96 protein-coding genes, 2 other RNA genes and 1 pseudogene (1 of these 99 running past the window's edge) are annotated in these 115,343 nt (G+C 51.6%); 40 read left to right on the top strand and 59 right to left on the bottom strand.

Annotated features, from left to right (window positions below):
- Positions 1 to 26: non-coding RNA, sX9 sRNA (locus tag HAV38_RS09795), on the top strand (it extends 49 nt beyond the left edge of the window).
- A gap of 66 nt (positions 27 to 92) precedes the next feature.
- Positions 93 to 167, top strand: a non-coding RNA gene (locus tag HAV38_RS09790) — sX9 sRNA.
- Positions 168 to 239: 72 nt separating this feature from the next.
- On the opposite strand, the gene trmD is transcribed toward HAV38_RS09790, so the two are convergent.
- From trmD to rpsP, 3 genes are all read right to left on the bottom strand, one after another.
- A complete protein-coding gene (trmD, locus tag HAV38_RS09785) occupies positions 240 to 992 on the bottom strand; it encodes a tRNA (guanosine(37)-N1)-methyltransferase TrmD (protein WP_168055531.1) in 753 nt (250 codons plus the stop codon).
- Positions 993 to 1,149: 157 nt separating this feature from the next.
- A complete protein-coding gene (gene rimM, locus HAV38_RS09780) occupies positions 1,150 to 1,665 on the bottom strand; it encodes a ribosome maturation factor RimM (protein WP_168055530.1) in 516 nt (171 codons plus the stop codon).
- Positions 1,666 to 1,799: 134 nt separating this feature from the next.
- Positions 1,800 to 2,054 (bottom strand): 30S ribosomal protein S16, encoded by a 255-nt coding sequence (gene rpsP / locus HAV38_RS09775; protein WP_108439946.1) that lies wholly within the window; start codon positions 2,052 to 2,054, stop codon positions 1,800 to 1,802.
- A 398-nt stretch (positions 2,055 to 2,452) separates the two neighbouring features.
- Between rpsP and HAV38_RS09770 the strand changes: the two genes are divergently transcribed.
- Positions 2,453 to 2,869: an NINE protein gene (locus HAV38_RS09770; RefSeq protein ID WP_168054894.1), complete on the top strand. Its 417-nt coding sequence runs from the start codon at positions 2,453 to 2,455 to the stop codon at positions 2,867 to 2,869.
- 171 nt (positions 2,870 to 3,040) lie between these two features.
- On the opposite strand, the gene HAV38_RS09765 is transcribed toward HAV38_RS09770, so the two are convergent.
- The 9 genes from HAV38_RS09765 to HAV38_RS09725 form a co-directional block, all read right to left on the bottom strand.
- The gene (locus HAV38_RS09765) at positions 3,041 to 4,831 is read right to left on the bottom strand and encodes an acyl-CoA dehydrogenase (protein WP_168054892.1); all 1,791 of its coding nucleotides are present in this window, start codon (positions 4,829 to 4,831) and stop codon (positions 3,041 to 3,043) included.
- Between the two features lie 168 nt (positions 4,832 to 4,999).
- Positions 5,000 to 5,929: an electron transfer flavoprotein subunit alpha/FixB family protein gene (locus HAV38_RS09760; protein ID WP_168054890.1), complete on the bottom strand. Its 930-nt coding sequence runs from the start codon at positions 5,927 to 5,929 to the stop codon at positions 5,000 to 5,002.
- 98 nt (positions 5,930 to 6,027) lie between these two features.
- A complete protein-coding gene (locus tag HAV38_RS09755; protein ID WP_168054888.1) occupies positions 6,028 to 6,777 on the bottom strand; it encodes an electron transfer flavoprotein subunit beta/FixA family protein in 750 nt (249 codons plus the stop codon).
- Between the two features lie 360 nt (positions 6,778 to 7,137).
- Positions 7,138 to 7,371 carry a sulfurtransferase TusA family protein gene (locus HAV38_RS09750; protein ID WP_168054886.1) on the bottom strand — a complete coding sequence of 78 codons (234 nt, stop codon included), beginning with the start codon at positions 7,369 to 7,371 and terminating at the stop codon, positions 7,138 to 7,140.
- Between the two features lie 293 nt (positions 7,372 to 7,664).
- A complete protein-coding gene (locus HAV38_RS09745; RefSeq protein ID WP_168054884.1) occupies positions 7,665 to 8,192 on the bottom strand; it encodes an NUDIX domain-containing protein in 528 nt (175 codons plus the stop codon).
- 310 nt (positions 8,193 to 8,502) lie between these two features.
- Positions 8,503 to 11,127, bottom strand: a complete 2,625-nt coding sequence (gene alaS, locus HAV38_RS09740; RefSeq protein ID WP_168054882.1) for an alanine--tRNA ligase — start codon at positions 11,125 to 11,127, stop codon at positions 8,503 to 8,505.
- Between the two features lie 223 nt (positions 11,128 to 11,350).
- The gene (locus HAV38_RS09735; protein ID WP_168054880.1) at positions 11,351 to 11,566 is read right to left on the bottom strand and encodes a hypothetical protein; all 216 of its coding nucleotides are present in this window, start codon (positions 11,564 to 11,566) and stop codon (positions 11,351 to 11,353) included.
- A 206-nt stretch (positions 11,567 to 11,772) separates the two neighbouring features.
- Positions 11,773 to 12,546 carry a glycerophosphodiester phosphodiesterase gene (gene ugpQ / locus HAV38_RS09730; RefSeq protein WP_168054878.1) on the bottom strand — a complete coding sequence of 258 codons (774 nt, stop codon included), beginning with the start codon at positions 12,544 to 12,546 and terminating at the stop codon, positions 11,773 to 11,775.
- Between the two features lie 114 nt (positions 12,547 to 12,660).
- Positions 12,661 to 13,671 (bottom strand): alpha/beta hydrolase family protein, encoded by a 1,011-nt coding sequence (locus tag HAV38_RS09725; RefSeq protein WP_168054876.1) that lies wholly within the window; start codon positions 13,669 to 13,671, stop codon positions 12,661 to 12,663.
- Between the two features lie 194 nt (positions 13,672 to 13,865).
- On the opposite strand from HAV38_RS09725, the gene HAV38_RS09720 reads away from it, so the two are divergent.
- The 3 genes from HAV38_RS09720 to HAV38_RS09710 all read left to right on the top strand — a co-directional run bounded on the left by HAV38_RS09720 (position 13,866) and on the right by HAV38_RS09710 (position 17,995).
- The gene (locus HAV38_RS09720; RefSeq protein ID WP_168054874.1) at positions 13,866 to 15,671 is read left to right on the top strand and encodes a glutamine--tRNA ligase/YqeY domain fusion protein; all 1,806 of its coding nucleotides are present in this window, start codon (positions 13,866 to 13,868) and stop codon (positions 15,669 to 15,671) included.
- A gap of 802 nt (positions 15,672 to 16,473) precedes the next feature.
- Positions 16,474 to 17,370, top strand: a complete 897-nt coding sequence (locus HAV38_RS09715) for an alpha/beta fold hydrolase (protein ID WP_168054872.1) — start codon at positions 16,474 to 16,476, stop codon at positions 17,368 to 17,370.
- A 115-nt stretch (positions 17,371 to 17,485) separates the two neighbouring features.
- On the top strand, positions 17,486 to 17,995 hold the full coding sequence (locus HAV38_RS09710; RefSeq protein WP_168054870.1) for a DUF1993 domain-containing protein: 510 nt from the start codon (positions 17,486 to 17,488) through the stop codon (positions 17,993 to 17,995).
- A gap of 246 nt (positions 17,996 to 18,241) precedes the next feature.
- Here the strand turns inward: HAV38_RS09710 and HAV38_RS09705 are convergent, their stop codons facing one another.
- Positions 18,242 to 18,931, bottom strand: coding sequence for a haloacid dehalogenase type II (locus HAV38_RS09705; protein ID WP_168054868.1), 690 nt, complete (start codon positions 18,929 to 18,931; stop codon positions 18,242 to 18,244).
- Positions 18,932 to 19,315: 384 nt separating this feature from the next.
- Between HAV38_RS09705 and HAV38_RS09700 the strand changes: the two genes are divergently transcribed.
- The 5 genes from HAV38_RS09700 (at position 19,316) to ahpF (ending at position 23,941) form a co-directional block, all read left to right on the top strand.
- The gene (locus HAV38_RS09700) at positions 19,316 to 19,939 is read left to right on the top strand and encodes a flavin reductase family protein (RefSeq protein WP_168054866.1); all 624 of its coding nucleotides are present in this window, start codon (positions 19,316 to 19,318) and stop codon (positions 19,937 to 19,939) included.
- A 242-nt stretch (positions 19,940 to 20,181) separates the two neighbouring features.
- The gene (locus HAV38_RS09695) at positions 20,182 to 20,868 is read left to right on the top strand and encodes a glutathione S-transferase family protein (protein WP_168055529.1); all 687 of its coding nucleotides are present in this window, start codon (positions 20,182 to 20,184) and stop codon (positions 20,866 to 20,868) included.
- Between the two features lie 41 nt (positions 20,869 to 20,909).
- Positions 20,910 to 21,383 carry a nuclear transport factor 2 family protein gene (locus tag HAV38_RS09690; RefSeq protein ID WP_168054864.1) on the top strand — a complete coding sequence of 158 codons (474 nt, stop codon included), beginning with the start codon at positions 20,910 to 20,912 and terminating at the stop codon, positions 21,381 to 21,383.
- Positions 21,384 to 21,622: 239 nt separating this feature from the next.
- Complete coding sequence (gene ahpC, locus HAV38_RS09685) at positions 21,623 to 22,186, top strand: alkyl hydroperoxide reductase subunit C (RefSeq protein WP_168054862.1); 564 nt, start codon at positions 21,623 to 21,625, stop codon at positions 22,184 to 22,186.
- 150 nt (positions 22,187 to 22,336) lie between these two features.
- A complete protein-coding gene (gene ahpF / locus HAV38_RS09680; protein WP_168054860.1) occupies positions 22,337 to 23,941 on the top strand; it encodes an alkyl hydroperoxide reductase subunit F in 1,605 nt (534 codons plus the stop codon).
- Between the two features lie 167 nt (positions 23,942 to 24,108).
- Here ahpF and acuI read toward each other — a convergent pair whose 3' ends face one another.
- A complete protein-coding gene (gene acuI, locus HAV38_RS09675; RefSeq protein ID WP_168054858.1) occupies positions 24,109 to 25,098 on the bottom strand; it encodes an acrylyl-CoA reductase (NADPH) in 990 nt (329 codons plus the stop codon).
- A gap of 358 nt (positions 25,099 to 25,456) precedes the next feature.
- On the opposite strand from acuI, the gene HAV38_RS09670 reads away from it, so the two are divergent.
- On the top strand, positions 25,457 to 26,143 hold the full coding sequence (locus HAV38_RS09670; protein ID WP_168054856.1) for a DUF2076 domain-containing protein: 687 nt from the start codon (positions 25,457 to 25,459) through the stop codon (positions 26,141 to 26,143).
- Positions 26,144 to 26,218: 75 nt separating this feature from the next.
- Here the strand turns inward: HAV38_RS09670 and HAV38_RS09665 are convergent, their stop codons facing one another.
- The 8 genes from HAV38_RS09665 to prpR (HAV38_RS09630) all read right to left on the bottom strand — a co-directional run bounded on the left by HAV38_RS09665 (position 26,219) and on the right by prpR (HAV38_RS09630) (position 33,780).
- Positions 26,219 to 26,410, bottom strand: a complete 192-nt coding sequence (locus tag HAV38_RS09665) for a hypothetical protein (RefSeq protein WP_209216698.1) — start codon at positions 26,408 to 26,410, stop codon at positions 26,219 to 26,221.
- A 68-nt stretch (positions 26,411 to 26,478) separates the two neighbouring features.
- The gene (locus tag HAV38_RS09660; protein ID WP_168054852.1) at positions 26,479 to 26,817 is read right to left on the bottom strand and encodes a hemerythrin domain-containing protein; all 339 of its coding nucleotides are present in this window, start codon (positions 26,815 to 26,817) and stop codon (positions 26,479 to 26,481) included.
- Between the two features lie 225 nt (positions 26,818 to 27,042).
- The gene (gene phbB, locus HAV38_RS09655; protein WP_168054850.1) at positions 27,043 to 27,783 is read right to left on the bottom strand and encodes an acetoacetyl-CoA reductase; all 741 of its coding nucleotides are present in this window, start codon (positions 27,781 to 27,783) and stop codon (positions 27,043 to 27,045) included.
- Positions 27,784 to 28,158: 375 nt separating this feature from the next.
- Positions 28,159 to 28,800 (bottom strand): response regulator, encoded by a 642-nt coding sequence (locus tag HAV38_RS09650; RefSeq protein ID WP_168054848.1) that lies wholly within the window; start codon positions 28,798 to 28,800, stop codon positions 28,159 to 28,161.
- Positions 28,794 to 29,015 (bottom strand): hypothetical protein, encoded by a 222-nt coding sequence (locus HAV38_RS09645; protein ID WP_168054846.1) that lies wholly within the window; start codon positions 29,013 to 29,015, stop codon positions 28,794 to 28,796. Before HAV38_RS09645 ends, HAV38_RS09650 begins: the two co-directional genes overlap by 7 nt.
- Positions 29,012 to 29,587, bottom strand: a complete 576-nt coding sequence (locus HAV38_RS09640) for a CHASE domain-containing protein (RefSeq protein ID WP_168054844.1) — start codon at positions 29,585 to 29,587, stop codon at positions 29,012 to 29,014. The genes HAV38_RS09645 and HAV38_RS09640 overlap by 4 nt, the downstream gene beginning before the upstream one ends.
- A 183-nt stretch (positions 29,588 to 29,770) precedes the next feature.
- Positions 29,771 to 31,414, bottom strand: a complete 1,644-nt coding sequence (locus tag HAV38_RS09635; protein ID WP_168054842.1) for an AMP-binding protein — start codon at positions 31,412 to 31,414, stop codon at positions 29,771 to 29,773.
- Positions 31,415 to 31,599: 185 nt separating this feature from the next.
- Positions 31,600 to 33,780 (bottom strand): propionate catabolism operon regulatory protein PrpR, encoded by a 2,181-nt coding sequence (gene prpR, locus HAV38_RS09630; protein ID WP_168054840.1) that lies wholly within the window; start codon positions 33,778 to 33,780, stop codon positions 31,600 to 31,602.
- 452 nt (positions 33,781 to 34,232) lie between these two features.
- Here prpR (HAV38_RS09630) and HAV38_RS09625 point away from each other — a divergent pair, with 452 nt between their 5' ends.
- From HAV38_RS09625 to HAV38_RS09605, 5 genes are all read left to right on the top strand, one after another.
- Positions 34,233 to 35,309: a phosphotransferase family protein gene (locus HAV38_RS09625; RefSeq protein ID WP_168054838.1), complete on the top strand. Its 1,077-nt coding sequence runs from the start codon at positions 34,233 to 34,235 to the stop codon at positions 35,307 to 35,309.
- Positions 35,302 to 35,712: a DUF6285 domain-containing protein gene (locus HAV38_RS09620; protein ID WP_168054837.1), complete on the top strand. Its 411-nt coding sequence runs from the start codon at positions 35,302 to 35,304 to the stop codon at positions 35,710 to 35,712. Before HAV38_RS09625 ends, HAV38_RS09620 begins: the two co-directional genes overlap by 8 nt.
- Positions 35,713 to 35,780: 68 nt before the next feature.
- Entirely contained in the window at positions 35,781 to 36,947 is a 1,167-nt protein-coding gene (locus tag HAV38_RS09615; protein WP_168054835.1) for an acyl-CoA dehydrogenase family protein, read from the top strand.
- Positions 36,948 to 37,739, top strand: coding sequence for an SDR family NAD(P)-dependent oxidoreductase (locus tag HAV38_RS09610; RefSeq protein ID WP_168054833.1), 792 nt, complete (start codon positions 36,948 to 36,950; stop codon positions 37,737 to 37,739).
- Between the two features lie 231 nt (positions 37,740 to 37,970).
- Positions 37,971 to 39,128, top strand: coding sequence for an ABC transporter substrate-binding protein (locus HAV38_RS09605; protein WP_168055528.1), 1,158 nt, complete (start codon positions 37,971 to 37,973; stop codon positions 39,126 to 39,128).
- A 143-nt stretch (positions 39,129 to 39,271) separates the two neighbouring features.
- Here HAV38_RS09605 and HAV38_RS09600 read toward each other — a convergent pair whose 3' ends face one another.
- Both HAV38_RS09600 and xth read right to left on the bottom strand, forming a co-directional pair.
- Entirely contained in the window at positions 39,272 to 40,576 is a 1,305-nt protein-coding gene (locus tag HAV38_RS09600) for an MFS transporter (protein ID WP_168054831.1), read from the bottom strand.
- 943 nt (positions 40,577 to 41,519) lie between these two features.
- Positions 41,520 to 42,287 carry an exodeoxyribonuclease III gene (xth, locus tag HAV38_RS09595; protein ID WP_168055527.1) on the bottom strand — a complete coding sequence of 256 codons (768 nt, stop codon included), beginning with the start codon at positions 42,285 to 42,287 and terminating at the stop codon, positions 41,520 to 41,522.
- A gap of 668 nt (positions 42,288 to 42,955) precedes the next feature.
- Here xth and HAV38_RS09590 point away from each other — a divergent pair.
- The 4 genes from HAV38_RS09590 to HAV38_RS09575 all read left to right on the top strand — a co-directional run bounded on the left by HAV38_RS09590 (position 42,956) and on the right by HAV38_RS09575 (position 46,524).
- Positions 42,956 to 43,762 carry a quinoprotein dehydrogenase-associated SoxYZ-like carrier gene (locus HAV38_RS09590; RefSeq protein ID WP_168054829.1) on the top strand — a complete coding sequence of 269 codons (807 nt, stop codon included), beginning with the start codon at positions 42,956 to 42,958 and terminating at the stop codon, positions 43,760 to 43,762.
- Positions 43,763 to 43,766: 4 nt separating this feature from the next.
- On the top strand, positions 43,767 to 44,720 hold the full coding sequence (locus tag HAV38_RS09585) for a quinoprotein relay system zinc metallohydrolase 2 (protein WP_209216696.1): 954 nt from the start codon (positions 43,767 to 43,769) through the stop codon (positions 44,718 to 44,720).
- A gap of 177 nt (positions 44,721 to 44,897) precedes the next feature.
- Positions 44,898 to 45,263 carry a c-type cytochrome gene (locus HAV38_RS09580; protein ID WP_184013391.1) on the top strand — a complete coding sequence of 122 codons (366 nt, stop codon included), beginning with the start codon at positions 44,898 to 44,900 and terminating at the stop codon, positions 45,261 to 45,263.
- 1 nt (position 45,264) lies between these two features.
- Positions 45,265 to 46,524, top strand: coding sequence for an NAD(P)/FAD-dependent oxidoreductase (locus tag HAV38_RS09575; RefSeq protein WP_168054827.1), 1,260 nt, complete (start codon positions 45,265 to 45,267; stop codon positions 46,522 to 46,524).
- 173 nt (positions 46,525 to 46,697) lie between these two features.
- Here HAV38_RS09575 and HAV38_RS09570 read toward each other — a convergent pair whose 3' ends face one another.
- Positions 46,698 to 47,150, bottom strand: a complete 453-nt coding sequence (locus HAV38_RS09570) for a group I truncated hemoglobin (protein ID WP_245182299.1) — start codon at positions 47,148 to 47,150, stop codon at positions 46,698 to 46,700.
- Positions 47,151 to 47,167: 17 nt separating this feature from the next.
- Positions 47,168 to 48,094, bottom strand: coding sequence for a DUF3034 family protein (locus HAV38_RS09565; protein WP_168054825.1), 927 nt, complete (start codon positions 48,092 to 48,094; stop codon positions 47,168 to 47,170).
- A 337-nt stretch (positions 48,095 to 48,431) separates the two neighbouring features.
- On the opposite strand from HAV38_RS09565, the gene HAV38_RS09560 reads away from it, so the two are divergent.
- Positions 48,432 to 48,758 carry an NIPSNAP family protein gene (locus HAV38_RS09560; protein ID WP_168054823.1) on the top strand — a complete coding sequence of 109 codons (327 nt, stop codon included), beginning with the start codon at positions 48,432 to 48,434 and terminating at the stop codon, positions 48,756 to 48,758.
- A gap of 153 nt (positions 48,759 to 48,911) precedes the next feature.
- On the opposite strand, the gene HAV38_RS09555 is transcribed toward HAV38_RS09560, so the two are convergent.
- The 6 genes from HAV38_RS09555 to HAV38_RS09530 form a co-directional block, all read right to left on the bottom strand.
- Positions 48,912 to 49,703, bottom strand: coding sequence for a 5'-methylthioadenosine/adenosylhomocysteine nucleosidase (locus HAV38_RS09555; protein WP_168054821.1), 792 nt, complete (start codon positions 49,701 to 49,703; stop codon positions 48,912 to 48,914).
- 80 nt (positions 49,704 to 49,783) lie between these two features.
- Positions 49,784 to 50,464 (bottom strand): alpha/beta hydrolase, encoded by a 681-nt coding sequence (locus HAV38_RS09550; RefSeq protein ID WP_168054820.1) that lies wholly within the window; start codon positions 50,462 to 50,464, stop codon positions 49,784 to 49,786.
- A gap of 8 nt (positions 50,465 to 50,472) precedes the next feature.
- Positions 50,473 to 50,733 carry a hypothetical protein gene (locus HAV38_RS09545; RefSeq protein WP_168054818.1) on the bottom strand — a complete coding sequence of 87 codons (261 nt, stop codon included), beginning with the start codon at positions 50,731 to 50,733 and terminating at the stop codon, positions 50,473 to 50,475.
- A 95-nt stretch (positions 50,734 to 50,828) separates the two neighbouring features.
- Positions 50,829 to 51,779 carry a pseudouridine synthase gene (locus tag HAV38_RS09540; protein WP_168054816.1) on the bottom strand — a complete coding sequence of 317 codons (951 nt, stop codon included), beginning with the start codon at positions 51,777 to 51,779 and terminating at the stop codon, positions 50,829 to 50,831.
- Positions 51,780 to 52,060: 281 nt separating this feature from the next.
- Positions 52,061 to 53,947 (bottom strand): propionate--CoA ligase, encoded by a 1,887-nt coding sequence (locus HAV38_RS09535; RefSeq protein ID WP_168054814.1) that lies wholly within the window; start codon positions 53,945 to 53,947, stop codon positions 52,061 to 52,063.
- Positions 53,948 to 54,355: 408 nt separating this feature from the next.
- A complete protein-coding gene (locus tag HAV38_RS09530) occupies positions 54,356 to 54,781 on the bottom strand; it encodes a hypothetical protein (protein ID WP_168054812.1) in 426 nt (141 codons plus the stop codon).
- 443 nt (positions 54,782 to 55,224) lie between these two features.
- Here HAV38_RS09530 and prpR (HAV38_RS09525) point away from each other — a divergent pair, with 443 nt between their 5' ends.
- Positions 55,225 to 56,898 (top strand): propionate catabolism operon regulatory protein PrpR, encoded by a 1,674-nt coding sequence (gene prpR / locus HAV38_RS09525; RefSeq protein WP_168054810.1) that lies wholly within the window; start codon positions 55,225 to 55,227, stop codon positions 56,896 to 56,898.
- A 125-nt stretch (positions 56,899 to 57,023) separates the two neighbouring features.
- Here the strand turns inward: prpR (HAV38_RS09525) and HAV38_RS09520 are convergent, their stop codons facing one another.
- Entirely contained in the window at positions 57,024 to 59,075 is a 2,052-nt protein-coding gene (locus HAV38_RS09520; protein ID WP_168054808.1) for an RICIN domain-containing protein, read from the bottom strand.
- Between the two features lie 254 nt (positions 59,076 to 59,329).
- On the opposite strand from HAV38_RS09520, the gene HAV38_RS09515 reads away from it, so the two are divergent.
- Positions 59,330 to 59,842 carry a DUF421 domain-containing protein gene (locus tag HAV38_RS09515; protein WP_168054807.1) on the top strand — a complete coding sequence of 171 codons (513 nt, stop codon included), beginning with the start codon at positions 59,330 to 59,332 and terminating at the stop codon, positions 59,840 to 59,842.
- 145 nt (positions 59,843 to 59,987) lie between these two features.
- Here HAV38_RS09515 and HAV38_RS09510 read toward each other — a convergent pair whose 3' ends face one another.
- The 16 genes from HAV38_RS09510 to glnA form a co-directional block, all read right to left on the bottom strand.
- Positions 59,988 to 60,221: a hypothetical protein gene (locus tag HAV38_RS09510; RefSeq protein ID WP_245182298.1), complete on the bottom strand. Its 234-nt coding sequence runs from the start codon at positions 60,219 to 60,221 to the stop codon at positions 59,988 to 59,990.
- A 217-nt stretch (positions 60,222 to 60,438) separates the two neighbouring features.
- Positions 60,439 to 63,240: a malto-oligosyltrehalose synthase gene (gene treY, locus HAV38_RS09505; RefSeq protein WP_168054805.1), complete on the bottom strand. Its 2,802-nt coding sequence runs from the start codon at positions 63,238 to 63,240 to the stop codon at positions 60,439 to 60,441.
- On the bottom strand, positions 63,237 to 65,573 hold the full coding sequence (gene malQ / locus HAV38_RS09500; RefSeq protein ID WP_168054803.1) for a 4-alpha-glucanotransferase: 2,337 nt from the start codon (positions 65,571 to 65,573) through the stop codon (positions 63,237 to 63,239). The genes treY and malQ overlap by 4 nt, the downstream gene beginning before the upstream one ends.
- Positions 65,570 to 67,375: a malto-oligosyltrehalose trehalohydrolase gene (gene treZ / locus HAV38_RS09495; protein WP_168054727.1), complete on the bottom strand. Its 1,806-nt coding sequence runs from the start codon at positions 67,373 to 67,375 to the stop codon at positions 65,570 to 65,572. The genes malQ and treZ overlap by 4 nt, the downstream gene beginning before the upstream one ends.
- Positions 67,372 to 69,654: a glycogen debranching protein GlgX gene (gene glgX, locus HAV38_RS09490; RefSeq protein WP_168054801.1), complete on the bottom strand. Its 2,283-nt coding sequence runs from the start codon at positions 69,652 to 69,654 to the stop codon at positions 67,372 to 67,374. Before glgX ends, treZ begins: the two co-directional genes overlap by 4 nt.
- Positions 69,654 to 72,029: a 1,4-alpha-glucan branching protein GlgB gene (gene glgB / locus HAV38_RS09485; RefSeq protein WP_168054800.1), complete on the bottom strand. Its 2,376-nt coding sequence runs from the start codon at positions 72,027 to 72,029 to the stop codon at positions 69,654 to 69,656. The genes glgX and glgB overlap by 1 nt, the downstream gene beginning before the upstream one ends.
- Positions 72,022 to 75,480: a maltose alpha-D-glucosyltransferase gene (gene treS, locus HAV38_RS09480; protein ID WP_245182297.1), complete on the bottom strand. Its 3,459-nt coding sequence runs from the start codon at positions 75,478 to 75,480 to the stop codon at positions 72,022 to 72,024. Before treS ends, glgB begins: the two co-directional genes overlap by 8 nt.
- A 2-nt stretch (positions 75,481 to 75,482) precedes the next feature.
- The gene (locus HAV38_RS09475; protein WP_168054798.1) at positions 75,483 to 79,076 is read right to left on the bottom strand and encodes an alpha-1,4-glucan--maltose-1-phosphate maltosyltransferase; all 3,594 of its coding nucleotides are present in this window, start codon (positions 79,074 to 79,076) and stop codon (positions 75,483 to 75,485) included.
- A gap of 133 nt (positions 79,077 to 79,209) precedes the next feature.
- Positions 79,210 to 80,781: a glycogen synthase GlgA gene (gene glgA, locus HAV38_RS09470; protein ID WP_245182296.1), complete on the bottom strand. Its 1,572-nt coding sequence runs from the start codon at positions 80,779 to 80,781 to the stop codon at positions 79,210 to 79,212.
- Positions 80,782 to 81,300: 519 nt separating this feature from the next.
- On the bottom strand, positions 81,301 to 81,642 hold the full coding sequence (locus tag HAV38_RS09465) for a YkgJ family cysteine cluster protein (protein ID WP_260326389.1): 342 nt from the start codon (positions 81,640 to 81,642) through the stop codon (positions 81,301 to 81,303).
- A 79-nt stretch (positions 81,643 to 81,721) separates the two neighbouring features.
- Positions 81,722 to 82,357, bottom strand: coding sequence for a glutathione S-transferase (locus tag HAV38_RS09460; protein WP_245182293.1), 636 nt, complete (start codon positions 82,355 to 82,357; stop codon positions 81,722 to 81,724).
- A 65-nt stretch (positions 82,358 to 82,422) separates the two neighbouring features.
- Entirely contained in the window at positions 82,423 to 83,184 is a 762-nt protein-coding gene (locus HAV38_RS09455) for a metallophosphoesterase family protein (protein WP_168054792.1), read from the bottom strand.
- Between the two features lie 169 nt (positions 83,185 to 83,353).
- Complete coding sequence (gene ntrC / locus HAV38_RS09450) at positions 83,354 to 84,922, bottom strand: nitrogen regulation protein NR(I) (RefSeq protein WP_168054790.1); 1,569 nt, start codon at positions 84,920 to 84,922, stop codon at positions 83,354 to 83,356.
- Positions 84,923 to 85,013: 91 nt separating this feature from the next.
- On the bottom strand, positions 85,014 to 86,096 hold the full coding sequence (gene glnL, locus HAV38_RS09445) for a nitrogen regulation protein NR(II) (protein WP_168054788.1): 1,083 nt from the start codon (positions 86,094 to 86,096) through the stop codon (positions 85,014 to 85,016).
- A 393-nt stretch (positions 86,097 to 86,489) separates the two neighbouring features.
- Positions 86,490 to 86,978, bottom strand: coding sequence for a DUF3450 domain-containing protein (locus tag HAV38_RS09440; RefSeq protein ID WP_168054786.1), 489 nt, complete (start codon positions 86,976 to 86,978; stop codon positions 86,490 to 86,492).
- 280 nt (positions 86,979 to 87,258) lie between these two features.
- On the bottom strand, positions 87,259 to 88,674 hold the full coding sequence (gene glnA / locus HAV38_RS09435) for a type I glutamate--ammonia ligase (protein WP_168054784.1): 1,416 nt from the start codon (positions 88,672 to 88,674) through the stop codon (positions 87,259 to 87,261).
- A 513-nt stretch (positions 88,675 to 89,187) separates the two neighbouring features.
- Between glnA and HAV38_RS09430 the strand changes: the two genes are divergently transcribed.
- Complete coding sequence (locus tag HAV38_RS09430; protein WP_168054782.1) at positions 89,188 to 89,652, top strand: rhodanese-like domain-containing protein; 465 nt, start codon at positions 89,188 to 89,190, stop codon at positions 89,650 to 89,652.
- A gap of 176 nt (positions 89,653 to 89,828) precedes the next feature.
- Here the strand turns inward: HAV38_RS09430 and HAV38_RS09425 are convergent, their stop codons facing one another.
- From HAV38_RS09425 to HAV38_RS09405, 5 genes are all read right to left on the bottom strand, one after another.
- Positions 89,829 to 90,173 carry a hypothetical protein gene (locus tag HAV38_RS09425; protein WP_168054780.1) on the bottom strand — a complete coding sequence of 115 codons (345 nt, stop codon included), beginning with the start codon at positions 90,171 to 90,173 and terminating at the stop codon, positions 89,829 to 89,831.
- Positions 90,174 to 90,514: 341 nt separating this feature from the next.
- The gene (locus HAV38_RS09420; RefSeq protein WP_168054778.1) at positions 90,515 to 91,450 is read right to left on the bottom strand and encodes a delta(1)-pyrroline-2-carboxylate reductase family protein; all 936 of its coding nucleotides are present in this window, start codon (positions 91,448 to 91,450) and stop codon (positions 90,515 to 90,517) included.
- Between the two features lie 27 nt (positions 91,451 to 91,477).
- The gene (gene lhpH, locus HAV38_RS09415; protein WP_168054776.1) at positions 91,478 to 92,488 is read right to left on the bottom strand and encodes a trans-3-hydroxy-L-proline dehydratase; all 1,011 of its coding nucleotides are present in this window, start codon (positions 92,486 to 92,488) and stop codon (positions 91,478 to 91,480) included.
- Between the two features lie 274 nt (positions 92,489 to 92,762).
- On the bottom strand, positions 92,763 to 93,869 hold the full coding sequence (locus tag HAV38_RS09410) for a branched-chain amino acid ABC transporter substrate-binding protein (RefSeq protein ID WP_425338688.1): 1,107 nt from the start codon (positions 93,867 to 93,869) through the stop codon (positions 92,763 to 92,765).
- Between the two features lie 277 nt (positions 93,870 to 94,146).
- A complete protein-coding gene (locus tag HAV38_RS09405; RefSeq protein ID WP_168054772.1) occupies positions 94,147 to 94,308 on the bottom strand; it encodes a hypothetical protein in 162 nt (53 codons plus the stop codon).
- A 130-nt stretch (positions 94,309 to 94,438) separates the two neighbouring features.
- Here HAV38_RS09405 and HAV38_RS09400 point away from each other — a divergent pair, with 130 nt between their 5' ends.
- From HAV38_RS09400 to HAV38_RS09370, 7 genes are all read left to right on the top strand, one after another.
- The gene (locus HAV38_RS09400; RefSeq protein ID WP_168055521.1) at positions 94,439 to 94,888 is read left to right on the top strand and encodes a type IV pilin protein; all 450 of its coding nucleotides are present in this window, start codon (positions 94,439 to 94,441) and stop codon (positions 94,886 to 94,888) included.
- Positions 94,889 to 94,910: 22 nt separating this feature from the next.
- Complete coding sequence (locus HAV38_RS09395; RefSeq protein ID WP_168054770.1) at positions 94,911 to 95,393, top strand: GspH/FimT family pseudopilin; 483 nt, start codon at positions 94,911 to 94,913, stop codon at positions 95,391 to 95,393.
- Positions 95,393 to 95,983 (top strand): type IV pilus modification protein PilV, encoded by a 591-nt coding sequence (pilV, locus tag HAV38_RS09390; RefSeq protein ID WP_168054768.1) that lies wholly within the window; start codon positions 95,393 to 95,395, stop codon positions 95,981 to 95,983. Before HAV38_RS09395 ends, pilV begins: the two co-directional genes overlap by 1 nt.
- Positions 95,984 to 96,063: 80 nt before the next feature.
- Positions 96,064 to 97,044, top strand: a complete 981-nt coding sequence (locus HAV38_RS09385; RefSeq protein WP_245182292.1) for a PilW family protein — start codon at positions 96,064 to 96,066, stop codon at positions 97,042 to 97,044.
- Positions 97,045 to 97,046: 2 nt separating this feature from the next.
- Positions 97,047 to 97,517 (top strand): PilX N-terminal domain-containing pilus assembly protein, encoded by a 471-nt coding sequence (locus HAV38_RS09380; RefSeq protein ID WP_168054764.1) that lies wholly within the window; start codon positions 97,047 to 97,049, stop codon positions 97,515 to 97,517.
- Between the two features lie 122 nt (positions 97,518 to 97,639).
- Positions 97,640 to 100,750, top strand: a complete 3,111-nt coding sequence (locus HAV38_RS09375; protein WP_168054762.1) for a pilus assembly protein — start codon at positions 97,640 to 97,642, stop codon at positions 100,748 to 100,750.
- Positions 100,751 to 100,824: 74 nt separating this feature from the next.
- Positions 100,825 to 101,049, top strand: a complete 225-nt coding sequence (locus tag HAV38_RS09370) for a hypothetical protein (RefSeq protein ID WP_168054760.1) — start codon at positions 100,825 to 100,827, stop codon at positions 101,047 to 101,049.
- 61 nt (positions 101,050 to 101,110) lie between these two features.
- Here the strand turns inward: HAV38_RS09370 and HAV38_RS09365 are convergent, their stop codons facing one another.
- Positions 101,111 to 102,040 carry an SDR family oxidoreductase gene (locus HAV38_RS09365; RefSeq protein ID WP_168054758.1) on the bottom strand — a complete coding sequence of 310 codons (930 nt, stop codon included), beginning with the start codon at positions 102,038 to 102,040 and terminating at the stop codon, positions 101,111 to 101,113.
- 37 nt (positions 102,041 to 102,077) lie between these two features.
- Here HAV38_RS09365 and HAV38_RS09360 point away from each other — a divergent pair, with 37 nt between their 5' ends.
- The 3 genes from HAV38_RS09360 (at position 102,078) to HAV38_RS09350 (ending at position 105,150) form a co-directional block, all read left to right on the top strand.
- A complete protein-coding gene (locus tag HAV38_RS09360) occupies positions 102,078 to 103,100 on the top strand; it encodes a CDP-6-deoxy-delta-3,4-glucoseen reductase (protein ID WP_168054756.1) in 1,023 nt (340 codons plus the stop codon).
- A gap of 216 nt (positions 103,101 to 103,316) precedes the next feature.
- Positions 103,317 to 104,543 carry an acetylornithine transaminase gene (locus tag HAV38_RS09355; protein WP_168054754.1) on the top strand — a complete coding sequence of 409 codons (1,227 nt, stop codon included), beginning with the start codon at positions 103,317 to 103,319 and terminating at the stop codon, positions 104,541 to 104,543.
- 205 nt (positions 104,544 to 104,748) lie between these two features.
- On the top strand, positions 104,749 to 105,150 hold the full coding sequence (locus tag HAV38_RS09350) for a C40 family peptidase (protein WP_311734829.1): 402 nt from the start codon (positions 104,749 to 104,751) through the stop codon (positions 105,148 to 105,150).
- Between the two features lie 28 nt (positions 105,151 to 105,178).
- On the opposite strand, the gene HAV38_RS09345 is transcribed toward HAV38_RS09350, so the two are convergent.
- From HAV38_RS09345 to HAV38_RS09330, 4 genes are all read right to left on the bottom strand, one after another.
- The gene (locus HAV38_RS09345) at positions 105,179 to 106,114 is read right to left on the bottom strand and encodes a 2-hydroxyacid dehydrogenase (RefSeq protein ID WP_168054750.1); all 936 of its coding nucleotides are present in this window, start codon (positions 106,112 to 106,114) and stop codon (positions 105,179 to 105,181) included.
- A gap of 157 nt (positions 106,115 to 106,271) precedes the next feature.
- Positions 106,272 to 107,195, bottom strand: coding sequence for a metal ABC transporter substrate-binding protein (locus tag HAV38_RS09340; RefSeq protein WP_168054748.1), 924 nt, complete (start codon positions 107,193 to 107,195; stop codon positions 106,272 to 106,274).
- Between the two features lie 221 nt (positions 107,196 to 107,416).
- Entirely contained in the window at positions 107,417 to 108,322 is a 906-nt protein-coding gene (locus tag HAV38_RS09335) for a metal ABC transporter permease (RefSeq protein ID WP_168054745.1), read from the bottom strand.
- A complete protein-coding gene (locus tag HAV38_RS09330) occupies positions 108,319 to 109,062 on the bottom strand; it encodes a metal ABC transporter ATP-binding protein (protein ID WP_168054743.1) in 744 nt (247 codons plus the stop codon). Before HAV38_RS09330 ends, HAV38_RS09335 begins: the two co-directional genes overlap by 4 nt.
- Positions 109,063 to 109,885: 823 nt before the next feature.
- Between HAV38_RS09330 and adh the strand changes: the two genes are divergently transcribed.
- The 5 genes and pseudogenes from adh to HAV38_RS09305 form a co-directional block, all read left to right on the top strand.
- The gene (gene adh, locus HAV38_RS09325; protein WP_168054741.1) at positions 109,886 to 111,406 is read left to right on the top strand and encodes an aldehyde dehydrogenase; all 1,521 of its coding nucleotides are present in this window, start codon (positions 109,886 to 109,888) and stop codon (positions 111,404 to 111,406) included.
- Between the two features lie 91 nt (positions 111,407 to 111,497).
- Positions 111,498 to 111,905: a DUF779 domain-containing protein gene (locus HAV38_RS09320; protein ID WP_168054739.1), complete on the top strand. Its 408-nt coding sequence runs from the start codon at positions 111,498 to 111,500 to the stop codon at positions 111,903 to 111,905.
- A gap of 331 nt (positions 111,906 to 112,236) precedes the next feature.
- A pseudogene (eutB, locus tag HAV38_RS09315) lies at positions 112,237 to 112,974 on the top strand (ethanolamine ammonia-lyase subunit EutB); the annotation flags it as partial.
- A gap of 398 nt (positions 112,975 to 113,372) precedes the next feature.
- Positions 113,373 to 113,915 carry a DUF3304 domain-containing protein gene (locus HAV38_RS21885; RefSeq protein WP_168054735.1) on the top strand — a complete coding sequence of 181 codons (543 nt, stop codon included), beginning with the start codon at positions 113,373 to 113,375 and terminating at the stop codon, positions 113,913 to 113,915.
- Positions 113,916 to 115,343 (top strand): T6SS phospholipase effector Tle1-like catalytic domain-containing protein (locus HAV38_RS09305; protein ID WP_168054733.1); only part of this gene is annotated, 1,428 nt, incomplete at its 3' end.

Here is a 115,343-nt window from a genome sequence, read left to right as displayed (position 1 = left end):
CGCCCGCTCGTTGCAGCGCGTGAACGGTTTTGCCCTGCTCACGCCCTGACTGCGCGGACGTGATTTGATGCTAAATGGTGCTCGAAATCCTCATGGTCTCAAGACCACTCCGGTTTCTCCGCGCCATTTACCACCAACTGACGCCTGCTCGTTGCAGCGCGTGAACGGGTTTTGCTGCTATTTTTGCTACAATCAACTCCGCCCTGGAATGCAGAACATCGAATGAATTCTTGGTAAGACTACGTTCCGATAGTGCGGATAAATTTCTCGTCACTCCCGTTCAATAATCCTGCCTGACGTGCCTTGGCGATCAAATCCGGTCGCTTAATCACAGTCGCCAGTAGCGCCTGCTGACGTCGCCATTTCTCAATCTCTGCATGGTGGCCGCCCATTAATACCGGCGGCACAGTTAATCCATCATATTCTTCTGGTCTGGTGTAATGCGGACAATCCAGCAGGCCATTAACAAAACTGTCTTCTAAAGCGGAAGCACCGTCATTCAGCACGCCGGGCAGCTGTCTGATCACTGCATCCATCAACGCCATCGCCGGCAATTCACCGCCCGACAAAACGAAATCGCCAAGGCTGATTTCTTCATCCACACAACGATCCAGCAAACGTTGATCGACCGCCTCATACCGCCCGCACAGAAGCACCAGGCCGGGCTCGGTGCTCAGTTGCATGACGCGCTGATGCGTTAGCGGCTGACCTTGCGGCGACAAATACACAACGCGCGGCGAATCAGGGTTTAGTTGTTGCTGGCGTGTTTTAGCAGCATTAATCGCAGCTTCCAAAGGCTTAGCCAACATCACCATACCAGGACCGCCCCCGTAGGGCCGATCATCCACCGTGCGGTGATTGTCGGACGTGAAATCGCGAGGATTCCACAACGCCAATTCGCATTTTTTTTGCTCAAACGCGCGCCGGGTAATACCAGACTGCGTTAACGCAGCAAACATTTCCGGAAACAACGTGACGACATCAAATTGCATAGCGCCCACTGGTTAAATTTCCGATCAGATTTGTTTGCCGCTTTAAAATCATGACTGTCATCAGGACCGCACCATAGATAAAAGTCCGATTAAAATCGGACCAACCACCAACGGTCTAAAATTCAGCAAATTGAAATTCAGATCAATGGACAGACGCCTAATAATCCAGCCCCCAGTCCACGGTGATTTTTTTTATCTTCTGATCAACGGTCTTGACGAATTGGTCAACAAAAGGCACGAGCAATTCAGGTGCAGCCTTATCCTGACCCGCGACAGCCGGCAACGTGATCCTTAAAATCGGATGCGCGCCATTATCCATCAGGTCTGCTACCACACCTAGCTGTTCACCTTGCAGATTTTCAACTGATAGACCGATCAAGTCGATCCAGTAAAATTCCCCATCTTCCAATGCAGGAAAATGGCTACGACGGACATGCACTGCGGTGCCTTTCAGCGCCTCCGCAGCTTCACGCCCAACTATGCCGACCAATCGCGCCACAATGTCACCACTGTGATTTTTGGCCTGCATCATTTCAATATCTTGCAAATCTGCCACGTTTGGCTTACCCAACCACCATTTTTTAGCATTCAGCAACGCGTCCGCGTCTGGCGAATACGGTTTAATCCGCACCCAGCCCTGAAGTCCATAGGCACCGGTTATGTAGCCAACCATGATTAAATCTGCCGGAATCACAACGCTAGTCGTGACGCCCGATTGCGTCGTTTCCGCTGATTTTGCGACCGCTGCGACCGGAGTCACCGTAGTTGCTGTATTAAGCGTAGACAAATCAGTTGCCAACTACAGAATTAAACTGCAGCTTTTTTACCAGCCTGGCTTACCAGACGAGCAACGGTTGGCGACATCTGCGCGCCAACGCCTTCCCAATGGGTCAGGCGATCTTGAGCGATACGGAAGCTTTCCGACGCACCAGATGCTACCGGATTGTAGAAACCCAGACGCTCGATAAAGCGACCATCGCGACGATTGCGCGAATCAGTAACTACGATGTTGTAAAACGGGCGCTTCTTAGCGCCACCACGAGATAAACGAATAACGACCATAATGATTCCAAAAAGTGTTGTCGAACACGGAAAAAGCCGCAAATTATAACGCAAGTTAGCCCAACCCCGCAACCTTGCTCTCTCCAATACTGTCGCAGTCCAGCATCAAGCATGTCAAAATCGCTGTCGCTGCGGCTTAAATAGCCTTTTTGCATGCAGAAGTGTTGCGTGAATCGCAGCGTGCGATCAAGTTGCCCGCGTGCACCTTCACACGATTTTGGCGCGATGATGAACTGCTTTGATTTCAAGCCAACAAATCGGCCTCATTACGTTACACTACGCGTCATCCTGCAGAACGGAAACGATCTGCTAACGCGCTCTGGTTCTGGTGCGTTACGTCCGCTTTCCCTCCTGACGACGCTATTCATTGATTCATGCCCCCAACAAGCTCTGCCAATATGACTACCACACACAGAAATAAAACTATCGCCACGCTTATCACCGCAATATTCGGCAGTATCGGTTTGCACCGATTTTATCTGCATGGGGCTAAAGACGTGTGGGGCTGGTTACATTTTATTTCTTTGCCGCTTTCTTTATTGGCTCTGGCGATATGGCCGACCCAACAAAAACTGTTTTTATTTGCGCCGCTGTTAATTTCCGCACTTATTGCGATTCTGGAAGCGCTAATAACCGGCCTTATGCCCGACGAAAAATGGGACCTACGCCTCAATGGAGGCTCCGGAAAAAAATCGGAATCGACTTGGATATTGGCGGTAATCATTGTTTTGACCGTTGGCGTAGGGGCAATTGGTCTGATAGGCACCATTGCTCGCACCTTTGACTTACTTTTCACAGGCGGTTCTTACGGTTGATTGCCTGATTGATATTCAGCTGCCTCGAAACGTTTTGTTAAGAGAGTTCATAAAAGAATCGATTTTTGATTGAATGGTAGTAAATAACAAAAACAAAAAGCAGGAAAAGTAGCTTAACGCGCTTTCCCTGCTTTTTTCACCCCCATTTTTATCGATAGGAGACTGGACTAATCAGAATTGCTCTTCAGTTAATGCCATCACACCGGTGCTACCGCTCACCACGGATGTACTAAGTCCCGCGGACTGCACCAGAATGTGCTCGGCAAAAAAACGTGCTGTGCCGATTTTAGCGCGGTAAAAACTATTGTCCCCGTCGCCTGATTTCAGCTTTTCTGCGGCAATCAAAGCGGACCTGCCTAATTGCCAGCCGCCGAGTACAATCCCGGTCAATTTCAGATACGGCACACCGCCGGCAAATACGCCTTTGATATCACTCTTCACATTTGCCACAACATAGTCGATCACTTGCTCCAATGCATCTGCGCCGATTGCCAACTGATTACCGATAGCAATCAAACTGGCGTCGTCGCTGGCTGCCAGCTGGGCTTGCGTACTCCTGACCTGAGCCACAATATTTTTGGCGACAGCACCGCCATCGCGCGCGGTTTTACGGCCGATCAGATCGTTTGCCTGAATTGCCGTTGTCCCCTCGTAAATCGTCAAAATACGGGCATCCCGGTAAAACTGCGCAGCGCCGGTTTCTTCGATAAAGCCCATGCCGCCATGAATCTGGACACCGGTGGAGGCCACGTCAATCGACATCTCGGTCGACCATCCCTTCACGACCGGTACCAGATATTCGTAAAACGCCTGATTGGCTTTGCGCACTGTCTCGTCGGCGTGGTGATGCGCTACATCGGAGGCTGCTGCGGTAACGTATGCCAACACCCGTGCTGCCTCGATTTGGGAGCGCATGGACATCAACATCCGACGCACATCTGGATGATGGATGATCGCTACCGGCCCGGTCGAACCACTCAGATCCCGTGATTGCAGACGGTCTTTGGCAAAACTTGCCGCCTTTTGGTAAGCGAGTTCCGCCACGCCAATACCCTGAAGACCGACGCCGAAGCGGGCTGCGTTCATCATGATGAACATGTACTCAAGACCGCGATTTTCCGACCCTACCAGAGTACCGATGGCGCCGCCTTCGTCACCGAACTGCAACACCGCGGTTGGACTGGCTTTTATACCTAGTTTATGTTCGATTGACACGCAATGGACATCATTGCGCGCGCCGAGAGAGCCGTCAGCGTTGACCAGAAATTTAGGAACAATGAATAGCGATATTCCCTTCACGCCTTCTGGCGCATCGGGGGTACGTGCCAGCACCAGATGGACGATGTTTTCGGCCATATCATGCTCACCGTAGGTAATAAAAATCTTTGTGCCAGAAACCTTGAATGTACCATCGCCTTGCGGCACTGCCCGGGTGCGCACCAGCGCCAGATCGGAACCGGCTTGCGGCTCGGTCAGGTTCATGGTGCCAGTCCATTTGCCCGATATCAGATTCTCCAGATAGATACGTTTCTGGTCTTCGGTACCGGCAGTTAGCAAAGCTTCAATCGCGCCATCACTGAGCAGTGGGCATAACGCAAAGGACAGATTAGCCGCATTCAACATTTCGATACAAGGCGTGGCCACCAGCTTGGGCAAACCCTGACCGCCGTATTCCTCCGGGTGCTGGATACCTTGCCAGCCCGCGTCCGCAAATGCCTTAAACGCCTCTTTAAATCCTTTACTGGTAATGACATCGCCATCGCGCCAAAAGCTCGGCTCCTGATCTCCTGAACGATTCAGCGGCGCTATCACTTCGCCGCAAAATCGAGCGTTTTCCAGCAACACTGCTTCGACGGTTTCGAGGGTTGCGTCGGCACATCCCGGCAACTGGCTTATCTGCTCAAGTCCGGCGACCGAGTTCAGTGCGAACAACATATCTTTTAGCGGGGCAACGTAACTCATGACTACTCCAAAAAAAGGGCAGTACCACTTCCGTAATACTGCCCTGACGTTTTTTCAAACGTTCTAATCCATTGATCCAACTGCTATGCCCTGGGGCGGGCACATAGCAGTTAGTCCTGACTTTTATATTTTGCTGTTGCGGCCATTATGGCGTTATTAGCCGCGCTTTCAACCTAACTCTGTCACCAATTGCGGGACGATATCAAACAAATCACCGACAAGGCCGTAATCCGCGACCGAGAAGATCGGCGCTTCTTCATCCTTGTTGATCGCCACGATGGTTTTAGAGTCTTTCATCCCGGCCAAATGCTGGATCGCGCCAGAAATACCGACAGCGATGTACAGTTGCGGTGCAACGATCTTGCCGGTTTGACCCACTTGCCAGTCATTGGGTACAAAACCCGCATCCACAGCCGCGCGGGAAGCCCCCATCGCCGCACCGAGTTTGTCGGCCAATGGCTCCAATATCTTGAAGTTGTCGGCAGAACCCATGCCACGTCCGCCTGACACGATGACTTTGGCCGCCGTCAGTTCCGGACGATCCGACTTGGCCAACTCGCGTGAGACAAAACTGGATTTGGCAAAATCTGCTGCTGCAGTGAGGTTTTCCACCGTAGCAGAACCACCGTCAGCCGCCGCATCGAAACCGGTAGTCCGTACGGTAATGACTTTGATTGCATCGATAGATTGTACGGTGGCAATCGCGTTACCGGCATAGATCGGACGCTCGAACGTGTCCGGGCTATCGACCTTGACGATTTCTGAAATCTGACCGACATCCAGACGGGCGGCAACGCGCGGCAAAATATTCTTACCGTAGGCAGTTGCCGGTGCCAGGATGTGGCTGTAAGCAGATGCCAATGCAAGGACTTGTTCCGCGATGTTTTCTGCCAGGCCATCGGCAAAATAATCCATATCGGCGACCAGCACCTTGGTCACGCCAGCGGCTTTGGCAGCAGCCTGGGCTGCAGCGCCGCAATTTTTACCGGCAACCAGTACGTGGACATCGCCGCCGCATTGGGTGGCCGCAGTGATGGTATTGAGGGTGCTACCTTTTAAGGAAGCGTTATCGTGTTCGGCAATGACGAGAGCAGTCATGGTATCTCCTGATGATGGGGTATTGCGGTCGCCGTCAACTTAATCTGGCGCGGCCCGCTGTATCTGTGTATCTGTTCGGTGGTAACGGCAGTCGCGAATTAAATGACTTTGGCTTCGTTGCGCAGCTTGGCGACCAATGTGGCGACGTCCGGCACCTTGATCCCGGCGCTACGCTTGGCTGGCTCGACGACTTTCAAAGTCTTCAGGCGCGGCGTAACGTCAACATCCAGATCAGCGGGCTTGAACATGTCCAGCGTTTTCTTTTTGGCTTTCATGATGTTCGGCAACGTCACATAACGCGGCTCATTGAGGCGCAAGTCGGTGGTGATGATCGCCGGCAACGTCAATGCCAGCGTTTCCAAACCGCCGTCCACTTCACGCGTCACCAGCACTTTGCCCTCTTCCAGCACGACTTTGGAGGCAAACGTCGCTTGCGGCCAGCCTAATAATGCCGCCAGCATCTGACCGGTCTGGTTACAATCGTCATCGATGGCCTGCTTGCCTAAAATAATCAGTTGCGGCTGCTCTTTATCGGCAATCGCTTTCAATAATTTGGCGACGGCGAGTGGCTGCAAATCAGCATCCGACTCCACCAGAATGGCGCGGTCGGCACCGATCGCCATCGCGGTACGCAAGGTTTCCTGGCACTGGCTAACGCCACATGAAATCGCGATCACCTCGGTGACTTTGCCGCTTTCTTTCAGACGCATCGCTTCTTCTACTGCAATTTCATCAAACGGATTCATCGACATCTTGACGTTAGCAATATCCACACCTGAGCCATCGGATTTGACACGTACTTTGACGTTGTAGTCGACTACACGCTTGACGGGAACTAGTACTTTCATCGGTCTGCCTTTAAATAAAAAATGATATTCGAGTTGACGTTAACGTTAATTGATTACGAGATTATAAGAGAGAAAAGGGTTCGCAACCAAAATTTAGCACGAACGTACTATTAATTTATAGAGTTATTTAACTATTTATAAACTTTTGAAGGAATTCGCAGGAAAGAAGGCTGGGCACCGGGCTCAGAGGCAACTTTAATATTGCATAATATTACCGAAGATTATCTCAGTAGGAAAAGAAGATGCTCGTGGGGAATGAAATAATTGCTATATTTGCAATTTTATTATTATCACAATAAACGGCGATCGCATTTGTAACGCTTGCGCCAGTTTCATATTGCATCACGACAATTGCTAAAATTATTTACGCTTCATGAAAAAAACGTATTCTCTGTTTTCTTCTGTTTGCGATAGCAAATCGTTACCGGTTTGCTTAGCAAACGCCTGAAAATCACGTACAGATCCTGAGTCAGTCGCTAACACCCGTAAAACTTGACCGCTTGTCATGTCAGCCAGCGCCTTTTTTGTTTTCAAAATAGGTAGCGGGCAGTGCAGACCTCGGGCATCAAGTTCTCTATTAAATTCCATAATCATTTTGTGTCATCATTTTTAACGTTGCCGGTTTCTGCCGATTTTACTCCAAAGAGATGAAATATGATGCATCGCAACAAAAATCTACCGGTTTTACAACAGCCTAACTATTTAGGTACATTCCTTTAAAGGGAGTTCATGCTGGGCATCTTACCCAAGCCCAATTATGCGCGTAATTTTTGTAATCGGTGGGATGACAATCAATAATAGTCAAAGCGTGACCATTCTGCTCGGCCAATGGATTTTAGGAAAATTCCAATTAAACAACAATGTACATGCGCCTGATCACCCTCGACTTACTCAACCAAAATCGGCCGCTCTACGAACTCAACTTCCAAACCTTGCTGGCGCATCCAGTCAGCAACTGCATAACCGGTCCCGGCGCGCCACGGCTTGACTTTGGCAGGTGGCAACAAACGGTATTCAAGTAATTCCGCGGACAACTGAATTGTTCCCGATGCCTTTACGTGATAAGCAATGATTAGCTCATTTTTACGCATAAATTCATAAACCCCGATCAACGTGATCTGGTCTGCATCAAGATTGGTTTCTTCTTTTAACTCGCGTGCAATACCCTGTTCTGGCGTTTCGTCACGCTCCATAAACCCGGTGATCAGCGCGAACATATTATCTTGCCATGCAGCATTTCGGGCCAACAAAATATGACCATCAAATTCAACCACTGCAGCCAGAACCGGCAGAGGATTATCCCAGTGTGTCCAATGACCCTCGGGACACGTTAGCCGAATTTTTCCTCCGTCGCCGTCAACGCTGCGCAGCGTCAAAGAGACGCCGCAGATCGGGCAAAACTTAAAGTCGCTCATCAGGGAATAGTCCGCGAATTCAATCGCTTTAACAATCGTTGAGTATCGTTGTGTCGTTGTGTCGTTGAGTCGTTGAGTATCGTTTAATCGCCTTCAGGATCGTCCGGAAGAAATTAAACAGCTCGCATCACGCTGGCTGGCACGATATCCAATTACCTTTTTTTGGAACCGTCGCGACAATAGTGAAGAGAAGGTACGTGTCCCCCAGCAACCGTAAAGGTCTTAAGACCAATGAGGATGGTGAGCGCCGCATACTGAATCTTCTCCGCAGTATGCGCGCTGCGCGGTACGGGCCAAAAGTAGTTAGCGACTAATCGCGGGCCGCAACCCACGCTGCAACGCCCTGTAAGGCCGCGGCTAATCCACTTGGATCCGTACCGCCTGCTTGCGCCATATCCGGTCGTCCACCACCTTTACCGCCCACTTGCTGAGCGACAAAATTAACCAGATCACCAGCTTTGACTCTACTAATAGCATCGGCAGTCACGCCTGCGATTAAACTTACTTTGCCGTCCTTAACTGTCGCCAGTACGATCGCCGCCGTTTTCAGTTTATCTTTGAGCTTGTCCATGGTTTCACGTAATGTCGCGCTGTCAGCGCCCTCCAGCATCGCTGCAAGAACGTGGATGCCATTGACATTGACTGCGTGATTTGCCAGCTCGTCACCTTGATTGGCGGCTATTTTGGACTTGAGCGCCGCCATTTCTTTCTCTAGCGACTTGACGTAATCCTGTACCTGCCCAATCCGTTGTGTCAGTTCTTCCGGCGGCGCTTTCAGTGCCGTCGCCGCTTCGGTGACGCGATTGCTCAGGTTTTGTACCAGTGCAAGCGCGCCAAGTCCGGTGACCGCTTCAATCCGGCGGATGCCTGCTGCCACGCCGCCTTCGGCAACAATCTTGAACAAGCCGATATCGCCGGTTCGGTTGACGTGTATACCGCCACACAATTCGGTTGAAGTACCTATCGCCAGGACGCGTACTTCGTCGCCGTATTTTTCACCGAACAAAGCCATCGCTCCACTCGCAACTGCATCGTCAAACGACATCAATTGCGCTTTGGTAGCGATGTTTTCAAGCACTTCGCGATTAACGATATCTTCAATCAGACGAATTTGATCGGCGCTGACAGGCGCATTATGGCTGAAGTCAAAACGGGTTTTATCCGCATCGACCAGAGAACCTCTTTGTGCCACGTGCGTACCTAATACTTCGCGCAATGCCTTGTGCATTAAATGCGTCGCGGAGTGATTACGTATGGTGCGTGCCCGGCGCGCTGTATCGACTTTAGCGCCCAGGTGATCGCCGATTTTTAATGTGCCCTTTTCCAGGCGACCGTGGTGACCAAATACCTCGGCCTGAATTTTTAGCGTATCCGTCACGCTAAATAAACTGCTGGCCGATTCAAGCACACCCGCATCGCCCACCTGACCGCCAGACTCTGCATAAAACGGTGTCGTGTTAAGGACAACTATCGCGTCTTGCCCGGCTTCAACGGCTTGTACGGCGCTGCCATCCACATACAATGCAAGCACTTTGGCGTCATGTACCAGCGCTTCATAACCGACAAAAGTCGTTTTATCGCCACTATATTCAACGCCAGCTGCCATCTTGAACTTGCCACCTGCGCGGCTGGTTTCTTGCTGGCGTTTCATTGCCACCTCAAAACCTGTTTCGTCGAGTTCGACTTCGCGTTCACGACAAATATCCGCAGTTAAATCGAGCGGAAAGCCGAAAGTGTCGTACAGCGTAAACGCGGTATCGCCATCCAGTTTTTTTGGATTTTTGGTCAGCGCGGCTTCCAGAATCTTCATCCCGTTTTCTAGCGTCTCGCCAAAGCGTTCTTCTTCCTGCTGCAACGTTTGCTCTACCCGTTTGGCGGCTTCGGGCAGTTCTGGGTAGGCAGCGCCCATCTCCAATACCAGGTCTTTCACCAGCTTGTAGAAGAACGGCTTGGTTTGCTCAAGTTTGTGACCGTGCCGCAAAGCGCGGCGAATAATCCGGCGCAAGACGTAGCCACGGCCTTCATTGCCGGGAATCACGCCATCAACGATCAGAAACGCGCAGGCGCGGATATGGTCGGCAATAACTTTTAACGAATTGTTGGTCAAATCGGTGACGTTGGTCTCGCGGGCTGCCGCCTTTATCAGATTTTGGAACAAATCAATGTCATAGTTGCTATGTACATGCTGCAAAATGGCGGCCAGGCGTTCCAAACCCATGCCTGTATCGACACACTGGCGTGGCAATGGCGTCAAGGTTACTTCGCCGGTTTTGGCGTCGACCTGACGGTCAAACTGCATGAAGACGTTATTCCAGATTTCGATATAACGGTCACCGTCTTGATCCGGGCTACCCGGAGGACCGCCCCAAATCTCAGGTCCGTGATCGTAAAATATTTCAGAACAGGGGCCGCAAGGACCGGTATCCGCCATCTGCCAGAAATTGTCTGAGGCAAACGGTGCACCTTTGTTGTCGCCGATACGCACGACGCGTTCTGGTGGCAAGCCAATTTCGTTGACCCAAATATCATAAGCTTCGTCATCGGTTTCGTAGACGGTGGCCCAAAGCTTTTCAGCTGGCAGGCCATAGACCTTGGTCAGCAACTCATAAGCCCACTTTAACGAATCGCGCTTGAAATAGTCACCGAAAGACCAATTTCCCAGCATTTCAAAAAAAGTGTGATGGCGAGCGGTATAGCCCACATTTTCCAGATCGTTGTGCTTGCCCCCGGCGCGCAAACAGCGCTGCACGGAGGTCGCACGGACGTAATTACGTTTCTCGGTACCGAGAAAAACGTCCTTGAACTGGACCATGCCTGAATTGGTGAACAGCAGTGTCGGATCATTGCCCGGCACCAGGCTGGACGAGCGCACAACTGTATGGTCTTTGGATTCAAAGAATGTGAGAAACTTATCGCGGATATCGGCTGAGTTCATGTTCTTGGGCGAAAAAAAGACGTGCAAGGGAAGTGTTAATTTGCAAAGCCCTGATTATACGTGATCCGAGCCACCCATTTCATCCGGCTGCTTATCATGCGCTTCATGCGCTTCATGCGCTTAATGGAAAAAGCCCGTCAGAATTGCTTTTGACGGGCTTTTGATAACTAAAGCGTGTTTAAGACTGTTTTTTAAAGCCAAAACACCGCATGCCTACTGCAGATTAATGACCTTTATCTACCGGCGTTCCTGTAGAAGACATTTTTTTAGCGTGGTGCTTTTTCGCAGGCTTAGCGGCAGCCTTAGCAGGCGCGGCCATTGTTGCTGCAGGCGCGGCCGTTGTTGCTGCAGGCGCTGGCATAGCTGGAGCATTTTGTGCCATCACAGGCAGAGCAAAAGCAGCGACGATTACAACAGCTAACAATTTATTGATTTTCATTTCACGTTCCATTTCATCATCGTTGAGTAAAATTAATGCGACCAGACTTCAGCACTTGAGTTGCTATATTACACTCATAAGTGTGTCTTGCAATCAATTAACGCGATAATGTTCTTTACGGTTGACAGAATATTCGTTAAATTTCTCGTCGCCAGTTCTGCCGCGGTTTTTGCTGCAGTTTTCTGGCATAGCCTGCTCCCACCGCCCTACACCAAATCCGCTGCAATCAAGTCAATCCGATCAGTACAAAACCCGTCCACACCCCACGCCAGTATCTCTCCGGCCCGCTTTAAAGAATTCACGGTATAGCAAAACAGACCATAACCCGATTCTTTAATGGTCGTCGCTTGCACCGGAGACAAAAATTTGTGGTTCGTATGTACCGAAACCGCCTCCACTTCCTGACATCGTTGTAACCAGTTATCCGCTATCGTTGACATTAAGCAGGCGCGCGGAATGGCCCCCGCCGCGACTTGTGCGGCGCGCAATGCCTCCATCGAAAACGATGAGAGTAAAGGTAAATTAGCCGCCGTCAGGGCACTGGGTGCCGCAATATGCGCAGCAACCTCTGCAACAAAACACGCCTGCGTCATCTGCGCTACCACATGGCCGGTCTCGACTTCATAGCCTTCAACCGGTTTGATTTCAACGTTCATCCAGACCCCGTGTTGCCGACAAAACGCAATGGCTTGTGCGAAGGTGCACACCCGCACGCCGCTGAACGCCGAGCCAAACCAACTACCGGCATCCATCGCCGATAGCTGCGCGGCGGTGAACGCCTCCACCTTACCCATGCCGCGTACAGTGCGTCCAAACACCGGATCGTGCATCAATATCGGTACGCCATCGGAGGACAGCATTACATCAAACTCCACCGCACGAAATCCGTATGACAGTCCGCAGCGTATGCCTGCCAGCGTATTTTCTGGCGCCATGGTGCCACCACCGCGATGCGCTACAATTTTAGGATAGGGCCACATGACTTTTTCTCTCGTTTAGACTAGCAATCAAGTGCCCTTTTTCAGCACACTTATTTAGCAATCATCATTAGTGGCACCATTTCACGTTGTATCCCATTCAACTTACTACCAAGCTCACCGCATGGTAATTTTTTCATCGAAGAACGTCACGACCTGCTGCTCCAGCGTTAGCAAATACTGTTCTCTGTCAAACCCCGGCGGATTTTCGCCCGGATTGCCTGCATCGGACATTAGTTGCGCCACAGGCGGCGCCATGAACGCAAAATGCCCCGCGTTTGGTACTTCTTCAAACGCTGCCTGCGGTAAACGCGCACGGAGCCAGTCGCCATGGTACTTTGGCGGCGAAACGATATCCTTCTCGGCTGTGATAATACGCAAGGGCACTTTTATGCGCTTCAGCGAGTCCCCCGCAAACGCTACGCCGGGCGGCGCCATCGCAAATACCGCACGGATACGCTTGTCCTGCACATCGAAGTTTATGGCGGCAGATCCGGCTTCCGATGCTTTATTTACTGCGAGGTCAGGGTCATTACTGCCTGCCAGGCCGTGTGGATCGCCGACCAACTGGCAAAACAACTGGTCGTCGGCAGTGGCGGCACAGTGCCTTAGCATTTGTTGCGGGTCGCCCATTCCTCCTGCTAGCGCTATGACACTGAAACCGCCAACGGAATGTCCTAAAGCGCCGACTTGCAGACCTGCAACAACGTCGCGCCAAAACGGATCAATCAACAAAGCGTCCAGCAAACGCGACAATTGTCTTGGGCGTTCGGCAAAATAATCGTCCGCAAGCACAAGCGACCGATCCTCCCAATTATCGCCGGGATGTTGTGGCGCAGCCACCAGATAGCCGCTCTGTGCCAATCGCACTGCCAGATTATGGTGGGCCAACTGACCTCCTCCTGAACCATGGGAGACTAAAACAATACCTTTTAATGGCAACTCCGGCACCCCGTTAAACGCCATAACCGGCGCATATGGCCCCAACCGCATTGTTTTGGTCGGCGATTTGCTGGGATAAAACAAGGCAACCGGCATGGAGGGATGGTCTGCGTTACGCACCGTCATAGTGCGCATGCCAGCATTCTGGCCCACGTTCGGACTAGTTGGTGTCACTTGTGTTGGCATTCCTGCATCCTGAGTTAGAGACGGTTAATTGTCTGCGATTTACAGCGTTTGTGTGCGCATTATTCATTCATAACCTCCTACGCCTATAAAATACATCAGGGTGAATTCGACAAAGCGTCCGACAAATCATCACGCTACGGTAGAATGATTTCATCTATATTTATTTCGCAAAGTGCTTGCGTAAAACATCATTCATGAGCAACGACAACAAAAGCAATCTCCCTAACGTTAATTACGCCCACACCGCTAACAATGGGACAGTAGCGGCACCGTCTAATTTCCTGCGCACCATTATCGAAGCCGATATGACCGGCGGCGTCTATGCTAACCGTCAGGACAGTCACGGACAGCCTTTGCCATTGGTGGTAACACGTTTTCCGCCTGAGCCTAACGGCTATCTGCATATCGGGCATGCCAAGGCGATTTGCGTCAACTTTGGACTGGCACGTGATTACGCTGGTCGTTGCCATTTGCGGTTTGATGACACTAATCCCGAAAAAGAAGAACAGGAATACGTCGACACGATTATTGATAGCGTCAAGTGGCTGGGTTTTAACTGGAATGACACCACCGGCGAGCATCTGTATTTCGCCAGTGATTACTTCGACCAGCTTTATTTGATGGCCGAGTATCTGATTACTGCCGGTCTGGCTTATGTCGACAGTCAGAGCGCCGACGATATGGCGACCAATCGCGGCAACTTTGGCGAAGTCGGCAAGGATTCGCCATTCCGTACGCGCTCGCCAGAAGAGTCACTAGCGTTGTTCCGGCGCATGAAGGCGGGCGAGTTCAAGGACGGCACGCACATTGTTCGCGCTAAAATCGACATGGCGTCGCCTAACATGAACTTGCGCGATCCGGCTATTTACCGTATCCGCCACGCCCATCATCATCGTACCGGCGACGCCTGGTGCATCTATCCGATGTACGATTACACCCATCCGATCTCCGATGCGCTGGAAAATATTACCCATTCGATTTGTACCCTGGAGTTTCAGGATCACCGGCCTTTTTATGACTGGATACTGGAAAAACTGAGCGATGGTGGATTTTTGCAAAAACCGGTGCCGCATCAATATGAATTTTCCCGCCTCAACGTTACTTATGTCGTCACCAGCAAGCGTAAGCTACGCCAATTGGTGGATGAGCAGATTGTGGACGGTTGGGACGATCCGCGCATGCCAACGCTAGTCGGCATCCGTCGCCGTGGTTACACGCCGGAATCGCTGCAATTATTCTGCGACCGCACCGGCGTGACCAAGTCTGACGGCTGGATTGACATGAGTTCGCTTGAAGGTGCGTTGCGCGAAGATCTGGATCCCAAAGCCCCGCGCGCCACCGCCGTCTTGCGTCCCCTAAAACTGATCATCGATAATTTCCCAGAAGACCTGAGCGTCGCATGTCATGCGCCAGTTTTCCCACCGGCGCACCCCGAGCACGCCACCGCCATGCGCCACTTCCCTATTACTAGAAACGTCTGGATAGAACGGGAAGATTTCATGGAAACTCCGGTCAAAGGTTATTTCCGACTGACGCCGCCCACGGAAGATAAGGCCGGTAGCAGGGTGCGGTTGCGCCACGGTTACGTCGTTGAATGTACCGGTTTCGACAAAGATGCTGACGGCAACGTCAGCGCCGTCCATTGCAATTATTTCGAGGATAGCAAAAGCGGCACTGAAGGCAGCGCCAACTACAAGGTAAAAGGCAATATTCACTGGATCAGCGTAGCGCATGCGCTGGAGGCGGAAGTGCGTTTGTACGACCGCTTGTTCAGCGACCCGCATCCCGACGCTGGCGGCAAAGACTTTAAACTTGCGCTAAATCCTCACTCCAAAGAAGTGGTAACCGCCTATCTGGAGCCGGGCATGTCCGCAGCATTACCGGACGAGCGTTATCAATTTGAGCGTCACGGTTATTTTGTCGCGGACAGGATAGATAGCATTGCAGGAAAGCCCGTGTTTAACCGGACAGTCACACTCAAAGACAGTTGGGGAAAATAGCAGGTTAATTGGCCGCTACAACGCTTAGCGTCCAAGCTCCGATTACTTTACCTTCCATAAGGCAAAGTAATCGTGATTTATTGATTGCCTCGTAACACTCACCAAAAATTCATCCGCTTCTGGACGTATCGGCGCTTCTTAGCTCATAGCTGAGTTATTCACTATCGATTGCGCGTTCTTTGGGCGTATATCCAAGGCATTAAACGTCAGTCCTTGCCTGCGTAAAGCGCAATAAGTCAATGAGCCGATTTCGACAGCGATGGCAGAATCTGCGCTCAACCACATCATCAACGCCCGAACGTACAAGGTGCAAGCGCCAACAAATGCGGTGGACTTCCCGCGCGGCGCATCTGCCTGCAAATAACGTGTGCACTGATCAATGACGATCCTCCGGCAAAGCTCGCTGCTCATTACCAGAAAAAAAAACGAACTGCCCGAGCACATAAGCCAAATTCCTGAACTTTTCCGCCGGGGTGACCGGCAAGAACGCCAGCCTTTTTAACAGCCCTTACTTTGCGCATAATTTAACTTGGACATAATTTAACTTGCGCATAATTTGACTTGCGCATACATTAACTTACACATACGTTTACTTGATTTTTTATCACATTACTTCGGCTGGCGTCCGGTGGCGGGCAATATAATGCGTACTCAGTCTGCCTGCATCAATGGCTCGGTGCCGGACGTGAGCGGCAGCCTACGCGTTCGCTGAACAGGTCATGCGCGACTGTGAAGATGGCAAAAATTCGGCAACTAAAAGCAAAAAACAAACCCAAAAAAGGAGCACGCCATCACACCGACCTTGAAGAGCATAGACACCACATTACTGCGAGTAGGCTATAAAGAGTGGAACCCATCCGGCAGCCGCACCGTGGTGCTGCTCCATGGCTGGCCCGACAGTATCCGCTGTTGGTCGGCTGTCGCCCCGGGACTGGCCCAGGCAGGCTGGCGGGTGCTGGTGCCTGCCTTGCGCGGTTTTCTGCCCACACGCTTTCTGAGTGACGACACGCCGCGCACCGGACAGCTCGCCGCACTGGGGTGCGATCTGCTGGAGTTCATCGACGCGCTCGGCCTGAAGCGGCCAGCACTGGTCGGACACGATTGGGGCGCACGCGCTGTAGCCATTGCCTGCGGCTTGCGCCCCGAGGTAGCCAGCCACCTGGTAATGATGTCGGTGGCTTATGGCACGAACGATCCCGCGCAGGCACTCAGCCTTCAGCAGGCGCGCAACTACTGGTACCACTGGTACATGGCGACACCCCGCGGCGAACGCACGGTGCGCGAAGACGGACGACATTTCGCCCGCATTATGTGGGACACCTGGTCGCCGCAAGGCTGGTACCAGACGGAAGAGTTTGAAGCCACGGCGCAGGCTTTCGAGAACGCCGACTGGGCCGACATCACCTTGCACTCGTACCGGCAGCGCTGGGGCCATGCGCCTGGCGACCCGCGCCATATACAGGACGAATGCCGACTTAATCCCGCGCCGGTACTGGAAGTGCCCACGCTGTTGCTGCACGGTGCGGCAGATGGTGCCAACCATCCGGACACCGGTCTGGGCAAAGAGGTTTTCTTTCGCGGCCCGTATGAACGCCTGTTGCTGGCAGGCGTGGGCCACTTCCCCCAGCGTGAGGCGCCAGCCGAAGTAGTGGCAGCACTGCTGCATTTTTTCGGAACGTCCGCTGCGGCGCCCGACTAGCGCTCAATTTAAAAGGTTTACTGGTTGAGTTTGAGAGGGTTTTCATCGCGTCTTCTGTGAACGGGCTATACTTTCGACACTTTCAAAATAGACTTCACCCACCAAGAGCTAAAAAATGACAATCTCAATGTACTCGACCGCTATTCCAGTATTTAAACAATTGCTGACTGGCCTCAGGGACGTTTTAGCAAAAGCTGAGTCCCACGCTACCGAAAAGAAGATTGATGCCAACGCATTTCTTCAAGCCCGCTTGTTCCCCGACATGTTCGCTTTAACGCGTCAAGTCCAGATCGCTGCCGACTTCGCAAAAAGCGTATCGTCACGTCTGGCAGGTATCGAGGTGCCAGCCTACGACGATAACGAGCAAACCTTTGCTGAACTGCAAACGCGTATTGAGAAAACTTTAGCGTTCATCAGCGAACTGGCGCCAGCACAGTTCGACGGTAGTGAAAATCTGGAAATCGTATTACGCCCAGGCACGCCGAAAGAAAAGAAATTAACCGGTCAGGTCTATTTGTTGCAATACGGTTTGCCACAATTCATGTTCCACGTGACCACCGCCTACAATATTTTGCGCCACAATGGCGTGGAAATCGGCAAGCGTGACTTTATGGGCGCGTATTAATAATTCGGTCCGTCGCGTTAAAGGCCTACGACAAAGGGCCGAGGACGAGGGACAGCCACATTCAGTCAAGCACTTTCTGACATGCTTCAATGGATTGCGCAAAACACGTCCGGTCTAAAATTAAGAAAAGCGACTGAAACAGTCGCTTTTTTTTACGCCCTTCAGCCCGCGTCCGCCCTTTTTCTGATGCCGATGTTGAGCCTTATGGTGAGCCTTATAGTGGCCTTACGGTGAGGCTGAAAAAAGCTATTCCACCCCAACAGCGGCAAGCAATTCAGTAAGATGCGTAATCTGCCCGTCAGGCGTGGCGGGGATTCTCTCGGATGGCTGCCCAAACCGGTTACACCATATAACCTGAAAACCAAATGCCTTAGCCGAATAGGCGTCCCAACCGTTCGAAGACACAAAACATATTTCGCTCGGCGCTACGCCAAGTTGATCCACCGCCAGTTGATATACGGACGGATGCGGTTTAAATACGCCAGCCTCATCCGCTGATAACACGGCGTCCAGTAAACTACCAATGCCTGCATTGGTGACGGCACTCGATAGCATCGCGGACGAGCCATTCGATAAAATAGCGGACCGAAGGCCGCTGGCTTTTAATGCCGACAGCGTACCTTTTACTTCGGGATACGCACGTAGATGCAAATAAAGATCCAGCAAGCGGGCACGTAAATCGGGGTCGCTCAGCTTAACGCTGTCTAGCGCAAAGTCGAGCGCATCGCCCGTCACTTCCCAGAAGTCCGCATGATGTCCCGTCAGACTGCGCAGCCAGGTGTACTGGAGCTGCTTGGTTCGCCAGACTTCCGCAAGCGGCAACCACATTTCACCTAAAATGTCCTGCACCTGCTCGGCCGCACTATTAACGTCAAACAGCGTACCGTATGCATCAAAAACACAGGCGCGTATATTTGCAAGTTTCACATTTGACATTGGTCAATCTCCAACAATAAGTATTAAAAAAGGGACACCCAAAAATCAGAAAGGCAAGATAGCTGCCTTGCAGGTAAATTAAAGTCTCCGTAGTGTATGCAAAAAGCTCTAATGAGACGAGTGTTGGCCGCGATTGGGCAACTTTGACCGACACTTTTTGCGTGTTGTAATCGGGTCGTCATATCTTAACTTTATATTTACCCTGATGGGTAAAACCCCAGCTTTCGTGGTGATTTCCGCCCTTCAATGGGCTTACCATAATTCTGGTACGCTAACGTCAGGCAATCCATGCAATGCGGGTCTGCTCATGCGTCGCACACCTAAGGGCATGCCACTATTTTCACTACATCCAATGCTACTAACGGTCAAATACCACCAAATATCATGTCAGACGCTATCCATTTTTATCAGCCATCGCAAGGCCATCGGCTGCCGCATGATCCTTTTAACGCGATCGTCGGCCCGCGCCCCATCGGCTGGATTTCAACGCAGGATGCGCTAGGCAGACTTAATCTGGCGCCTTATAGTTTCTTTAATGCATTCAACTACACACCGCCCATTATTGGTTTTTCTAGTATTGGAAGAAAAGACACGCTCAACAATATCGAAGCTTTGGGTGAGTTTGTCTGGAATCTGGCCACGCGACCGTTAGCCGAGGCGATGAACCAAAGTTCGGCACCGGTTGATGTTGACGTGAGTGAGTTCGGCCTGGCCGGCCTCACGCCTGCGGCCTCTACAATTGTCCGCCCACCCCGCGTGGGAGAAAGCCCTGTGGCGTTTGAATGCAAATTGACAGAGATCGTGCAACTGCGTGGTGTGTCGGGGGTAGCGGTCGACAGTTGGTTGGTACTGGGCGAGGTAGTCGGCATCCACATTCTGCAGAACTTGCTAGTGGACGGCGTCTATAACACTGCTGCAGCCGAACCGATACTACGAGGAGGCGGACCGAGCGACTATTTCCAGACGCTCCCGGAAAGCCTGTTCCGTATGAATCGCCCCAAGCGCTAACCGTTACCGTTATCCGCCACGCCAATTTTATAACTCTTCGGTGTTCACCTTCAGTGCTTGCACATGGCGTGATTGATCCCCGGTCGCATGAATAATTGCCAAAGATCGAACGATGCATTGCGCATGAAAGGATGACCCTGCTGAAGGGTTTCGACGATACGTGTATTATCACCAAATCCCTGTTTCAGGGTCACCGCTTAACGCAGACGCCCTTCGCACCATTGACCAGAGAGAGTAAATTTATGATCCAGTTCTATTACCATCCCTCGCCCAATCCACTCAAAGTGGCCCTTTTTCTTGAAGAGTGCGGCTTGCCGTATGAAGTTGTCGCGATCGATACGCGAAAAGGCGAGCAACATTTGCCGGCGTTTCTTAAAATTAATCCGAACGCCAAAACACCGGCTATTGTCGACGGCGACGCCACGGTATTTGATAGCAACGCAATCCTGCTATATCTCGCCGAAAAGTCCGGCCAATTTTTACCAGAAAACACCCCGGCAGCACGCGCCCAGATGCTCTCGTGGCTGATGTTTATCGCCAGCGGTATCGGCCCTTATTCCGGCCAGGCGGTCCACTTTAAACATTTCGCACCGGAACCTAAAGAATACGCGGTCAACCGCTATAGCTTTGAAGCCGAGCGCCATTACGCCATTTTGGATGCCCAACTCGCCAAGCACCGTTACATGCTTGGCGACACCTATACTCTCATCGATATGGCGGTATGGGGTTGGGCACGCGCGGTACCGTTCATCCTTGGGCCGGACGCATGGGAAAAGCTGCCGAATCTAAAACGTCTTTTAGATGAAATCAATGCCCGACCTGCAGCACAACGGGCCGAAACGTTGAAGAATCAATTCACATTTAAAGCCGAGATGGATGAAGACGCACGCAAACAAATGTTCCCTCAAAATGCCCGTTTGACGGCCTGATCACGTTCCGCTAAAACACTTCTATTTTTTTGGGAGGATGTATGACAGACCAAGCCAGGCCACCGTTACCACCATTTACCCCTGAGAGCGCGCGCCAAAAAGTACGCGCCGCGGAAGACGGCTGGAATTCTCGCGATCCTGAACGGGTTTCGCTAGCCTATACAACACAAAGCAAGTGGCGCAATCGGGCTGAATTTATTACCGGCAGAAAAGAGATAGTCGACCTCCTTACACGTAAATGGAATCGCGAGCTGGATTATCGTTTGATCAAAGAGCTATGGGCCTGTGCCGATAACCGGATCGCAGTACGGTTTGCCTATGAATGGCACGATGACGCCGGCAACTGGTTTCGCTCCTATGGCAACGAGAACTGGGAGTTTGATGCCCACGGTCTGATGGCGGTCCGGCACGCCAGTATTAACGATCTGCCGATTAAAGAAACGGATCGCTTATTCCACTGGCCACTGGGGCCTCGTCCGGACGACCACGCCGGGCTAAGCGATTTGGGACTTTGATAGCAAACCCCTCAGGTACGCCATTTTCACCAACAGGTTATTTCCAAATCGAAAGCGATAACCTGTTGCAGAAGCGCATGGGTGTTGAAACGTCGCACAGGGATTGCTATTAGTCGCTCCTACACTCAACGATCGATAGTTAAAATTTATTGAAAATATTTTAATAATTAATTTTACATATCGATCCACATTCTTTACACTTCAGCCTTATTGATTCACAACTCCTACAGGAAAACATAATGTCTCTCATCAATACACACGTTAAACCATTCAAAGCAAACGCATATCAAAATGGTAAGTTCATCGAATTGACTGAAGAGTCTTTCAAAGGTAAGTGGTCAATTGTCATGTTTTACCCAGCTGATTTCACTTTTGTGTGCCCAACCGAATTGGAAGATCTGGCCGATCACCACGCTGAATTCCAAAAAATGGGCGTCGAAGTCTACGGCGTATCGACTGACAGCCATTTCGCTCACAAAGCATGGCACGACACTTCAGAAGCCATCAAGAAAGTGCAATACGCACTGATCGGCGACCCAACTGCTACTTTGTCACGCAACTTTGAAGTACACATCGAAGAAGAAGGCATGGCACTGCGCGGTACGTTTGTTATCAATCCAGAAGGCCAGATCAAGGTCATGGAAGTACATGACAACGGTATCGGTCGCGACGCTTCAGAATTGATGCGCAAAGTTAAAGCAGCACAATACGTGGCAGCGCACCCAGGTGAAGTGTGCCCGGCAAAATGGACTGAAGGCGCAGCAACATTGATCCCTTCGCTCGATTTAGTTGGCAAAATCTAAGTATCACAATAAGAACGGCTTAAGAGTCATTTTAAGAGCGGTTTCTAAACTCGGCTCTAGTACGACCTTGAGCACAGTTCTATAGCAAGTCTGACGCCGGTCAGGAATTGTCCAGACCGGCTTCAACAATCATTAAATAGAAAGCACATCATGTTAGATGCAAATCTCAAAGCCCAGTTGAAAACCTATTTAGAAAAGGTCGTGCAGCCGATTGAGATCGTCGCGTCTCTCGATGATAGCGATAAGTCACGCGAATTGCAGGCTCTGCTCCAGGAAATTCTCCTGTTGAGCGACCGCATTACGCTGGTAGAACGCACTGACGATGAAGAGCGCAAGCCGTCGTTTAGCATCAACCGTCCCGGTACCGATATTGGCGTGCGCTTTGCCGGTATTCCGTTGGGCCATGAATTCACTTCGCTGGTATTGGCGTTGCTGCAAGTCGGCGGCCATCCTATCAAACTTGACGATGCAGTGATCGAACAGATCCGCAATCTCGATGGCGATTACACGTTTGAAACCTATATTTCTTTGTCATGCCAAAGCTGCCCGGAAGTTGTCCAGGCGCTCAACGTTATGTCTATTATCAATCCACGTATCCGTACGGTGGCGATTGACGGCGCGCTGTTTCAAACAGAGGTTGAGTCACGCCAGATCATGGCTGTGCCGACGATGTATCTAAATGGTGAAGTATTCGGTCAAGGCCGTTCCGGCGTTGAAGAAATTCTCGCCAAGCTTGACAGCGGTGCTGGTGCTCGTCAGGCAGAGCAACTTAATAACAAGGAAGTCTTCGACGTGCTGATCGTCGGCGGGGGACCTGCCGGCGCGGCGGCAGCGGTTTATGCAGCCCGTAAAGGTATCCGTACCGGTGTATTGGCCGAACGCTTTGGCGGTCAGGTGCTGGATACTCTCAGCATTGAAAATTTTGTCTCCGTGAAAGAAACCGACGGCCCGCATTTCGCGGTCGCACTTGAACAGCACGTAAAATCTTACGAAGTCGATATCATGAATCTGCAACGCGCAGAGAGCATGGTACCCGGCAAGCTGATCGAAATTAAAACCGCTAGCGGCGCGATCCTGAAAAGCAAAACCGTGATTCTGGCAACCGGTGCGCGCTGGAGAGAAATCAACGTCCCCGGCGAACAGCAATATCGTAACCACGGCGTCGCCTATTGCCCACATTGCGATGGTCCATTATTCAAGGGCAAGCGCGTAGCAGTTATCGGTGGCGGCAATTCCGGTGTCGAGGCAGCTATCGATCTGGCCGGTATCGTGGGTCACGTTACTTTGATCGAGTTCGGTGCAGAATTGCGTGCCGATGCGGTACTACAACGCAAGCTGCGGAGCTTGAACAATGTGACGATCCATGTGTCCGCACAGACCACAGAGATTCACGGCGACGGCAAAAAGGTCAATGGCCTGAGCTATACCGACCGCGTGTCCGGCGCAACTAAGCTCGTCGAGTTAGAAGGTGTGTTTGTTCAGATTGGCCTGGTGCCAAACACTGAATGGTTGAAAGGTACAGTCGCTCTGTCGCGTCATGGCGAAATTGAAATCGATGCCAAGGGCCAGACCTCTATTCCCGGCGTATTTGCTGCCGGCGACGTCACCACGGTACCGTTCAAGCAAATCGTTATCGCAGTCGGTGAAGGCGCCAAAGCTTCGTTAAGCGCGTTCGATCACCTGATCCGCAATTCGTTTGACGACGAAGAAGCGATTGCTGAAGTCGCGGTTGAGGCGGTCGCAGTCGCAGCGTAACGATTAGCGCGCCGCAGGCCTGCCTGCCCTCGGACCGAGGTAGATGCAAAAATTGCCGGATAACATCCGGCAATTTTTTTAATCTGGCCATTGCATGCACCAAAGGCGCTAAGTATCAAACGTTCTTACCTGGGGATTATCCCCTGCTCCCATGCTCCCTGAATAACCTACGCATTAACATTCACCACCAGTCGTCCCCGCACTTTTCCTGCAAGAATTTCCGGCGCTTTCACGAGTGCCTGCGCAAGCGAAATTTCCTGCGTGATAGTCGCCAACTTTTCCAAATCCAGATCCGTCGCTAAACGCTGCCATGCTGCGATTCGTCTGGCAATCGGTGCCATCACACTATCGATTCCAATGAGCCTGACCCCGCGCAGAATAAACGGTGCTACCGAAGCTGAAAAGTCCATGCCCTGGGCCAGACCGCAGGCCGTCACGGTGCCGCCATAACAGGTTTGCGCTACGGCATTTGCCAATGTATGCGAACCGACCGAATCAACGACGCCAATCCAGCGCTCTTTTTGCAGCGGCTTACCCGGTGCAGATAAGGCGGCCCGATCAATGACTTCTGTGGCACCGAGAGAACGTAAATAATCGGCCTCGTCCAGCTTGCCGGTTGAGGCGACGACACGATAACCCCAACCCGACAATATCGCTATCGCGATACTGCCGACGCCGCCTGAGGCGCCCGTGACCAAAATTTCACCGCTATTTTTATCGACGCCCTGCTCTTCCAGCGCAAGCGCGCTTAACATCGCCGTGTAACCGGCAGTCCCGATAGCCATCGCGGTGCGCGCCGATATGCCCGCCGGACGCTTGATCAGCCAGTCGCCTTTAAGTTTTGCTTGCTGTGCCAGACAGCCCATGTGCGTTTCGCCCACGCCCCAGCCGTTAAGGATGAAGGGATCTCCCGCTTTCCAGTCAGGGTGGGACGAGGCAATCACTTCGCCAGCGCCATCGATGCCCGGCACCATCGGCCAGGTGCGCACTACCGGCATCTTACCGGTGATGGCCAGACCGTCTTTGTAATTAATGGTTGAATACTCAATTCGTACCGTCACGTCCCCGTCGGCCGGTAAGTGCGACTGGTCAAGCTGGGTCATTTGCGCGTTAGTCGTGCCATCGTCGTTCTTGTTAAGCAATATTGCATTAAACATGCTGAAGCCTCTCTGGTTGCACGATACGGTTCATCGTAGCGTGGTTGTAATAGCCATCATTATTGTGGTTAAAGTTGCCGCTGAACAAAATATTTCAAGAAGTTCTCTGGTGCCTTCAGATGCAGCATATTAAATTAAACATAATATGCGCAATCGAAAACCATAACATGATTTTGACATTGATAAAAACCCCTCCGCCGCCATATAAAGTCAAATAACGATACATCGGAGGCGTCGCGTACTTGTGCAGAAGCAGGCGTTAACCCTCGGCATCTGCGCTAACCTTCAAGAAATCTGGCGCATAATATTAATTGAAACCGTTACTCTACTATTCGTCGCTGCTATAGGAGCAAATTACATGACACCGCAAGAATCTCAACCGCTGCAGGACTTTTTGAACCAGCTCATTCAGGTACGCGGGATTGCAAAAGACCCGCAAGCCGACGCGCTGATTAACAATGCTGTCGCACAACAACCGGACGCAGCCTATCTGCTGGTACAACGTGCGTTATTGATCGACCAGGCGCTCACCACGGCCAAGGCACAAATTGCTACGTTGCAGCGCCAGATACAGACTCTGCAAACGCAACCCTCGCCATCAACCGGCTTTCTGGATGCGAACGCGTGGGGGAACACAGCGGCCACGCCAGCTGCACCCTTAGCCTCTCGCCCGGCAGCACCGATGATGGCTGCTCCAGCGCAAGCCTATGCACCGCCCATGCAAAACGCCGCGTCGGCCCCATCGCCAGGATTTTTTGGCGGCGGCGCAGGGGGCATGTTAGGCACTGTAGCCGCGACGGCAGCGGGTGTCGCGGGCGGCGCTTTTTTATTCCAGGGAATAGAACATCTGATGCATCCAAATAGCGGGGCTGGCTTCATGAATCAGGCAGGTATGTCCCCCTCAGCAGCGCCGGTGGAGAACAGTACTGTCAATAATTATTATGGCGATAGCGACAAGGAGGAAGCCTCGGATAACACTGCTGATGATAGCACCGACGATACCGCCTCTAACGATAGCGGCGGTGATGACTCGTCGCTTATTTAAGCGCTAACGTAACGAAATAAAAAATATCTCTAGCGGCACCGGGAGCAACAAAGCCCGGTCCGTGCTTATTCGCGATCACAATGGCAGCAGAGGTTTTTCAGCTACAACGGGGTAAGACATTTCCCTTATCGGCGACTTTTCTTTTACCAGCAACGCGTAAAACTGAATTTTATTGCGACCGCTTTGCTTGGCCTGATATATAGCCACGTCGGCCCGATCAACCAGCGTAACAGCAAGTACAAACTCATCCCCGCCCAGCCGTGCCAAGGTGTCGCTCTCACGCACTGTACAAAAACGTCAAGCACAAATAATCTTCACTATCGTTACCGCATGACTCACAGAAAACAATGACGCAAATACCAGTGGGGGAGCATATCCACGATCTTGCGGCCAAGTTGAAGGTCTTGTAATGCTACCCGCGCCTGCGCGTGTTGCAGAAGCATTAAAAGCTCTGCGTGTGACTTTCTGTATATGCTAATTTTTTTAACGTTCTGCGATGCCATCCATTGTTCTTTGATGCAAAAGTCTTCCCGCAGATTGATGATAAAAGCACTAAAGCCAGATTCAAACTCGCTGTCTTCACATGATCGTAGTGCCATCAGCTCCGCCAACAGTGCGGGTTGAAGATGTTCAGCTTCCCTGATGTGAGGTACTGCTTTTAATTGACGTTGCATATTTTCCTTTACCGCTCTCGGGACGCCCCGACTTCGCGTGTATTCAAATATTCGCCTGCATTGCGTCTTGCAGTCAGGCTGGGCAAGTGGGCAATTGTTATCGCGCCGCATCGCGCCATAGTTGTAGCGATGCCGTTTTAGCGATACTACGGTTACCTGTAACGCAACAACAATTGCCACCTGCGCTGATGCGAGCGCTATAGTTACCGTTTGCCTGGAGCCTTATTACGACATGTGTTGTCCGCCATTAATGGCAATGTTGGCTCCGGTGAGAAACGCAGCCTCCTCAGATGCAAGATATGCCACCAGGCCAGCGACTTCTTCTGGCTTACCAAGGCGGCCCATAGGAATTTGTGGAATAATTTTGCTATCGAGCACATCCTGAGCGATGGCCATCACCATCTTGGTACCAATGTAACCAGGTGAAATGGTGTTAACAGTCACGCCTTTGCGCGCCACTTCTAACGCCAACGCCTTGGTAAAACCATGCATGCCCGCCTTTGCAGCCGCGTAGTTGGTTTGCCCAAATGCACCTTTTTGACCATTCACCGAAGAGATATTCACGATCCGTCCCCAACCGCGCTCCACCATGCCGTCACAAACCGGTTTAGTCATATTGAACACCGAGTCAAGATTGGTGCGCATCACGGCATCCCAGTTAGTTTTATCCATTTTCTTGAAAGTCATATCGCGCGTAATGCCCGCATTGTTGACCAACACATCTACTGGGCCGAGCTCTTTTTGTACCTGTTTAATGCAGGCGCTGGCGGATTCATAATCTGCGACGTCGCACGGGTATGCATGGAAGCTCAAACCCAACTCGCGCATTGATCCCAGCCATTTTACCGAAATGGTGTTGCCCGGCGAGTAGGTCGTGACGACCTGGTAGCCCAATGCAGCCAGTTTGATGCACACTGCTTCGCCCAAACCGCCCATGCCACCTGTCACTAATGCAATGCGTTTCATTATCTATCTCCGTTAGTTTGACACTTCGTAAGTGTCGTTTTTTATGACAATTATGGTTATCTGCTGCTCTTCACGTGCGTACAGCCCGTTAGGTAACATCATTTAGCTCTCCGGTGAATGCAGATTTAACGACACCTGATACGCGAACTTAGAAAGCCACGAGCAGGAATCGATTCCACGCTCATAAGTATCCGCAATGAATGACAAACGTGCCATCGGGGATTGATGTTTTATATATAGGGGATTGCCTGACGTGGCCGACCGTGTTTGTCCTGCAGGCGCAGGTATTTTTGGCTGTCAGAGATAGGAAGGAGCGCTCGTGCAGTAAGGTGGCAATGGTCTGATTGCTCAAGCCGGACGATGATGGCGTTTAAGTCAGATCAACAGGCCGTTTTCAAGTGCATACCGTACCAATGCCGTGTTGCTGCTCATGCCCATTTTTCCTAGAATGTGAGTACGGTGTGTCGTCACTGTCTTGGGACTCAGGTGAAGTTTTTTTGCGATGTTGACCAGACTCTCGCCCAGCGCCAGCAATTTCAAAACCTCCAGTTCACGGTCTGACAGCGCTTCATGCGGGATTACCCTATCGCTACCAATCATGTTCGCAAGTTGCTCTACCAGTTTCGGACTAAGGTATTTTCCTCCTGAGGCGGCCTTGCGTATTGCTTCAATCATGGTGGTGGCAAAGTTGCTCTTGGTCAGGTAACCCGCTGCACCGAGTTTCAGCGCTCTTACCGCATACACTTCTTCGGAATACATGGAGAGAATCAAGACCGCGAGGCTTGGCCTTTCAACCCGCAAGCGCTTTAATAAATCCAGGCCACTGTGACCGGCTAACGCTATGTCAAGCAACGCCACGTCAAACTCCTGCTTGCGCACCAGCCTGGAAGCTTGCTCGGCCGTTTCTGCCTCGCCAGTGACTACTATATCGGTTGCCCCGCTTAACATTAACCGCACGCCATTACGCACCACGGCATGATCATCAACCAATAAAACTTTAATTTTTTTGTTCAACATTTTCTTGCTCCAGCGCCAGACGTAAGAGCACTGCTGTACTCATACTCAACGTTCCACTTACCTTCAATCGCGAATTTTTGTGATGGCGCAAATATCTTATCGAACACGCCGCCAGCGCGCAACATGGTGGCTGTATAACCCACGACTTCCACGCACCGCGGAGCGACAGCATCGACAGCTTCACGCGCCGTACCACGAGTGGAAAGCGGCATCATGATATGAAACCCGCGCGGTTCAGCGCTTTTTTCAGGAAATGAAAAAGAGTGGTGGCAGATTGCAATCCCGTGTCTTCTGCGTGTTGAACCGCAGCATTCTGATACAGCAATGATGCTGCATTGAATATGAAGACGCCCTCAATGCTGCGCATGGGTTCAATATGTTCGAGAACGCGGTAATTTTTTTTTACACCGGCAGGCATGTGCTTGACGGGCAAGCTTCCATCGATTGTTATGCTACCCGTATCAAAATGTATGCGCGCTTCAAATGGTGGTCGCTCAATGAAGGGATGACGCTCCCGAAGGGGTTGCGTAAAAACATGGGATTGTTCGGGCGCTACCGCCCTGTTCATCACAAATAACTGATTCACAACGCGCAGTGCCTTAACAGCGTCTGACGTGCCGGGTTCAACCACGGCTATCCTCAATTGCGCGTGGCGCTCGAAATTATGTCGCTCAACGCCGCGTTCTTGTTGACAGACCACCAAAAAAAGCAAAGTGGAAGTAAAAATCCCAAAAACTAAAACGAAACGCGCCGATAACGTTAATGAAATAGGTAGCCGGCGAAACATTTAATACCACTCGTAAAGGCCTGAAAATCTGATCATAAACTATCTAAATAATTATGTATTAAATAAATAGTTCACCCAAGGCAACAAAATATCTCGGGTGAAATTCGCGGAGGAAAACACCTCTGCATGTGGCAGCAGTGGCTACTATGGGGATGGATAATTCTATTAAAACGAAGCAATAAATTATAAATTTTTTGCCCGTTCCCTAAGAGTAAATTTTTGTATCTTTCCTGTCGCGGTTTTATCCAGCGGTCCGAACACTACCGAGCGTGGCACTTTATACCGCGCAATATGCTGCTGACACCAAGCGATAATTTCCTCCTCAGTTATCGCAGCCGTATCGGGCTTAAGTGTCACAAAAGCACAGGGCGTCTCTCCCCATTTTGCATCCGGTCTGGCAACCACCGCAGCCTCCATGACTTGTGGATGACGATACAGGCACTCCTCCACTTCCAGCGATGAGATATTTTCACCGCCTGAAATAATAATATCCTTGGAGCGGTCCTTTATTTCAACGTAGTTGTCCGCATGCCAGACCGCCAGATCGCCGGTGTGAAACCAACCTTCCCGAAACGCCATATCGGTAGCAGGTTGATCTTTCAGATAACCTTTCATCAAAGTATTACTGCGCAGCATCAGCTCGCCCATCGTTACGCCGTCTTGGGGTACGGCAAAGTGCGTGTCTGGATCTGCTACCGTCGCGTACGCCATGGTGAGCATCGGCACACCTTGGCGAGCCATCCGCTGCGATCTTTCGATCAATGGCAAACCGGCCCATTCGTCCTGCCAGGCGCATATCATTGACGGCCCGTACGATTCCGTCAAACCATACGCATGCGTCACTTTGAATCCCATTTTTTCGGTTGCATCAATCACCGTAGACGGTGGCGCGGCGCCACCCGTTAATATTTCCACCGGATGATCAAACTGAATTTTTACCTCTTCCGGCGCATGAATCAGCATACTCAATACTATCGGCGCGCCGCACAAATGCGTGACTACATGCTCTTGAATTATCCTGAAAATGCGGGCTGGCTCGACCCGCCGTAAACAAACATGTGTGCCGCCAGCAGCGGTTACTGCCCAAGTGTAGGTCCAGCCGTTGCAATGAAACATGGGCAAGGTCCAAAGGTAAACACTGGACGGCAGCAGACCAAAAGCCAGCGCACTGCCGAGCGCGTTGAGATAAGCACCGCGATGATGATACAAAACCCCTTTGGGGTCGCCGGTCGTACCGGAGGTAAATAATAAGGAGAGCGAATCCCACTCATCATCCGGACCTGCCCAAAGATATTCAGGGTCGCCTTCGGACAATAATTCTTCGTAATAGATATGCGCATGTCTTTCTACATCTGCAAAATTTACCGCCGATTCCACGCATGTATCCTCAATTGTGATGAGTAAAATATCGTGCTCAAGCAATGGTAAAACGTCCGTAAGCAGCGGCAAAAACTCCACGTCGACGATCAGCGCTTTTGCCTCGCCATAATTCAGGCAATAGGCAATTGTTGGCGCATCAAGTCGATAATTCAATGGGTTCAGAATGGCGCCCAGCGCGGGGATGCCGTAATGCGCCTCCAGCATTGCAGGCACATTGGGGGCAAGCACCGCGACCGTATCGCCGCGTCCGATGCCGCGTTCAGATAACGCCGACGCCAGGCGTCTGCATCGGGCCTCAAACTCGCGATAGGTATAGACCACCGCGTCGTAGCGGATTGCAATTTTATCGGGATAGATTAGCGCGCTGCGCTCCAGAAATTGCACAGGAGAAAGTGGAACATAATTGGCACGGGTCTTGGGTAAATCGGCTTGGTTAATTGCGCGCACGACATTCTCCTATTATTTATTTTTTTCGGTTGAAAATCAATTGAAGCTTAATTCTACATTTCATCCGACACATCGCTCATTTTTTAAGCCGCGCTATTCGATGTTTCACAAGGATGCTTTACGACGATGCTTCAACATGCATTTATTACTTTTAACAACACGCGTGCCAGGTTGGCTAACGATGCTCAGGCTCCAACAACCGCACGGCCCGATCGCAGGCGTCGCCATAGCGTGGACCGACTGATGCCAAGTTCGCGCGCGGCTTTTTCAAGATTACCGCCGCACGCATCCAGCACTTGTTTGATGTGACTTATTTCTGCGGCCTTGCCCATTGCGCGCAAGTCAGGCCCTTGCCCGGGAGATACTAGCTCCACCCGGTCCTGCCGCTCACGAGAGGATATTTCAAAAAATTCAGGTACGAGACTACGTAACCAGCGTTGATCCACATCATGCGGGGCGGCGATATCACCCACCGATAATACGGCTCTTTCTATGATATTTTCAAGCTCGCGAATATTGCCCGGCCAATGATATTTTTCCAGATAAGGCGATAGCGCATTCAGCAAATGATCACTTTGCACGGCACGCCCGGTGCGCGCGATGATCTGCTCCAAAATTCTGCGCGCGATCACCGGGATATCGGCTTTTCTCTCACGCAACGACGGGACCTCTATCCGCAAAATATTCAGCCTGTAAAATAAATCTTCCCGAAACCTTCCCTCCTCAATTCTCTGACGCAGGTCGCAATGGGTCGCCGCAACGATCCGTATGTCGATAGGAGTCGGTTCAACCGCACCGAGGCGCAACACCTCCCGCTCTTGCAGTACGCGCAGCAAACGGGTTTGCAAAAATACCGGCATATCGCCGATTTCATCCAAAAATACCGTGCCAGTGTGGGCGGCCTCAAAGAGCCCCGGCTTTCCCCCTTTACGCGATCCGGTGAATGCGCCCTCCTCGTAGCCGAACAACTCGCTTTCTATCAGCGTTTCAGGAAATCCGGCGCAGTTAATCGGCACAAAGGGTCCACGATGACGACTGCTGGCGTTGTGAATACCTTGCGCCAAAAGCTCCTTGCCGGTACCACTCTCGCCTGTGACCAGAATGGTGGAATCAGTGGATGCATAGCGTTGCGCCAGACGCACCACCTCACGAATTTTTGGGCAATCCCCATTAATCTGCTCCAACTGATAACGGGCTGTAAATTGACTAGGGCGGGTCACTGAGCGAATGCGACGGTCGGCGCGTTGTACCGCTGTCATTTCCTGACAGGTCAATACTGCACCGGTGAGTACGCCGTCCTCATGAATCGGCATGATGCTAGCGATCACCGTACGGCTGGTGCGTTGGTTGGTGCTTTGATTGCCGCTTTGATTGCCGCTTTGATTGGCACTTTGATTGGCACTTTGATTGGGGCCAGAATCGGTCGCCCGGTTATTTGTCTGGTCGCCCCTGTCACTGTTGAGCTTGCCCCTCAACTTACCGTCGGTAAATTGATTGCCAATCAAGATCACGCGATTTTCTTCACTTATTCCGGTGCGCAAAACGTCAGCGATATCCAGCCCGGGCGCAATTGTGCTAATCGAACGCCCCCTCGCCCACTCCAGTGGAATATCCAGCAGTCGTAGCATCGACGGATTGATCGATTGGACATCGCCCTTGCTGTCAACGGCAATGACGCCATCGGTCAGATGCTGCAATACAGCGTTGAGGCGCTGGCTTTTAGCGACTTCTATCTTTTGGCTACGGCAGATCGCCAGCGCATCATCAAACGCCTTGCGTACCGCCTCCGTGGTCAACGACAAAATCCCGGTCATGCCCTCCTCTTCGGCCAGCTCCACGGCCGTCGAAGAGCCGATCATTACTTTATAACCGTCGCAGGCCAGACGCTGAACGATACGGCGGGCCTCCTCCAGCGTCGTATAACTTTCCTGCCGGATTTGCACCGTAAACAAAGGGCCCATTTGGGCCAGGTCTTCATTTATTTTTCGATAGCTAAGAATCGCGACATCCGTTGAAATTACGCGTGCCTGATCCAGCGTCCGCAGCAAATCCGGGCCGCCAACCCGCATCGAAACGACTGGACGCGATAAACGCTTGCGCAAATACCCTGCTGTTGCACTGGCGCAAATAAATACATCCACGCCGTTGCTCTGCTCAAGCTCGCGCGCAACCGATAAAGCCTCCGACAAAGCGGTATCAATCACCCGCATACGGGCCTCTGCACCGTATCCTGCAATCACCTTATTGACCACTTGTGCCAGATGACTTGTTTTGTCCGGCTTGCGTAGATGACTAATGAGCACGACGACCTGTGGGCTCGGCGATGACAGACTCGGCGCGACCGTAGGGAATAAAGATTTAGGCATGGGATCTCATAGAGCAACGGACACATTAGCTGGACCAAATAGTCCCTAAATTTCAGTATGGTGCATTTTATAGCAAAATTGAAACAATACTTTCAAATCTGACACACTCAATATGACACGCGTAATTCCTTAAACATCGAACAGCAAGGGCCTATACTTATTAAAAATCAATTTTGACAATAAAATTACTTATAAAGGATTAATACGTCACCCCAAGAAGAAAATTCAAAAAACGCAAAAATTTGGGGAAGGAAACGCGCCGATCGATCCAGCCTTAGACGCCAATGCCCGAACTGCTGCGCTATTTTAATGGGAGCGCAGCCTCCTAGAGATGTCTGGCATGCCGATTGCTTTAGTTGCATTATTAAGAGCACTTGGCGGTTAGTTAAGCAAAAACTTCTGAGGGCATGCGTGGCATCCCTACCGTTTCCCTATAGGAAAGCATTTAAAACATGACACTCAGCAACCAACCGCTTGTAGAAGGGCACAAATCGCCGACCTTCTGCGGAGAAATTAATGAAGCACGCGGTCCGCTAAAAATTTATATTCAGTCGATTACCGCGGCAACCGATCTCAACATCCAACAACTCGAACGCCTGTCGGGCGGTGCGATTCAGGAAAATTGGTTATTGGTGGTGGAGATTATCGGCGGCCCTTATGACGGTACCCAGCGCTGGGTGTTGCGCACCGATGCCCTCTCAAGCGTGCCGGTTAGTCTTAGCAGAGCACAAGAATTCGCGGTGCTGCGTGTGGCTCATCAGGCTGGCGTTAAAGCACCGAAAGTACTGTGGTGCTGCGAGGATAAATCAATCATAGGCCGCGATTTTTTTCTGATGGAATGTGTCTCCGGCGTCGCCGCTGGTCATCGCGTTACCGGCGATGACGCCCTTGTTCCAGACCGCCCCGCACTAGCCGCGGAGCTTGGGGCCAACATGGCGCGGTTACACACGATACATCCACCCAACGCCGACCTTGCATTTTTACCTCCGCCCGTTGCCCACCCTGCACTCGCCAGCGTTGCGGCCTATCGCGGTTATCTCGATACATTGAATGCGTCTGCGCCAGTATTGGAGTGGGGCCTACGCTGGTGCGAGCGCAATAGCCCCGCAGCAGCGCCGGTGTGCTTACTCCATCGCGATTACCGCACTGGTAATTACATGGTGCATGAGGGTAAATTGAGCGGCTTGCTGGATTGGGAATTTACAGGATGGGGTGATCCGCATGAGGACATTGGCTGGTTTGCCGCGCGCTGCTGGCGTTTTGCAGCACCGCAACGCGAGGCTGGTGGCATAGGCGACATTGACGATTTTTTACGTGGTTATGCCAGCGTTTCCGACCTGACCATTACCCGCGACGATCTGATTTTTTGGCAAGTGATGGCGCATTTGCGCTGGGCGATTATCGCTCTGCAACAAGCCGACAGACACCTCTCGGGACAACAAACATCGCTAGAACTGGCGCTGACCGGACGCATGTTACCGGAGCTGGAATATGAAATTTTATCTTTGACCAGAGGCGGCAATGAATAAGCAAATAAATGCGCAAGTAGATGCACACGAGCTTTTGACCACCGCGCGCGCGGCGTTGCTCCAGCATATCCTGCCGTCGTTGCCGGATTCGCTGCGCTATGAGGCGCGCATGATTGCCAATGCGATGCAGATCGCAAGCCGCGAGCTGAAGCTGGGTCCAGAGGCCGTTCAGTTAGAACAAGTGCTTCTGCGTCAGCTTCTGAGCGATGCAAAAATCCCCAACCCTGCATCCAAGGATTCTGCCAATGATCAACGTGCCCTATGCGTTGCCATCCGCAATGGGGATTATGACAGCGCCGGTGCGATGCAGAACGCATTGCTGGCGGCACTGACAACGATCACCCAAAGCAAATTGGCGATCTCAAATCCGCGTGCGATTTCCCCCCGTGTAAACCGTTCTTAGCGCCGCCCGCGTGACGCTCTATTTGAAAAATCGCGGCCTTTGTTAGTACCTTTTTAAGGATTAATCCGATGGACTTTAGCATTCCCGATGATCTGCAGGCATTGCAGATTAAGACCCGACGTTTCATCGCCGATGAAATTATTCCAATGGAACACGATACGCGTCAATCGCCGCACGGGCCAAGTGCAGAACTGCGCCAGGCGCTGATTGAAAAAGCCCGTCCGCATGGTTTGCTTACGCCGCATGCCTCGATCGCGATGGGTGGTTTAGGCCTTTCACATATCGCCAAAGCCATTGTCTTTGAGGAAGCTGGCTATTCGCCATTGGGCCCGGTCGCATTAAATATCCACGCGCCCGACGAAGGCAATGTGCACCTGATGGAAGTCGTCGCAACGGAGGCGCAAAAAGCACGCTGGCTGGCCCCGATGGTGCAGGGTCTGACACGATCCTGCTTCGCCATGAGTGAGCCTGATGGTGCTGGCTCCGACCCTCAGATGCTTGCTACAACAGCTGTGCGAGACGGTGACGACTATGTTATTAATGGGCGAAAATGGTTTATCACCGGCGCCGACGGTGCTAGCTATGCCATCATCATGGCCAAGATGGAAGATGGTTCGGCCACCATGTTTTTAACCGACACCGACCGCGCTGGATTTATAGTTGAACGCCCGATGGATTCGCTTGACAGCTGTTTTGCGGGCGGTCATCAGGTGCTCCGGTTCGAAAATCTGCGGATCCCTGCGACAGATGTATTGGGAGAAATTGGCAAGGGATTTCGCTATGCGCAAATCCGTTTGGCACCGGCCCGGCTAACCCACTGCATGCGCTGGCTAGGCGCAGCACGACGCGCACACGATGTGGCCTGCGACTATGCACGCAAGCGGCAATCCTTCGGCAAAGCACTGGGCGATCATCAAGGCGTGGGATTCATGCTGGCCGACAACGAGATGGACCTGCATACAACACGCCTGGCGATCTGGCATTGTGCTGACGTACTGGACCGCGGCGGCAAAGGCAACGTAGAGTCAAGCATGACCAAAGTAGTCAGCTCGGAAGCCATCTGGCGAGTAGTCGATCGTTGCGTCCAAATCCTGGGCGGGCAAGGCGTCACTAGCGAAACAATTGTGGAGAGAATTTTCCGCGATGTGCGCGCCTTCCGCATCTACGACGGCCCAAGCGAAGTGCATCGGATGAGCCTCGCCAGAAAAATCATGGCCCGCGGACAGGAGCTTTAAATGCCCGACCAAGCGATTAAATCCGTAGCCGGTATTTTCGATCTGAGTGGCCGTGTCGCATTGGTAAGCGGCGCATCCAGTGGCATTGGCAGACATTTTGCGATAACCCTTGCTGCGGCCGGTGCAGAGGTAATCGTTACGGCTCGCCGCATCGACCTGCTGCATGCACTGGTCGCTGACATTCAAGCCAGTGGCGGTAAGGCACGCGCGATCGCCGTCGACGTCACGCGTCGCCTGTCGGTTCAAGCCTGTCTTGACGCTACGCTTGATGCTTGCGGCCAGCTCGATATCGTGGTCAACAACGCCGGCGTCAGCAATACCAAAAACGTCCTTAAGTACAACGATGAGGACTGGGACGCCATACTTGATACCAATCTGAAAGGGGCCTGGATTCTGTCACAGGAAGCCGCCATACGAATGGTCGGCGCTGGCCGCGGGGGCAGCATCATTAACGTCACCTCCATTCTTGCAGATCGGGTCGCGGGCGGTCTCGGCCCCTATTGCGCGGCCAAGGCAGGCTTAAGTCACCTTACCCGTTCAATGGCGCTAGAACTGGCGCGCCACGCTATTCGGGTTAATGCAATTGCACCAGGCTATATCATCACCGAACTGAATCAAGAATTTCTGCTTAGTCCGGCAGGGGATCAGCTTAAATCGCGCATACCTTCGCGCACCTTTGGCGAATATTCCAGTCTGGATGGTGCGTTATTATTGCTGGCTTCAGATGCAGGAAAATACATGACTGGCTCTGAGATCGTCGTGGATGGCGGTCATTTATGTAGCGGTTTATAGAACCCGCAGAGATTACTGTGGCGTAAGACGGACACCCGCTTCATCCCGCAATAACAAAGTTGACGACGCACCTGTCGTTGTTGCACACTAGCCCGGCGTATAAAAATAAGATTAAACAGCCCGAATTTTATCGGCTGTAATCGTTGTTTCGCAATTAATGGAGAAGACATGAATATCAAACCAAAATTAAAAATCTTAGCGGCAACTTTTCTCACCTTGACCGCCGCTGGAATGATGAGTCCAGCGTCCGCGCAGATTTCCGGCGATGTCGTAAAGATCGGGTTCATTACCGACTTGTCTGGCGTGTATGCCGACATTGACGGTCCAGGTGGTGTAGAGGCAATCCGTATGGCGATCGCCGATTTTGGTGGCACGCTGAACGGCAAAAAAATAGAATTTGTATTCGCAGATCACCAGAATAAGGCCGATATCGCCGCTACTAAAGCGCGCGAATGGTTTGATCAGCAAGGCGTCGATATGCTCATCGGCGGCACCAACTCAGCAACGAATCTGGCGATGGCAAAAGTTGCGGCAGAAAAGAAAAAGCCGTTCATCTCCATCGGTGGCGGCACGGCCCGTCTGACCAATGAAGACTGCACACCCTACACCATTCACTATGCCTACGACACCGTAGCACTGGCTAAAGGCACTGGTTCGGCACTGGTCAAGCAAGGCGGCAAATCATGGTATTTCCTGACCGCTGATTATGCGTTCGGTGCATCACTGGAAAAAGATACCTCTGCCGTCGTCAAAGCCAATGGCGGTACCGTTTTAGGTGAAGTAAAACACCCGTTATCAGCGTCCGATTTTTCATCGTTCATGTTGCAGGCACAAGCATCCAAAGCGCAAATCCTGGGGCTGGCAAACGCCGGTGGCGACACCATTAATTCGATCAAGGCTGCAAACGAATTCGGTGTCACCAAAACGATGAAACTGGCAGGATTGCTGATGTTCATTAACGATGTCCATTCACTGGGTCTTCAATTAACCCAAGGCATGTATCTGACGGACGGATGGTACTGGGATCAAAATCCTGAAAGTCGTGCCTGGGCGAAAAAATTCTTTGCCAAGCAGAAGAAAGAACCGTCAAGTCTGCATGCCGCAGACTATTCGGCCACCACGTTTTATCTGGATGCCGTCAAAGCAGCAGGGACCGACGACGGTGATAAAGTATTGGCGCAAATGAGGAAAACAAAAGTCAATGACTTCTTCGCCAAAAATGGAACGATCCGTCAAGATGGGAGCATGGTGCATGACATGTATCTGATGCAGGTCAAAACGCCAGCAGAGTCGAAATATCCATGGGACTACTACAAAGTGATACAGACGATTCCGGGCGATCAGGCTTTCACGACCAAAGCAGAATCGAAATGTTCGCTTTGGAAATAAGCTAGGCTAGCGCAAAAGACGCATCAGCAAAACAAAAGTGGCGACGTGCAATGCACGCCGCCACCACTATAAAATATCGACTTAACAGCCTTTAATTTCTACTCCGTTACCGCCTAATTTCTGCTGACCTACCTGTTATTGACCTACCTGTTAACCACACCCTTGGGCATCGACAACATAATTAACGCAGAAACCACCAGCGAGACCGCAATACAGTACAAACCGAGATCCGTGCTCTTGGTTGCATCCTTAATCCAGCCAACCATATAAGGGCTGACGAAACCAGCCAGATTACCCACCGAATTAATTAATGCTATCCCTGCCGCGGCTGCAACACCACCCAAAAATGCCGTAGGTACAGACCAGAACTGGCACAGTGCGGATAAAATTCCTACCGTCGCAAAAGTCAGCGTGATGACCGCCAAAGCAGTGTTATTCGAGTAAAACGTGCTCACGACTAACGCTATTGCACCAATGACAGCGGGTATTGCCACGTGCCAGCGGCGCTCCTTCATCCGGTCAGAACTGCGACCAACCAATACCATCGCTATTGCAGCGGCGCCATACGGAATCATTGTCAGCAGGCCCACATCCAGCGCATCGGTAACACCGGATGCCTTGATCAGGGTTGGCAACCAAAAGCTGACACCGTAAAGCCCCATTACAATACCAAAATAGCCTGCGCACAAGACCCAGACTCGTTTGGTTTTGAACGCACCGAAAGCGCTGTGCACTTCCAGATTGCCACTATCGCCTGCGATATTTTTTTCCAGCAAGCTTTTCTGGGCGGGCGTCAACCAATGGGAAGTACTGACTTTATCGTCAAGATAAAAGTAGACGGCTATACCCGTCAAAATTGAAGGAATTGCCTCCAATAAAAACAGCCATTGCCAGCCAGGAAGACCATTAACTTTGTCGAATCGATTCAAAATCCAGCCGGAAAGAGGTCCACCGACAACCCCGGCAATAGGAATTCCGGTCATAAAAAGGGCGATAATTTTGGCACGGCGCGCGGCTGGGTACCAATAAGTAAGATACAAGATAATGCCAGGGAAGAATCCTGCTTCAGCGACACCCAACAGGAAGCGCAAGAAGTAAAAAACTGCCGGAGTCTTAACGAACACCATCGCCGCTGCGACGACGCCCCAAGTCACCATGATCCGGGCGATCCATTTGCGCGCCCCGAAACGATGCAAGGCAATATTACTCGGCACTTCAAAAATAAAATAACCAATAAAAAAGATACCGGCACCCAATCCATACACCGTTTCACTAAATTTCAGGTCTGACAGCATTTGTAACTTGGCAAAGCCGACATTCACGCGATCCAGATAAGCGAAGACATAACAGATGAACAGGAATGGTATCAATCGCCAGGTTACCTTTGTGTATGTCGTCTCCTCGAAATCTTTTTGTTGCGCCGCGTCGGCTATGGCTGTTTTTGTCATCGTTAGCTCCGTTTAATTATTTTATGGCGTGACGTCTGGATCACACTCTGTTCTGGTCAGCATAATGGGGCGTCTAAGATGTCCCATTTAATCATTCCATATGCTTATTGTAATGATTAAAGCGTCGATCAATCTGCTTATTTTGGCACGATTTGATCGTGCTTTTTCCTTTTTTGCTTAGCCCCCGGCATCTAAGTAGTTTTAAAATAGCCGAATGGTAGAAGAGCGGAGTTGAACCGCGTCATCAATCTACTCATCCGACGCTTTGATTTACCTGATGTCTGGCTTGGTACTTCACCTCGGTTTTTATCAAATTAAAAATCCCGCAGCAGACTAAAGCGGCGTCAATTATCATAAACCTAGTCCAAAGCACGGCTTTATTAGGCAAATAGGGCAGTTAATGCATCTAACCCCTCACAAATGGCATACAAAGGCTTATCATCATGCAACGATACCAATTACTGCGATAGTTAATCAATGATGGTGTATCGATATTTACCGATGGAGCAAATTATGAGTAAGAATCAGGATTCAAAAAAGGCGGTAAAGAAAGAGCCCGCCAAAACGATGAAAGAAAAGAAGGCGGACAAAAAAGTAAAGAAAGAAGAAAAGAAGCGCCAATAATAGTCCGCTGTCATGTGGGCTAGTTAAGCTTTTCAACTATATAAGACTGGTTGCACCCTCTTGCTGACATTGAACGGCTAAAGTACGGCGTTCAATCGATTAAAAAAAGCGACCTTTCGGTCGCATTTTTTTCACCAAAAATATGCTCGCTCGCGGGCGCTCCGGTTGCTGTAGTTTAAAACCCCTTTACGATCTAAGCCGCGTTAACTTCGGCCAGCGCTAAATGATGCCAGGAAACCGCAGAGGTCTTTTGGCCATGAGGATTTTGAGCGCCACACGCATTGAAACACGTCGGCGCGGCAAGGTCATAAATAGCTTTTTAGGCGCTTAGCGTCGCAATTACCGGCGCATGGTCCGATGGTTGCTCCCATTTGCGCGGCACCTTATCGATAACACAGGCGGTGCATCGGGCGGCCAAAGGTGGCGACAGCAAAATGTGATCAATACGCATACCGCGGTTTAAACGAAATCCCATACGGCGATAATCCCACCAGCTATATAATTTTTCGGCCTGATCAAATAAACGAAACGCGTCAATCAACTCCAGATGCTGTAAGCGGACGAACGCTGCGCGCTCCGGTGGCGATACCAGATTCTCGCCTATCCATGCCGCAGGATCATAGACATCACGATCTTCGGGCGCAATATTGTAATCACCCAACAACGCCAGATTGGTATGCAACTTGCGTTCGCTATCAAGATAGTCATGCAGTGCGTCCAGCCACTTCAACTTGTACTGATACTTATCGGACTCTAACGATTGCCCATTCGGAATATAGGCACACACGATGCGGATGCCAGCGACCGTCGCGGTGAGCAAGCGCTGCTGCTCGTCAAGAAATAGCGGATTATTTTTTACGACGTCCTCTATAGGATGGCGCGCGATAATTGCCACACCGTTATAGGTTTTTTGACCGCTAAATACCACGTGAAAACCTGCGGCTTCGATTTCGGCCTGAGGAAATTTATCATCCGTCATTTTGGTTTCCTGAACCGCCAGCACGTCAACTGGATTATCGGCCAACCATTGCAATACCTGAGGCAGGCGAACTTTCAGCGAGTTAACGTTCCACGTTGCTATTTTCAACATTATTTCAAATCCTTTTAATCCGGTAGGTAACATAGTTTATCGTAGTTTTTTACACCTAAATTTATAGAAGTGGTGTTATCTGACGTGGGGCGAGCGACAGGTCCCCAGGCCCCTCGTCATTGGTCACTAATTGGATCTATTAACGTATCTATTTGCATCTATATGCAAAATTTTACATAAGCACTATCGACCAAAAACTAACGCGCATCTCCATCAACTCAGGGGGACCAATATGAGGATTTATTATTGTGCGCTGGAGAAATGGAATGCCCATGCATAAGAAAGTCTTATAGATAGACGGGCCGTTTGCGCTTGTCGCTTCAAATAAATAAGAACATACTAAGTAACAAGTGGGGCAAAAATTTTACAACTATTCCCCTGAGACACGCATGTGCCGCTTGCGCTGGGACGAAATACGCAGCGCTTTAATGCGTTAAAACATCGCCCGGCTTCAGCTGGCCGATCTATTGACTGGAAAGCCGCATGTCATCGCCCCTTTGCTCTCTGCATTATCCTCGCATGCGGCTCTCCTTTGATGGACGGCTACTGCTAACACAGCAGAATTCACAAAACCTTTCACAATCCCTTCGTAATGCAGGTCAAAAAACCGCGAACCTCTCTGCAATTTTCTACCTCCACCAAATTATTTACCCCCGGCATAACACATGAAAAATTCCCTCTTGCGGTATTTCACCATACTGATGACGGGATTAATTTTGACATCGTCGATTAGTGCGTTCGCTGAGATAACGGATAAAGCCTGGGGTACGCTGCAAAGCACTTATTATCAGGGGAAAAAACTAGAACCGGGCCCGTTCATAAAGTTGACCGCACCCCGTCGGGCCGATAGCGGCGCGCAGGTGCCATTTGCATTTAGCGTGGATTATCCGATGGAGGCTAAAAAATATATCAAATCGGTGACCGTTATTGTAGATGAAAACCCCGTCCCGCTTGCCGCGATTTTCTACTTCAATCCCATTAACGGAAAAGCAGAAATCTCTACCCGCATTCGTCTGGAAAGCGATTCATTAGTGCATGTAATCGCGGAAGCAAACGATGGGCGTATGTATATCAACGCAATCCCCATTCGCGCCCAAGGAGGATGCGGCGGTAGCGTTGAGGGCGACGAAGCGGCGGCCAAAGCCGCTGCCGGTAAAATGCGCGTGGCAGTAGAAAATCCTGTAAAAATGGGGTCGCTCAGTCATGTGAAACTCCTAATTAAACACCCAATGTTTACCGGATTGCAGAGAGACCTGAACACGCAGGCTTTTCGGCCCGCTTTTTTTATTGATAAAATCGAAGCAACCTATAATGGAAAACCCGTTATGCACGCCGATACCTATATCGGCGTCAGCGAAGATCCGAATTTTCAGTTTGGATTTATTCCTGACAAACCGGGCAAGCTGGAACTGATGATCAAAGATAACGAAGGCCATACCTTCACTTCATCAATCGATGTTAAGGAAGGCTGAATTGATGCAGCGTTTTAACAGCGCGCCAATAGTAACGGTCGTGACTATTGCACTAACTTTCATGCTTTTCTCAGCCTGTTTCAGTGCAAACGCTGCACCACTATCGGTTAAAGAGGTAGCGCACGGGGTCTATGTTCATCAGGGCGTGCACGAAGACTTTAACGAGAACTATCATGGAGATATCGCTAACATTGGGTTCGTGGTCGGCACCGATGCCGTCGCAGTCATCGATACCGGGGGTTCTTACAAAGTAGGCATGGCCTTAAAACAGGCGGTGCGCTTAGTCACCGGTCTGCCCATACGCTATGTGATTAACACGCATGTGCACCCGGACCATATCTTCGGCAACGCCGCGTTTGATCACGATCCGGTTGAACATCCCATTTTTATCGGTCATGAAAAATTGCCCGGCGCCATGGCATTGCGTAAGGATGCCTATTTGCGCAACCTCAAAAACGAGCTGGGTCAGGCAGCTGAAAATAGCGAAGTGATCGTGCCCGGTGAGACAGTCAACACCTCCCGGAAGATCAACCTGGGCGGTCGCATACTTACATTGAAGGCGTGGCCCACCGCGCATACCAATACAGACCTGACCGTATTCGATGAAAACACCAAAACGCTGTGGACTGGCGATTTGCTGTTCGTTGAGCGTACGCCGTCCATTGATGGCGATATAAAAGGCTGGTTAAGTATCATCGCGCCGCTAAAGAGCATCCCGGCAGACCTGACGATTCCGGGCCACGGTCCCGTGACAAAAAACAAAAACGCGGCGTTCGACGACGAACGTCGTTATCTTGAAACGCTATTGAGAGATGTCAGAAACAGTATTAAAAAAGGTGAAGACATGACGCACAGCATGGCGTCAGCGGCCAATAACGAAAAACCTCACTGGGTGCTGTTCGATGTAGTTAATCCTCGTAACGTGAACTTTATTTATCCGGTACTGGAATGGGAATAAAGATGCAAAAGAATTTGTGTTTAGCTTATTTACCGTCTTTACGCCGTTTTTATTCTTTAATGCTGCACTGCCGTTGTACACCAACTCGCTATCTTAGTCTGCCAGCACCTTCCTCCCAGCAGAGAAACGCATCGTTGTAATGATCATACACACCTGTCGACATCAAATATAAAAACCATGCTCAAAAAAAAGCTGCTCGTATTGTTTGCGTTGATACCGTTGTTTACAACTGCTTACGCCGCGGCAGATAACCCGCATATCATGACCCTTGCCGGATCTTGTGCTGCCTGCCACGGAACCAATGGATTGAGCCTCGGTGGAACGCCCGTGCTGGCGGGACTGGATGCGGGTTACTTCGTCAAGCGCATGCACGAGTATCAAAAGCAAACCGACTCGACCGAGGTAATGCCACAAAACGTAAGAGGATTAACAGCAGAAGAAATACTTCAGCTTGGACAGTATTTTGCCGAGCAGCCGAGGGCGTATCCTCACGCACAGGAGCATTCTTTAAAAGCGCGCTCTCAAACCATGCGGGGAAAATAAAATGGATCGTCGGGACATTTTAAAATATGGTGCAGGCGGTGCGATGTGGGTTTCCATGTCAGCACCTGCGCTTGCAAAGAAAGAAAAACTGGGCCGTGTTATCGTCATCGGTGCAGGTTACGGTGGTGCAACTGCAGCCAAATATCTGAGGATGTGGGGGCATGGAAAAATTGAAGTCATTGTCATTGAACCCAACGCCGACTTTGTATCATGCCCTGTTAGTAATCTGGTTTTGGGCGGCGAAAAGACCCTTAGCGATATCACTCTTCCCTACGATTTATTGAAGCAGAATCACGGTATCAAATGGATCAAGGACAAGGTTATTGCCATTGATCCGGATAAGTCCGAAATCCGTCTTTCTAAAGGTAAGCTTTCTTACGATAAGCTGATCGTCGCAACCGGCATCGATTTTATGTACGACCGGCTTCCTGCGCTGAACAATCTGGCAGCCCAGCAAAAAATTCCCCATGCATGGAAGGCCGGACCACAAACCCAAAATCTATTTGATCAATTACGGGCGATGCCGGATGGCGGCGTATTTGCGTTGACGATTCCGGCACAACCGTATCGCTGTCCGCCGGGCCCCTATGAGCGTGCCTGCCAGGTAGCTTTCTATCTTAAAAATCATAAGCCTAAATCGAAGGTTCTGATTCTGGATGCCAATCCTGCGATCACTTCTAAAAGACCGTTATTTGAACGCGTCTGGGCAGATTTATATCCGGGCCTCATTGAATATTTTCCCAGCAGCAGCCTGAAAGAAATCGATGTATCAACGCGCACGGTTAAAACAGATTTCGACACCGTAAAGTCGGACGTCCTGAACGTGATCCCGCCGCAACGCGCCAGCGATTTATGCGTGAATACCGGTCTGGCAAATGTCGACAAGCGTTGGTGTGAGGTGGATTTTCGTACCTATGAATCAAAAGTGTTCCCGAACATTCACATCATCGGCGATGGCGTCGATTCCGGCCTGCCAAAATCCGCGCACATCGCCACATCTCAGGCGAAAGTATGCGCCAATGCACTGGCGTTTATGCTGTCGGATGAGGCACCGGATCCGTCTCCTGTTTTTGGCAACACGTGCTATAGCTACGCCGACAATAAAACTGCGATGCATGTCACCACGGTGTACAGATATGACGCGGCAGAAAAGATAATGAAGGCCGCGCCGGGAGGAGGCACGTCGGCTCATCCTTCAGCCCAGGAATACACGGATGCGCAATATTGGGCACTGAATATTTGGGCAGATGTGCTGACTTAACTGCAGGGCTATCGCTACCACTTCGACGTCATCATTCAACGTCCTGCCACACACTAAAAAAATAAATATTTAAAAAAAAATGCCCCTTTAAAACCAAAGGAGCATTTTCTATTCGCCATATAACCGAAAAAAATTTACGGCGATCTTAAGATATGTATCACCGCAAAAAATGTTTACTTAACCGTAATAACATCCCGATACATCGGCGCAAGCTGCGCTAACAATTGATTCTGTGCTCTGAACGGAATATTCATTGCGTCCATCGATTTTTGCAGCTCTTCTACCAGTGCATTGAACTGTGGCTTATTGATATGCAGGCTGGCATGCGCAGTCTTCATGCTCATGCCTTGATAAGTACATGGACCACTCAAGAGTTGGCAAAACTGCTCAACCAGTTCCGCCTTAATACGAACCTGATTGGCGGGCGCAAACGACGGGCCTGTTACAGGATTGGCGACCAACCGGATCATAAAGTCGTCCATCAATTTAATAAGACCCGGTTTCTCGCCAAATTCTTTATATACTTCCACTGACGCAGGTGGCATTAAAGGCGTATTTTGAGCCAGCAGATTTGCCGACATCACGCTGGCGACTGAGAATAATATAGTGCAGAAATATTTTTTCATGTTTACACCTCGAATATTTAAAATGCGATCTGTGAAGAAAGGAAGACGCCGGTTTGCTTCCGGTTTTTAACCAGCACCGGAGCAATATGACCTAAGTCCACGTAGGCCAGCGTAAACGAGATATTCTTCATCGGGGCATAGGCAATGAAGACATCTTTCCAGTCTTCTTCGCGCAAACCATTTCGTGGCAATGGCAAGGTGTTACCGACGCGCTCAAGGTTATTTGGCTTGAAGCGATATTCAGCACCAATCACCACATTTTTGGTAACCAAATAAGCGACTGAAAATTCAGGTTCGAATTTGTAGTTATTTTCACCGGCTGCAGCGCCAAAACCTAACAAACCGTTTTGATTAGCCCTTGTAGCACGCAACGTCGCGTTGACCAGGATACTTTGCGCAAGAAATAGTTTGGTGGCACTGACATAGAAATCCACACCGGTGTCCTTCGCACCTAACGCCGCGATGACAGGGGAAAATGACCCTGCATCGGTTTTTTTGAATTCGACGCCGACCGCAATTTGCGGCATCAATGTATCGCTATCCAGAATCGCGTCCCCGGCAACCTTCACTTTTACACCCAGAATGTCCATCTTAATGTGCTGGCTATTGCTAACATTAAAGCCCAGGCCATTCACACCCACCACTGGCGAAGCGTCGAAATCCTGGCGTGCCAAACTTAGTTCTACCCGGTCCATAATGCCGACCGACGCGCCATAGGTATTCAAAGAATAGTCATTCACCTTAGCGCGGGAAAAATGTACCGTTCCCCCAATCTGATCGGCAGTGGCATTGCTACCAATAACTGCCCAAGGCGTCAGCCCACCACCCGCAGCGCCATCGATGGAGGTAACGCCACCCGTAAGTAAGAGCTTCCCGGTGTCAGCGTACGCACCGCTGGAAATAAGCAAGCCAGCTATCGTTGCAATCGTGGTTTTTAAACGCATATCGTCCTCCCTGATGAATTAAACTTCTCGATAGATTGGGGCGCAAAGACCCACTGTGCTATCTACATTTTTTTCCTTCTCTGTGATACGTGCAGAGAAAACAATTGGATTCAAACAATTTTAGTTATTTTTTATCGTTGTTTTTAAGGCGCAACTAAGAATTTCACAAACGAACTACTTACCGTAACCTAAAAATTAGTATATTTCTCCTGAGAAATCATGATTATCCCGAATGGTCGCGAGCAATGATTTTTTGTGTACGTTATGATCGTGGAGAAATATCTGTTGGGCGCACGAACACGGCGCTTGTGAAAAACAATGTAAGCGGAGAATAAAAATGATTTATGAAATGCGGACTTATTACTGTGCACCGGGACGTTTGCCGGCACTGAATAATCGCTTTGAAACGATTACGCTTAAATTTTGGGAGCAATACGGCATCAGGCAGGTCGGATTTTGGACGACCTTGATCGGGTCCAGCAATCAAACTTTGACGTACATGCTGCAATGGGAAAGTTTGGCTGAACGAGAAACCAAGTGGAATGCGTTTGCGAGCGACCCAGCGTGGTTAAAGCAACGGGCCGAAACAGAAGCCGTGAGCATTATTGTGGAGAGAATAGAGAATCAATTTTTGATGCCTACTGTTTACTCGGCGATGCAGTGAATTTCAGGTTAATGGTTGTTGGCTAGATAGCTGAGGCGGACCCGTGACGACATTGGCGCATGTTGGGTATCGCCTCGGGGTGCTGGTCGGAAATGATCAGACCAGTATCCACGGAGCACAACACGTTTTAGTTACCAGCTATTCAGTTACCAGCTAACCTCGCCTATTTATTTGCTCTTCATCCCGACGTCCACTAAAAAATCGCCGTAAAACTCCAGCAGAATAATGACTGGCAACCCCCGCCAAAAATGCCCCAAAATCACCATGGGCACTAGCGTCCGCCCGGTCCGATATCGTACGTAATATCGCGCACGGCACATCGTACTCAAAACATATTTGCGCCACTGCCGCACCTTCCATTTCAACCGCAAGAGCCTGGGGGAAGTCTGCCAGAATACCGTTTGCTCTTTCAACGTCTGCTACGAATTGATCGCCGCTGGCGATCAGGCCGATATGCAAGACAGGCTGCTTGATGCCGAACGCTTCACGCACCTCCGGCGCAACCGATTGCTGAAAATCCTCCTTTAAAAACAACTCGGTTGCGACCTTCAGTTCGGCAGATAGCGCGATATCCGTCGCAAATTCGGACCGGCCCAGTAAAGGAATTTCATGATGGGGAAAAAGTGGGCGGACGTCCATGTCATGCTGAACCGACCGATCGGCAATGACGATGTTACCGATCGCCACATCGCGTCCGATGCCCCCGGCAAGTCCGGTAAAAATCACTTCCGTCACATCAAACTCGCGAATCAGCGTGACCGCTGTCGCTGCTGCGGCAACCTTGCCGATTCTGGCCAGGACCACTACGCACGATTGTCCGTCGAGCTTACCGACGTGATAATCACGCATGCCGATGCGGTGCACCTGATTGCCGCTCTGCTTTATCATCGCACCGATCAGGTCGGCGACCTCATCATGCATTGCGGCTAAAATTCCTATTGTCATGTGCTATCTTCTCCGTTGCATTATTTTTTACCAGCTGTAGGTTCTGCATTGCAGTGAGGCCAAATACCAAAGTTCATTGTTCAACCGTCGGAGCTGGCCTGATGAATGGTCGCGATGATATCGTCGCAGACCCGGCGCGAGTTCATGATCGTGGTATGCAGGGATGGTACGACAATCGTCGGAATATCCGGAAGTTGCGTCTCGGCGACCGTCAGGATACCGTCATTGACCTCATCACGAAACGGGGACCAGCGGCCACGCGGGCCAGCGCTACCGGCATAAATGGTGGTAGGAACAGCTGGTATCGGCAATTGCTTAATCCAATTCTTCTGTCCCACAAACTGCCCCATCTCGCCGGTCATTAACTGAAATAAACGCCAGCGCGAAAAGGTCCGCGCCAGATGGCTCGCCTGCATAGGCGGCGCCAGGAAAAAACACGCTTCCGGTTGCCGCGGCAACCCGGGCAATGCCGCGCACGTTAGCAGGCAACCGAGCGAATGACCGATCACGATATAACGCTCTCCGTTGAGCTTGGTTGCAAGGAATTGATGCAATCGCGCAACGCACGGTTGCCAACGTTCGAAGGCGGCGGAATAGCTGAACAATATCGGTCGCACGCACGCTGCGCGTAACCGTGCTGCCAAAATCAGCATTGACACTGGTGTGCGGCCCATGCCGTGCACCAGGACGGCATGAACGCGGGCCTCCCGTAGGTCAGGCGTATTACCTCCGCTAGTTAAGGTGCCTGGACCGTTATCCATAGTGGCGGTTAACTATCCTTTTTATGTAACTGCTTTTCAAATGCGACATCCAGCTTACTCACGCGTTTGGGAATTTGGGGACCGTAAGCGTTGACGAATTTTACGAAGGCATCCAGTTCCAGCGGCTCACTCACGCGGATCGGCAAATCATCGCCCGCATTTTTTGCCAGTATAAATAATTCGGTTGCGGTGCGGATCATTGAATAGCGCTGGCCGGGACTACGCGCATTAAGACGCTCAATGGCGTAGGTGGCACGGGTAGATCTCATGGTTTACTCCTGAGGTGCATCTTGTTTAATTCGTTCTTGCTTGATTTGTTCTAGCTTAGTACGTTCCTGCTTGGTACGTTCCTCCTTGGTGTTTTTCAGATAGTACGGTTGCTTTCAAAGTGCAGGCGCTGGCCGCTGATCGGGTCTTCAAACGCAATACTCTTTGCCAATAGCTTTAAGGGTGACGACCAGTCGTCGCCCTTGCAATCGTTGATGTCCGGATAAAAAACATCATTAACAATCGGCATCCCCAGCGCCGCCATGTGGACGCGCAACTGATGTTTTTTACCGGTCAGCGGATGCAGGCGGTATAAGCTATTTTCTTGCCGGTGTTCAATGAGGTCAATTTGGGTTTCCGAGTTTGGCTCGCCGCTTACTTCTTCCATTCTAAAAAAAGGTGTACCTTCCACCATCCGACTCTGATGAATCAATGGGAATACAAGTTGCGGCATGCTCGGGGCAACGGCTTCATATACTTTGTCCACCTTACGGTGCTGAAAAAGCGATTGATACGCGCCGCGTGAAGCGATGTCACGGGAGAAGATTATCACGCCGGCGGTCTCTCGATCCAGCCGATGAATGGGTGACAGCTCCGACAGTCCGGTTTTCTTTTTTAGTCGGACCAGCAGGGTCTCATGCAAGAACCGGCCCGCGGGAATCACCGGCAAAAAGTGCGGCTTATCGACAACCAATAACCGTTCATCCTGATACAGAATCACTTCTTCAAATGGTATCGGCGTTTCAGCGTCCAGCTCGCGGTAATAATAAATCCTGCCACCGTGTCGATAGGGCGCTGCCGATGTCAGCCTGATGCCGTTAGCATCAACCACTTCGCCTTTATCCATTCGCGCAACCCAGGTGATTCCCGATATCGCCGGAAAGCGCTGTATTAAAAAAGTTAGTAAATCGGGCCAGTCACCCGCTGGTAGCCAGACATAACTGGGCGCAACGCCGTCCACAACGGGCAGCGGTAGTGATCGGGTTGATAATGGCGTGGATGCGTGCCCGGCGTCGCTAACCGTCGCCGGGCGAATGATATAGGTCATAGTGATTGATGATGAAAAGAAACGGGCGGTATCACGCAGGAAAATAAAGGAAAATGCCTCAGCGCCCCTATGCCGGGGTTGCGCTTACCGGGTTGCTATGCCCGGTCGCTATAATACAGCGCTATCGACAAACACGCGGTATTTGCCGATAGCCAGCTACTGTTGCTTGTACTTGTACCTACACTTATCCTAATAACAATTAATATACATGAATAGTGCGCCTCTTCACCCCTCCATCCCGTTGTGCGCCCACCTTCCTCGGTCTGGAATAAAAAAACCTGTCAGCGCCCTACTGCAGCGCTGATCTGCTGCAACGAACTGGCATCCTCAATCGTCGGTAAATCGCCAGGATCGCGGCCTTCACAAATGGCCTGAATCGAACGTCGCAGTAATTTTCCCGAACGCGTCTTGGGCAATAAATTAACGAAGTACACCCGCGATGGGCGACCTACGGCGCCGATTTGTTTGTCCACTACACCCATGATTTCTTTTTCTAACTTTGCTCTGGCAGCATCATCGGTCAGGACGGCGGCATTTTTTAACACCACGAAAGCCACCGCAGCCTGCCCCTTCAACTTGTCTTCGATACCGACGACGGCGACTTCTGATACGTTGGGATGGCTGGATATACTCTCTTCGATTTCCCGCGTGCCGAGGCGATGTCCCGCAACATTAATGACATCATCGGTGCGGCCCAAAATGAAATAGTAACCATCGTCATCACGCACCCCCCAATCGAAGGTGGAATAGACCTGACGCTCAAAATTGGACCAGTAAGTACTCACATACCGTTCATCGTCGCCATAGAGTGTTTGCAGGCAACCGGGGGGCAATGGCCCCTCAACGACCAAAACACCTTTTTCGTTGGCCGCGCACACTTCGCCAGTAGTCTCGTTGACTAATTGCATTTTATAGCCAAACATTGGTATGCCCGGACTACCTAAACGGGTTGGCTTGTCTTCGATATTTTTGGCGATGGTCATCATGGGCCAGCCCGATTCCGTTTGCCAGTAGTTATCGTAAACTGGCACCCCCAGCGCACCGGCGATCCAGGTTGAGGTCGTTTCATCGAGTGGCTCTCCCGCCAGAAAAAGCGCTTGCAGAGACGACACATCATACTTTTCTAAAAGTTCGGGTGGCTGTTTTTTCAATACACGAATTGCCGTCGGCGCCGAAAACATCTGCGTCACTTTATATTTTTCGACGATGCTCCACCAGATGCCGCCGTCGGGCGAAATCGGCAATCCTTCATACATGATGGTTGTCATACCGGCGATCAACGGTCCATATACGATGTAAGAATGCCCGACTACCCAGCCGATATCCGAGGTGCTAAAGAACGTACCGCCCGCTTTGCCGCAAAAGATATAATCGATCGAGGTCGCCAGCGCGACCGCCTGTCCGCCGACATCGCGCTGCACGCCCTTCGGCTTGCCGGTGGTGCCTGACGTGTACAGAACGTAGGAAATCTCGTTCGATTCCAGCCAGACGACTGGCACGCTGGCGTCCATGTGCAACGCCTTTTGTTCTGCATAATCAACATCGCGACCTGTAGTCATCGGCATTTCCGCCAAGCCCCGGTTGACCATCAGCACGTGCGCGGGTTTATAGGGCGACAGCGTGATGGCGTCGTCCAGCAAACCTTTGTAAGGTACAACCTTGCCACCGCGCGAACCGGCATCCGCAGAGACAATGAGTACCGGCTTTACGTCATCAATCCGCGTCGCCAGGCTATGCGCCGCAAAGCCGCCAAATACCACCGAGTGAATCGCACCGATGCGAGCGCAAGCCAGCATCACAAATGCCGCCTCGGCAATCATCGGCATATAAATCAGTACCCGGTCGCCCCGTCCCACACCTAGCGCCTGCATCATCGCCGCCGCCCGAATGACCTCGCTCTGTAGTTCCCGATAGCTATATGTGCGTTCGCTGTTGGTTTCGGTCGAAATCGCAATCAACGCCGCTTGTTCAGCGCGCGCTGCAACCCAACGGTCGACCGCGTTGTGACATAAATTGGTGGTGCCGCCGACGAACCATCTGGCAAATGGCGGCCTGCTGTAATCCAGCACCTGAGTGAACGGTTTATGCCAGTCAATTCTTCTGGCTTGCTCAGCCCAAAAGGTTTGTGGATCGTTGACTGATCGTTGATACAAGCTTGCATAGGTCATGCTGTCTCCTCGCCAAAGAACAACTCTGGAAGCATACGTGAAAAATTTAAGGTCAAGCGCGAATGCTATCGCCCAAAAACGTTAATAGCGCGATGAGGATCCCGAATCGCGCTATTCACATTAATTCCACATAAATTTCACATAACCTACAGAGCGCCCTGATTGAAAAATCCATTGCCACGATAGTGCGTTATAAGTTTTTTCGGCACTTAAAAAGTCTCGTGACACGGTGTGGTATCGATACGGTACGCCATCAAAATGTATGTTATGGCGGAGAAGGTGAAACAGGCTACACCTCATTAGTCAAACCGCAATGCATTATGTACAGACTATCACTCCATCAGTGCCTTCAACTCACTTTTTCTAAACCGGTGCCACTACCAGAATTTGCTACTACTCCCCCGCAATCTATCGCACTCTACACTCATTAGCCAGTTGCGCGCCCTGACGCGTATTCAATAGCATCGATTTAGCGGGAATTTGAATCCAGAGCATTCCGCTGGAGGGATTTTCATAGCGTACGGCACCAGTGGACGTCCTCACCGCTGTCATCGCATAGCGGCTACCCTTCCAGATTAAATTGGTGCCGCTTTTTGCGTCTGATTGAATCTCTACCCGATTACCTAACTCACAATCAAATGCTCCTGTGACCAAAGTTGGCGGCGCGATCAAGGCCCTTAGCACAGGCACCTCTGCCGCAGGCGCACGGGTTTCGGTGACTGGCACCGGCGATCCACATGCAGCCAGCAAAGCGGCCATCGCTAGCGCTGCAGCAGCTTTTATCGGTGAAAAGCGGCGCTGACTTGCTTTAATTGCAATTATTAGTCGATTCATGGGATTTCCTCACTTCGCGAATTTGATCGTAAGTAATTGACTGGCAAAAAGCCAAAAGGTGCTTTTTATTTGGGCATTAAGTAAGCCCTACAACGAATATAAATTTTAAATCTTTACGGCGCTATAAATCGTTCAATGAAAGAATAATTTTTCAGGCTAAGATTCAACAACCACTATATTTATTAAAATCAATAACTTACAAGATTTTAGACATAAAAGAGCCAGATAACGGCAGAATTTTTAACGTTCCATGTTGCGTTACAAACCGAATTATGAAACAGTGATGAAACATACAGAACTTTCTCAATATCGTCCCCATATCTGCTTGCCAACTCTGCCGACGAAGGCAGTTTTTGGCATACTGGTCCGCGTTGGCGATCAGGCAATCACAACGCAAGCTGGGGCGATGTTGCGTAAGTCCCCCATCTCTTTTCAAGGCTCGCATGTCACGTCCATACTCCGGCATTACCAATCCGCAACGGCAAGCCGGAGGCAATACCGATCTTAACGATAAGCCGGTTATCTGGACCGTCTCGGTGTCCAGATTATTTGATATGTTCCGCGACATTACGCTGGAGTATGATCATCAGGCCAATATCGTACCGATCAATCTCGGTTTCGAAGATGCTGTACAACACATCCGTGAACGCCTGACCCATGAACGCTGCGACGCTGTCATTGCGGCGGGTTCTAATGCCGCCTATCTCAAAAGCCGCTTATCGGTGCCAGTGATCATCGCCAGGGCTAGCGGTTTTGATTTTATGCAGGCACTGGCCAAGGCGCGCAAAATCTCGCCGCTGCTAGGCGTCATCACCTATCAGGAAACACTTCCGGCGTTGCGCGAATTTCAAACCGTGTTCGGGCTCAGTATCGAACAGCGGACTTACGCCACCGAACAGGATGCGCGCGATCAGATAAATGAATTGAAAGCGTTGGGGATCAAGGCAATTGTCGGTGCCGGACTCATCACCGATCTGGCGGAAGAAGCCGGGCTGGCCGGAATTTTTGTTTACTCCTCCAGTTCAATACGGCAGGCATTCGAAGATGCGTTAGAAATGGCGCATATGACGCAACTGGAATCTTCGCGCGGACGCGGCAATCCTGTGCGGGATACTCTACGTACGAAACATAGCATCAATGATCTGCGTGGCAACTCGGACGTCATGGAGACCATACGTCAAACGATCATCCTGTTTGCGCGTTCGCCCGCCACCGTTTTAATTCAGGGAGAAACCGGCACGGGTAAAGAGCTGGCCGCACAGGCCATTCATCGGGAACATCCGCATGAGCAAGGCACCGCCGCTAAAATGCGCCGCCCGTTCGTGGCCGTTAATTGCGGCGCGCTGGCCGAGTCGTTACTGGAATCAGAATTATTCGGACACGAAGAAGGTGCCTTCACCGGATCGCGTCGCGGTGGCCGTGCAGGCTTGTTTGAGGCCGCCAATCACGGCACATTGTTTCTAGATGAAATCGGAGAAATGCCGCTGCCTTTACAGACGCGCTTGCTGCGGGTGCTGGAAGAGCGGGAAGTCGTTCGTGTAGGCGGCACCCGACCGATTCCCGTGGATGTACGCATCATCAGCGCCACGCATTGCGATCTTGAAGAGCGCGTTAAAGAGGGACGTTTTCGCGCTGACCTGTTTTATCGGCTGACGGTGTTGCGGCTACATTTGCCGCCTTTGCGCGACCATGCCGACGATCTGGTAATGCTGGCGGAGTGGTGCCTGAAACATGCACTGGCATCGCTTGGCGTGCGCCCGCACGCTAATCTACACGCCGAGGTGTTAGCCTGCAGCGCCTTACTTGGGCGTTATGCGTGGCCCGGCAACGTGCGCGAACTCCGCAACCTGACGGAACGTCTGGCGCTATATCTGGCGGCTGAACCGTTGCAGGCGCTCACACCCGCGTTCATGCTGCGGCTTGCGCCAGAACTCGGCCTTGCCAGGCCAGATCATTTGCCCAATCCGCCGATCCAAACACACTTTAAAGCACATCCGAATCAGGCTATAGCAGCGGAATCCTTAGTGCAGGTACTTGAACGTTTCTCAGGCAACCGTGAAGCCGCAGCAAAATTTCTGGGAATAAGCCGCACTACGTTATGGCGTAAGCTGAAGTAAATCAACTGAACAATCAACGTCCAGGTCGCTATATCGATACCGCAGGCATCCACTCAATCGTCCCCGCGACCACAGCACTAATTGTGCAGGAAATTTAACCTCAATCTGTGCGTGGTCGGCCTTTATTAGCAAATTGAGCAATTTCCATCGGTTGGCGCATGCTCATGTACCTGCTCACGTTCTGCTTTCATACGTGCCAGTTGCGCCCGATTTTGATCCAGCCATTTTGCCAGTGCACCGTCTGGATCACCGCGTTTACGTATTTGTTCTTCCACTTCGGCGATGTCCACCTCAGCCTTGGCAATGCGGCGATCAAGCTCGGTTTGGCGGTGTTCGCGCTTATGTTCTTCAACCGGATCTACGTGCCATAGCTGGCTAATGTGAGCATCGGGTGCATACACGCGCAACTCGACATCGTCCATGGTCGGACCGGGCAAATGCAGCGATTTTGTCCACCATGGATTAATCACGTAATCAATGCTGTAAGCGCCATAAAGACTAGGGCTAAACATCCAGCTTTCCACGTCATCATCAGGTTGTTTAGTGCTGCGGAGTATGACAAGTGTGTCCGGATCAGCACCTGTGAACCTTAAGTACGGCCCGTCGACAGGGCGAATGTCATAATTTTGGCCATGCTTTCGTTTGTGTAAAGTCCAATGCTGATTGCCCGCCCCAGTGTAAGTATATTGAATCAGCGGGGTTCCACCTATGCTGCCGCCCTGCGCATCAATGGCTTTATTGCTAAACAAATTTTTGAGGCTATATTGCTTGCCGGTCACGATCGGAAAATATTCTGTGAACTGAACATGTTGTGCATGTGCGTCGTACTCCCGCGTCCACATCATCGCGGTGTTCTGACGAATCCCCATCACCGCCCGAGGTTCGTAGTTTCCTTGGGGGGCAACAATTGCCAATACGTGAAAACGTCCATCGTCACTATGTCCCAGCCAGTAATCACGCGTAAGGTAGTCGGTCTCGTGGGCAGAAAGGGCCACCATGCCACTCGTCTTCGTAGTACATATCCAACGTCCGGTATGCACATTGCGGAAGGAAAAAATAGCCTTCCCCTCAACCTCAACCACCCATTGCTGACGGGGATCAGAAAAATTGGGGGCTGCTGTATGTAAGCCGTTCTCACTGAACATGTCCGCAAATGGCAGTCCGTTTAGGCGGGAGCAGATAATATAGGTCCTGCCATTCACAGGAATGTGAGAGCGGAAGTGATATGGAGGCGTTACTGTGGGCTTGTTCGGCCCAAACAACCACGAGCATCCATATACAAGCGATCCAATCAGGTTCCCGAGGGTCTCCCCCACTCGACCGGTTCTCCATCGATTACTCATCGCAACCCAAACGCGCGCTTTTCGGTGATTGGGAGGTGGGGGTACGCCTATTCCCATAGAGGTATAAAATCCGCGCTCATAGGCGGCACAGCGCCGACTCTCAGGCAATTCTCCAACAGTCAGAACTTCTTCACCCAGACTAAATGCAATTACCGCATGGTTATTTTGGCCAAATCCGGTCTCGCTGTTAATTTCATTATGTCGGGTAGAGCCGCCGGTATTCCACCCGGGCAAATACCATTGGTTACCCCATGTATCGAGACAGGTAACATCGAAGTCGCGGAAGTTTGAACTAGTTGTTTTAACGCTGTATGTGGCGGTTCTCCACACCGGTTTTTCGAAAGATATGATGAAATTTGATCTTATCCTTCGAGTTTGCTTGTCTACGACGTTGAATTCCAACTCGCCCTTGACATCTCCGTTTGCCGATAAAACGTAACTGACAGTCTCACCTTCGGGGATAGTGCCTGAAGGCGCGCTTGTGTCGACAAGCTTGCGCGCTCCTTCCATGCCTTCGACTATTTTCCAGCTTCCACCATGATTGTGTGCAGATACCACTTCGAGATCACAGGACGGGATGGCATTATAAATGATGATTTCTCGTATTCTTTCGCCGACTGTGTTGCCGATAAACCAGGCAACTGTTTGCGCAACGTCAGCGATAGTGAGATATTTCTCATCGCGCCATTCTGCCGCCTGAGGGCTAACACTGGTCAAAAAAGGATCGGTTTCATAAAGGTTGCCCAACTCTCGCACGACACCATCTACCAGATCAGGATCAACGCTTGGATCAACACAGGGCTTGATGCCATTTAAAACAATATTGTCAGCCATGCAAAATCCCGTTTCTAATGGAAGATGTGAATCAAACAGACCGCAAGGAATTATTGTCGCTATGCCTTAAAAATAATTACGCATCCACGAACATTTCTCCAGAGTAACATAAGCCAGAACACCTTTTGGGCGTGGAACGCTCGTTTATCCTGCTAACTCCTGCAGTGCATTTTCAAAATAGCGCTCGCCAAAAACAGATATTCCTGCCCATCGGTTTCAACCTGAATTACTATCAAGACAACCGGAGATTGACTATGGCACTTTGGCGCACATTGTTTGGTATAACTGGCGACCCTTCGATCCTTCAGATGTCACTCAGAGCATTAATCGTCTTTATCCTCACGCTTGTATTATTGCGGGTCGGTGGGCGGCGCTCGCTAGGGCATCGCAGCGCCTTCGACCTGTGCATCACCGTTTTACTGGGCGCAGTCCTCAGCCGCGCAATCGTTGGCGCCTCACCATTTTTTTCCACCTTATGCGCAGGGACGACGATAGTTGTGTTGCATAGAATTATTGGCCTGCTTAGCATATGGTCGCCACTTTTTGACAAGATTGTCAGTGGATCAGCCCGGATTCTTGTGACCGATGGAATAATCGACAGACATCAAATGCGCGCAGGCCTCATTACCGATACTGACCTGCGCGAAGCCGTGAACAAGAAGATGGGCACGACCGATATCAAAGAGGTGACCAAGGTAGTGCTTGAGAGAAATGGCGAACTATCCGTGTTTGCAAAACCAGATCCGAACGCGCCAAAACCTCCCTGACCCCCACGGTCCAAAAAGGACTTAAAAAAAGCAAAGCCGACCATAAAGTCGGCTTTGCTCCGGAATAAAATGACTACCGGGACGGAATAAACAGCTCGCTTACAACTATGCGGCGACCCAGTGAGAAACAATTGACGTCAGTAGTTTAGCCCTTTGAGCGACCCGAACCTGAACCCTCTTTGGAACCGCCCTGGCCGCCTTGGCTGGACTTTTCGCTACCGCCTCCACTTCCGCCTTTATTGCCTTGATCGCCCGATTGTTGCGAGGTGTTTTTATGGCTTTGTTCACCAGCTTTCACATGTTGCTCGTGGGTGCCGCCTCGGGTTGAACCCGATTGACCTTTATCTTGATTACCACCTGTGTTTGATGAGCTCATCATATTTCCTTTTCAATATTTGAAAGAGTGACCAACATTTCATCCTTTAGCAACCTACTCCTAAAGTTAGTAAGTCGATGAAATGTATATTCATAATAGGAAAAAATTAACGCCGTTTCCATACCCAGTCGTCCTATATTGACGTCGGAACTCGCTGTCAGCACTGACAGTAAGGGACTACAAGCTCTACGGCCCAAACAAACATTACATCGGACCGGCGCTATAAAACTTGTTCACGCCACAACAATGCCACAGGCAGCACGCCCAGTAGTGCAGCCACACTAACCGGCGCGTTGTCGGTGATAAATGTTTTTGCCGAAAATAAATCGGTCCACTCGCCCGCACACTCGGGCGGCAAGATAATCGCCGTATCTTGCCAATCGCCCACGTTGATCATTGGCAGCTTTGCATCGAACAATAAAGCCGCCACCAAATGCGGTGCCACCACTAACACATCCGACCCTTGATAACTTCGTAAATAAGCCACAACCTGCGTCGCTCTGGATCCGCTCACAGAAAGCGGGACGTATTTTCCATAAGCAAATAACGTTGCTGCGCGTCGTCGTAACGCCAGAGTTCTTCGAATAATGTGTAGTTTGGGCGCACCAATTTCCCAATTATTCAAATTAATAGTGGCGTCTGTAGATGCAAGAATCTGGCGGCGTACAGCATAATCTACTAGACTGCGATTATCTGGATCGACCAGACTAAAATCCCAGCACTCCGTTCCTTGATACAAATCGGGGACACCTGGCGTCGTCATCCTCAGGAGAGTTTGAGACAAACTATTGACCAGACCCGCCATTGAAAGCCGCTTTACAAATATCACCACTGCCTGCAAAAACTGCTGATCAGCGAGTATCCCGACCAGAAACTTCTCGCAGGTCGCCTCGTAGTCTGGATCAGGGTCGAACCAGTTCGACCGCTGTTTAGCCTCGCGCAATGCTTTGGTTTGCCAGCCAGCAATCCGGCTGCAAAATTGTTCAATTCCGACCCGGTCATCCGGCTGCAAATTTATCGGCCAGGCCCCCACCAGCATCTGATACAGCATCAGTTCATCAGCGCCAATTGGTGCAATATGACCAGACGAGCGATTTAATCGCTGCCAATTCCGTGCGGTGTCAGCCCATTCGTCCGGTATTTCGCTCAATACGGCGAGCCTTGCGCGCACATCTTCTCCGCGCTTGTGATCGTGCGTTGCGGTGGCTAATAAATTGTGCGGAAATTGCTGTAGCCGTTGAATGCAACGGCGATGAAATTCTTGCACCGAGATATTGAATCGAGCGGGATTGGAACCAACCTCGTTGCGCGACAACAATCGGCCATAGCGATAGAAAGCCGTGTCCTCCACTGATTTGGCAGTCAGTACCGGCGTAATTTGCTGGAAACGTCGCACCGCCCTCGCACATAATTCCACCACAGCCTGATTCGCATCAGATGGATGGTTGCCGCCAAGCCAACCGCCGACGTTTTCCAGCAAGGCATGATCGGCAGGCATTAATGTTTTACGGGCGCCGCACATCGCCTGATGACGACGCTGGCGATCGGTCTCATTACACCCGTTGGCATCGACGTAGGTGCGATATACGGGAAAAGAAACCAATATTTCAGTCAATACCCGCATTATCGACGTGAGCGAATATACATTGGCTTTGTTGCTGTTGCCAGCACTGGTGCTAGCGTTCGCTTGCGCAATGCGATGCAATAAACGTGCTAATGCATTAAACTCTGTCGCCAGGTTAAGGTTCAACAACTGACGGCGCGCCAGCCCGACTTCCTCATCAAAGGTCCGATCAACACCGCTCCACTCCGTCCATAAAGCAGTCAACGGCGGTGCGCCGTTAGGGTCATGCATTAATGCGCCCACCTGGTCCATGAATTCATAACCGGTAGTGCCATCCACGGTCCACTCAAGGGGCACCGTTTCATCGTATGCGAGAATTTTTTCAATCACAATGTAAGGCGCTTGCGTGGTCAAAAAAGCCGGCCGACGTGCGGTAAGCTGTTGCAACCGCGAACGTAACGTCCGGCAATAACCCGCGGGATCAACCAGTCCGTCGACATGATCGACGCGTACCCCGTCGATCAAGCCCTGCGTATACAGGCGAAACACCAGCGCGTGACTGGCCTCAAAAACACTTGGCTTTTCGACCCGAAGGCCAGCCAATTCACTTACCTCAAAGAAACGTCGCCAGTTAAGTTGTTGGGCTGCGTTACGCCAGCAAGTCAAACGGTAGTGCTGACGCTCAAGTAAGCGCTGCAGACAATCGTCGCGCTGTTCGTCCTGTAGCGAAAAAGACCGCATCGCTTTGCAGATATCCGCCATGCCGGTTTCGCTACGACTGATATTTACCAACATCGCTAATGCCACGCTGGCTTGCTGTATCCTCTGCTCTTTGGCACTCGATGCAATCGCACCGACCTGTTCAAATGCATAAATCACCGGTGCCAGAGCAGACGACTCAGCAGCCTGCAAAATGACAGGATAATCCAGCACCGAAAGCGGCAGGCGATGGCTCGCATAAACAGCAAAAATGCGTCCGTCTGTTTCATCAAAACGTAAAGTAATCTGGGATGCGCGTGTCACCTGCTCCAGCGTTTCGCCCAAAATCGGTAGCAATACCTTGTTACGCAATAGTGGATCTTCAGACTCCCAGTCAATATCGAACCAGTCAAAATACGGACTTTCGTGTCCCCATTCAAGGACACTTTGCCACCATTCATTACCGCTTCCAGCCACGCCCATATGGTTCGGAACGATGTCCAGTATCAGGCCCATATCTGCTAAACGCAACCGCGCCACCAGACGTCGTAAGGCGGCCTCGCCGCCTATTTCCGGGTTGACGACCCTTGGATCAATGATATCGTAGCCATGCATGGAGCCGGGTTGCGCGGTTTGCAAGGGTGATGCATAAATGTGACTAATGCCTAAAGCGGAAAAATAATCGACCAGCTCCGTGGCATCGTCTAAAGTAAAACCAGCATTGAATTGAAGCCGCACGGTAGCACGTGGAATAGTCATGATGACTCCTTATTACCGTCGCCCGAAAACGCGGCTGAGGGTGGATTCAACGCGGCATCATGCGTCACGGCAGCACGCGCGCGTTTTAATGCGTTCAGGTAAGTCTGCACGGCCGGGCCTTGCAATAAATGTGCAACATCCACCGGCAGGCGTCGTCGCCAGTTTGGATGACTAGCGGCGACGAGCCTCTCGTTAACTACCTCGTTTGCCACCTCCCTCACTACCTCCATCACGGGTTCGACCGTACCGGGTAGGTTCGGCTGCTCAGCCAAACCCAGCATGTCCTCAAGCGGTATCAGCGCAAGGGGCGCCGGTGCCGATCCGACTAAGCGCAAGGCCGCTTCTATTGGCGCGCCCTCCAGCGTTGACGGTGGCATGCTTCCCGTGGCACATCCGTTTTCTGTTGCAGTTTGCCATAGCTCCCGGCGCTCTTGCGCGCGCAGGATAGTCTCATCGGCCTCTGCGTTCCCCCCCAACAAGTCGAGTCGGGCGCGCCAGCCTATGTCCGTGCCGGTCCACCAGCCAGCCACAGTCGGGAGATCGTGTGTCGTAGTGGTGGCGATGGAAGTCGCTGACCATGCCTTCGGCGTCACAAAGCGCATGCCATCGCGCTGAAACCACAGCACGTCAATTCCCAGCAGATTTATGTCTGCGAGACGGGCGTTAAATCCGGGCGGTACCGTCCCCAGATTTTCCCCAATCACGATCGCACGATGACGCCAGGATTCAAGCGCAATCAGACGTAACATATCTTCGAGCGGATAACGTAAATAGGCACCATCGCGCGCGCTGGCACCCTCTGGTATTAACCAAAGGCGCGCCAACCCCAGAACATGATCGATCCGCGCCCCGCCTGCGTGTACAAAGCAGGCACGCAGCATCGCGATAAAAGAACGAAAACCACTAGCCTGAAGCCCCCAAGGCGAATAAGCGCCCAGTCCCCAGTTTTGCCCCACCACATTGAGCAGGTCCGGCGGCGCGCCTATCGACAAGCCGTTGAGCATCTCTGATTGTTCGCTCCACGATTGACTGCCGCCACGCTCTGCCCCAATCGCCAAATCGGCAATCAAGCCTATCGGCATTCCTGCATCGCGTGCGGCAAGTTGCGCGCCAGCTAATCCCAGCGCGGCGTGCCATTGTAAAAAGAGATGGAAGCCAATCTGCTGGGAATATTGTTGCGCAAATTCCGTGACAGCAGAGCTACGAGGATTGCGGTAGTCCGCTGGCCATAGGCGCCAGTCGCAAAAATTTTTATTGTCACCACCAATCTGAAAGGCCAACCATTCCTGCAGTGCTTCATAACGCGCATGATCTTGCAAACCGGTTCCACCATCCCGGCAGAAAGTCTCGAACGCACTACTTGGCCCACTCGGTCCACCCTGCAAAAATCTCGAATACGCAGCACGTAACAATGCGAGTCGAGCGGTGCCAGCGGCAGACCAGTCGATCAATGGACCGCCTTCAGGTTGCGCGCCGGATGCAGCCGTTAATACCGCGCTCGGGTTTTCCAAGTCGGGTAGTTCCTGTCCCCGATAACTGAAATCGGTTTCAATCGCGGGCCCGTCAGGATAGTGCGAGGCCGCCGCCGCGGGATCAATATGGAATGCATTCAGAAACAACCGACTGGACGGGCCGTAGGGACTGTAGCGACCCGGATCAGCGCTGAACATGGCGTGAACCGGACTGATAGCCAGCGCCGCCGCACCTTGTTGCGCGGCATCGCACGCCAACATTTTCAACGCGGTGAAGTCGCCTAAGCCACCGTCCCCGTGTCGCCGCAAACTATACAGCTGCACCGCCAAACCCCACAGATAGGCAGGGTCGTTCGCTGGCTTTGCCGGGTTGGTATTGCCTGCCCGCGCATCGGACACGCCGTAGCAGCGGGTTGGGGCAACTGCTAATATAGACGATTCCCCGCCCACCAGTAAGCGATGGTATCCACTGATGTGAATGGGAGATATATACAGCGGCAGGGCGGTATCGGTGGGGAAACACCCTTGTAAAGTCCCACCATTTTCCAGCGCAATCTCGTAACCATGACCGTGCAAACGGGAGCCAGCAGTTGCGCCAGAAGATTGCGATTGAAACGGCAATCTGATTGGCTGACCAATTTGCGCTGTCAATAGCGGCGGCAAACCTGCCGGAGTTTGCTGCGCATTGAGTCGTGCTTTGCTATCCAGATACTCTGCATTACTACGACACGGTAACCCTACCGCCTCTAATAGCGACATCAGCACGGTCGGCGCTACGTCGTGTGGCGCACCGTGCGCGTCAGCCCAGCCAGTCATCAAGCCAGCCTGTTCAGCAAGTAAAATGAGGTCTTTAGGCGTCATGGGGCTGGCTCCAGCAATACCACAATTGAGTACCCCTCCAGCTCACCACGCGCCACCCCCTTCAACGCGTCATCAGTCGCAAACAAGAGGTCTGCGCCCGCAGGCCGCATCAATCCCTCAAGGCTGATTACGACCGGATGCTGATCCAGATTGATCATAATGACCAATACCGCACCATCGCCCATGCGCCAACGGGCGGCGACCGCAGCAGGTCCAAGCGCCTGTGCATCGCTTGCGCTGGCACCTTTCAGCCGGGGGATAATATGGGTATGTCTTATCGTGAGTAACGCGGCCATCAAGCCCGAATTGTCGGGTGCAGATTGAGAAAAAATCGACCGCGTGAAGGTAGCAGGATCATTAGGATCAGGAATGTCCTCGCGCTGTTTTTTATCCGCAAATTCATGCGACGCTGCAAACTCACGATAGCGTCCTGCCCGCACCGCCTCGGCTAACGCCGGGTCCGTATAACTGGTGAAATAAAAAAATGGCACGCGGGCGTCAACTTCCTCACCCATAAATACCAGTGGAATTTGTGGACTTAGCAAAACAAGGGCTTGCGCTGCCTGCAACGCGCGCGGATTGGCAAGAGTAGTCAAACGGTCACCAAAAGCACGATTGCCGATTTGATCGTGGTTTTGCAAAAACAATACGAAAGCCGTCGGCGGCAAACCAGCGCTCGGTTCGCCACGCGGCTTTCCGTTGCGAAATACGGAGGACTGACCCTGATAGATAAATCCCTCAGCCAGACAGCGCGCCAGTTTTTCTGCTGGCCGGTCCGTATAGTCCACGTAATAGGCGTTGCGCTCACCCGTCAGCATGGTATGCAACACATGATGGCCGTCCTCATTCCATTGGGCGTTAAAATTATCCTTCAGAAAATGTGCTGCATTGCCATCGTGTTCCAGCACCAGATGAATCTGCCGTTCCGGCGCAATGGCGGTACTGCGTGCGCGGATGGTTTGCGCCAGCGCAATTAACCAGTCTTGTTCGCAAATAGCGTGAGCCGCGTCTATGCGCAGGCCATCAAAACGATACTCGTGCACCCAATAAAGGGCGTTCTGGACGAAGAAATCCGATACTTCCGGTTCCCTGAAATCAATGGCATGACCCCATAACGTAGGATCATCCTGCCGGAAAAAAGGGGCGGCATAGCTACCCAGATAATTACCGTCCGGACCAAAATGGTTGTACACCACATCCAGAAAAACCATCAATCCCAATCCATGAGCACTGTCGATCAGCGACTTAAGATCTTCAGGCGTGCCATACGCAGCGTCAGGCGCAAATGGCAGCACACCGTCATACCCCCAATTCCGGGCGCCGGGGAAGTCGGCGACCGGCATCAGCTCTATCGCTGTAAATCCCATCCGCGCTAACTCAGGCAATCGCTTTTCTACACCAGCAAATCCGCCCATCGTGCCAACGTGTAATTCATATAAAACGGTTTCATGCCATGGCCGTCCTTGCCAGTCGGCATGGTTCCAGTGATAGGCGTGAGGGTCCACGACCAGACTGGCATCGTGGACATCGCCTTGCTGCGCTCGTGCGGCGGGGTCGGGCACCAATAGTGACCCATCGGTGCGCGACTGAACCCGATAACGATAGGCCGTCCCTGCCCCACAAGCCAGTGTTGCCGAGAACCAGCCATGTGCCGCTGATTCCGGGATCATTGGCACAGCCTCACCTTGCTCCAGTACAATCTCGACGCCGTCCGCAGTCGGTGCCCAGAGACGAAAAGTGGTCCGATCCGGGGCGATGTACGTTGCGCCGAACGGTAAGAGATGTGAATAATGCGCGCTCAATTTCGCTCTCCCAGCTTGCGACTGCCGATCAGGACAACGCTGTGCGCCTGTACCGGGATGACTGTCGATGCATCGCTCGCACCGTTTATCGGTGTGCCGGCACCATCTGGTCTGGAACTGTCTAGCAACATAAACCATCGGGGTGCAATCGAGGTGTCGAACTCTCCGTTTTTCTCATTGCTTTCTTCGGCATTTTGGTCAATAACGGCGTCGTCATTTTTCGATTCAGCACTCTCGCGGTCATTCGATGGTGCGTTGGCGGCGGCATCTCCGTCGCCGCCAATCACCTGCCGGGAAGAATCGGGTGCCAGGGGCAAATGGAAATCCATTGGGGCCGGGCCGCCATTAATGAACATTGATACCGTTTCCACTTTACCGTCGGCTTTCAGCGTTGCACGTTGCACCGCCAGCGCCCGTGCTTCTGGATTTTTCCAGGCGTCTTCCGATAACACCTCGCCACGTTCGTCGAACCACTCAATGGCGGCACCCATGGCGTTCACCTGATGCTCGCCATGAAAAAACCGCCCGGATTGAAGCGCCTGAAAATCTTCGCGCAACGCACTTAACTTGCCTACATATTTTATTAATTGCTTACCGTCATGGTCTTGCGCCAGACCCCAGTCCACCCACGAAATCTCGCTATCCTGACAATAGGCGTTGTTGTTACCGTGTTGCGTGCGACCGAATTCATCACCCGCCACCAGCATCGGCGTTCCCTGCGAAAACATTAGCGTCGCCAACATTGCACGCGATATATTGTCCCGCAAGGCAACAATATCCGGATCGTCCGTTGGTCCTTCCAGACCCCAGTTTGCACTCAAATTTTCGTTATGACCATCGTTCTCTTCGCCGTTCGCCTGGTTATGTTTTTCTGCATAGCTGACAACATCGCGCAGCGTAAAACCATCGTGCGATGTGAGAAAATTAATGCTGGCCCATGGCCGTCGGTGACGCCGATCAAACAAATCCGCGGAGCCATTTAAGCGTCCCGCCAAATCACCGCGCTGACCGGCATCGCCGCGCCAGAATCGTCGCACGCCATCGCGAAACTTATCATTCCACTCGGCAAAACCGGGAGGATGATTGCCCAATTGATAGCCGCCGGGTCCGATATCCCAAGGTTCGGAAATAAGCTTTAAACGCGACAGGACCGGGTCTTGCAAAATCGCATCGAAGAACCCGGAGCCGGGATCAAACCCTGTTCCTTCACGTCCCAGCGTGACGCCAAGGTCGAACCGAAAGCCGTCAACGTGAAACGACTCCGCCCAATAGCGCAATGAATCCATTACCATCTGGAGAACTCGTGGATGCGACAAATTAAGCGTATTGCCGCACCCGGTGTCGTTAATATGGAAGCGCTCTTCGCCCGGAATGAGGCGGAAATAACTGGCGTTGTCCAAGCCGCGAAACGACATCGTGGGTCCACGTTCGTTACCGCATGCGGTATGGTTGTAGACCACATCGAGCACCACTTCAATGCCAGCAGCGTGCAGCCGCCTGATTGCCACCCGCATTTCATTTACGGAATTTTTGGATAAATAGGTTGGCTCGGGCGCAAAAAACGCCATCGTGTTGTAGCCCCAGTAATTGCGCAGACCTTTTTCAATCAGAAACCGGTCTTGTAAAAATGCATGTACCGGCAGTAGCTCAAGCGTGGTGACACCAAGTTTTAATAGATGATCGATAAAGCGGGGATCGGCGAGTGCCGCGAAGGTACCACGCTCATGTGGCCTTAAATCTTCGCGCATGATTGAAACCCCGCGCACGTGCGCTTCATAAATGAAGGTCTTTGACCAAGGGACGTTTGGCAAGCGATCATTACCCCAATTGAAGCCCTGATCGGTAACCATACATTTTGGCATCGCAGGCGCACTATCGCGCTTGTCAAAACTCAGATCGTGCCGCGCATTATTAAGCCGGTAACCAAATAGCGCGTCGGCCCAGCGCACTGTACCAAAGAGTTGCCTGGCGTAAGGATCGAGCAATAATTTGAAAGGGTTGAAACGGTGACCACGCAACGGATCGTATGGCCCATAGACGCGATAGCCGTAAAGTAATCCGGGGGCGGCATCCGGCAAATAGCCGTGCCACACTTCGTCGGTACACTCTGGCAACATCAGTCGCTTGATTTCTTTTCGACCTGCGGGGTCGAACAGACATAGCGCAATCTTTTCCGCATTGGCGGAGAACACGGCAAAGTTTACCCCCAGTCCGTCGAACGACGCCCCCAACGGATAAGGTGAACCGGGCATGAGTTGATCGGTAAAATAATAGGCCATTATTCTTGTCCTTTTTCCGCACTTTCACTTATTACGCTTCTTTTGCTCTGCCCTTGCTGCAAGATAATGGTGGCGAGCGGCGGCAATGTCAGCTCCAGAGAAAATCCCAGTCCATCGCTTGCAACCGGCTCCGATCGTGCCGATCCGGCGTTACCGAGATTGCTACCGCCATAAATCGCCGCATCGCTATTAAATATTTCTCGCCAAACCGATGAGGCCGGTTCGCCGTCGCTTGATTGCGGCACGCCGACCCGATAGCCATACCGCGGCACTGGCGTCATATTGCAGATAATCAATAGCGGCGGCGCATCTGAAACATTTAGGTCAGCATGACGCGAATAGGCCAATACACTATTCGCGCTATCGCCGCCGACTATCCATGAAAAGCCCTCAGAACGGCAATCCGACGTGTGTAATGCAGGATGCGCGGCGTACAATCGGTTCAGGTCGCGCACCGTCCGCTGAATGCCGCGATGGTTCGGGTTATCCAATAAATCCCAATCGAGACAGCGGTCATGATTCCACTCAGCTGGCTGGCCAAACTCGGAACCCATGAATAACAATTTTTTCCCGGGGTGGGTCCACATGAAACCGAAATACGCACGCAGGTTGGCGCGTTTTTTCCATTCATCGCCTGGCATTTTGGTTAGCAGCGCACCTTTTCCGTAGACCACCTCGTCATGCGATATCGGCAATATGAATCGTTCTGTAAATGCATATAGAAGGCCGAAAATCATATCGTGATGCTGAAAACGCCGGAATAACGGATCGCTCCCCATATACCGCAACGTGTCATGCATCCAGCCAAGGTTCCACTTATAGGTAAAGCCCAGCCCACCCTCCTCGACCGCTGTGGTGACGCCAGGCCAAGCGGTTGACTCCTCGGCGATCATCAGCGCTCCGGGGCAATACTCTGCCACTGTTTGATTAAGTTTTTGAAGAAATGCCACGGATTCAAGGTTTTCACGCCCTCCGTGGATGTTCGGGGTCCACTCACCCGGCTTACGACTGTAGTCGCGATAGAGCATTGATGCGACCGCGTCCACCCGCAATCCGTCGACATGAAAATGCACCAGCCATTCCAGCGCGCTGGCGATCAAAAATCCGCTGACTTCGTTACGGCCCAGATTAAAAATCAGCGTATTCCAGTCTTGATGAAAACCTTCGCGCGGATCCACATGCTCGTATAACGCCGTACCGTCAAACTGCGCCAATCCATGCGCGTCCGCCGGAAAATGTGCGGGCACCCAATCCAGAATGACGCCCAGCCCGGCAACGTGGCAAGCATCGACAAAACCCGCAAACTCTTCCGGCGTGCCAAAGCGTGCGCTGGGTGCAAATTGACTGAGTGGCTGATATCCCCACGAGCCGCCGAATGGATGTTCCATAATCGGCATTAGTTCGATATGCGTAAATCCCATCTCCATCGCATAAGGAATCAAGCGCTCGCCAAGTTCTTTCCAGTCGAGGTGCCGATTACCCTGCCCGGCAATGCGCAGCCATGATGCCGCGTGCAGTTCATAAATCGACAGCGGCGCGGTAGCGACCTGCCGCTCGCCACGCTCTGCCATCCAGGCTTTATCGTTCCAGACGAATGGGAGCGCCGAAGCCACCACCGACGCCGTCGCAGGCGGCAACTCCGTTGCGCGCGCTATCGGATCAGCCTTATGCGGCAGCAACGCTCCATCCGGACCGACAAGTTCATACTTGTAACGCGCCCCCGCCATCACGCGAGGTATAAACAGTTCCCACACACCGGCGCTATGCCGATAGCGCATCGGATGCCGTCGTCCATCCCATAAGTTAAAGTCACCAATGACCGATACCCGTCGCGCATTGGGCGCCCACAACGCAAAGCGCGTACCGCTCACGCCATCCACTTCCATCGGTTGTGCGCCGAGGCAACGACCAAGTTCGACATGCAGCCCCTGCGCCAAAAGATGCACATCAAATTCACTGAGCAATAACCCAAAAGAATAGGGATCTTCAGTCTCCTGCACGATCTCCGTGTCCTGCGTGCAGAGTGGACTGTTCGCATTGCCCCAGTAAATGCGCAAAATATAACGCGCATCCGGAGTGAGGCCGGGCACCGCACCGGCGAACAATCCAGTCGCACCATGCGCGTTCTCCACCATGTGCAGACTAGCTAAAGATGTGCGTTGCGGACTCAATACTTCCACCCTGCGCGCCCATGGCTGAAAGGTCCGGACCACGGTTTCATTCTGCTCCTGATGCGCGCCCAGAAAAGAAAACGGATCGCCCAGTCGGCCCGCCAGCAATGCGTCAAGGGATGCCATCAGTGCGGTTGATGGTACTGGTCCATTTACGTTCGTACCAGCGTGGGGATCAGGCATGGTTATGCCGGGTTCAGTCATGCGCGTTTACCTCCGTGATATTGTCTAAAAGGCGCTCCGCAATCAGCAGCATTCCGTGAATCGGGACCGGCAACCATGAGGGCCGATTCGCGGCTTCGTAACAAACTTCATATGCCGCTTTTTCTAACGTGAACAAGCCAATCAGTGCCGTTTCGGTCGCCTGCGGGAGCTGCGCGTCGGCGGCTTGCAGGGCGCTGCGATAGCCATCTAAAAATGCGCTCTGACACAATGGAGAGAAAATCCCCAGAAATTGCCGCTTGCGTTCCATCGCGACCGCTCCCAGATCGCCCGGACCGGCATTGTCTGCAAAGGCCGCGGCATAATCCAGCGAACGTAACAGGCCGGCGACATCGCGCCATGGACTAGCTTTTTCCCGCCGCTGTTGCATGGGACGATTAGGCTCGCCTTCAAAGTCGACTATGTAGACGTCACCCTGCCCCATCAGCACCTGCCCGAGATGAAAGTCACCGTGAATACGCGTCAGGTTGGTACCGATACCTGCTTCAGCCAGTCGCGTGATCAATTGAACCAGACGCGACCTCAATGCCAGCAGGGATGCCGCTTCGCGTGCCGTATCCTCATTCGGCCAGTCACTTTTGGCCGTCACCAAATCCAGCGCGCTTGCCAATTGCTGGCCCACCCGCTCCTTCCATCCATCAATGTCGGTGGCGGTCGCAATTTGCGGAGAAAACGCCGCGTTTTCACTTGGCCTCGCCAGCGCAGCATGCAGTTCACCCAACCGCACGCCGAGTAATTCAGAAAAATCAGTCAGCTCATGCATGGCATCCGGCGCTGTCTCCGTTGCGGCATCCGGAACCAGCTCTGCTTCAACGCTGATAATTTGCTGGATCAAGCGCGCCATCGTGTCCATTACCCATTCCCAGGCATCGCCCTTATTATGAATAAAGCGTTGCAGCACCATGAGCGTCCTGACTGCGCCGTCGGTGTCGGTGGCGACCACCTCGCCCAGCATCGCCGGGGTATTGGCGTAGCCTAGTTCGGTCAGATAGCGCCCCATTTCTGCTTCTGGATGGGTGCCGGGGAAAAGTCGGCGCAGCAATTTCAAAACGATTTTTTCATCTATCACCAGCGAACTGTTCGACTGCTCGGTACTCATACGCCGGATCACCGCATCGTCGGCAATCATAATGTTCTCAAGCGCAGCGGTGGCTATAAAGCGCACCTCCCCAAAGGCAGAAGTAAGGGTGGCGTTGACGCGCATTTGTTCAATGATGCAGTAAGGCAATGAATCCAGCGTAAACGCATCAGTCAGCAAGCCCACATCGCGATGTCGCCGAACACGTGCTAAAGATAATTGCTGCAGCAACGCACTGACGACGTTTTCTTCACGAATAAAACCAAGCGGCATCATATAGCGATCGACGCCGGCCGCTGTCTCGGTTTCAAGTTCGGTCAGTAACAAGGGCAATGCGCGCGGGCGGGCCTCGGATGGCGGTAATAACACCGCTGAGACTATTCGGACCGCGCGTAACTTTTCCTGTTTTCCGGCGTACCAGCGGCGCTTCGGAAGATAGGCGGGCAAAGCCTGCTTTTCCAGAATTGTGCGTTGCGGATCTTTAAGGATATCCTCGACGCCACCACGAAATACTAACGTCGCGTATTCCGGCAACGGTTCCTGCGTAGGCGCATACCAGGATGGCATGGTGGCCTCAGATGCGAGCGCAAACCAATAGAATCCATAAGGCGGCAAGGTCAGCAAATAGCTGTTCCGCCCGATAGGCGGAAAGGCGGCCCCGCCCAGCATTTCGACCGGTATCCGCCCTGCAAACGTGGCCAGGTCCAACTCCACCGCCTGCGCCGACTGCGAGAGATTAGCGACACATAAAATGGTCTCGTCAATACCACCATCGTCGCTATCATCGTACTCCCGCAGATAGGCAAATATTTTGCGATTATTGGGATAAATTAAGGTCAATTTTCCGCGACCGAACGCACGATGCTGTTTGCGTACCTCCAGCATACGGCGGGTCCAGTTCAGTAGCGAATGAGGATCGGCATTCTGCGATTCGACATTGATGGCTTCATATCCATACAGCGAATCCATCAGCGTGGGCAACACCAGCCACGCCGGATCGGACCGCGAAAAACCACCATTGCGATCAGGCGTCCATTGCATAGGCGTGCGCACCCCGTCACGATCGCCGAGATGGACGTTGTCGCCCATACCGATTTCATCGCCGTAATAAATTACCGGGGTCCCGGGCATTGACAGCAAAAAACTGTTGAGTAGTTCGATCCGGCGGCGGTCTCTTTCCAGCAATGGTGCGAGGCGGCGGCGGATACCCATATTGATGCGAGCGCGCAAGTCCGGCGCATAAAAATTCCAAAGGTAATCGCGCTCTTTATCGGTCACCATCTCCAGCGTCAGTTCGTCGTGATTGCGTAAAAAAATGGCCCACTGACAATCCGCAGGGATATCGGGTGTCTGGCGCAAAATATCGGTCATCGGAAAGCGATCCTGCTGCGCCAGTGCCATGAACATGCGCGGCATCAACGGAAAGTGAAACGCCATGTGGCACTCATCATCATCACCGAAATATTGTTGGACATCCTCTGGCCACATATTGGCTTCAGCCAATAACATGCGGCCAGGAAATTTGCGCTCCAGCTCGGCCCTGATCAACTTCAGAATGGCGTGCGTCTCTGCTAAATTCTCGTTCGAGGTTCCTTCTCGCTCTATCAGATACGGTACTGCATCCAGACGCAATCCATCGATACCAAGCGCAAGCCAGAATGTCATGACTTCCAGCACTGCCGCTAATACCTGCGGGTTATCAAAATTCAGATCTGGCTGATGCGAATAAAATCGATGCCAAAAAAATGCATTAGCCACAGGATCCCAGGTCCAGTTAGATTTTTCCGTATCAAGAAAAATAATGCGGGTGCCTGCGTACTGCTGATCGTTATCGGACCACACATAAAAGTTACGTTCCTCCGAGCCAGCCGGAGCAGTTCGCGCGCGCTGAAACCATGGGTGCTGATCAGAGGTATGGTTAATGACTAATTCTGTTATGACGCGTAAGCCGCGTTGGTGCGCCTCAGCAATAAAGCGTCGAGTATCCTCCATGCTGCCGTAGTCAGCATGGACGCCACAATATTCGGAAATATCATATCCATCGTCGCGCCGCGGTGAGGGATAAAACGGGAGTAACCAGATAGTATTGACGCCTAACGCCGCAATATAGTCCAACTTTTGAATCAAACCGGGAAAGTCGCCGATACCGTCATTATTTGCGTCAAAATAAGATTTGACGTGAATCTGATAAATGACCGCGTCTTTATACCAAAGAGGATCGTCGATAAAACGCTGGCTGTGCGTCACACTGGTGGCATCCGTTGGCAGCTTTGCCGCTATCTCGGTGTGAGCAACCGGTGCCTGCATCGCAGGCTTTTCGGTAATAACTTGTGCGGTTTTTAATATTGGGACCATGCTCAGGCTCCTGATAAGCGTGTCGGGCTTGCTGGCGAAACAGGCGCAAATACAGGCGCAGAAATACGCCAGATTGCAAATGGCTGCGTGTATGGGTCAAGCGTAATTTTCTGCATCTTTCCGAACCAGCTGAACCGGGTGTCCGTCAACAGATCGTCTACCAGCAGTTCAGCATCATCGTGCAGTTCAAAGCGCCACAAGGGCAACTCAATCTCGGCAAACTGCGCAGAAAATGGATCGAGATTAATCGCTACCAAAATGACGTTATCGCCAAATCGACTGGGGCGATCCAAGTCGTAAGCACCGTTGATCTCATCGTCGCAAGGGGTGGCCTTGGAGAAATACAGAATATTAGGATTAGAGACTTGATAAAATTGAATCCCCAGATGCGTTTGCAACGCGGGGTTAGCGGCCCGGATACGATTGAGTAAGCTTATTTCCGCAATGATATTGCCGGGCCGCTGCCAGTCCCAGGCGCGAATCTGGTATTTTTCCGAATCCAGATATTCTTCTTTTCCGGTTACAGCACTCGCCTCGCATAATTCAAATCCGCTATACATTCCCCATAATCCCGATAACATAGTCGCCAGTGCGGCACGAATTAAAAACCCCGGGCGACCGGATCGCTGCAAAAAAACAGGATTTATATCCGGTGTATTGACGAAGAAATGCGGACGGAAAAAATTGCTGGGGGGCGGGCTGGTCAACTCGGTCAGGTAGTCGATGAACTCGTTTTTGGAATGACGCCAGGTGAAATAGGTATACGATTGCGAGAAGCCGATTTTAGCCAACCGATACATCATATCGGGCTTGGTAAATGCTTCGGCCAGAAACACCGCATCAGGGTAACGACCGCGCGTATCTGCGATCAGCCACTCCCAAAAAGGTAAAGGCTTGGTGTGCGGGTTGTCGACCCGAAACAGACGAACCCCCTCACCCAGCCAGAACAACACCACATCGCGCAAGGCGATCCATAAGTCCGGGATTGCGCCCGTTGCATAAAAGTCGACATTGACGATATCTTCGTATTTCTTGGGAGGATTTTCTGCATAGCGAATCGTGCCGTCGGGACGCCAGTTAAACCATTCCGGATGCTCCCGCAACCATGGGTGATCGGGCGAACACTGGATCGCAAAATCAAGCGCCAGTTCCATCCCATGCTCTGCCGCAACCTGCACTAACTGTCTGAAGTCCTCTATCGTCCCGAGTGCCGGATGCAACGCGTCATGTCCACCTTCATCGCTGCCGATTGCGTAAGGACTGCCCGGGTCATCCGGCCCTGCGGTGGTAGCGTTATTCTTGCCCTTGCGATGTGTGCGACCGACGGGATGGATCGGTGGAAAATACAGCGTGTCAAATCCCATCTGGCGGATCGCCGGAAGCCGCTTGATGACATCGGTAAAGGTGCCATGAACGGCCTCATCACCACTCAGTGAGCGCGGAAATAATTCGTACCAATTGGCGTACTGCGCCGCCTTGCGTTCGGCGTCCACCGGTTGCGTTTCGGACCTTAGCGCAAATGGCCGATGGTCGACGCTGGCCATCAATTCCGCTGTTTCAGGGGACAGTAAAAGCTGTATTTGCGCGGATGTGTTGTTTGCTTTATCCGGAGTATCTGCATCGGTGACGTTGCCAAGGTTTGGGGGGGCCGCCTTTATGTCAGGTTTGGTAGCGTTGAGTGCAGCGTCCAGTAATTTTAAATCCCGCAACGCGTCACTGATCTTCAGCTTGCTGGTGGCGCTTCCACGCCCGCGCCTAAATCTGGATATTGCGCTAATTTCTGCTTTGATCAGCAGGCGTCCCTCGGCTATTTCAAGCGCGACGTCCAAACCAGCATTAACCTTCTTTTGCAGTTGCTCGCGGTAACTAGAAAAAGTGTCATACCACGCCTCGATCGCAAAGAAATGACGACCTGATCTGATGAGCGGAAATTGCGCTGCCCATCGATTGTTTCCCAATCCGCGCATCGGTGTCTGCTGCCATTCGGTCTGATCGGCTGCGCGCGTCAATAAGACCACCGCCACGTTTTCGTGACCATCAATCAGCACGGTTGCTTCAACCCGGATGGACTCGCCCGCAAGGCATTTCACAGGAAATCGCCCGTTATCTACGGCGGGACTTATCTTTTCAATCGCAAGTCGCGGAGCGCGGGTCGCGCTGTACACTTGCTTCTCATCTGCGCGCGGCATCAATATCGGTTGTGCATACAAAGCGGTATAGATGCGTACTTCTCCAGCAACCAGATACACCGTATCGTTGACCGCCGTAGCCGCCTTTGCGTTCGGAGTTTCGATGTCGGCATTGGAGATATCTAACAGCAATGCGCCAGGGAAATAGCCAGCTGCCCGCTGTTGCCATAAAGAACGGCTTAAGGCGTGATCGCGGTAGCTATCGAGGTTTGCCAGTATAAAAACGCCGCTTTTTTTCCCGTCGCGGTCTGCTCCGGATAACTTGCTGGCCATTACCCGATGCAAAATTAACACGGGCGCGCCAGGACTGCTTAATACCCTTAATGATGCGCCGTTCAGCGCTAGATTAAGCGTGGCAATTAATTTATTCGCGTGCGCGATTTCTGCCGTTATGTCGAGCCCCCCTGCCAACCGCAGCGCGTCGAAATCGGCACCAGTGGTAAGCGTCGCGTCGATGCCATATTCAAACCCCATCGGCATGAGTATGCCATCGCCGACAGCGCTAGAAAAATGTAAAGCGTGCAGCATCGAGCGTCGCCTTGCCGCCTTCTTATGTTGAATCTCATGCTCAATCTCATGCTCGATCTCATGTTCGAACCGCCGCTGCGTCCCACGCTCGTCCGAATAAGGCGCTGAACGCGATGCGTTCGGAGACGCGACGACAGGAATTATTGGCCCTACCCCAAACTGCTGCGACGCATAATTCTGCCCGATTGCTTGCACCAGGCTGGCGTCAAAACCGCACGACTCCGGCACGCCGACATGAACCGGTGGGCGCTCACTAGGGCCACTAATAAAGCGCGTATCCGGCGCGTCCTCTTTGGCGGTTGCAATCAATATTTTCCAAAAAGATGCTGGCACAAAATCTGCCCCAGGGCACCTAAAGCCTGAAACACCCGATGCCCTCAATACTGATATCTGGGCCTGCCAATGCGTGAGCAATCCTTCCACCACATCGTCTCGGTCAAACCGTGCAAACATGCCCGTGGCAGTGGTCGGATCAATCCGGGGATCCGGCAACGGCGAGTCGTCAGATTCGCCGTCGTCCGCACTACGGGTGAACCATGCAGGATGGGCTAACACTAGCGGATCACTTGCATCCAGGCGGTCAATGGTTAAATCTATCAGGAGGTTGAGCTGGCGAGAGGCGCAAGCTGGTGCCAATTGATGCACGCGGGCGAGCGCCGCATCTGTCATAGAAGTCGCGCCCCCCTTGTTCGCCATCGTGACGTCATTAGCAGAGAGAGACTGCGAAGAAAGAATCAATAGCAGATGATCGAACCCCATCGATACACATCGCTCAAGATGCTTATCGATAGTCGCCAAATAGACTACATCGTTCCCGGGAGGTGATAACCATACCGCAGGTTGCAACGCGTAAATGCGAGGAGAAAAGCATGCTTGCATACACTCATCCAGTTCTTATTTGACGCCTACCGGAGGAGCCAAATACGATTTCAATCATAATATTCGTCGTTGGTACGAACGACGACAATGCTGTAACGCCGCATCAACCAACATTGCACTTAGCCAGATGCATTTAGCCAGATTTACGGGTTCCGATAACTTGGCGTTTGGCTTGCCCTCTGCTGAATTGTTGCAGTGGCTCCCGCTCGCGCCTTGGGGCGATCTCGTCGAGAAATAAATGCTTGGTATCCGCCGCAGCGACTTGCCCGTACAACGCAATATATTGCTGGGCGGAGGTATCCCATCCACACTCGACGGACATGGCATTCATCTGGAGCTTGTGCCACGCTGCGGTATGAGAATAAATCTGAAAGGCGCGATCAACCGCGTCAATCATGTCTTGCGGCTCTTCACCATCGAACAATACGCCGTTAGCGTTTGCGGCGATATTATCAACCGTGCCGGCATCGGTAATCGTATCGCTAAGGCCGCCCACGCGCGAGGCAATAGGAATAGTGCCGTAACGCATGGCGTAAAGAGGGGTCAATCCAAATGGCTCAAAGCGACTGCCATGCAATAGCATATCAGCGCCGGCATGCAACGCATGGGCATGCTTTTCGTCATAGCCGAGATGCAGGCCAACCCGCCCGGGAAAGCGCTCCATCAATTGCCTGAAACCAGCGTGATAGACAGGTTCACCACACCCGAGGACCGCCAGTTGCAAATAAGGCTGATTTTGAAGAATCGTCGGCAACGCTGCTAATGCGACATCGGCCATCTTCTGGTGCGTAATGCGGCTACCCAACGCCAATACCGGCGCAAACTCATTGATCGGGGTTAAATTAAATAAACGTTTCAGCTCGCGCTTGCAAACGATTTTTCCTTTCATATCGTTGCTTGAAAAGCGGCGCGCTATCAGCGGGTCCGTAGCAGAGTTCCACATATCAATGTCGATGCCATTAGGGATAGCAGATATGGCCTCTTTGCGCTGATTCAAAAGTCCCTCAAATCCATGACCGAAGCGCGGTGTCAGGATTTCGCGGGCGTACGCGTGACTGACGGTCGTGATTTTGTCGGCGTAACGAACTCCCGCCTTCAGAAAACTTACCTGTCCCCAAAACTCGGCACCGTCCGCGTTCAACATCTCTTGGGGCAGTCCCAACGCTGCGGCTGAGGCAAGCGGAAAATTGCCCTGAAAGGCAAGATTGTGAACGGTCAGAATGGTCCCGATATCACTTATATTATGTGTACGGAGTAACGCCGGTATCAGACCCGCGTGCCAGTCGTGCGCATGTACAACATGCGGCTTCTCGGCGGTCGTTCGGCCAGCGCAAATCTTTATTGCGGCGTAGGCAAGCGAGGCAAAGTTGACCGCGTTATCGGCAAATTCCCTACCATCCTGATCTACGTAAAGGTTACCCGTGCATGCACGAAATCGCTCTGTATCCAGAAGGATGACGGGAACGTTGATGTCCGGAATTACGCCAGCCCTTAGCCTCCCGGACCCGCCAGGAAAATCATCGAAAGAACCAATTACTGTAAGATTTTTCGCACCATCTAATGCAGACGGATACCCTGGCATCAGAATAGTGACGTCAATACCTTGCGTGCGCAACGTTGCGGCTAACGCGGTAATGACATCGGCCAAACCGCCAGTTTTTGCAAGAGGGACTGCCTCTGAGGTAACGAATAAAACACGGGGCATCAAAGTAAGTTCCTCTCATCTGAATTGCGGATGCGATGCGGTCCAGCAGGACTACATGCTTTTCTTATTATTAACGTCATGGGACATGCGACTGCACGGCGCGTGTTAACGCCGAGCCGAGCCAATCTGCGATTATTATTGCGTTTGCTTTGACCAACCAACCCACTCATCGACGAGCAAGTCTTTATGAGACTTTTTTATTCAGCACATTGCGACATACATTTTTAAATCTTACCGGGCACGAGGTAATGCCACTATCGGCGTTACGCTGATTTTTGTGTAGGAATAGGGACAGCGCGAGCAGAGAATTGCGCGTAGGCGGGATGGAAAATAAGGGCTATTAACAATGAAAAAGGCACTTCGACGAGCAAAAACGCGTGGTTGTCAGGACACTTCCGACCTGCTTTTCCGAAGTAACGATTGTTTCAACTCCAACAAATTGCTATAAAAGCCGCGATCAAATGGCACAAAAAATAATTCATATATAGGACAATCGGGTCAGAAATTTTTACAACTATTTCACACCAGGACATGCCGAACTTCCCGAAAAAACCGTTCAATCTTTTGCTCGATCCGGACATCAATCATATCAGCAGGGCGCATACCGTTCGGACAACTCAGGCGCGGCGTGGTACCGAATAATCGACAAATAATAGGTCGATCAACATACACCTCACACCCACCCTCACCCAAATGTGCACAACTTAAATTGGCAAGCGCCACGTCATGCTCTAAGTCACTCTTCACTGGCAAGCGCGCCATTTCCTCAGATGAAGCCTTAACCGGGCCACAACAATCATGGCATCCGGGAACGCACTTAAACGTTGGAATACGTGTGCGAAAAAATCTGATTTTTTGCATGTCATCCGACATCACGCACACCCTGCATTAAGATGTGAGAAGCAATAACTAATAACATTAATGGGTGAAAAAAGAAGATTCATATTTTCTCCATCACCGCAATAAACAGCGCCGATGCAAGCAACCCATCCAGCCATCGAATCACTTGCGTATGGGCATTGTCAGGTCCGTAAAACCATACTTTATCCACATGCGCGAATTGGCGGACAAAAGGGAATATCGCCATATCTACAAATGCAGGCCGGTCACTGCTCAAGTACGACTGACCGGAGAGACGATCATTTAACTCGGCCAAAAAGGTGCATCCTTGTGCCCGATAATGAGCGGCAGAAAACCCGGGAAATCGTTGCGAGTATTTATAACGATCAAGGTTTTGCTTGAAGGCACCGTCGTTTCGGTCGATCAATCCAACCATGTCCGGTTCCAACGCACTGCGTCCCCTCATCCATTGTAGTGGATCATTAATCGCCAGCGCCCACCGCATGATATCCAGACTTTGGTCGATGACTGTCCCGTCGATCAGCTGCAAAACGGGCACAGTTCCTTTAGGTGAACAGTCCAGCATCGACTGCGGCTTACTGCGTAAACTGACCTGAGTCATCTGCACAGGTACTGCGCTAACTTTAATCGCCAAACGCGCCCGAATCGCATAGGGGCAACGGCGAAAAGTATAAAGCATAGGAAGCGCAGAAGCGCTCATGTCAGAATTGTTCATGTCCAAATTGTTCCAAATTAATCATGCCTGAATTGATAGTCCTGCATTCCTCATGTTTGAATTGATCATATTTGGATTACGAGACGCGGATCAAACTGTGGATTTTCTGTCACGCCATTGCGGACATATCCACGCGGGTTACAGACGACACGCGTCGCGCCCATCTGGTAATCAGAACTATCGTGCAAGTGCCCATGTATCCATAATGCAGGCTGCCAAGACAATATTTTTTGTTCCAGATCGGATACAAAACAACCATTTAAAGGTGAGCCTTCGTATTTGGGATGGATACTACCCTTACTTGGGGCATGGTGTGAGAGGACCACGGTTGTACCGGCAAAAGGCTGAGTAAATTTGTATTCCAGCCAAGCTACCGATTGGTCGAAATTCTGCCGTGACACAGCGGGGGTTAATAATTCGTCGCTTTCGATATCAAGCTTGATACGACTGAAATCACGGACCAGTTCGCTGGCTTTCGCCATCGCTGCGTCGCGCTCCTCGGAGGAAGGTTCCAGACGAAAATCTGTCCATAGGGTGCACCCAAGAAAGCGTACGCCGCTCAAACAGATTTCATTTTTTTCAAGGATATGAACATTTGTCCCCGCAGCCAGAGCGCGCAAGGTCGACAGCGTACCGCTTAGGCTACCGCCGTAGTACTCGTGATTGCCGGGAACATAAAGGACCGGAACACTACATTGACGCGCCCAGTCTATCGCCTGCTGGGGCCGCGCAATGTCGCCGGCCAAAACAACGGCATCGCAATCGCTGGATGGAACCGGCATGTCGGCGACGGTCAAGTGCAAATCGGACAGGATAGCGAGGCGCATTGCGTACTTTGCATAATGGGGTGTATTTTATAGGACATATGCAACACTACGGCAATCGTGTTGTGCTGTTCTCACTATCTTTACTCCTTTGCTGCGCTGCGTTCACTTACTATTTTCTTTGGTTTGGTTACGTGATCGGTTGCCTGCTCTTTTAGTGCCAAACCGCACACTAGTCATCCTTGGCACCCGCGATTCCCAGTTCCTGAATCTTGCGTGTGATGGTATTGCGACCGATTCCCAATCTGATTGCTGCGTCGTTTTTGCGACCATGCGTATGTTTGAGGGCGATCCTGATGAGTGCGGACTCAAATTGTCGCCCCAACACATCCATTACGTCGGTATCGCCACGCACCAGCATGGTGGCTGCCTCGATTTCAATCAGGCTGACCCAGGTTTTGCTATCGACCACAATGGGAGAGGCAGTCTCCGGCGATCTGCCAGATCGAATGCAATCCTCCGTCCCTGCTGCACCAGAGCCCGATGACACATGCGGATCGAATTGCGCTGTTGATACGGCGCTATTAATGCTACCACCGCTACCACCGCTTCCACCGCTGATCGTTTCATGGGCCAGCGGTTTATCGTTCTGGACCATTAATTCTTGCGGCAAATCCTTGATCTCTACCGTTTGACCGGGTGCCATTACGGTAATCCAGTTACAGAGATTTTCTAACTGGCGTACATTACCGGGCAAATCAAGGCCGCTGATAAAGCGCATCGCATTGTCTGAAACGCGCTTACTTTCTACGCCAAGCTGTTTGGCACTTTGCCCTAGAAAATGCCGTGTCAGAATCGGGATATCCTCACGTCGCTCGCGTAGACTCGGCAAGCGCAGACGAATTACGTTGAGTCGATGATACAAGTCTTCCCGGAATAAACCTTCGCGTACACGGGTTTCCAGATTTTGATGGGTGGCAGCAATGACGCGCACATTAGCTTTTAGCGATTGATGACCGCCCACGCGATAGAAATGCCCATCCGACAGGACCCTTAACAAGCGCGTTTGCAAATCAAAAGGCATGTCACCAATTTCATCGAGAAATAACGTGCCGCCTTCGGCCTGTTCAAAGCGGCCACGCCGTGATGCCTGGGCGCCGGTAAAAGCACCGCGTTCATGACCGAACAGTTCGGACTCAAGTAAATCCTTGGGAATCGCCGCGGTATTCAAGGCAATAAAAGGTTGCGATGCTCGCGGACTATGCTTGTGCAAAGCGCGCGCGACAAGCTCTTTACCGGTGCCGGACTCTCCGGTTATCAAGACGGTTACATGGGATTGCGATAGACGTCCGATCGCGCGAAACACGTCCTGCATGGCAGGGGCCTGGCCAAGGATTTCGGGCGTCTCAGCGGATGCTTGCTCAATATTAATTTCACGCAGACTTTCATCCAGCGCGCGCCGGATCAGTTCAACTGCTTTCTCCAGATCAAACGGTTTTGCCAGATACTCAAACGCGCCGCCCTGAAATGCAGCGACCGCGGAATCAAGATCGGAAAACGCGGTAATGATAATAACCGGTACCCCAGGATGCTGGGCTTTGATTGTTTGTAACAACTCCAGGCCCGATGTCCCTGGCATCCGAATATCGGAAACCAGTACTTGCGGCGTGCTGGATTGCAACGCATCCATCGCATCACGTGCGTTAGAAAAACTTTTAGTGACCAGATTTTCGCGAGCCAGTGCTTTTTCAAGCACCCATCTTATCGATTCGTCGTCGTCAACAATCCAAATTGGTTTCATAGTTATTCCACGCTTCAATAAATGTTGCAGTTAGCATTCTGTCGAAGAGCTTTTCGCCGCCACTCTTTGTCCTGCGTCACTGTGCAGAACATTAAGGTAGCGGAATCAATACCCTGAAATCGGTGAATCCTGGGCGGCTTTCACATTCAATCACCCCCAGGTGCTGCTGTACGAACGTCTGCGCCAGCGTTAGCCCTAATCCACTACCACCGTCACGCCCCGACACCAGCGGATAAAAAATACGTTCCTGGATATCAAGGGGAATCCCCGGACCGTTATCAATGATATGCAAGTCTAATGCCAGCCGATAACGTACCTTTGCCAGTGTCACCTGGCGCACAATTCTGGTCTGAAACGTCAGGTCTGCATCGCCGTCCTGGATGCGATCCGCTAACGCCTGTGCCGCGTTGTGCGCAATATTAAGTATTGCCTGGATAAGTTGCTCTTTATCACCGCGAAATTGTGGGAGCGACAAGTCGTAATCACGATGAATAGTCAAACCATGTGGGAACTCGGCCATCATTAAGCTACGCACACGCTCGCAGACTTCGTGGATATTTACATCACTGACTATATGTGCCAAACGATGCGGTGCTAATAAACGGTCCACCAGCGTTTGCAAGCGATCTGCTTCTTTGATAATGACCTGCGTGTATTCGCGCAATTCCTTTAGGTGGCGCTCCGGAAGTTCCAGCTCCAATAATTGCGCCGCACCGCGGATACCGCCCAGCGGATTTTTAATCTCATGCGCAAGATTGCGAATCAGCTCCTTATTGACCTGACTCTGATCCAGCAATCGCTCTTCGCGCTCCAGTTTGAGTTGCTGCACGTTTTCACGCAATTCCAGAAGAACGGGGGTGTCTGACCGCTCAAGCGCAGTGACGATCGTATCGACCCAAAGCGGTTCCCGCCCAATGCGGTCCAATATCAAATCCTGCCGCATTTCATCAAACTGATGTGCCAGGGCTTGTTCAAACACCTGCACCAACTGATCCCCATTGAGAAACAAATCAGTCATCTTCTGTTGTCTCAAAGCTTTTATGGAACTTTCTAACAAATTTTCTGCCGCCGGATTGGCGTATGCAACCCGACCTTCTCCGTCCAGCAGTAGAACCGCAGAGGCGAGTAATTCAAGTCCTTCGGTTCCGGTTGGTAGTGCGGTTTTCGTTTTCATACAAAACTCTCATAAAAGCAAAATGTGGAGCGTTCTTATCGCCCACCCGCTGTAAGCAAATTGTAATCAAATTCTTAAGGAGAATCGTTGCAGATAAAAATAGGCTTTTTTCGGAACTACAGCGAGCGTCGTGAAGACAAAGTGTGGATACCCAGCAATTGAAATAATCTTCAAACGCATGGACGATTGTGAGCACCAGATATCGCATTAACGATAGCATTCATTCCATGTAAACGACCCACTAAAGTCACCCCATGATTGGGATTTACGCAAGATCTACCCAGCACGGGCAGGTTAACCCTGCCGAGGCAGACAATATGGTGGTACCGGGCCACGCAAGAGGGCAAGGAAAGCGCACCGCCGCTACGGCGGTTTTGCACAAGTCCGGAGTTTTTAATTCGACAGTTCCCGGTTGAGGGCCTCGATATTTTTTTGGGTGCGTGTCAGCTCTTCTTTCATTGACTCTACCCGCTCTTGATATTTGGCGTAATTGCGCTCATTGCCCTGGCGTTCCGGCGCACCGTTGTTATAAATTTTTTGTAGTTCTGCTAGCTTCTTCTGCTCAGTGCGCAGCTCATCCTGCAAAATCTGACGACGATCATTATCACGCGCTTTCTGGGTGCCACCATCTACTTTAGGAAAATCCGGCGGCGTTACCGGTTGCGGTTTGTTGACCGCAGCGGGGGCAGACGACCTCGGTGGTGTTGACACGGTCAGGGGCGGCAAATCGACCTTCTTGCACCCCTTGGTGTCACCTGTATTTTTATATTCCTTGATGCCTTGGGCATCGACACATAGAAAAATATTGCTTTGGGCATGAACAGAACCGCTGCTTGCACTAAGGGTCGCAATCATCAGAATTCCGGGAATGAGGTATTTCATAGATTCTCTTCGCATTGCAATGAAGACGATAGTTTATGTCAAACAAGACCGTCCTGACAAACCAGGAATATTCTATCTGCCGAAATGCGTGGATTAATACTCTGCAAAAAACAAAAGGACAGAAAAGTTACCTTTTCTGTCCTTTTTTCATCCTGACCATAAAAGTCGGTGACGATTTTTTTTATTGATTCTTTAAGTCATTACGGCATTGTTCCTTACTAAGCACTAACAAAGCGCTTAACAACTACGCAAGCAGCACCGTAAATTTTTATCGATTCTATTACACCGAGTAATACATATCAAACTCAATCGGATGCGTGGCCATACGGAAACGCTGTACTTCTTGCATCTTCAGGTCCAGATAAGCATCGATCATGCTGTCGCTGAAAACACCACCGCGGGTCAGGAATTCACGATCCTTGTCCAGGGCATCGAGAGCTTCTTCCAACGACGCGCAGACAGTTGGGATCAACTTGTCTTCTTCTGGCGGCAAATGGTAAAGATCTTTAGATGCTGCTTCGCCCGGATGGATCTTGTTTTGAACGCCATCCAGACCAGCCATCAGCAACGCTGCAAAGCACAGGTATGGGTTAGCTAGTGGATCTGGAAAACGTGTTTCAATCCGACGTCCTTTTGGATTTGACACGTGTGGAATACGGATAGAAGCAGAACGGTTTTTAGCCGAGTAAGCCAGTTTTACCGGCGCTTCGTAACCTGGAACCAGACGCTTGTAAGAGTTAGTACCAGGGTTAGTGATCGCGTTCAACGCCTTTGCATGCTTGATGATACCGCCGATGTAATACAGGGCGAACTCAGACAAGCCAGCATAGCCGTCACCGGCGAACAGATTGACGCCATCTTTCCATACGGATTGATGAACGTGCATGCCGGAGCCGTTATCGCCAACGATAGGCTTAGGCATAAAAGTCGCCGTTTTACCGTAGGTGTGAGCAACGTTCCAGACCACATATTTCAGATTCTGGGTCCAGTCAGCGCGCTCTACCAGCGTCGAGAAACGGGTACCGATTTCGTTCTGACCAGCGCCTGCGACTTCGTGGTGATGCACTTCAACCGGGATACCCAGAGATTCCAGAATCAGACACATTTCCGAACGCATGTCCTGGAAACTATCGACTGGCGGGACTGGGAAATAACCACCTTTAACTGTAGGACGGTGACCTGTGTTGCCATTTGGCAGCTTGGCACCCGTACTCCAAGACGCTTCTTCGGAACCGATTTTAACGAAAGAACCCGACATGTCGGCGCCCCAACGTACATCGTCAAAGATGAAGAATTCTGGTTCTGGACCGAAATAAGCGGTGTCGCCCATGCCGGACGATTTCAGGTACGCTTCAGCGCGCTTGGCAATCGAACGTGGGTCGCGATCATAACCTTTGCCATCGGCTGGCTCGATTACGTCACATTGCATGAACAATGTGGTTTCTTCCATGAATGGATCAATGTTTGCTGTATTTGGATCGGGAATCAGAATCATGTCTGATGCTTCGATACCCTTCCAGCCTGCAATTGAAGAACCATCAAAAGCATGACCGGACTCAAACTTATCCATATCAAAATGAGAAACAGGGACAGTTACGTGCTGCTCCTTGCCTTTGGTGTCAGCAAAGCGAAAATCAACGAATTTTACTTCGTTGTCTTTCACCATCTTCAAGACTTCTGCGGCCGTCATTGCCATATGGAACTCCTAATATCAGAAAAAATGCGAAATTTGTAAGTGAGACTGCAATGTAGTATTGAAACCGTGCATGCGTGAACAGCCGAAATTCACCAAACTGAAAAACCCATGGTGATATAGCGGACACCCATACAACAAGAAAACGATGCACCTGAATTCAACGGGCAATGATAGCAGAATCCATGCCACCGGCGAGGCTACCGCGAATTGATATTCGCTAAGGTTATTTGTTAATTTGTAGGGGAAACGACAAACCCGAACGGGAAACCCCGGCCAGTTGAAAGACAGATGCGCCCCATTGAAGGGCAAAATAAAATTAACGCACCAATACAGTGACAAATTACGATTTGAACAGTTTTATGCACTAATTTAGTGCAGTAACGATGGTGCTCTTTTATTTCCCAATTTTTCGCTACTATAATAGATACAAGTGATAACACTCCACTTTTAAGAATCGACTATTCTTGACGTAATACAATACGATGTTCAGATTGTTTAATGGGGAGACATGAAATGCAAAATGCACTTACTCTATTAGAAATAGGCCGAACCCGCGGTCAGTCGGCCAAAATGCCCTACGCCGGGGCTCTTACCCCCACAGAAACCTTTGCGTTGCTGACGGCCGATCCATTGACCTTACTAGTCGACGTAAGAACCAATGCAGAACGCGATTGGGTGGGCCGCGTCTCGATCAATGAAAGTCAACACGTTGCGGTGCAATGGACCCAATACCCGGGCGGCGCGCCTAATCCTGATTTTTTAAGTCAGTTGGCACGAGTTGCAGAAAAAGGGACAACGCTAGTCTTTTTATGTCGTTCAGGTGTGCGCTCACGGCATGCTGCGACCTTTGCGACGGAGCATGGTTATAGTAATAGTTTTGATATTTTGGAGGGCTTTGAAGGCGACAAAGATGCCGCAGGACATCGTAAGTCTGTCAGTGGCTGGTGTAAAGCCGATTTGCCTTGGATTGGTGCCTAACCTTAGCTTTAGATCGTTAAGCCAGGCCGCCGGCAAAATTAAACGAGTACTTTCATCTCGGCTTTAGATGAAAAAAATAAAAATCGTCTGCAAGTCAATGTCCGCTTGACTACCGGACCATAGATCATAACGCGCAGACGACTAGGGACAACTGAGCTAAGCACTCATTTGATTAGTTATTTACCCTTGTCTTTCTCGTCCACAGTTTGCTTGGGATCCATTTTTTGGTTCACGCCGGATTTGTCGCCGCCGGTTCTTGCCACGCGTGCTTGCACGTATGGATCATTAAAGCGATTCAACATCGAGTTATCAGTACCGGGAATAGGAATCATCATGGGCGCTTGCGCGGGGGCGGCAGCTTGACCTGGAGCGTCCATTGGAGGCGCAGCGGGTGTAGGGGTTTGCGCAAGCGCAGCAGTGGCGAAGGCACCACAAACGGCTGAAACCATTAAAAATTTACGTAAGGTGGGCATTATCGCTGGCACATTCGCTGACATATTCCTTGGCATATTCGTGGGCATAAAAACTCCTAAAAAGTAAAGTATCAAAGTCTGGCATCAAATAGCCGGTAATACAGAGCAAAACCCTACTCGAGCTACCAGCTCAATATGTGAAAAGTCGGTTTCGCCTTCCGGCAACTACAACCGAGGCTGCCAATAATTCACCTAAGCGCCCCGGCATAGTTCTTTTGCATAAATGCAAACAAGCATTTAATAGACCCCGTATTTAAAAAAATAGTTCAATGCTCATTTGGAAACTGCTGCTAAACACTTTCACAAATTACCTGCAAAACACGCTGTTTTCGCCAAAACCTACTCAATTAAGGGGCCTTACGAGGCAATATTTTATGCCTTGACGCAGGCTATTTCGCTAACGAAGCAATCGCTACCCGGGCCGCGGCAAGATCCCAGGCAGCGTGACCTACCGTTTTATAAACCGGCAACTGGGCCGATGGCAGCCATGGATGTTCTAATATGCCGCTAAGTTCATGCACCGTAGACCAATCGATATTTGCTTGCAGCAAATCGCCCGCTTCATGTTTGGCACCGGCCAAATGATCCACCACGATTGCGCGCGCGTGCAATAACTCGGCTGGAAACTCCGCCATATCGGGCTTGAAGGCCCCCACGCCGATCGCCAGGGTATCGGAAGAAATTTGGGCGGGGATGACCGCTGAACGCGATGTGGTCAACGCGATCACTACATCGGTAAACGGTACGGTGTTTGCTAACGAGTCTACGATTATTGCCTGCGCTGAAACATGCGGATAACGACGGCGTAGCGCCGCACAAAACACCTCAGCTTTGGCGAGCGATTTAGGCATAGTCCGCGATGCAATCAAAAACGTATCCAAGCCAAAATAGTCAACCAAAGCGTCAGCATGAGCCGCCGCTTGCACGCCAGTGCCAATCAACAGCGCTGACAAAGGCTTGCGCGGCAGCAACCGTTGTATACCCAGTAGCGTTACCGCTGCCGTGCGCCGCGCGGATACAACTGGTCCGTCCAGCAACGCCAGCCGACGACCGGTGGCCGTGTCAAAAACCACCACTTCGCCCTGTATTGCAGGCAGTTTGTGGTGCGCATTGTCGGCATGCACCGTAATTAATTTAGTCACGCCCACATCAGCGCCAATCGCTGGCATGCACAACAAGACACTGGCCGGATCAATCTCGACCACCATCCGTTCCGGGGCATTGATCTGGCCCCGACGAAGTTGCGTCGCCACTAGTGCAATGGCTGGCACCAGCGCGGCATAGGGCAATGCGGCGGCGGTTTGCTGAGGATTTAAAATTTGCATAGTCCTTTAACCTTTTTTAAGTCCGACTCAACGTAAAAAGAAACCCTGCGGGAACGGATCAGTCTCTTCTAATACCCATTGGTTAAAACTCATGATGTGCGCATTTCCGGTCACTTCGGTCATCGCTGCATCGAATTCACCAACTTTGGTAGTGCCAGTGACGCGCACGCTAAAGCAGCTACCGACGATACTTTCATTGATTAGCGGTTGATTCAGTGCCAGTTTTCCTCTCAAGAATAATTGCGCCGCGCGACCGGATGTACCTGTGCCGGTTGGCGAGCGGTCTACTTCACGATCAGCAAAAATACATACGTTTGCCTGATCAGCGCGCGGGTCATTGGGCGCACCGTCCACGATGGTGCCGTACAAAGTATTTAGCCCGACATCGATTGGATGCTGAATATTGATCACGGCCTTTACGGCAGCCTTGGTTTCTGCACCGAGCTGAATCAACGTGCGGACTTGTTCTGGCTTGATCTGGACATTGGCCTGGTCCGCATTAATGTAAAAGTAGAAAGCGCCACCGAACACGATATCACCGATAATTTTTCCAAAGCTCGGGGTGTCAACCTCAACGTCGCGTTGATAAATGAAGGCTGGGACATTGCGAAAGGTAACATTGCCCACCCGCGTGCCGTCCCACTCCACCTGCGCCTCAATAAAGCCCGCAGGGGTATCAAATCCAATCCGAGTCAGAGGAATCATTCGCTCCACATGATTGAGTTCAACCAGTACTTTCCCTAAGGCAATGATGCCATGGCCGCACATATCGCTGTAGCCTTCATTGTGAATAAAGATCACGCCGAAGTCGGCCTGCGGCGTAACGGCAGGCAATAGATATGCGCCATACATATCAGCATGACCGCGCGGCTCATTCATCAGGAACAAGCGCAGATCATCGCGATTTGCTTGTAGCCAGCTGCGACGCGCAAGTATGGTTTCTCCTGGAACCGGCGGCAACCCGGAAATAACGATACGCAATGGCTCGCCGCCGGTGTGCGCGTCAACGGTATGAATGGTCCGTAAATAACTTAACATAGCCTGCTCTCTTAAAAAATCGTTTGAATGCGTGGCTTACCTGCTCTTCGTAAATACTGACCGGCAGTAAGTACTCACCGGAAACTTTCGTCACTAATCGCACGAGCATAACCGGACAAGCATAACTTTGATCGCATGGGTTTTTCCGCAAAACTCTGTAATCAAAAGGTCAAAAAAATGTCGTCTCCGAAATAACGGCGACGACATTTTGAGGCACTGGCACGACACTGATTTCCGTGGCGCCAGTTACGCCGACTCACCAATTAATAACTGATTAATAGCTAGTCAAAGCCACCGGCAAACCATCCTTGAAGCGGAATACCGTCACGGGCGATTGCTTCAAATCACGATTTGCGTCGAACTCATATTCACCGGCGACGCCTTTGTATTTAATCTTGGCCAGCGCTGTCACATATTGCTTAGGTTCGACTGAATTGGCTGCTTTCATAGCCGCCGCCACCACCATCATGCCATCATAAAACGATGCAGCATAGGTTTCTGCCGGACGACCAAAGCGTTTCTGGTATTCCGCTGCAAACGTCTTACCGCTTGCCAGTTTATCGAGCATCGCGCCGCCTTGGGTGCAATATACCTGATCAGTAATTGCATCACCGCCAAGACGTCCCATTTCTGGTGCGCAAATCCCATCACCGCCCAACATGAGGGTGTTCAGACCCAACTGTTTCATCTGGCGCACCATCGGACCGCCTTGTGGCGAGTAACCACCGTAAAAAATCGCGTCTGGCTTTTTGCCCTTTATGGAGGTCAGGATAGCGGTGAAATCAGTCGCTTTATCGTTGGTGAAGTCGGTGCTGATTACCTTAATACCGTTAGCCTTGGCAACCTTGGCAAACTCTTCTGCCAGTCCCTGGCCGTAAGCGGTGCGATCGTCAATGATCGACACTTGTTTGACTTTCAGTTCTTTGGCGGCATATAGAGCCATTTTTCCGCCAAGCTGACTATCGCTGGCAGCGACGCGAAATACATTGGTAAAACCTTGCTGGGTAATCTTTGGATTCGATGCTACCGTTGCCATCACAATACCGCTGTCGTTGTAGACGCGGGATGCTGGGATCGTAACCCCTGAGTTATAAGGTCCGATGATGGCTTTGACGTGCATGTCGCTGAGTTTTTGCGCGACACCGACGCCGGAGCGTGGATCCGCCTGATCATCTTCCATCACTGCTTCAAATTTGATCTTTTTTCCACCAATGACCAATCCCTGGGCGTTTAATTTATCGATTGCCATCGACAATCCGCCTTGGTTGTCTTTACCCGCCGATGCTTGCGCACCTGTCAACGGGCCGCTGAAACCGATCTGTACTACCTGTGTCTCCTGCGCAATAGCAAGCGCGGGAAGCGCTGCCAATATCACCATCATAAGTTTGGTCCGTGCGTACATGGCAAATCCTCTCGTCTGTCTTTAAAATGTTAATTTTTATAGTGTGGTTTTGCAACGGGCGTTTGCACTTCCTTAAGCCCTATTACCGTTGGCAATGCTAGCAGGGTACGCGCCACATTTAATTTTTTTGTAAGATAACTTTTCCATAGATTAAATGGTGACGCCGGTTGATTGGCGAATTGCTAGCCGATAACTGGAAATCTTCCGGTCCGCTGCCTGGGCGACTAATGCCATATATTTATGGTCGGCAAGATTTTTAAAAGGGAAATATGGGTGCAACTTCATGGGTCGCTTCAATATCTGGATCGCGACCAATCGCAATTTTTATCGCTAGCGCGATCATGGGATCAGAGCCGTTTTCGCGATAAAACTTCAGCGCAAACACCGGGCCGAGCAGCAACTTTCCGCTCGGCAACACCACTCATCTCGTGAAAATGACCGCCCGTCGTGGTAAGGCTAAAAAAACGCCCAGCCCTCCTGTAACTAAGTGCAACATTGCTATCTAGCAGGTACTATGGCGCCACCTCGAAAAAGTGAATGTCATCATTATGATCAGAGACGCGTCTCAGGATGTAACGGAAGGTTGGATACAACAAGGCTTTACCCTGGTTGAGCTGATGGTTACGGTTGCCATCGTCGCCATACTCGCTGCCCTCGCCTATCCTTCCTATACGCAATATATCGTCAGAGCGAATCGTTCGGCAGCCGAAAGTTTTATTTTGAGCGTAGCTACAACGCAAGAACAATACAACCTCGATGCTCGCCAATACGCTACCACGCTGGCCCTGCTGGGCTACGCAACTATCCCAACTAAAGTTTCCAGCAATTATGTGATTACAATTGCCGCCGACAACACCGTTGCTCCTCCTACTTACGCCATTACTGCCACACCAACCGGCAGTCAATTGATTCAAGATACCCCTTGTGCGAATTTGACTATCAATCAAATAGGAACAAAGGCAATAAGCGGTACAGCCACGCTAGCGAGTTGCTGGTAAGCGGAATCGGAAAAACCCCAACATGTGCAATCCAGCAAATTTCAAACAAATCCAAAATATCCATGCGCGTGCCTTCACGTTGATCGAATTATTGGTCACGATCTCGATAGTCGCCACTCTGTTGGCCATTGCCGTGCCTTCTTTCCGGGAGTTCGTATCAGGTCAACGCATCAAAACAGCCTCGTACGATATTTTTTACACGCTAACTTATATGCGTAGCGAGGCGATCAAACGCAATAATGATGTAACCCTTACCCCGGCGACAGGTGGTTGGCAAAACGGTTGGACAGTAACAGTCGGGACTACCACCCTGAGTCAACATGAAGCATTCCCGGGCCTGACCATTACTGGCCCAGCCAACAACCTCATTTATAGCGGTAACGGCCATCTCAAAACAGCGGTAAATCCATTCGGGATTAGCAGCAGCGCAAGCACCAGCCTGGCACCGCGCTGCGTCAGCATTAATCTGAGCGGGCTACCTAATAGCAAAACAGGGAGTTGCTAATGAAAGCTCCTGGGAAAATTTTCGGCAAACAACCCGGCTTCAGCATGATCGAAGTCCTGGTAACCCTTGTCATTCTAATGTTAGGTCTTCTGGGCCTGGTCGGCATGATGCTAGCAAGTCAACGCACTGAAATGGAATCCTACCAGCGTGCTCAGGCGTTAATCCTGCTTCAGGACATGGTAGGGCGCATTAATACCAACCGCACGGCCGCGCTATGCTACGCAATTACCACCGACACCGTTAACGGCGCCCCGTACCTTGGGGTTGGCTCGAATGTCGCGCCAGCATGTTCTTTGGGTACCGTCCAGGCCTACACCCTCGCCAATAACGACCTGTCCGCCTGGAGTAATTTGCTCATCGGAACCTCGGAAAAAATTGGTGTCACCAGTCTGGGCGCCATGGTCGGAGCGCGCGGCTGCGTTAGTCTGGACACAGCCACCGGTCAATATCTCGTGGTGAGCGTGGCCTGGCAGGGCAAGGGGGCGACAGCCGCACCTCGCTCCGGTCTAGGCTGCGGCAAAGGGTTATATGGGCAAGAGTCCCAGCGACGCGTCGTCAGTGCACCCGTACAAATTGCCAACCTCAATTGATCGCTATGAAAAAACCCGCTCCAATCCTTCCCTCGCCTTTTTTCAGTGGACACTCAGCGGGCCTGTCACTAGTGGAGCTAATGATCTCGATCACCATTGGCCTTCTTCTTTTGGCAGGTATTACAACGCTCATCGCGCAGCAAAGTAGCGCCCGTGCAGAGATTGATAAATCAGGCAGGCAGATCGAAAATGGACGCTATGCGTTGACACTTCTGCAGGATGACATCCAGCATGCCGGGTTTTATGGCCAGTATTCGGGTGCGATTACGACATTAGCCGCACTGCCGGACCCATGCGCAACAGACTTGGCTACCATCGATGCGTCATTGGCGATGCCGCTGCAAGGTTACGATGCGCCCACCACCGTGCCAGCACCGCTGTCGGCTTGCTTGTTGGATGCAAATCACATCGCTGGTACCGATATCTTAGTGGTGCGCCGCCTTGAGGCCACTGACACGCTTACCACCATTGCCGGCGCTGTGGCTGGACAGGTGTATGTGCAGACGACGCCAGACGGGAAGGTAACGGGATCCGGTTCCGACACCACCGTCTTTACCTTGACGCAAAAAGACGCAACGACTGCGGCCGAACTGCGCAAATATGTTGAACACATCTACTTTCTCAGTCCTTGCAATGTCTATGCGACCGGTGCCACTTCCTGTACGAGTGCAGCAGATGGCGGTAGCCCGGTCCCAACGCTTAAGCGCCTGGAGATAACTTCTACGGCTGGGACTACCGCTTTCACGACTACTCCGCTGGTGGATGGTATTCAAAACATGCAGTTCGACTATGGTATTGATTCTGCACTCCTTGGTCCTACCGACACTGGCACGCCTAACTTTCCGTTTGTCACCGCACCCGGCATAACCGACTGGCCAAACGTCATGGCGGTGCAGGTCAACCTGCTCGCGCGCAACGTGGATCCGTCCGTTGGCTACATCGACACCAAGACGTACAACCTGGGAGTTGCCGGTACGGTCGGCCCATTCTCCGACGCCTACAAGCGTCATGCTTATACCGCTGCCGTACGTGCTGTTAATCCTAGCGGTCGGAGAGAGTGAAGATGATGCGTCCACCAATCAATTGCGATAAAAAACAACGTGGTGCCACCCTGGTGGTGGGGCTGGTGATGCTGCTCGTGCTGACTTTGCTGGTCGTCTCCGCCATCCGGATGGGTAACGCGAACCTGAAGACGGTCGGCAACATGCAAGCCAAGAATGAAGCAACGGCAGCGGCGCAGCAGGCGATCGAACAAATCATGAGCAACCTCAACAATTTTTACGCTCCGACGGCGCAAACGATCGGCGTTGACATCGACAACGATGGCGTCGCCGATTTTACGGTCAATACTTCCGCACCGGTGTGCCTCAAAATGGTTCCCGTCGGCGGGTATAGCGTCGACTTCGCCGAATCCGTGCCGCAAGATTCCTATTGGGACATCAAGGCGGTTGCGACCGACAACCGGACCGGGGCTAATGTCACCGTGCATCAGGGGGCAAGGGTGCGGCTGAGCGCAACAGCGACCTGCACCTAAAAATGGCATTAGATTATTGATGTCACCGCGGCAGCGGGGTTACACCGCATGTCAATCTTTATGAAGTCTGAGAGGCAGCAGGTTTATCAGCCTTCTGTAAAAATCCATCATCCGGAGTTGAGATGAAATTTTCAAAACTGTTGTACCTTGTATTGGTTACTGCGCTGGCAGTCGCTCCGTTCGGCACCCGTGCCGACGACACCGATATTTTCAATCAGCCGCCAGGGGTAACGCCGCCAGCGCCGAACATCATTTTCATTTTGGATAATACGGCCAACTGGTCGAAAGCCTCGCAAAAGTGGGTGGGCTCATCAACCCAGGGAGACGCTGAACTTCTTGCCATCAAGAACTTTGTCGCAGGCCTTAGCCAGCCAGCCAATGTGGGCCTGATGATGTTTGACGCCAGCACGAAAGATGGCGGTTACGTGCGGTACGGGGTGCGCAACATGAGCGTGTCAGCCAACAATTTGGCGTTACAGAGCATCGTTTCCAATATAAGCGTCAACTCATCCAGCGAAAAGGTTAACCAGGCATCCGGCGATTACGCCAACACATTGTATGAGGCCTGGCTATACCTCAAAGGTTCGGCAAGCTGGGCCGGGATGGCGGGCAACGCCGATTATTCGGGCAACACTGGCCTGACGCCTGCAGGAAAATTGTTAACGAGTGGATTTGCTTATCAAGGCTCTGCCAACGGTTCTACTTATAACAGTCCGATCGCCGCTGCCGGGTGCGCGAAAACCTACATCATTTTTATCGGCAATAACCGCCAGGGCCAATTGCCTCCGACGCCAGGCGCCAGTGACCCGGCAGCAACGACCCTGACAACCTATCACTACACATCCACCCCCGATGTGCAATCTGCCTGGGCGCGGTTCCTCCATTTGCGACCGGATTTAACTGCTGGCAGTGCTGCCGCCGCGAATGGATCGGTGACCACCTTCACCATTGACGCGTACAACGCCCAACAGAACACCGCATTCACGGCGATGATGAAAAACATGGCTAAGAACGGCGGCGGGCAGTATTATCAGGCGGGCAGCGATACCGCTCTTGCCATCGCTTTGCAAAATATCGGGGCCCAGATTCAGGCGGTGAACTCGGTATTTGCGTCAGCCTCGCTGCCGGTGTCGGCAAGCGTACGCGGCACCTATCTGAACCAGGTTTATCTTGGCATGTTCCGCCCCGACGCGCTGGCTGCCCCGAACTGGGTTGGCAATCTAAAACAGTACCAACTTGGCGTCGATACCGCGACCACCCCTCCCTCTTTGTACCTTACAGATAGTGTCGGCGCGGCATCGGAAAACATGAGCACCGGATTCATCAATCCCAGTGCGGTCGGCTTTTGGACAAAGGCTTCAACATTCTGGAATTCTTCGTACTATGTAAACTCGCAAGGTGTCGGTGGCAATTCGGACTCGCCGGATGGCGACCTGGTGGAAAAAGGCGGTACAGCGCAATCTTTACGCACCACCTACCCGACCAGCCAGGCTACACGCAACATCTACACTTGCACTGGCACATGCACGAGCGGATCATCGTTATCCTCCACGCCTTTTAGTACCAGCAATCTATCAATTACAAACGCCGTACTCGGTGCATCGAGTACGGCTGATCATGATGCCATCATCAACTGGGTGCGCGGGGGAAACACCCAACTGGACGACAACCCGGATGCTGCTGCCACCACCGCATACATTCGCGGTTTCGCCCATGGCGACGTGCTGCACTCCCGTCCGGCAGTGGTGAACTACAACCGTACCGCCGACGATATCATGCTTTTTTATGGTTCTAACGACGGTATCCTGCATGCGGTCAAGGGCGGTCAGGACACCACCAACAACGACGGCAACGAGCAGTGGGGCTTCATCGCTTCCGAACATTTTCCGCAGTTTAAGCGGATGCGCGATCATTCTCCGGTGATTTCGACGACCAACACCAAGCCCTATTTCATGGACGGTTCAGCGACTGTTTACACTTATTCATCTGCCAACGATGGCAAGATTGACTATACCCGGGGCGACAAGGCGTACTTGTTTATTACGATGCGACGCGGTGGTCGCTTCATTTATGCGCTCGACGTCAGTAACCCGGTGGCGCCAAAATTCTTGTGGAAGCATAGTAGCAGCGACGCTGGTTTCAGTGAACTGGGCGAGTCCTGGTCGGATATGAGGGTAGCCAAGCTGCGCTATCAAACCAATCCGGTCCTGATTTTTGGTATGGGTAACGACCCTGCAGCGAATAACCCAACGGTTCAAGGCACCGCGACCATGGGCCGCGGCGTCATGGTACTTGATGCGACAACGGGCTCTCCGATTTGGCAAGCAGGTCCTTCGGCATCAGGTGCGACATTCAACCAGACGGTCGGCGGCATGATTTATGCCATCTCCGCCAACGTCGCGTTATACGACTCTAATGGCGACGGCAAAATTGACCGTATTTATGCGGCTGACACCGGTGCCAACATCTGGCGTATTAATGTCAACGATGCTACGCCATCCAACTGGACCGTTACTAAGCTGGCTACGCTGGGCGGCATCGGCGCGAATGCGCGTAAGTTTCTCTATGCACCGGATATCGTTGCCGCGACTGCCACCAATAGCTCCGACTCACTATTGATTGGATCCGGCGATCGCGAGCATCCGTTCGACACCGCGATCCAGAACCGCTATTACATGATTCAGGATAATCACAGCCTCAATGCGGTGCAAACAGTCCCGATTATTGAAGGCGTGGCTGGCGCAACTACCGGTGTCTCAGGTCAGCTATATGACACTACAGCCAATCTGGTACAGGTCGGCACCTCCACCCAGATAGCCGCTGCGAAGACAGCTTTATCCACGGCGAGTGGGTGGTATGTCACGCTGGGATCGGGCGAGAAAGTTGTGAGCGGCTCGACCACATTGGCCGGAACTGTCATCTTTGCCACCAACACGCCCGCTACAGCCGCCACCAACATATGCACCGGAAACTTGGGTGAGGCGCGCATCTATTTGCTGAATTATCTTAATGGTGCAGCAACCTTTGACGTCAACCAAAGCGGCACTCTGACGACCAGCGATCGCTACGAGGTGCGCGCTGGCGGAGGCTACCCGCCGACGCCGGTCCCGATTTCGGTCACGATAGGCGGCAAAACCTATCAGTCCGCCATTACCGGTACTAAAGTAATTTCACCACCTAGCCTTGTTATAGGCCGTCGATATCGAACTTATTGGCAAAGACTCATAGATTAAGCGCGGCTACCCGCTTTAAAAATCGCGCCGGCCTGCCTTCCAGCCTATTGCAATCGGAAATTAGTACTGTAGCAATGTCGGCCTTGATTTCGTCCAGCGCGCTCAACCAAGGGCCGATCATGCGCTTGGTGCTGGCAGCGTGCCGGGCCGCACCCTCAACATCTGGTTTTTTGACGAAGTCAACGCTTTGCACGCAATTGAAGGTCGTTTTTGTGATCGTGTCTGCGGCAATCACTGCCAACGACAGTGTGCCGACTGAAGCCCCGATGCTGGGCGATGTGCCCGCGCTCAGCACCTAGGTCAGTTTTATTCACCGCCTCCGTATTCCGCTTTACTTAACCGTCCAAATATCTGCCTCGCCTAATCCCCGTCCAGCACCGTGGTCATCTCCCGCAACGCTGCGTGGACCTCGGGATACCGCAAGCGAACGCCTAATTCAGCTTTAATGCGCCCGTTTTGCATTCGGCGGGATTCTGACATAAACGATAACAACATCGGTGATACTTGCTGCGTTAACTGTTCTCGAGGCAAGCGCGGCGCAAGGGGCAAACCAAATGCCGTCGCCACTGCGTCAAAATAATCCCCCATCTTCATTTCCGAATCATCTACAGCGTGATACACCCTGGACGGCGCACCCTTGAAAATAGCCGCAAATATTATCTGCGCCAGATCATCCGCGTGAATATGGTTGGTATAAACATCGTCTTCCGGCCGCAGGGCCGGAGTGCCCTTTATCAATCGCTCGACAGGTAAGCGATCATCAGCGTAAATTCCGGGTACCCGCAGTATCGAAAGTCGCCCTGAACGGCGCCTGGCCCATGCGCGCAAAACCTGTTCCGCATCGACGCGACGTTGCGCCCGCGCATTATGCGGGTTTACCGCACGGGTCTCGTCAATCGATACTCCGCCGCAATCGCCATACACACCGCTCGTACTAATATAAACAAGCGTCGTATGCTCGGGTAAAATAGCCGCCAGATTGCGCGTTCGTTGATCTTTGTTTCCGTGCGGTTGGGGTGGTGCCAAATGCACTACAATTTGCGCAAGTTGACCCAAACGGCCCAACGTATGCGGGTGATCGAGGTCAGCCAGCACAGGCTGCGCCCCGGCATCGCGCAATTCGGCACAACGGGAGGCCTGACTGCTGACAGCAAACACCCGGAACCGTCGTTGCAACAGCGGCAACAAACGCATGCCGACATCGCCACATCCGAATATCAGTAGCCGCGGCTTACCGAACCTAGCGGAAGAGGCTAATTTACCCGCCGAATTTTGTAATAAATTTTTCATAATAAGTTTGCATAATTAATTTTATAGTCAGGATTGTATGAGTTTTCAGGTAACGGTTCAGCCAAGCGGTCGCCAATTCGCTTGCGACGAGGGCGAAACGATTTTAAATGCCGCAATACGGGCTGGCGTAGGCTTGCCTTACGGCTGCAAAAATGGGGCCTGCAGCTCCTGCAAAGGCAAGTTAATTTCCGGCAACATCACCCATGGCGCGCATCAGGAAAAAGCCTTACCTGTCACCGAAGAAGCGCTCGGGCTTTCGCTATTTTGCTGTGCCACGCCGCATTCTGATGTAACTATCGAAGCGCGCGAAGTAGCGGGCGTCGGCGAGTTTCCGGTCCGAAAGATGCCATCGCGCATTGCTAAAATTGAAAAAGTTGCCGATGATGTTGTCATCATCTCGCTCCAGTTACCAGCAACCGAGCGCCTACAATATCTTGCAGGCCAGTATATCGAATTCATGCTACGCGATGGCAAACGTCGTAGTTATAGTATGGCAAACGCACCGCACAAAGATGCGCAAATTTCGGTCCACATCCGACATATGCCGGGGGGTTTGTTTACTGATCAGGTATTTTCAACATTAAAGGAACGCGACATCTTGCGTTTTGAAGGCCCTTTAGGCACCTTCTTTTTACGCGAAGATTCCGCCAAGCCGGTCGTATTACTGGCATCGGGGACCGGATTTGCGCCTATCAAAGCCATCATTGAGCAAATGATACACAATGAATCTGGACGCGCCATGACATTATATTGGGGCGGTCGCCGTCCTCAGGACCTGTATATGCACGCTTTATGCGAAGAGTGGGCACGCACTATTCCCGCATTTACCTACGTCCCCGTGATATCCAACGCGCATGCGGACGATCACTGGGACGGCCGCAACGGATTTGTGCACCAAGCCGTACTGACGGATTTCCCAGATTTATCGGCTTATCAGGTCTACGCATGCGGCGCACCGATAGTGGTAGATTCAGCCAAGCGTGATTTCGTCAACTTATGCCACTTACCGGCAGAAGAGTTTTACGCGGACGCTTTTACCTCGGAAGCCGATCTAGCCTGAAATATGGCTTGAAATATCGCTTGAACAGGGCTTCAAATAGGACTTAAAACGTGGCTGGATCATTCTTGTCGGAAGCTGTTGCGTTAAGAAGTGCTGCTTGACAAAAAAGTGAATCCATCAGGTCCTGATTACATCTCGTTACATTTATATGGTTTTTGCGTAATCCTATCTGTTAATCTTTAGCGCCTCTTTAGCGCCTTTACCCGGAGCCCGACCATGGAATTCAACCAATTTGCCGTCAACGATTTGATGTATATCACTAACCGCCCGCCCCTGGTTTTTACCGAAGGTAGCGGCATGTGGATGACAGATCATAACGGCAAACGCTATTTGGATTACTTGCAAGGCTGGGCTGTCAATGCATTGGGGCACGCGCCGCAATGCATTCAGGACGCACTAGTCGCGCAATCTAAAAAGATACTTAATCCGTCACCGGCTTTTTATAACGCGCCATCAATCGAATTGGCGTCTCTGCTGACCGCCAATTCCTGCTTTGACCGCGTGTTTTTTGCCAACAGCGGCGCAGAAGCCAACGAAGGTGCGATCAAACTAGCACGTAAATGGGGCAAAAAAAATCCCAACAAAGCGGGCCAGAATCGGTTTGAGATTATTACTTTCGATCACAGTTTTCATGGCCGTACATTGGCGACAATGTCAGCCAGTGGCAAGCCCGGTTGGGACACTATTTTTGCGCCGCAAGTACCGGGCTTTCCTAAGGCCGACCTCAACGACCTCGCCAGCGTCGAGAGTCAGATCAACGAGCGCACTGTGGCAGTAATGCTGGAGCCGGTACAAGGCGAAGGCGGCGTCATCCCGGCGACACGTGAATTCATGCAAGGGCTGCGCGCCCTGACTGAAAAACATAACCTGTTGTTGATCGTGGACGAAGTACAGTCAGGTATGGGCCGTACCGGCAAGTTGTTTGCGTACCAGTTATCGGATATTACGCCGGACATCATGACGTTAGGCAAAGGCATCGGTGGCGGCGTGCCGTTAGCGGCCCTGTTGGCGCGCGAAGACGTGGCCTGCTTCGAACCCGGCGATCAGGGCGGCACCTATAATGGCAATCCATTGATGACGGCGGTCGGTAGCGCAGTCTTGAAGACATTACTGGCACTCGGCTTCATGCAATCGGTCAATGACAAAGGCGCCTATTTAAGCGCAGAACTGCTCAAGCTGTCGGCGCAATATGGGCTAGATGGCGAGCGTGGTGAGGGCTTGCTCCGCGCGTTAAAGTTAGGTAAAAACATCGGTCCGCAAATCGTCGATATAGCACGTGACATGCATCCGGTCGGCCTACTGTTAAACTCGCCACGTCCAGATTTGTTGCGCTTTATGCCGGCGCTAAACGTCACCGTCGCCGAAATCGATCAAATGATCACGATGTTGTCGGCGGTACTAGATCAGGTTATCAATCATTCGGCAGCATCGAAACTGGCATAGTCCGAGCTTAGTCCAAGCTTAATAGCAAGCCAGCTAGGCGGTCCGCACGCCATTAATCGAATGTTGTGGAGCGAGAGTTTTAGAGCAACTTATGAATTTGTTGATAGTTAAAAGGGTTCTCGTGAGTTGTTGCGCGCTGATATTGGTGGCTTGTAGCACGGGCGGGGATAACATTCGTAAAACGGCACCGGTCAGCGGTGCCTATATGAATTCGCACGTTCCGCCGAGCGCAACCGGCAACGAAATCGTCTTTTATTCATTGGGACTGATTGATACTAATTACCGCTTCGGTGGCAAAAACCCCGAGGCGGGACTGGATTGCAGCGGCATGGTGAGTTATGTCTTTAAACAAGCCGTTGGACTCAATGTAAACGGCAGTGCCGCGATGATCGCGCAGCAGGGCCGTGAAGTCCCGGTAAGCGAATTGCGTCCAGGTGATTTGGTATTCTTCAATACGATGAACAAACCGTTTTCACATGTCGGCATTTATATTGGCGACGGCCGTTTCATCAACGCGCCGTCCACCAATGGCAAAGTCAGAATTGATCGACTTGAGACAAAATACTATGCGCAGCGCTTTGAGTCTGTGCGTCGGTATTTCGACTAAGGTTGTGTGAGATCGACTTAAGCGTGCGTTATACGACAGGTGTCAACACCGCCAGGCCAGCAAAATGCCGCTCCGCATTTTCCAAAAACAGGTCCACCGTGGCATCTACCGATTCTGGCGACCAACCTGCAACGTGCGGCGTCAACACCACATTAGGCAGATGCATCAGCTGCTGCGGTGGCGCTGGCTCACTTTCGTAAACGTCGAGGCCAGCCGCGGCGATCCCCTGCCGCCGTAAAGCCTGGGACAAGGCCTCTGTATCCACCACACTTCCGCGCGCAATATTCACGAGCACGCCAGTTGGTCCCAATGCATCGAGCACTGCCGCGTTCACTATATGGCGCGTGCCGGGACCGCCCGGGGTGGCGACTACCAAAAAGTCCGCCCATTGCGCCAGTCCCAGTAAGGAATCGAAATAGGTAAATGGGCAATCCTGGCGGGCAGAACGGCTGTGATAACCGATTTCCATGTCGAACCCTAGCGCACGCTTAGCAATTTGCTGACCGATCGTACCGAGGCCTAATATTCCCAGTCGTTTAAAAGAGACGTTAGCAGGCAACGGCAATGCGGTGCGCCAGATGCCCTGGTGTAACGCCACGCCCAGCTGTGGAATTCCGCGCACCGCCGATAACAGCAATCCCATCGCATGGTCAGCAACACAGGCATCGTTGGTTCCGGCACCATTAGAGACTACGATGTTGCGCGCACGGGCGGCTCCAGTGTCAATTTCCTCATATCCTGCACCCAGCGCACAGATCAGTGTCAAGTTGGGCATGAGGGCCATTTCTTCCGCTTTTAAGCCTACGCTGCCTATGGTTAATACCGCCTGAACTTGTGCGCCGTTGCTGGCGATTTCTGCACTCCTTTGCGCTGGCCGGGGCGCATACAGAACGTTGTAAGCTTGCCGAATCTGCTCCAGATGTTGATCGGAAAAATCACTGAGAATAAGCAGGGTAGGCTTCATGATAGCGAGATGGTTGATACGTTGAAGGAAGTCAGTATGTTACTGGTCATTTGCCATATCTGCTTGCCGCCGCTCAACGGCATTTCGCCATACGGCAAGGATGCATAACCAAGGGAAAAGTAAAGTCGCTTTGCCCCTCCCAGGCTTGGCACGTCATTTACTCCAGCTTCAGACGATCCATAATTTGTGTAACGTTAAAGCGCATCATCGCCAGATAAGTCGGGGCGCTGCCGCCCACCTGTGACAAGGCATCGGCATACAATTTACCCCCCGGCTTGACACCGACTTCGGCGCTTATTTGCTGGAGTAGCTTTGGATTGCTCATATTTTCAAAGAAAAGCGCCTTGCTATGCTCTTCACGAATTTGTCGGATCAGCATTGCCACATCTTTGGCGCTTGGTTCGCTTTCAGTTGAGACGCCTTGGGGCGCAAGAAAACGCACCTTAAAATGTGCACCGAAATATTCAAACGCATCGTGCGAAGTAATGACATTGCGACGTGCGTCGGCTATCTGTGCAAACTGCGCTTGTGCCCAACTGTCTAAAGCGAGTAGCGCCTGAATGTAGGCGTCACCATTATTTTTATACGCGACAGCATTGGCAGGATCTGCTTTGCTCAATGCCGTGACAATATTGCGCGTGTAGATCATCACGTTAGTCGGATCCTGCCACGCATGCGGGTCCAGACGATGCGCGGCGTGATCAGCATCCGACCCGCCCTCCTCCTTACGATGACGGGTATGAATGCCGTCGCTGACCACGACCAATGTACCCTTGTAATTAGCCGCATCGGTCAGGCGCTCAAGCCAGCCTTCAAAACCAAGCCCGTTGATCACCACAACCTTGGCGCTGGCTAACGTTCTGACGTCCTTTGGTGTCGGCGCATACACATGCGCGTCCTCGTCCGGCCCGACCAGCGTCGAGATCACGATATGATCGCGGCCGACATTGGCGACGATATCGCTCAGGATGCTAAAGCTTACGACTACCGGCATTTTGGTTGCTGCGTCAGCGCTACCGTTGACCAGGATTAATGCGGCGACAGCCATCGTTATCGATAGAACTTGCTTAAAACGCGTCATGCGTCACTCCTTAGAGATTAAACTCGGGACAAAAAGAATATTATGCATTTGAGCGGGCGCTGTTGTGCCCATTACCCACATTGGGAGCGCTAGGCCGAGGCTCCGGTGCAGACTTACGTCACGCTTTACGTGTCTCAACAAATCAGCTTGCGCAGATTGTGGGTACACACACAACGGACGTGATTGCAGGTCGCCGGTGAGCAATTAGCGGCGACGAACCGTCAGGCCAACCGATGCGGTCGCTTCCATAATTTAGACAACCAACCGCGCGGTGCGATCAGCAGAGAGATCACATACAATCCGCCGGCGCAAACAATAATGGTCGGCCCAGAAGGTGTCGAGGTGTAATACGAGAGTAAAAGACCGATGTATCCGGCAGCGGCAGCTTGTAGCGCGCTATTGAGCAGTTGTGCAGGCAAAGTGTCATGCCATAGACGGGCAGATACCGCTGGCAGCATCATCAGCCCCACTGCCATCAGCGTTCCCAGCGTTTGGAAAGAGGCTACCAGATTGAGCACTACCAGCATCAGAAATAACTGCTGAAATAACGCACCCCTCGCGCCTTTGACGCCGCAAGCGGCCAGGAATGAGGCATCGAAACTCTCTAACACGAGGCCGCGATACATCATGGCACCAACGACCAGACTGACGGTTGTTACGCCTGCGACCAGGAACAGACCTTCGCGATCCACGCCCAGCACGTTACCAAAAAGAATGTGCAATAAATCCAGTTTGGAGCCATTGACAGATATCAGCATCACGCCCAGCGCCAACGCAATCAGGTAAATAGATGCAAGACTCGCATCCTCTTTTAAATCCGTGTGACGGCTGATCAACGCGGCAATCGCGACCACAATCACACCTGCCAAAAAGCCGCCGATACTTAACGCTGGCAACGACAAGCCAAACAACATAAAACCTACAGCAACGCCCGGCAACACCGCATGACTGAGCGCATCGCCAAACAGACTCATCCTGCGTAAGGTCAGCAAAACACCTAGCGGCGCACTGCTAAGCGCCAACGCAAGAATACCAATCAAGGCGCGTCGCATGAACGCGAACTCCTGGAACGGTGCTAACGCAAATTGATAAAGGGAGGATAGCCAATGTAACGAAATGAAGCTCATGCGGCAACCCCTGGCTGACAAAATGGCGCATTCGGATCCTGTGCTTCCGGCATGTTTTTAGCCAGTCGCAAGTGTGCCTCGGTCAGAACGTGCGCGGTATCGCCCCACGCGACCAGGCGTCGGGCCAGCAATACGGATTGCGGAAAATAACGGCGCACTTGCTCGTTATCGTGCAGCACAGCAATGACCGTGCGTTGCTGAGTGTGCCAGGTCTGAATGATAATCAGCAAATCTTCTGTCGTTTTGGCATCAACGGCGTTGAACGGCTCATCGAGCAATATCAACTCTGCGTCCTGCAACAAAATACGGGCAAATAGTACGCGCTGAAACTGACCAGCCGACAAACTTCCTATCGGGCGCTCTGCAAATCCATTCAAACCCACGGCGTGCAAGGCCGCATCGGCTTTTTCTGCCATTTCTTTGCTGATCCCACCGAACAAACCGGCACTTTGCCAGTAGCCAAGCAAAACACAATCCATCACGGAAATCGGAAAACCACGGTCAATCTCGGCCTGTTGCGGTAAATACGCAATGCGCTTGCGCGGCACACTGATATCAACGTGACCGCTATCGATACGCACCAATCCAAGCAAGCTCTTCAGCAACGTGCTTTTACCAGCGCCGTTCGGCCCAATAATTGCTGTCAATGAACCGGGGTCAAAGCTGCCGCTAATGTGATGCAACGCAGGATGCTGACGGTAAGCGACCGTCAGATTATGTACTGTCACTGCCGGCTTCATCCTGTCGCCCCAACCAATGCCCACCAGACACCTACCCAGAACAGGACGCAAACAGGCAGCACCAGCATGAGGCGGAACCAGGCCGAACGGGCTAGCATACTGCTACGCTTTTTAATAACAGGAGGCGAAATGATCGACATCTTGGCTTTACATTCACGGCAAGGTTGTTAACGATAAGTAACACGTAAAAAATCGAGCACAAATTAACGATTTACTGAATTCGATAGCGCTCCAAAGCACGACACGTCTAACCCGTCTAACCCGTCTAACGCGCCCGAAGCCTGCGCAATTTGTGATCGCTTTGTATTTTCCAGTTGCGGTACGAATACTCTGCCTCAAGCCAAGTTTAAAACTGTAGCACCAGACTTCAGCATATTGCAACATAGTTGCAGAAAGCGATTATAGTGCAACTAAGTTGCATTTGGTGATTTCTGATCTTCTGATTATTGTTTTATTTTCAGGTGTGCCACTAAGTCGCCACGTTTATCGGCACATCGGGTTGCCTGCTTCAAGCATAAAAGCGATGTTTTGAGCCGCGAGTTCAAATTCGGAACAGCAGCCACTCAAGAGTGTTCCAAAATAAAACAGCACCCGACTTTCATTTGTTACCGGACTATTCTGAAACGTCACGAGCCGTCGTCTACAAAATGGACAAGACCCAATACTGGCGTGGCGCTCCAGCGGTTTTAGTGGCAGAATTTAGCCACTGTTCCGGACCCTTAAAAGGATTGGCACGACCTTTGCAAACAGTAAGGGTGCCTGTTGCACTTTGGCCTACTGCCAACTTGGTAATTAATTAATTAAAACTCTTTCGGAGGACGACATGAATCTAGCAGACATCAGCAAACTAGGCATTAAAAATCCCTTTAAGCAACGCTACGATAATTTCATCGGTGGCAAATTTGTTCCACCGGTCAAGGGCGAGTACTTTGAAAACATTAGTCCGGTCCTCGGCAGAGCGTTCTGCGAAGTAGCCCGCTCCACTGCAGAAGACGTTGATCTGGCGCTAGACGCCGCCCATGCCGCCAAGCGCGCTTGGGGTCGCACATCACCAGCCGATCGCGCCAACATTTTGCTTAAAATCGCAGATCGCATGGAAGCCAATCTTGAGACGCTGGCCATTGCAGAAACCATTGACAATGGCAAGCCATTGCGTGAAACAACGCTAGCCGACATCCCACTGGCAATTGATCATTTCCGCTATTTTGCCGGTTGCATCCGCGCACAAGAAGGCACGGTTTCTACCATCGATGCTGAAACTTACGCCTATCATTTCCATGAGCCTTTGGGCGTTGTAGGTCAAATCATTCCGTGGAACTTCCCGATTCTGATGGCTGTCTGGAAAATGGCACCAGCGTTGGCGGCGGGCAATTGCATCGTCCTCAAACCAGCGGAGCAAACGCCTGCTTCGATCATGGTCTGGATTGAATTAGTGCAAGATCTGCTGCCGCCAGGCGTCCTGAACATCGTCCAGGGCTTCGGTCTGGAAGCCGGTAAGCCGCTGGCATCCAGCAAGCGCATCGCCAAGATCGCATTTACGGGCGAAACAACCACCGGTCGTTTGATCATGCAATACGCATCGCAAAACATCATCCCGGTTACATTGGAACTAGGTGGCAAATCGCCTAACATCTTCTTTGCCGATGTCATGGATCAGGACGATGCATTCTTTGACAAATGCCTGGAAGGTTTTGCCATGTTCGCCCTGAATCAAGGCGAAGTGTGCACTTGCCCATCCCGTGCGTTGATTCAAGAATCAATCTACGAGCGCTTCATCGAGCGCGCATTGAAACGCGTGAAAGCCATCAAGCAAGGCAATCCGCTAGAAATGAGCACCATGATCGGCGCGCAAGCATCGCTGGAACAACTGGAAAAAATCCTGTCGTACATCGACATCGGTAAACAAGAAGGCGCTAAATTGCTGACCGGCGGCGCACGCACGCAACAAAGCGGCGACCTCAGCACTGGCTATTACATGGAACCAACAGTGTTCGAAGGTAATAACAAAATGCGCATCTTCCAGGAAGAAATTTTTGGACCAGTGCTGTCAGTAACAACGTTCAAGGATGAAGAAGAAGCTCTGGAAATTGCGAACGACACGCTGTACGGTTTGGGCGCAGGATTGTGGACACGCGATGGCTCACGTGCCTTCCGCATGGGTCGCGAGATTCAGGCTGGTCGCGTATGGACCAACTGTTATCACCTGTACCCTGCTCACGCGGCATTTGGTGGCTACAAGCAATCGGGTATCGGTCGCGAAAACCACAAAATGATGTTGGATCACTATCAACAAACCAAGAACTTGCTGGTGAGTTATAGCCCTAACGCTTTAGGCTTTTTCTAAGAACCTGTTCAAGGTTAACTTGTAACTTGTAAAACAAACTCTGCACTACCATCAGGTGGCGCAGAGTTTTACCTATTTACGGAAGGCTTTTATGTCTGCCACTATTACTATTCCCGCCCGCGTTACCGCCACTGAAGCGACCCTGGAACTGCTACAAACGCTACGAAAAAAGCATGGTCCGCTCATGTTTTTTCAATCCGGCGGTTGCTGCGATGGCAGTGCGCCCATGTGTTACGCTCGCGGCGATTTTCAGGTCGGCGATGCAGATGTTTATTTGGGTGATCTGGATGGCGAACCATTTTATATTGGCTCTGAGCAATTTGAATATTGGAAACACACCCAATTAATCATTGATGTCGTCAATGGCAACGGCGGCATGTTTTCGTTAGACAATGGATCAGGCCGCCGCTTTTTGACGCGCTCCCGATTGTTTAGCGATGAAGAATACAATGAGTTGGCGAAACTACCGCAATTACTGGGACCACAAGGCGGCGCTTAATGCAATGTGAGCTCCCCTTTATCGGTCAGCGCTGACACGCCCTGATCGATAATATTTAGTTCTTCGATGATCTCCTCCGTGCGCTATCAGCGCCTGTCCCGGCACCTCTGCGTACGTCCTGCCCATCCGATGCAAATGTAGATTATTCTTATAGCTTGGGCAAAGATTCGCATGGCAAGATGTGAGGCCTGTGCGTTACCGGATGGCCGCATCCTCCAGGTGGTCGGACGACGACAATAAGCGCAAATGATTAGCGCAGAAAGTAAGTGCGTCCGTCGGTTTTTCCATGAACGGTAGTTTTGTTTTTTAAGATACAAAAACAGGGCGGCATATGCACCATCCACCTGTCCAGTTCAGCCATGCGGTAGGCACTAAAACCTACCAATTTCGCGATCTGAAAGACCTGATGGCGAAAGCCACGCCTGCTCGCTCGGGTGACTTTCTGGCAGGCACCGCAGCCGCTAGCGCAGAAGAGCGTGTCGCTGCTCAAATGAGGTTGGCCGCGCTGCCATTGATCACGTTTTTGAACAACGTACTGATCGCTTATGAAACCGACGAGGTCACGCGCCTGATCATCGATGACCATGATGCGTCAGCCTTCGCCCATATCCGGCATTTGACAGTCGGTGACTTCCGCAACTGGTTACTTAGCGATCAAGTGGATGAATTGATCCTCGCCATGATCCTCCTCGGAATTACTCCTGAAATGGCGGCGGTGGCTTCAAAAATAATGCGCAACCAGGACCTGATCCTTGTCGCAAAAAAATGTCGCCTGGTTACTTGCTTCCGCAACACCATCGGACTTGCCAATCGCCTCTCGACGCGCCTGCAGCCCAACCATCCTACCGACGACGACACCGGCATTGCCGCCAGCATTTTGGATGGCTTAATGTACGGCAGCGGCGATGCAGTCATCGGCATCAATCCGGCCACCGATAACGTGCAACAGGTGATTAAACTCAACACCCTGCTGGATCAAATTATCCAGCAGTATCAGATACCCACACAGTCTTGCGTACTCACGCATGTGACCAATACGCTGGAAGCAATCAACCGTGGCGCGCCGGTTCCGCGCTATCTATTTATGAGAATGAATCCATTGGTTATTTTCCAACTAGAGGAAATACCTTAACTTTGCCCTATTTAGCCCAAACTAAGAATCTTCCTACTGCTTTTTCGACGTAACACGTTTAGAATTCCCTCATTGTTTTCCACCGCCGCGATGTCACCACATCGCTCTCACGCTTAAATTCTAAGCTTAATTCCCAAGCTTAAGTGTCACGCTTATTAGCGGAAGGTTTGCCAGGTCCTGCAGTCGAGCAGTTTGCGCGTATTCCAGCGCTATTCCAACACGCTTGCAATAGAAGCAATCCAGCGTTCTGATGTTTATAGCACTGTGGATATGTTGGACGAAGTTCAAAAAGTGACGCCCCCCGATTCAAAATAAGCAAAATAACCTTTTAAACCATGATCAACTTCAGCACTGCCGAACAACGAAAAAAACACATCAACTACGCGCTGATGCTTGCCGCCACGATGGGTATCAGCGCTTGCAGCACACCTCAAGTTATCAGCCACTTACCGCCAAATACACTTCCTTTTTTTGTTCCTACGCCGTCGAGCGCAGTGCCAATGGCCTGTGCAAATCATACGGACGGTTATATACATTCCTATGGCGTACAGGAACCGCTCACCATGGCAAAAAGCATCATTTATGCGCTCAACTGCCAGCCGCATGAAATGGGAAATGGACTCGTCGCTGCCGGTTTCACACTACCCGATCAATGGCGACCAGGGATGAAGGTCAAAGTCCGCTGGAATCGCCCGATCAGAGGCGAGGACAACTGGATAGAAAAAATCACGGCAATCCGGTGGTACGACACACCAGAAACATTATTCGTCCACTTTTTTGCCAACGATGAAGTACGGGTGCTATCAGCCTTCGCGTTCCCCGGGCCACACCATCCGATCCCTATGAATCTTAAAATTGCCCCACCGGAGGAAGAGTAAATGAACACGCTAGTGAAATCCGCACCACAGGTTATTTCCGATAATGTCGAGCAAGAAATGACGCCAAGTTACGCCGAAATTTGTGAGCTAATACGTAAAGAAGCGCGCCCCACCAGAAACATTCCATGGTGCCAGCAGTACATCAATATTGGCGTATTTTTTGACGGCACCGACAACAACCGAATTCGCGATGAACCGTTAAAGAGTCACACCAATATCGTCAAGTTATTTAATGCCCATAAAAGTGTCGACGGACAAGGATGGTTAAAAGTACCGGGACACTACCGGATCTATGTACCGGGCCTCGGTACGCGCTTCCCCGAAAACCGCGAATGGCGCGAAACCATGGAAGGCAAAGCCTTTGGCAAAGGTGGGCAAGCGCGAATTTTGTATGCGCTTCTCGAAGTCTACAATGCAGTCCATCGCGTATTTAACGAAAATCGGCCAATGTTTAACCTTAAGGACATCGCCGCCAAACTACAACAATACACGCAAGACATCGACACCGGCGATCCGCTCCGTGATGCCCATGCACCGCGCCCCGACCGCCGCAGCTGGTTTAGCGCACTTAGCAAAGAACTGGATACTTCTCTGCGCGAGGCCCGGACGAAACGCCCGTTACCACAAATCCCGCTGATTAGTCTTTCGGTCTTCGGTTTCTCACGCGGCGCGACGCTGGCACGCGCGTTTTGTTACTGGTTTAATGACTTGCTGGTGAAGGATAAAACCTTTGCCGGCATGCCCGCCCGCATTGAATTTTTAGGCCTGTTCGAATGCGTGGCAAGTGTCGGGATGTCGCAGTCCGCTGCCGAAACTACGCCGGCATTCTGGGCCGATGGGCATTGGGACTGGGCCAGAGAAACGCTGCAACCGTTGCCCGACTGCGTCCGGCAAACCGTGCATTACGTCGCCGCCCATGAACAGCGCCGTAACTTTCCCGTCACACGGGTCACAGGAAATAACGTGACCGAAGTCGTCTATCCGGGGGTCCATGCCGATCTCGGTGGCGGTTACGCACCGGGCGACCATGGACGCGGTATCGAAAAGGATAAAGGTCTGGTAGGTATGCTGTTATCGCAAGTCGCATTAGCACATATGCATCGGGCCGCGACCAAAGCGGGGGTGCCACTGGCAGCCTATTGCATCATGGATGAACGCTTAAAAATTGACTGCGCCATCCACTCCAAATTAGTCTACGCGTGGAACGACTATATGGCCGCCAGCTCCTTTAACGGCGACTATCACAGCATCATCCGCCAGCACATGACGTTGTATTACGCTTATCGGCGGCAGCGTCTGGGGAGTATGGAGCATTCGGTCGGATATTACCGCGCAACGCCGCAAGAACAACACAATATCAAGAGTTATAACGATTTACTGCGCGGCGATGTGGCGATACTGAAAGCGCGCGCGCAGTTAGCCAAAGAC

The sequence above is a fragment of the Glaciimonas immobilis genome, assembly GCF_011947285.1.
In the GTDB taxonomy this organism is placed as follows: domain Bacteria; phylum Pseudomonadota; class Gammaproteobacteria; order Burkholderiales; family Burkholderiaceae_D; genus Glaciimonas; species Glaciimonas immobilis.
The sequence above is the reverse complement of the archived record's forward strand: the minus strand, read 5'-3'. Positions and strand labels throughout refer to the sequence as shown.

Bases quoted from the DNA above. Each gene is read 5' to 3' on its own strand.
- trmD (WP_168055531.1), bottom strand. From the start codon at position 992: ATGCAATTTGATGTCGTCACGTTGTTTCCGGAAATGTTTGCTGCGTTA.
- rimM (WP_168055530.1), bottom strand. From the start codon at position 1,665: ATGGTTGGCTACATAACCGGTGCCTATGGACTTCAGGGCTGGGTGCGG.
- rpsP (WP_108439946.1), bottom strand. From the start codon at position 2,054: ATGGTCGTTATTCGTTTATCTCGTGGTGGCGCTAAGAAGCGCCCGTTT.
- HAV38_RS09770 (WP_168054894.1), top strand. From the start codon at position 2,453: ATGACTACCACACACAGAAATAAAACTATCGCCACGCTTATCACCGCA.
- HAV38_RS09765 (WP_168054892.1), bottom strand. From the start codon at position 4,831: ATGAGTTACGTTGCCCCGCTAAAAGATATGTTGTTCGCACTGAACTCG.
- HAV38_RS09760 (WP_168054890.1), bottom strand. From the start codon at position 5,929: ATGACTGCTCTCGTCATTGCCGAACACGATAACGCTTCCTTAAAAGGT.
- HAV38_RS09755 (WP_168054888.1), bottom strand. From the start codon at position 6,777: ATGAAAGTACTAGTTCCCGTCAAGCGTGTAGTCGACTACAACGTCAAA.
- HAV38_RS09750 (WP_168054886.1), bottom strand. From the start codon at position 7,371: ATGATTATGGAATTTAATAGAGAACTTGATGCCCGAGGTCTGCACTGC.
- HAV38_RS09745 (WP_168054884.1), bottom strand. From the start codon at position 8,192: ATGAGCGACTTTAAGTTTTGCCCGATCTGCGGCGTCTCTTTGACGCTG.
- alaS (WP_168054882.1), bottom strand. From the start codon at position 11,127: ATGAACTCAGCCGATATCCGCGATAAGTTTCTCACATTCTTTGAATCC.
- HAV38_RS09735 (WP_168054880.1), bottom strand. From the start codon at position 11,566: ATGAAAATCAATAAATTGTTAGCTGTTGTAATCGTCGCTGCTTTTGCT.
- ugpQ (WP_168054878.1), bottom strand. From the start codon at position 12,546: ATGTGGCCCTATCCTAAAATTGTAGCGCATCGCGGTGGTGGCACCATG.
- HAV38_RS09725 (WP_168054876.1), bottom strand. From the start codon at position 13,671: ATGCCAACACAAGTGACACCAACTAGTCCGAACGTGGGCCAGAATGCT.
- HAV38_RS09720 (WP_168054874.1), top strand. From the start codon at position 13,866: ATGAGCAACGACAACAAAAGCAATCTCCCTAACGTTAATTACGCCCAC.
- HAV38_RS09710 (WP_168054870.1), top strand. From the start codon at position 17,486: ATGACAATCTCAATGTACTCGACCGCTATTCCAGTATTTAAACAATTG.
- HAV38_RS09705 (WP_168054868.1), bottom strand. From the start codon at position 18,931: ATGTCAAATGTGAAACTTGCAAATATACGCGCCTGTGTTTTTGATGCA.
- HAV38_RS09700 (WP_168054866.1), top strand. From the start codon at position 19,316: ATGTCAGACGCTATCCATTTTTATCAGCCATCGCAAGGCCATCGGCTG.
- HAV38_RS09695 (WP_168055529.1), top strand. From the start codon at position 20,182: ATGATCCAGTTCTATTACCATCCCTCGCCCAATCCACTCAAAGTGGCC.
- HAV38_RS09690 (WP_168054864.1), top strand. From the start codon at position 20,910: ATGACAGACCAAGCCAGGCCACCGTTACCACCATTTACCCCTGAGAGC.
- ahpC (WP_168054862.1), top strand. From the start codon at position 21,623: ATGTCTCTCATCAATACACACGTTAAACCATTCAAAGCAAACGCATAT.
- ahpF (WP_168054860.1), top strand. From the start codon at position 22,337: ATGTTAGATGCAAATCTCAAAGCCCAGTTGAAAACCTATTTAGAAAAG.
- acuI (WP_168054858.1), bottom strand. From the start codon at position 25,098: ATGTTTAATGCAATATTGCTTAACAAGAACGACGATGGCACGACTAAC.
- HAV38_RS09670 (WP_168054856.1), top strand. From the start codon at position 25,457: ATGACACCGCAAGAATCTCAACCGCTGCAGGACTTTTTGAACCAGCTC.
- HAV38_RS09660 (WP_168054852.1), bottom strand. From the start codon at position 26,817: ATGCAACGTCAATTAAAAGCAGTACCTCACATCAGGGAAGCTGAACAT.
- phbB (WP_168054850.1), bottom strand. From the start codon at position 27,783: ATGAAACGCATTGCATTAGTGACAGGTGGCATGGGCGGTTTGGGCGAA.
- HAV38_RS09650 (WP_168054848.1), bottom strand. From the start codon at position 28,800: ATGTTGAACAAAAAAATTAAAGTTTTATTGGTTGATGATCATGCCGTG.
- HAV38_RS09645 (WP_168054846.1), bottom strand. From the start codon at position 29,015: ATGATGCCGCTTTCCACTCGTGGTACGGCGCGTGAAGCTGTCGATGCT.
- HAV38_RS09640 (WP_168054844.1), bottom strand. From the start codon at position 29,587: ATGTTTCGCCGGCTACCTATTTCATTAACGTTATCGGCGCGTTTCGTT.
- prpR (WP_168054840.1), bottom strand. From the start codon at position 33,780: ATGCCTAAATCTTTATTCCCTACGGTCGCGCCGAGTCTGTCATCGCCG.
- HAV38_RS09625 (WP_168054838.1), top strand. From the start codon at position 34,233: ATGACACTCAGCAACCAACCGCTTGTAGAAGGGCACAAATCGCCGACC.
- HAV38_RS09620 (WP_168054837.1), top strand. From the start codon at position 35,302: ATGAATAAGCAAATAAATGCGCAAGTAGATGCACACGAGCTTTTGACC.
- HAV38_RS09615 (WP_168054835.1), top strand. From the start codon at position 35,781: ATGGACTTTAGCATTCCCGATGATCTGCAGGCATTGCAGATTAAGACC.
- HAV38_RS09610 (WP_168054833.1), top strand. From the start codon at position 36,948: ATGCCCGACCAAGCGATTAAATCCGTAGCCGGTATTTTCGATCTGAGT.
- HAV38_RS09605 (WP_168055528.1), top strand. From the start codon at position 37,971: ATGATGAGTCCAGCGTCCGCGCAGATTTCCGGCGATGTCGTAAAGATC.
- HAV38_RS09600 (WP_168054831.1), bottom strand. From the start codon at position 40,576: ATGACAAAAACAGCCATAGCCGACGCGGCGCAACAAAAAGATTTCGAG.
- HAV38_RS09590 (WP_168054829.1), top strand. From the start codon at position 42,956: ATGAAAAATTCCCTCTTGCGGTATTTCACCATACTGATGACGGGATTA.
- HAV38_RS09585 (WP_209216696.1), top strand. From the start codon at position 43,767: ATGCAGCGTTTTAACAGCGCGCCAATAGTAACGGTCGTGACTATTGCA.
- HAV38_RS09580 (WP_184013391.1), top strand. From the start codon at position 44,898: ATGCTCAAAAAAAAGCTGCTCGTATTGTTTGCGTTGATACCGTTGTTT.
- HAV38_RS09575 (WP_168054827.1), top strand. From the start codon at position 45,265: ATGGATCGTCGGGACATTTTAAAATATGGTGCAGGCGGTGCGATGTGG.
- HAV38_RS09570 (WP_245182299.1), bottom strand. From the start codon at position 47,150: ATGAAAAAATATTTCTGCACTATATTATTCTCAGTCGCCAGCGTGATG.
- HAV38_RS09565 (WP_168054825.1), bottom strand. From the start codon at position 48,094: ATGCGTTTAAAAACCACGATTGCAACGATAGCTGGCTTGCTTATTTCC.
- HAV38_RS09560 (WP_168054823.1), top strand. From the start codon at position 48,432: ATGATTTATGAAATGCGGACTTATTACTGTGCACCGGGACGTTTGCCG.
- HAV38_RS09555 (WP_168054821.1), bottom strand. From the start codon at position 49,703: ATGACAATAGGAATTTTAGCCGCAATGCATGATGAGGTCGCCGACCTG.
- HAV38_RS09550 (WP_168054820.1), bottom strand. From the start codon at position 50,464: ATGGATAACGGTCCAGGCACCTTAACTAGCGGAGGTAATACGCCTGAC.
- HAV38_RS09545 (WP_168054818.1), bottom strand. From the start codon at position 50,733: ATGAGATCTACCCGTGCCACCTACGCCATTGAGCGTCTTAATGCGCGT.
- HAV38_RS09540 (WP_168054816.1), bottom strand. From the start codon at position 51,779: ATGACCTATATCATTCGCCCGGCGACGGTTAGCGACGCCGGGCACGCA.
- HAV38_RS09535 (WP_168054814.1), bottom strand. From the start codon at position 53,947: ATGACCTATGCAAGCTTGTATCAACGATCAGTCAACGATCCACAAACC.
- HAV38_RS09530 (WP_168054812.1), bottom strand. From the start codon at position 54,781: ATGAATCGACTAATAATTGCAATTAAAGCAAGTCAGCGCCGCTTTTCA.
- prpR (WP_168054810.1), top strand. From the start codon at position 55,225: ATGTCACGTCCATACTCCGGCATTACCAATCCGCAACGGCAAGCCGGA.
- HAV38_RS09520 (WP_168054808.1), bottom strand. From the start codon at position 59,075: ATGGCTGACAATATTGTTTTAAATGGCATCAAGCCCTGTGTTGATCCA.
- HAV38_RS09515 (WP_168054807.1), top strand. From the start codon at position 59,330: ATGGCACTTTGGCGCACATTGTTTGGTATAACTGGCGACCCTTCGATC.
- HAV38_RS09510 (WP_245182298.1), bottom strand. From the start codon at position 60,221: ATGATGAGCTCATCAAACACAGGTGGTAATCAAGATAAAGGTCAATCG.
- treY (WP_168054805.1), bottom strand. From the start codon at position 63,240: ATGACTATTCCACGTGCTACCGTGCGGCTTCAATTCAATGCTGGTTTT.
- malQ (WP_168054803.1), bottom strand. From the start codon at position 65,573: ATGACGCCTAAAGACCTCATTTTACTTGCTGAACAGGCTGGCTTGATG.
- glgX (WP_168054801.1), bottom strand. From the start codon at position 69,654: ATGGCCTATTATTTTACCGATCAACTCATGCCCGGTTCACCTTATCCG.
- glgB (WP_168054800.1), bottom strand. From the start codon at position 72,029: ATGACTGAACCCGGCATAACCATGCCTGATCCCCACGCTGGTACGAAC.
- treS (WP_245182297.1), bottom strand. From the start codon at position 75,480: ATGGTCCCAATATTAAAAACCGCACAAGTTATTACCGAAAAGCCTGCG.
- HAV38_RS09475 (WP_168054798.1), bottom strand. From the start codon at position 79,076: ATGCAAGCATGCTTTTCTCCTCGCATTTACGCGTTGCAACCTGCGGTA.
- glgA (WP_245182296.1), bottom strand. From the start codon at position 80,781: ATGCCCCGTGTTTTATTCGTTACCTCAGAGGCAGTCCCTCTTGCAAAA.
- HAV38_RS09465 (WP_260326389.1), bottom strand. From the start codon at position 81,642: ATGCAAAAAATCAGATTTTTTCGCACACGTATTCCAACGTTTAAGTGC.
- HAV38_RS09460 (WP_245182293.1), bottom strand. From the start codon at position 82,357: ATGAACAATTCTGACATGAGCGCTTCTGCGCTTCCTATGCTTTATACT.
- HAV38_RS09455 (WP_168054792.1), bottom strand. From the start codon at position 83,184: ATGCGCCTCGCTATCCTGTCCGATTTGCACTTGACCGTCGCCGACATG.
- ntrC (WP_168054790.1), bottom strand. From the start codon at position 84,922: ATGAAACCAATTTGGATTGTTGACGACGACGAATCGATAAGATGGGTG.
- glnL (WP_168054788.1), bottom strand. From the start codon at position 86,096: ATGAAAACGAAAACCGCACTACCAACCGGAACCGAAGGACTTGAATTA.
- HAV38_RS09440 (WP_168054786.1), bottom strand. From the start codon at position 86,978: ATGAAATACCTCATTCCCGGAATTCTGATGATTGCGACCCTTAGTGCA.
- glnA (WP_168054784.1), bottom strand. From the start codon at position 88,674: ATGGCAATGACGGCCGCAGAAGTCTTGAAGATGGTGAAAGACAACGAA.
- HAV38_RS09430 (WP_168054782.1), top strand. From the start codon at position 89,188: ATGCAAAATGCACTTACTCTATTAGAAATAGGCCGAACCCGCGGTCAG.
- HAV38_RS09425 (WP_168054780.1), bottom strand. From the start codon at position 90,173: ATGCCCACGAATATGCCAAGGAATATGTCAGCGAATGTGCCAGCGATA.
- HAV38_RS09420 (WP_168054778.1), bottom strand. From the start codon at position 91,450: ATGCAAATTTTAAATCCTCAGCAAACCGCCGCCGCATTGCCCTATGCC.
- lhpH (WP_168054776.1), bottom strand. From the start codon at position 92,488: ATGTTAAGTTATTTACGGACCATTCATACCGTTGACGCGCACACCGGC.
- HAV38_RS09410 (WP_425338688.1), bottom strand. From the start codon at position 93,869: ATGATGGTGATATTGGCAGCGCTTCCCGCGCTTGCTATTGCGCAGGAG.
- HAV38_RS09400 (WP_168055521.1), top strand. From the start codon at position 94,439: ATGATCAGAGACGCGTCTCAGGATGTAACGGAAGGTTGGATACAACAA.
- HAV38_RS09395 (WP_168054770.1), top strand. From the start codon at position 94,911: ATGTGCAATCCAGCAAATTTCAAACAAATCCAAAATATCCATGCGCGT.
- pilV (WP_168054768.1), top strand. From the start codon at position 95,393: ATGAAAGCTCCTGGGAAAATTTTCGGCAAACAACCCGGCTTCAGCATG.
- HAV38_RS09385 (WP_245182292.1), top strand. From the start codon at position 96,064: ATGATCTCGATCACCATTGGCCTTCTTCTTTTGGCAGGTATTACAACG.
- HAV38_RS09380 (WP_168054764.1), top strand. From the start codon at position 97,047: ATGATGCGTCCACCAATCAATTGCGATAAAAAACAACGTGGTGCCACC.
- HAV38_RS09375 (WP_168054762.1), top strand. From the start codon at position 97,640: ATGAAATTTTCAAAACTGTTGTACCTTGTATTGGTTACTGCGCTGGCA.
- HAV38_RS09370 (WP_168054760.1), top strand. From the start codon at position 100,825: ATGTCGGCCTTGATTTCGTCCAGCGCGCTCAACCAAGGGCCGATCATG.
- HAV38_RS09365 (WP_168054758.1), bottom strand. From the start codon at position 102,040: ATGAAAAATTTATTACAAAATTCGGCGGGTAAATTAGCCTCTTCCGCT.
- HAV38_RS09360 (WP_168054756.1), top strand. From the start codon at position 102,078: ATGAGTTTTCAGGTAACGGTTCAGCCAAGCGGTCGCCAATTCGCTTGC.
- HAV38_RS09355 (WP_168054754.1), top strand. From the start codon at position 103,317: ATGGAATTCAACCAATTTGCCGTCAACGATTTGATGTATATCACTAAC.
- HAV38_RS09350 (WP_311734829.1), top strand. From the start codon at position 104,749: ATGAATTCGCACGTTCCGCCGAGCGCAACCGGCAACGAAATCGTCTTT.
- HAV38_RS09345 (WP_168054750.1), bottom strand. From the start codon at position 106,114: ATGAAGCCTACCCTGCTTATTCTCAGTGATTTTTCCGATCAACATCTG.
- HAV38_RS09340 (WP_168054748.1), bottom strand. From the start codon at position 107,195: ATGACGCGTTTTAAGCAAGTTCTATCGATAACGATGGCTGTCGCCGCA.
- HAV38_RS09335 (WP_168054745.1), bottom strand. From the start codon at position 108,322: ATGAGCTTCATTTCGTTACATTGGCTATCCTCCCTTTATCAATTTGCG.
- HAV38_RS09330 (WP_168054743.1), bottom strand. From the start codon at position 109,062: ATGAAGCCGGCAGTGACAGTACATAATCTGACGGTCGCTTACCGTCAG.
- adh (WP_168054741.1), top strand. From the start codon at position 109,886: ATGAATCTAGCAGACATCAGCAAACTAGGCATTAAAAATCCCTTTAAG.
- HAV38_RS09320 (WP_168054739.1), top strand. From the start codon at position 111,498: ATGTCTGCCACTATTACTATTCCCGCCCGCGTTACCGCCACTGAAGCG.
- HAV38_RS21885 (WP_168054735.1), top strand. From the start codon at position 113,373: ATGATCAACTTCAGCACTGCCGAACAACGAAAAAAACACATCAACTAC.